This is a genomic window from Cupriavidus pampae, assembly GCF_914271485.1.
GTDB lineage: Bacteria > Pseudomonadota > Gammaproteobacteria > Burkholderiales > Burkholderiaceae > Cupriavidus > Cupriavidus pampae.
On sequence record NZ_CAJZAG010000016.1, the window covers coordinates 1 to 112,874 of the forward strand.

The window sequence follows — 112,874 nt, forward strand, 5'->3', positions numbered from 1 at the left end:
AGCGGCAGATAAACCATCTTGTGACTGATGCCGGTGCCCGGCAAAAATGCGGGGACTAGATTAGCTGAAGCATCGCGCCCTCCTCCAGCGAATCGCCCCTAGTTTAGTGGAGGGTCCAATTCTTCAGAGAATCTATGGTCCCGTCCGTTTTTGCAATGCTGATTCTGACTTCGTAATTAGCTTACTTGCTCCAATCTATCCGGCGTCGTTGGGACGAGTCCCCGCACCACGATGAGAGTCGCGCCTGACGGTCCAAAAAATGGAGGCGGCCTAGAGGGAACCGCTGATCAACGGGGTCGGACAGCTGGTGATGCAGGTAAGCGCGAGCTTGGTTTTCGTGATGTGAGAGAAGAAGGCCAATTCAGGGCGATATTTGCCTCGCTTCGCACCTTTGCTTGCGCGCTTTTCGCGCTCAGCATAGATTGCTCCCCTGTGAAGCCAGCAACAGCTTCCTGGCGAGTCCAGGTTCGCCAGACAAACGGGCTGAACAACTGCGCCGGTTCTTGACCAGGCCCTTATAGCGAACCTTGCGATAACCGAAGAGAGTCTTGACGACGTGGAGAGGATGCTCGACCGCGTCCGAATCTGGTCCTTGGCCCGCTCGACCGCGATCAGTAAGGGATGGTGTTCAAAACTCATGCGTCAGCGAATACGCTTGAGCAACGTTTCCAGCGACAATAGGCGTAAGAAACAAACCGACCTTGGCCTGGACCTGAGCAATCGCCGCACGCGCAAGCGCGTGTTTCTTGACGAGATGGAGCGCGCGGTACCGTGGGCGCGGACAGGTCTATCCGCAGGCGTTCCTCGCCGGCTGCGAGGGCATGCTGATGACCGACGGTTACGGCGCCTGGCGCACCCACCCACTTCGGCTGTCTGGCTCACGCCAGGAGGATGTTCGTCGATGCGCAGAAAGGGCAGAAGAAGCCCAGCGCTCGCCTGCGGACAGCGCTGGATTACTTCAAGGCCCTGTATCAGCTAGAGGCGCTCGTCAAGGGCGAGGTTCCAGAAGGCGAAACGCGCGTCGACTACACATATCGGCTGCGTCAGCAGCATAGTGCGCCGCTGCTAAGCGCCTTCAAGGCGTGGCTGGATGAACAGGCGCCGCAGGTGCTGCCGGAGGGCTTGTTGGGCAAGGCCATTACCTACGCGCGCAACCAGTGGGAATACCTGAGTCGGTATGTTATCGATGGGCGTGCGCTAATCGATAACAACCCAATCGAACGAGACAACCGACCATTCTGCACGGGAAGAAAGGCATGGCTCTTCGCCGATACAGTCGCCGGCGCGAAGGCGAGCGCGATGATCTATAGCCTGATGCTTACGTGCAGGGCCTGTGACGTCTAGCCATACGCCTACCTGCTCCACGTCCTAAAGGAACTGCCACAGCGCGCGCCGGATGCCGACATCAGCGACCTGTTGCCGTTTTACGTCGCCCAGCGACAAACCGCGCCGCCGCATCCTACTTGAATCCATCGAGCATTCTCAAGGTGTGGCAAAACTAGCGCTTACTGTTCAATTAAAAAAACCCCTCGCGTTTTCCTATAGATCGTGTTCTCCAGCATGATACATATATATGCTCACATCGAGCCGCGCCATCGCATCTTGATTATTAATTAACAATTTAACAGGCTTTATAAAGAAAAGACAACATGCATATAAGAAATCATACTTTTAGTCATCTTCAACTTGAAAAAATGATGTCTGGGGGCGATGCAAGTAAAGTATTGACGTTGTGGGATAAGATAAAGGACTTGTTTCTTTGCGATAAGAAAGCTTCGGTTGTTGACTTACTCAACAAACTTTCTGACAAAAATAATTTTCATGATGGAACCACCCACGGAGGTGAATCTGCAAATAGATTAAAAACCTTCACCGCTCTTTCACAGATGGCCAACCCAGAGGATCGCAATAAATTCTTCATATCTATTTGTTCATCTACCAGGGGCTCTCATGCAGCGTGGGATGTAACGTTAAGCGTCGATGGACACGAAGTTATAAAATTTTCTCCAGGTTCGAATTCGCTGGATTTGCTGCGTGCCACGTATGCCTATAAGACGATTTTCGATCTATCAGCTCGATGTGATGCACGTTTTCAACTGAAGGCGGACATGATGTTGAGGGACCTCATGCAAGACGACGAAGACGAGTTCGTCGAATCGGCCGGAAATGGCCTTGTCCGACTATTGACGGACGCAAAGGACCATGTTGACGGCGATCTCGGAAAGATCTTGGAATGTACGATGCCGGGACATACACCATATGAGTTCTGGCCTCAAGAGGCGGTGGCGCAAATCTCGCTTTATCGGCAAGCGTACTTTCAAGAGCATAACGGAGAGCAAGGTACCCCAATCCGGCTCGAGCGGGTTTCATGGCCCGCCCCTCCTGTGACGCAGCCCCGGCAGCGAACGCCTGACGCCAGCTATGAAGTCGCGCCGTCAGCCGCTTCTGCGGCGGGAGAGCAGCAGCGATCGCCCCAGTCCGCCTATCCGGCCGCGCCGTCGCCGTCAGCCCCTCCTGTGACGCAGGAATGGCAGCGACTGCCTCCGGCCCCCTATCAGGTCGCGCCGTCAGCCCCTCCTGTGACCCAGGAGTGGCAGCGACTGCCTCCGGCCACCTATCAGGTGGCGCCGTCAGCCCCTCCTGTGACCCAGGAGTGGCAGCGACTGCCTCCGGCCACCTATCAGGTCGCGCCGTCAGCCCCTCCTGTGACCCAGGAGTGGCAGCGACTGCCTCCGGCCACCTATCAGGTCGCGCCGTCAGCCCCTCCTGTGACCCAGGAGTGGCAGCGACTGCCTCGAGCCTATGCATGACGCAAGCGAGCAACCGGATGTAACCCAACGGTTAGCCGCATAGCTCAGCATCCCTATCAAGGATGCGAGCGTCGTGTAATCGCCGTGGAGTGACAAGAGACAGCTGGCATGGGGAGCCGGCACCGCCCCCCTGCCAGCGCATCGACCGAAGCAATTAGCGCTTCCCTGTCGCGATGGGAGTCGCGCCTGACGGTCCTAAATCCTGAAGGCCTTTGTCGATCAGCATCGCAATGTCGCGGGGTCGAGCCGATTTGCAAGGTCTTGCAGATTGCTCCGTCTGGCTTTCGGCGCCATGCTGCGCAGCTTCGCGATCCATCGCGGCGCTGCGCGCGAGCCGAACGCGATGAGTGGCTTCGGCCCAAGATCAGACGAGTCAGGAAGCCGATATGCAGGTCTACCGCGCTGACAAGGTCGGGAAGCAGACGAACCGGGAGGGCATCGAGGTGGCGCGCTGCACGGTCGAGAGGATGAGGAAGCAGCAGAGTTTGCGCCGCGCGATTTGCGGCAAGCGGGTTCGCACGACGACATCTGATGCGAGAGTAGCGCGCCCGCCGGACCTGGCCGACCGTCAGTTCAGGGCCCAGCGGCCGAACCAACTCTGGGTTTCTTCACCTACGTTTCGACGTGGCAGGGCCGACCGAGTCACCAGATCGGTGTCGGCACGTTCCGAGAACGCCCAACCCACCACTCGTCGCGAGAACAGATTCAGCACCACGGCAATTTGAAGCTGTCCCCACTGCCTTCATAGGTTCGGTGCAATGGCAGTCGACTTCCCTCGGGAGTGGCAATGACGCGCTTGAACTGCACCGCCCAATTCGCCAACCGTATCAGACTGCGCGCACGGTGGAGTCCAATCTCAAGCCTTGCCGGCGCAGTTCGCCTGACATCCGCCGGCTGCCGTAACCATGGTCGCTGTCGTCATGGATTTGTCTGACCCGATCCAACAACGCTTCTTGCTGCATGTCCGGCTTGCCTTGCCGGGCCTTCCACTAGTAGAGTACCCGATCCGGGACACGCCAAGGTTTTGCAGACCACCAGCCCTTCTTCGTCTGCTCGAGCCAACAAGCACGCCTCCGGTATCTCAAGGTTTTGATCTGTGTCAGGCGTCTGCCGCGTCTAAATAGCCGCATGCTGACGCCTGCCTCACCCCGGCGCTTGAGAGTCGGCGTTACCGGCCCAACAGCGCGCAGTTTCGGTTTTGCGCGTGGTCCGAGATGTTAAGAGTTTGATTGTGGGCCGTATAGAACCTCGTGAGCACTTTCGAGATCTTCACATCATTCGCATTGAAGAACGCGTAGGATTGCAGGGCCGCATCGAACGCGAGTTGATTCATTCCTTCGTCGCTCTTGCCGGCAACATAATCGCGCGTATCCGAAGCCGGGGAAAAATCCCTGATCAGATACAACACGAGGGGATGGGCGTGATGGAACGCCGTGTACGCATTATTGTGGTTGTACCCAATGTTGCCGAACAAGGTCTTCGGATCATAGTTACCCCCGTTCAGCCTGGCCAATAACTGCTTGTCCTGCGCGGCAAGGCCGGCATCGAACACGCGATCCAGCTCAACGGGCTCTTCTACATCGCCCCCCCGAAAAGTTTCCACGAGAAGTTGACTAACGTTGCCGGCTTTCAGGATCTTATTCCGTATGGTCATCGGGCTGATCTCGGACAAGTCCGCTCCTTCACAGGTAGCCAGACACTGCCCAACGAGCCGTGCGACGATCTGAGCCTCCGCGGGATTCGTGATTCTCGGCACATGTTTGAGGCGAAAGATGCCCGATCGCTCGGAGAGCAGCGAGCATAGCGCATCGTTTGCCGCGTCCTTGACAGCTTCGGGAAACATCGCCGGCGCGGAAAAAATGGTCGCGCACGTCCATGCAATGTCCTGCTTGCTGGCTCCGTAATCGCCCGGCCCGTGTAGCATGTCTTCCGCAATCTTGAGTGTGAGCCCCTTCAGGCTCATGGCTGGCTGGAAAGCATCCTGACCGCAATAAGAAAATTTGAGACCTATGGTGCTGTCACTGCCCTCGACCTCCAAGATTTCCACCGGCTCACCATTAACTTGAATCGAGCAAGACTGTGCATTCGGTTTCACATGTTGGATCTCCCTGATAAGTGCCTTGGAGAAGTCAGCCATGGCATCCCGCTGCTGGTTGCGATCGTAAGCCTTGTAAGCGACGAAGAGAAGTTGACCTACTACGGGAAGAAAAAAGCTGAGCGCCAGCGCGACGCCTTCTTTCGCGGAGAGAGAACTGTTCTTGATCCCATGCAGGTGGTGTTGATCATTCAAGCCGCTCGTGATCGTATTCGCCGTAAAACCGATGCTCATCTCTGTATCACCGTCATCGTCTGAAGACTTCACTATGATGACGATGACAATTTACATTGTAGAAAAATCGCCAAATATTCACCATTCGTGAAGAAAAAAACGTAAAAAGTGCATAGTTGTATGTGATGCATTGAGTCGTATAAAAATAGGCGGCAGTCAAAATATGTGGCTCCTGAGGAATTTACTAAAGTTCATCAACTTAATCGAAAGACAATTTCCAATCACGATGCAATATGCTGATACATGGGATCTCTATGTTGTTAACTACCGGGCAAGCATGAAAAGTTATTAATATACATAAATATATAATGGTTATTATATGACATTCACAACGAGCAATGCGGCAACGGCACCTCGAATCATTAGTGCATTGGAGGTGCAATCGGCAGAGGCCGCCGACGCGCGCCGTGCCAATCGAAACAACATGGTGGATTACGCTGGAATCTACCAGCGTGTGGCGAACAATGGCGTGGACATCATGGTGGGAGGCCACCAGCAGGATTTCGAAGCGGTTCGCTCGAATCCGAAGATGAATGATACCGAGAAGGGGCTCGAGATCGTCCGGCAACTGACCGAGAAGCTGATCGGCGCCGGTTCCATCGAGCGTAAAGAAGCGCTCGCCGTCAAGGTGGTGGAGGCAATCACTGCGCCGGATGTGATGGATGCCGACATCGGTGCCATCACGCGCGCGTCGAGCAGCTATGATTTTGACACACCGGCACGGCAGTCGCTCAACATCTCGACCGAGAAGGACGGCATCGTGAGCCTGCACAAGTCGTCGGAGTGGGACACGTGTCGTGCAAAGGCGGCCGACAGTGAAGGCAATCATGCGGTGTTCAATGGCAAGCCCGTGCTGAAGACCGATATGCGCTTCGAGATCTCGCCGGCTGGGGTGTCGACCCAAAATGGTCCGATGCTGCGCATGGATCTCATGCATTGGCACCACTCGGGCGATGCCACGGTGCCGGTCGCCCGTGAGTTATCGACGCCTGCACAGGAGCGGACGTTCCTGCAATGGCTAAAGGACGTTCTGTCGGATTTCTGTGGACGCGCGGGTATCCGGTTCGAGACAGGGACGCTCAAGCGGGGCCAGGCGGTAGCGCTGGCGGAAAGCCGCGGTGACGTCGGTGCATCAAAGGTGCGCGGGGGACGAGATGGCCAAGACCATTTTACGAGTGCCAACTCGGGAGCGTTCCATGCCAAGAAATTACTGCCGGGACAGCAGCTGGCGTCGATGGCGCGTCCACAGGCGTGGAAGGCCGAAGCACTGACGCAGGAGATCAACAAGATCGACCGCACGATCGCAGGACTAACAGAAAGGAAAGTTTTACTACTGAAATCACGCGACAATTTGACGCAGCAGATTCAGGAGATCCGGCGCGGGATCGCCGCTCATCCCGAAAACGCGGATGTAGTCAGCGCCATTCGCAGAGGTGAACGGGGCCAACGCACAGCGATTAATACGGCTTACGCCCAGCTGCGGCAGCGTGGCGAAATCGATTTCCGAGACGCATTACGGAATGGAAACGAAAAAATTCGCGAACTCGAAAGCGTCGTTCGCGACGGCATTGCCGACGATGACGACGAAGCACAACTCAATGACCTTCTGAATGGTCGCGAAGCTTTACAGCAAGCAGCAGACGCCCAACATGCGAGGGTTCTCGATCAGCTTCTCGGGAACGTGGCCGTCGATCAGACGGAAAATCATCTGCAGCAGGCCTATTGTGATGCGACCAAGGCGCAAGCAATAGCGAAGCAACAGCTAGAGTTGATAGAGTTTAGCGACGCGCATCTTCAATACGCGATTAAAGCAAAGGAAGGCATCTCCGAAAAACTGTCCGAGTGCGACACGGAGCTCAATTTCTTGAACTCTAATATTAAGTCGCTTATCAACTCTCGAAATAAATACTCCTTCCAGGAACCCAATACGATTTGGCCGCGCACAATTTGTGCAGAACCGACGTCGATTAAGCCGCATGAAATTGAGAAAAATCGGTTTCGTGTAGATTTGCCAAGTTTAGTCAGAGGACGGCATGAAAAATTCACATTAAAAAATATATTGGATGAAAATCTACGATATATTTGGGTCGCAAAACCCAACCCTGAAACCGGCGCGATTGATATATCGATTGGATATGAATATAAAGACGACCTGGGAAGACGCTACGGCCATCCGACATTAACGCTCGAACGTAACGATCCAACGAAAGCCGGTTCGGCATACATTGGTGGAGAAATTTACGCGAAAAATGGTGTGTGGTTTATAGATAATGATTCCGGCCGGTTCGGTCAAGGTAACATTTTGGAGCGAAATAAAATTCGCCTAGGTAAACGCCATATGTTGCAGAAAATATGCGATCAAATATCTAATTCTACAGATTTAAAATTTAATGTTGGAATAACGTATTCAAAACATTCTTTAAAAAGATCAATCCAACACATATGGTACGGAAAGTAATCTTTTATTGAAGCGTAAAATTGACGAAGAGGACGGGCGGCCTGCGATCGATGAACTGGTGTCACCCGCTCACGCAAACGTCATAGTGCAAGCCGAAGCGTATGCTGGCTTCAACGCAGTATGCACGTTGTTGCCTCCCATCACATAGCGTTGGACGGCGGCCACCAGCGGGCTGAGCAATGCCGAGCAGCCTCCGACCCAGTCGCCCAGTGTCGACTCGGGCAGATCGATCCCTTCACGCTCCCAGCGAACGCGCTGACGATACAGCGGCTGATGGGCGCGGAACTTCGAGACGAGGATGTTGGCCAGCAATCCTGGTCCGGGGATGCCGCGGTCGATAGGACGGCTGGGCGCGGGAGCCTGCACGATGCGATCGCAGGCAGTGCAGGCGAGCTTCCGCGGCGATGTCGGATGACACGTAGTTTCGCCGGCACGAGCTCGAGCTGCTCCGAGACGTCCTCACCCAAAACCTTGAAGGCGCCGCCACTTGCGCAACACGTGGTCTCTGCTGGCGCGTGAACGAGATCGTCACGCTCCAGGTGCGCCGGTAGCGGGTTGCGTACACCGTTGCCATCGACATCGCGCGCGGGAGGCGCGCTTGCCGCGGCGACGCCTTCGTGGCTCTGCAGTTCTTCGAGCTGAGTTCGAGCTGCTCGATCTTGATCGCATGAGATCGCGCAGTGCGCTGTCTCGCGCGTTGATCCATCGCCTTCAACGGGGCGATGCATCGGGAAGTGTGGCGAGGTCTGTCAGCATGCGCAGCATCGATTGCTGTGGGCGTGAGGTCGACCGCGTGAACGCCACGCGCAGTGGCTCGCCGTTGTCGCATCGGACCTCGAAACCGTCAGAACACCGCAACGGCCCGGCCCGTACCGTATTGACGAACAGCACGTTGGCGTTGGCTTGATAGGAAATACATTGCGCACCTGATGTGACAGCCTCGGCCCGACGAGGTACCGTCTTATGTCATTGATGCAGTGTGGGCAGGCTGTACCGCGCCCGCGACGCGGGTCACCCAGCCGCGTCAGCCGATGTTAGAAAGAACGCAGGTGTCCGCTGACCGGCATCCGATCGTGTTCACTACCGCAATGGGCAATGGCGAGCCGGAGGCTCCGACCCGACATAGTGTACTGCTTTCCTTGCACTTCGAGTAACAGGGCCGCGAACAAGCCGAAGCCGGGCGGCGGGTGCAAGGCGAAACGCCGCTCAATCAGGCGTTTGCGATCTGGAGAACTTCGGTTCGTTTGCATTTAAACGATTTGCGCTCATACGCGAGTGGCCTTTCGTGTTGTGACTAGAAGCTAATGGCCACCATGTCGAAACCAAGTCGCCCCCACCGGTTGAACAGAAGCGGTCCGTGGGATAGCCAAAGCATGGGCGACGACCTGTAGAGCGGAACGCCAGTTTTAGCGGAGTTGGCGCCGGCTGGGTTGGGGCTGTTGGCGATAGGGAGCCCGTACCTAGTGTGCCGCTGTAAGGAGACCGAAATGTGGGTTCGTTGAGTAGATGCGGCGTAGCAGACCAGTTATTTCTCACGACCGCTTCGCTCCCAAGGACGAGGCGGGTTGCGGGCGCCACCGGTAAAGATTCGCCCGCCAGACGTGTGATTCCGACGGTAGCGATCAGCAGGAGCCGTGATGACATCGACGCGACTCCGCTGAATTAATACAGTAAGGGGCCCTTTATCAATAAAGCAGGCAGCACGCTGATGCTAGTCTTGCATCGAAAATTCCGTGGTTAGAGCCACCATTTAGCGGCTGTCGTGCTGACGCTGTAACGGCAAAGCATTCTCTGTCGTATCTGAACAAATATCTATCAAAATACTATGACCTTTACCAATCTTGCCAGCACGGCAACCGCCCCGCGAATGCTCAACGTATTGGCGAAGACATCAGCCGAATTCATATCACAAGGCGCACGTGGCGACGATATGGTGGACTACGCATCGGTGTATGAACGAGTGGTAGAGGGCCACGTGCGCGTCTCCGTCCATGGCCGACAGGAGGACTTCGAAAGCCTTCGTTCAAATCCACACATGACAAATGCGGAGAAGGGGCTAGAAGTCGTTCGCAATCTGGCCGAGAAACTGATTCCGACGTTCGTAGAAGAATCCAACGCCGGCGGCATCGCCATGACGATTGTGAAAGCGATTATCTCGCCCGACATCATGCAGGCGGACCTTGTAGCTGCACAGAAGGCATCGCTATCCCATAGTCTCGGCTCGTCTGCCGGTCAGTCCGTCAATGTTACGTTCGATGGCAAAGGCAAGATTAGCATACATAAATCTTCCGAGTGGAGGACCTGTTACGGAAAAGTGGCGGATAGACGCGGCATTCACACACCGATCCATGGAGATCCTATCCTCAGAACAGATATCGTGTTTGAGATTTCAACGACGGCCGAACAGACCCGATACGGGCCAATGCTTGGCCTCAAGCTGAAGCATTGGCATCATTCCGGAGATGACGCATCGCCGGTGGTCCACGAACTCTCGTCAGCGTCGCAGACAAGATCGCTCCCGCAGTTGATAAAAGACCTCTTGAGCGATTTTTGCGCGCGGGCTGGCATCCGATTCGAAATCTGCAATGTCACCGGCGACCAGACCACCGCGCTTGCGAAGAGCCGCGGGGACGATGCCTGGCCAAACGCAGCAGCGAATTACTTCAGCCAACAGCATTTCAACAGTGCCTGGACTACGACGCTGTACTCGCGGCGAATTGCGCCACAGCAACACCTCGCGCCAAAGATCACGCCGGCGGCTTGGCGGGTGGCGGCGTTGACGCGGGAAATCGATTTGACGCAGCGTGCCATAGCAGGGCTTAAAACAGACAGGGCGTCGCTACTGGGAACGCACGACAACATGGCACGGCACATCAACGAGATCCGGCGCCGGATTGTCGATCATCCCAATAACAAGGAATTGGCCACGACCATTGGCAGGGCGGAGCGCATCCAACGAAAGGCGATTGATGCGGCATACGCCGAACTGCGTGGAAAGGGCGACGCCGATCTCCGAGACGCCCTCCAGAAGATGAACGAGAGAATCCGCGAGCTTGAAAGCGTCGTCCGCGATGGCATCGCCGACGACGAGGACGAAGTATTGCTCAAAGGCCTCCGGGATGGGCGTCAAGCACTGCAGCAAGCAGCAGATGGGCAACGAGCTAGGATTCTCGATCAACTGCGTACGGCCATAGCAGACGGTCCGCCAATGGATCTCCCGCGGCGGGCCTACCGCGACGCCCTCACCGCGCAAGCGCGAGCGAGGGAGCAACTCGAGTTGCTAGAACGTAACGACCGTCACCTCCAAGACGCTATGGAAGCTAGGGAGAACGTGTCCGACAAGCTCTCCGAGTGCAACCGGAGGCTGGACGCCCTCAACGACGATCTTGAAGGCCTTCGTAATGCGAAAGTGAAGAACATGCTGCTCGCGGAAGGTAAGCGCGACGAGGCAGATCACTTCATCATGAGCATTCGGGCTCCGCTGGATGCGAGCCTGATAGGACGGATCCGTGGACCACTGCCAATTGCCAATCTTGCGTTGACCATGGTTCGGAGCCGGTTGGCATCGCTGAGTATATTGCCGAATGACAATGCAACGACGCTTCGCGAGGAGATCGACGTCGAGTTGCGTGATGTTGGTTCTCAGCTCGCGAAATCCGGGATTCCCTTAGACAGCCTAGTTGTCACTTACCGAGAGTTGAATAACGTTCTTCACTCGCCAGCGGGGTCCCTCTTCATGAAAATACATGAGGAGATATCAAACGCTCACCAAGCCATTGCTTCCGCGATTCACACTCTCGACCCTGATTTCAGAGGTGACGATAGCGTCGAGGTCGGCCACGCCCTTTCGCAATCGCAGTTTAGCCGCATGTTGCTTACCTCCATGGATCATCCAGATTATCGGGCGCTATCCCCTTATAATCCTACCATTGACAACCTTCCTCCCGCAAAAATCTGCCACTATCGCGTGGATGTAGACAAGAATCTACTATACCGGGGGAAGTTGCCGCCACACGCGTCTGCAGCAGATTTTTTCCAGTCAAGACTCACACACCATTCATATGGTGATGTTACCGTATTCATCAATATTCAAATGATCGAATTTCTGAAACAACAGAAGAATTACGGTGCTAAGGTCAGCATTCTATCCACTGGTGGTTGGAATGAATTGTCTATCCGTAGCAGGATGAAGGATTTCGGCGTGACCATCGACGAATTCGACAATAAGAAAACTCTTAACACCCAAAGCACCATTACTGTAGGGCTGTTTCAAAAATTTCGCGTCATGGGAAACCAAGATTCCGAAGGCAGAACCAACATCATGATGGATGATCAATGGCATCAACGTGCGCTGTTCAAGAACTCCATCGACGCCAGAAGGTTTGGAATGGGATGATTCCGCTCCTAGGCCGCCGGTGAAAAATCTCAACATATTGGCGACAATCGACAGTTTGCTGGGCATTGGCCGATGACACTATGACCTCCTCTACCCAAAGGAGTTGACATGCATGGTGTCGGACCGCTCAAGCACTCCATTGCCATACTGAGTCCATCTTCCGAAGAACATCGTGACGCGACCGCTCTCGCAAATCCCACAACAGGTGTTTGGGGATCCGACGATGGCCCCGGCTTGCCCTATCAGTTCACGCCCATCGGCTTTGCAACGACCGAGCGGGTGCAGATGATGATCGCTCAGCGGCTAATCTCGCTCGGTCGGGACTATACCGGACTAGAGAACGGCGGTCGGCACTACACCGCTATCAGGCTAGACAATGGTGTCTGGGTCGTCGCCGACAACAACCGTGCTGAGCCACGACTGGCGATTGCCAACGGCAACTATATGTTCGTGCGCATGATGAGCGGTGAGATACGCGTCGGATGCGGAAGCGACGGACACAACTATCACGGCGAGCTATCCGGTTGTGCCGCCTATGTTGCCTATGCCGGCTATGTTACCTTTAATCAGGGCAAGGTCGTCGAGTTTTCCAATGCCTCGGGTACCTATCGTCCATCGGCGGAACTCCGCCTGCAATCGGGCTTCGATCATGACGCGCGCTTCAATGCGCAGTAACTACGACATGCAATGGCCCGCACGGTTCTGCTGCCTCGTGCTTGCGACGCTTTTGCAACTGCTTCCCCTCCAGGGGCGCGCGGACTCCCTCGACCGACCCGAGCCTTCCGAGTCGCGGGCTGCCGGCCCGCCGCTTTCTCAGCACGCCGGGATCCCGTTCGACGGCTTGCTACACATCGGCTCTGGTCCGATAGTCATGCCGTACGCGTCCCCGTATCCGGCGTTTCTCGAGTGCTACTATCACTCGTCGGTGCGTCAGGTCGGCGCGGGCACCGGCACCCTGGTGCGGTATCGCGTAAGCACACCGTGGCGATTCCTCGACGAACCGCAACGGCCTATCTCGATTGTGGATTCAACCGGTGAATGCAACAAACTAAACCTGCCTGAGCAGAAGGAGTGTTGCTATGAAGCAAAGACAGCGGATGCCGTCTGGATGTAAACCCAACCACTGCCGTGCTTAAAAAAATGCCCACCGGGATGGTGGGCATAAAGGGTCTTTGGTGTCGAACGGGAAACATCACCAAGAACGTGCAGTCTAATGCAATTAGACATTCTGACTTTCGATTTTACGGCAAAATTACAACTTTCTCGCCGCGATCTATTGGCGCGACTTTGGAGACCAGCAACTGATCGATCTTGTGATTGTCGATGTCAAGCACCTCGAACCGGAACCCTCCGATCACTATGAATTCCGACTTCTTTGGCACGCGCTTCAACGCATAGATGACAAGTCCCCCTGCGGTGTCAACGTAATCTTCACCGGCCAAAGACTCGGTACCGAGAGCCTTCTTAAGGTCACCGATCGGTGTGACGCCGTCCACAAGCCACGATGACTCATCGCGCCGCACGACCTGCTCATCGCTATGCGAATAGAGCACATCTCCCATCAAAGCGCCGACGATATCGTCGAGGGTGACCACGCCTACCATAAACCCATATTCGTTCATTACTACCGCGAAACTTTCGTGAGTTTCCCGGAAACGCGTCAAGGACTCCGACAGCGTCAACGTATCCGGAACTACAAGGACATTCTTGTCATGAAGGTGCCCGATGGCCCCCAGCGCGGCCCCCTCCTCTTCCGACACCAGGTGACGCAAGATGTCCTTGGCGTTAAGGTAGCCAAGCACCTCATCAAGGTCGCGGCCGCAGACCGGATAGTGGGCATGGGGACGATTGACTAGCTTACTTCGCACGCTCTCCCGCGTCTCTTCAAGCCCCAGATAGACGACCTGATCGCGCGGGGTCATCACCGCCGTGATGATCTTTGAGTCCAACTCGAAAACGTTTTCGATTAGATGAAGCTCTTGCTTGCGCAATACCCCCGCTTCCGCGCCGGCATCTACCATTGCCGCGATATCAGCTGTCGTTATGTCGTCGGTGGGCAAGGTCTTCAAGCCGCATAGCCGCAACATCGTGTCGGCAACCGAGTTAAATGCCCAGACGAGTGGCCTCAACAATTTTAGAATCGCGAGAAGCGGCTCGATTACCATGACTGCACACGTCTCCGGATATGCCATCGCCACGCGTTTTGGAACAAGATCCGCAAACTGGATAAATAAGAGCGTCACGATGACTAGCGCCACGATGTCCGCCGTGCGACGGGCAATGACTGCCTCCATGTAAGGTGACACGAGATCGAGTACGAGGTCGGAAAGGTACTTTTCCCCCAGCACACCCGCTAGGATGGCCACGCTATTCACCCCGATCTGTGCCGCGGTAAAGAAATGCCCAGGTTGCTCCCTGAGCAAAAGCACTTTCGCCGCACGATGGTCGCCGCAATCCGCTCGCATTTGCAGCTTAGTACGCCGCGCGGCTGTCAATGCGATCTCCGACACGGAGAAGAAAGCACTGATCAAAGTCAGTGATATGAGGATGAGAATGCCCATCGTCTTTGGATACCTTTTTTAATCTTTCGCTTAAAAAGACTACATCATAATGTCGGCTTAACCATGGTCTGCCAGATAAATTCTATAAAATTTAAGAATTACTAAACTCCAAATCTAAAACTTATGCTTTATTGTTAGATAGTTTTGTAACGTCTGGCATACCATGTTCTCTGCGTTTCATGCTTATTAACCCTCTTCGTGAGAATGTGGAAATGAAAAAAGAGTCATTGGAATTTGCCCATAACTCACACACAGTAGAAATCTCGCTCCATCGTGACGACTATCAACGTGCGGAAGCTGCGGCAAGGGCACTTGGATATGATCTCGCTAGCTTTATCAAGCTCACCGTGCACCAACAATCGGCTGCGGTTCTCTCCGGTAAGATTCGCTCATAACGAGTAGATTTCCTCGACGCTATGATTACTCCGAAATTGTTCACGCATGTTTTCGCCTCCACCATCGAAAATATTCATCGCGTCGTCGATGGGGACAATGCGACGGCGGGAGCGCTTCCGTACGAGCCCCGTGTTCCTGGAAGGGTGCAGGAATTCGATGTGCGTTGTCACGAGCAGATAGATCGCATGTGCGAGCAATTCGCTGCAGTGCTAGGCACGGCGACGCCCTCCGATGGATTACATGACATGCTAGAGCGGTCGTTTAACCGCTGCCTGCTCTCGATCACGGACACATTAGCCGTCAGCGCGATGTGCAGCCAGGCTGACCATCTTCTCCAGCTCCAATTCGAGCGTCGCAGCACCCTGCAACGGCCAATCAACGATGCGCAGTCGTTTCGACATCGCTCACTGCTGTACGGCGTGCGCGACATGCTCGAACAATCGGCCGAACTGCTTCGCACGTGGGTGCAGTTACCCGATTACATGCGTGAAGGGCTGGCGAGTTGTCAGACATCTCTTCGTGAAGTCTCGACTGGGTTGACCCAACGAGCCCTCTCGATGACCCAGTCGGGCACGGCTGAGGTCGCGATTCTCTCCCGAGACATCCAGATCACGTTCGCGATGTGGCATGCGGGGGAGATGGGGCATTCGCCCGACACACGCAGCTAGTCTCGCCAAACGTCAGGGCGTTTTATGTACGTCGTCAGGCATACGTTCCTTGACACGCAAGCGGAAGACACCCTTTTTGCTGCGTCCCAGCCCCCCGTATGTCCAGACGCAGGCCTCCCCGTGCGCACAAATCCGCTAGCAGGCGCACCATGCATCCCCCAGGCGTGCGTCCGTCACCTGCCGTAGCCAGACGTCTCGTGATCTCTGTGTCGCCGATATAGCTCCAGCCGCCGAGGGCAACCGTCAACAACGGCCCGTGTCGAGACCCTGCCTTGGCGGGCAGGAAGTCTAGCGTCAGATCGCTCTTCAATAATGATTCCGCACGGAGCCTGGTCTTAAGTGATCGATCGATGCAATGGCACTCGTCCCATTCGGAGACCTTGTGGATACGCACTCCGTCCTGCAATGCGGAGAAGGTGATCGTTTTATGCGCCGGCGTATCGAACCGGTATCGGCTTGATGCGCTTGTGAGTGCCTGCCGGTCAAGATCCAGCATATCGAATAGCGTGACCGTCTCCAGCAGGCAATCCGCCAGAGAGTTGGAATCCTGCTCGCTCGAGAACGCTCGACAGACCTTCTGCAGGAGTGTCTCCGCGAAATTCAGCCCCCTTTCGTTGCCTTCGGCACTGTCCAGCTGCGAGTCGACCTCGGGCTCATCATCGGGAAAGTCCATCACCAGTTTCGTCCCTTTCACGATGCATTGTTCGAACATCGCCGCTGCCTCGAAGATGGTCTTTTTGCTATTCGCCACTATCACGGAGTCTTCCCCGGGTAGAATCGCGGCTCTCGGTACAGAGGAAATTAGCGTACTCGTCATGCTGGTTGCGGCTCTCGAAGCGCCCGCGCGGCAGGGTAGCCGTGCCATCACGCTAACCTGGAACTATACGGCGGGCACCGATCGCCACTATCGACTTCCGACGGGACTCTTCCGATTTTTCACAATCGCCCAGCTTCGTCCCGTCGCCGGAACGTCAGACCTCGATCAATCCGAACCGCCTGGCCCAGTAGGAAACCTCTGCCGCGTTATGCGCATCGAGCTTGCGCATAACGTTCATGCGGTGTGTCTCGACAGTTTTCAGGCTCACGAACAGTTCTTCCGCGATCCTTCGGGTGCGCTTTCCCTCCGCTATCATCTTCAGTACCTGCCGTTCGCGCACGGTGATCTTTGTGGCACTGTCCGTCCCCGCTGGAGACAGACATTCTCCATCGACCTGTATTTGCTCCGCCTTCATCGCAGGATCAACGTGCCTACAGCCCCGACTTACCGCCGCCAGCGCGGAGGACAGTTCTCTTGATCCGCTTCGCTTCAGCACAAATGCGTGAGCACCGGCCTTGAAAGCCTGGGTCGCGCGGATCTCCGAGACGACGCCGGATAGAACAACGATCGAGAGCGCTTCGCGCGATCGGCGCATTTTGGCAATCGCATCGACGCCATCAAGAGAGCTGAGTTGGAGATCCATGATCACAAGATCGGGACGCAAACTCTGGCAAAGCGAAACGGCCTCAATGCCGTCGGAGGCCTCGCCTACCACGATCGTCCCGCCCAGTTCGCGGAGTATCAGTTTGAGCCCCTCACGCATGACCGCGTGAGGGTCGACAAGCAGGACGCGCTTTCGCGTGTCGGACAGCGTGGTCGCGGATACGTGATAGGCACCTGCGGCGCGTCCTGTCGTATGTCCATTGAGGTCAGCCATTTCCATCTCCTTCATTCCGTTTGCAATTCTTTGACCCTTCAGCGCACCGTTTCATGTGTCCGGAGGCTGTATGGAGAGAAGCGTACGGCTCAAGAATGAGGAGAGAATGAGACATCTACCTCATGGAGTAACTTACCCACCGAAGCGTCGATGCGAGAGCGCGACAAAAAAACTGAAGTATCGGAAGAATCACTAAAGCACCGTCTCCGCAACCTGCCAAGATACCCGCAGTAGACCTGCATCCTGTTTCAGGTGATTCCCCGAGAGCGCCTCTAACTGGCCGCGTTTACCCTCTCGGGTAGTAATCATGCACAAGCGAGAGGTGAAATCCGTCATGTTCGCAACGGAACTAGAGAATCGACTGGCCCAGGATATCGATGGGCGGTACGCCCGTTTCCTCATCGCTGAACTACACGCGATGCGACATGAGGTGCGCGCCGCATTGTGCGCTCCCCAGATCCCCGCGGAGCGAGAGCAACTCCAACGTTTGGACGGTGTATGCGACGCGGCACTGCAAGCGGTGCGCCGCATATCGCGGCGAATGACCAAAGTGCGCGTGCACGGCAATCTCGGCATAGGCCCTGATGGCGACACTTCGGGTGATCAAGATAGGGGTTTTGCCGCCCGTCCGAGCTTTCATCCTTACCTATGAGTTGTCGACAGGGACACCCATGCACCACGACTTATCCCCGCACGCGCCGGCATCCGTCGCGATCACTGACGCAAACACGGACACCGTGACGCGATATCTCGAACATCGCGGCATCGCCACGGAAATCGCCTATCTCGGCGAGACGGAATTCGAGCTCGGCCGCTCTGCAACCCTGGGCGATCTCGCGCTGATCTATCGCGTCGAGGACCATGCGCTGTTGATCTGCGAGATCCGGTCGCTCCAAACGCCCGAAAGCCTCGGCTCAGCACTCCGGCAATTCGTCAGATTTGTCCTCCAGCTTAACGGGACATTGACCGGCATTGATGTCGTCCGGGGCATCCTACCCTTTATCGCGCAAGGTGCGGGGCGCCAGCTACAAGAGCGCCTGTGCCGCGTCTACCTGCGCCGCGGGGCCCGCGCTATCCACCGATCCGATGGCGATGTCGAGATCGAGTTCGCGATTCACAGCTCGCATTGCACAGCGCTTGAAAGCGTTTGACCGCGCAAATCAGGCCGCCTCCGCGCACACCCCTTCCCCCCACCCCACTCTCCGGGCCGCTCGCTCGATCGGCCCCGTACCTACCCTTCCCTTCTTCCCTTCCCTTCCCTTCCCTTAGACACAACAGGCAAGGGCCTACAGCGCCAAGGATCAATAGACTGATTGTCGAAACAATAACACCATTAATCGGAAAACGTAAAGCCGCGAAACATATCTTTTCTTCAACTTAACTTCCGTAATTGTAGATATTCTTATCCTTAATTCAATAGCTTATTAACAACTGATCTGAGCATCGCTAACATCTACCCTCTAAGATTTCGATGCGTCTGCGCGTGCGCAAAATAGCCGATTGGTCCGGGGTCTAAACCACGTAAAGTTCAGGTGATTGCCTGATCCGCATGGGCGAATATTCGAGCGATCCTGTCGACCATGGATAGTACGAACTGAGGGCGATAATGATGGTTGCTGTGAAGATGATGGTTTTTGGCAAGCCGGGGAAGCTGGACCTCAAAGGCACCCTGCACTCTATCGACCGAGCCACCTTGGTGCTTGCCGATCCGGCATCCGAGGTTATCGATCCATCCGCTGAAGTCGCTACCTACAGCTTCGCGTCAGGCATCTTTCAGCAAATCTACAGCGAAATGGGCGTACTGACCGCCAGCTATCGCAGCGGCACGCCCTTCTGGCGCGCACCGGTAAAAGCCGTTTCGCTGCCTGCTCCAACAGTGAAGGTCCTGTTGCATCTGGCCCCTGTGGAACCACAGGCAATGCTCAGATTCGCCTATGCCTATTGCCTCAGCCAAGAACCGGAATATTTTTCCCGACTGCTTCATCATCTGGTCGACGGGAGCCGGGACTTTTTCCAGTTTGTCGAAGCAAACAGCATGTCGGCGTGGCCCACCGAGCAATACGCACGAGAACTCGGTATTACCGTCAGAAAGCTCAATATGCTTTTCTACGAGAAGTTCGGAGTATCTGCGAAGCACTGGTTACTCGAGAGGCGCCTGCAAGAAGCAAAGCGACTTCTGCTTCATACCTCTTTGAAAATCACCGATATAGCGGAGGAATGCGGTTTCAATAGCCATTCACATTTTACCGTAAGTTTCAGGCGGAGATTCGCGGCCTGCCCGCGATGGATTCGTCAGTATCCTAATGGCAGTACGTTAATCAACAAGGATTGATCATGTCAAATCAAAGCCTGCTTGGCTATCTCGACGTATCTGTGAAGGACAGTCAACTTCGCAGCGAAGCGGCTATGAAACAGGCCGCGACAACAGGGGAGACGATCGACTTCCTTGCGGCCCAGGAATCGCTAGGCGACACCCAGATCAAGACATCCATGTATTCGGGGATGCTGAAAGCGCTGCATGATATGCAGATGAAGATCGTTTCGAGCATCAACTAACATGGACGCGCTCACTCGGGACCGACGTAGATTGCTGGCGGAAATTGCCATGGCGGCAGCCGGCCAGCGGTTGCAGGACGAAGCTCGCGCGATGCAATCGTCGCTAGACCTGCTGATTGCTGATGCAGAGGCGCGCGACCTGTGCAGCTTCTGCATCTTCACCCAACTTGGCGACCGCGCTTCCGCACAGGCATCGCTCGGCCAGCACCATCATCCAGCGGCTCTTGCGCTGCTTGCCATATCGAACAGCAGTCATCCACACAGCCGTACAGCACGGCTCATTCGATAAACGTTTGCGCTGTGGCGGGGGGACCGCCTGCTTACCTCCCTCACACAGACTCTGGAGAGTCATTATGTCAACACTCGTTACCCCACCCGTCGAAAGTGTGTCGGCCGTCGCAAGCAACAGTATCGCGACAGCACCGATGCAAAGCGATATTGATTCGTTCAATGACATGTTGACGGCGAAGGCGACTAAACCCGAGCACGAGCTCGTGGCCAACGTCCTCTCTGTCGCACGAAGCACGTCACGGCCGCCGGAATTCGTCCAGCAACTCGGCGCTCCCGACATCGTCTCAACGCTGGATTTGCAAGCATCCACCCAGAGCGCGGCGCGACAGATGGTGGTGCTTGCAAAGGTGCTTGGCTCCGCTGCAACGGGCATCAACAAAATCACGTCGATGCAATGATCACTGTACGCACTCGACTATTCCTGCTTAGCGCGGTGCTGGTACTTGCTGGCTGCAAGGTGACACTCCTCGCATCGGTACCCGAGACTGAAGCTAATCAGATGATGGCGCTACTACTGCTGCGGAGCATTCCTGCGGAGAAGGTTGCCGAGAAAGGTGGCGCGGTATCGCTACGGGTGGAAAAGGGCGATTTCGTCAACGCTGTGGAGGTCTTGCGCCAAAACGGACTGCCGCAGCAAAAACGCCTCGGCATCGAAGACCTTTTCCCCTCAAACCAACTGGTGACCTCTCCCGCACAGGAGCGCGCAAAGATGGTCATGCTCAAGGAACAGCAGTTGGAAAGCATGATCTCTGCGATGGACGGCGTGATTGCGGCGCGCGTCACCATCGCTCAGAAGGTGGACGAGAACGGCAAGCTCTCCGGTACGCCATCCGCCGCGGTGTTCATCAAATATTCGCCGCAATTCAACCTTGCTAATCAGGAAGTCCAGATCCGCAGCCTCATTACCGATGGTGTCCCGGGTATCACGGCGAACCAGGTCAGCGTCGTCATGCAAGGTGCGGAGTACCGCTATAGCAACGCGACGCAGGCGAAGGCCGATGTGTGGGATTGGCGACAGATCCTGCAAAAGTACCCCGCATACGCAGCGGCCTCCGCCGCCGCCCTCTCGCTGATGCTTATCGTCACCTTCGGCGCGGGACTCCGTGCCGTCGTACGCAAACGAGGGAAGCATGAGCTCAAACAAGCAGGCTGATGTGCCGCCTTCTCGCGAAACCCGACAGATCTGCCCGGGGGTTGCGAGGCTTCACGTGCTCGGCTGGCAGCCTGGGGCGTTTCTGAGCGGCGAGTGGTGGGACGAACTCGACCTTGCCGCGTGGAGAATCGATTACCACAGCGCCGCGTCCTGCCGACGCGCCATCGATCGCCTCATCGTCAAGCGCCGCGGGTTTCCTTCCGGCCCGCTTCCGGCCGCCCTCAGCGTAAGCCAGCGGCGCTTGCTAGAGCTCGAAACGCGCCTGCCGGGGTTGCTCGCGGCAATGGGGTTCTACGCGCTAGGGCAACCACGCCTGCTGCACATGCGCAGCGTTCGCGAGGAGCTTGCCGTCGTGCTGGACGAGCAGGCGCTGAATCAGCTCGCCATCCTCACGCCGCAACGCACCGTCAGCGAGCCCTTCTCTGTGTTCTCGGGTATGTGTGGCCTTTTGCTAGGCTTGGGCACGAGTTGGATGCAGCGTGATCACGGTGCCTGCGCCGCGTGGCAGAGCCTTGCCATTCGCTTTCCGCCGCCGGCCGCCCATGCTTCGCTGCCGCCCGACACCGACGGGGCGGAGGCATTATTCCGCCTAAGCAGGTTCCTATGAACATCTTCAAGCTCCGTATTGCCACCCTCCAACTGGATGCGTCCCCTGCCGGAAAAGTAGTGGCCCGGGAAACGGTTAGCGCTCAGGTGGAGGCAGACGCCATTGTGGCGCGCGCGCGCGGCAAAGCCGCGCGCATCCTGTGTTCCGCACGCCGCGCGCGCGCCGACGCCCGGCGCCAGGCGCGCGAACGCCTGGTCGAAGCCGAAATCGCCTCTATCGCGCGGGCCAACGAGGCTGCGGTGGCGGCGGCACACGAGGCGGCGGCCGAGGCCCTACGCTGGACCGTCCACGCCGACCACATCGAGGAAACGCTGGCAAGGCGGGTGGAGCGGCAATGTCGCGACCTTGTCCGCCGCGTCGTCGTGCAATTCGCGGGCGAGGCCGACCGTGGCGCCTTGATCGCGGCACGCGTGGCAGCGGAGCTCGATCGGGTGAAGGTCCATGAATCTCTCACCATTTTTGTCTCCACCTGTGACGCGGAAGTGGTCCGCCATGCCGTGGGCGCCGCTCCGGCGAGGGGGATCGCAATCCAAATCGACGCGTCATTGCCGCCCGGCTCTGCCCGACTCGAAAGTCCGTACCTCTACATCGCACTGGATCTGGACGCGCATCTCAGGCTTTTACTCGATACCTTGAGCGCCCCGCCTGAACGATCGTAGATACACGCCCCCTGGCAACGCGAACGCGCGAATATTATGACCAATCTCGTCAATTTCAACCGGTACTCCTCAGCTCCATCGACGCCGGTAACACCGGTCGCCGACGCCACTGTGCGCGATGCGGGTTCCAGCCTGCGTCGCCCGTACCAGGTCAGTTCCGCCACTTCCGCCATGGAGATGGCCGCCAAGACGCTCGCGGCCGCAAGTATAGGGCGCCCTACGTACGCGAGCATCCACAATGCCAAGCTCAGCGCTCTGCTGAAAGGCCAACGCCGAAACGATGCGCTGCTCTCGCGCAACGTCGTCAACCATCTTTCACGCAGGATGATCCAATTGCGCGATCCGCGTATGGAGGACCTGATGCGCATGGCGCCCGAGGACGACGATGTCGACGTCGTCATGCGTTCGCTGCGCCGAAAGTCGCTGCAGCCGGCCGCGATGGCCCTGATCGTGTCGAGCTTAGCCCTGAATTGCCCGCCTGGCAGGCGCCGCATGCGGCTCGACCGTGAGCTCGACCGCATTCTGTCGGACGGATCCGACTGGGATTTCGGCCTGCTCGGCTGGCTCGAGTTCGGTACTATCGATCAAAACTACACCACGCAGATGAAGGCGTTGTATCAGCGCGCCATGACCAGCACCGGCGAGCTCGCCAAGTTTTTCGACCGTCTGCGCAAAGTGCCGCATCGCCGAAAGAAGATCGGGATCCTAATCGAGGCCCTCGGGGCGGAGCTCTCTGGGCTTGAGAACGACCCACCGGAGGGCGCGCACTTAGCCGCCGTCATCAAGGATCTGCGGAGGCTCCTCGTCTTCCTCGGCTTCGATGAAGCATGCGGGGCCATTGTCATGCACTGCGATACACCGGGGCTGACGGATGACTTCATCCTGCATCTGGTCATCCGCATGATCGATCAGTTCTCCATTTACGACGAATGGATCGAGAACCAACTGACGGAAGTTGAACTGACGAAGGAGCGAAAGATCACACTCCTGCACGAACTCATCCGCCTGTTCAAAATGTTTCCGGATACCTGCTTCCGTGACCCGGATCAGCGCAAGCAGATCGTCGATGCGATCCAAGCAGCCATCGCTGCACACGGCACGGCCCCTCCTATGGAGGACCGACCGAATGGGCTGCAGGATAGGGAACGTCATACCGAGGGGACGCATGGACCTGCGCAATCGTAGGAACATCGAGTGCCTCATGAAGTTGATGGAGGTACGCGATGTCATTGCCGCGCCTCATATCGAACTCGCCGATCGCGGCCTGAACGTCATTTTCGAACTCCATGCGGAGCGGATGTTGATTTCCACCGCCATGTCCATCGAAGCCTCGGATCGCGACTCGCATATGCGGACGATCGCCTCGCGCTGGAGACCGGAACACTCCGAGGGGTTACCGATGCGCTTCTTCTGCACGGATATGCAGCTGGTGGTCTCGGCATTCCTGCCTGCTGGCAGCAATGCCGAGGCATGGTATCGAATCGTAAAGCTTCAGCGCAGATATGTGGAAAGCCTGAGGCACACGATCGACAGTCATCCAGATTAGCCACCCGCATCGACGGCACGACATCGCGGGCCTCGCCGCACGCAAGGATTGAAATGAAGACTATAGGTACATGGCTCGGGATCGCGAGCAAACGTCAGGATGTCGTCCTGGCCATGCTGTTGCTTGTAGCGGTATTGATGCTTATATTGCCGCTTCCGACAATTCTTGTCGATGTACTGATCGCGATCAATCTAGGTATGTCGTTGCTGCTGCTCATGACGGCCATCTACGTTCGCGAGCCGCTGGACCTGTCAGCCCTGCCCTCCTTCCTGCTAATCACGACGTTGTTTCGGCTTGCGCTGTCGGTGAGTACGAGCCGTCTCATCCTTCTGCAGCACGATGCCGGCGAGATTGTCACAGCCTTCGGCAACTTCGTGGTTGGCGGGAACCTCGCGGTCGGCATCATTGTGTTCTCGATCATCACGATCGTGCAGTTCATCGTGATCACCAAGGGGGCCGAGCGCGTGGCCGAGGTCGGCGCGCGGTTCTCCCTCGACGCCATGCCCGGCAAGCAGATGAGCATCGATGGCGATCTGCGCGCGGGAACAATTGACGCTGCGGAAGCCAAGCGCCAGCGCAAGCTCGTGCAGAAAGAGAGCCAGCTCTATGGCGCGATGGATGGCGCGATGAAGTTCGTAAAAGGCGACGCTATCGCGAGCATCATTATCATTCTCGTCAACATCGTCGGCGGCATCGCGGTCGGCACGATGCAGCAGGGAATGGCCGCCGGGGCGGCGTTGAACCTTTACGCCGTGCTCTCTATCGGTGATGGTCTGATCTCCCAAATCCCCGGGCTACTCATCTCTATCGCGGCGGGAATAGTCGTGACGCGCGTTCCCGGGGAGAAAAAGGAGAATCTGGCGCATGACCTCATCTCGCAGTTTTCGCGACAGCCCAGCGCCCTGATCCTGGCTGGCGCGGTGCTGATGCTGTTTGCCGTCATGCCGGGCTTCCCCGCGTTCGTGTTCCTCCCCTTCGGCACCCTTGTGGTCATGCTTGGCGTAGTGGCACGACGCCGCGTGGCGCAGTACGACGGCGAGCCTCAGCATGCCGACGCGGCGTCGCCAAACGACGAAGATGCCGAAATGCGCTTCGGTGTGGAACCGCTCTCGTTACGCGTAGCCCCGGACGTAGGGACTGGCAAGCCGCTGACCGAGGCCATGGCGGCACTGCGGCGCGATATCTTCGACCGCCTCGGCATTGCCCTCTCGCAAATTGATGTGCGCGCCGATGCCTCGTTGCCGCTGGGTACCGTCCGGGTCCTGCTCTACAACGAGGAAGTCCTCAAATTCCAGGTCCGCACCGAAAAGCAGCTCATTGGCAAGCAGGTGCCCCGGCTGAGCTTCATCCACGACATCGACGAGGTGCCGTTCGGCGGTCTGATCCTGCACTGGGTGGACACCGATCACCTCGATACGGTTCGTCAGGGCGGGCTGCCGCTGCTCTCCGGCGTCGCAACCATCGCCTATCCGGTGACTCTCGCCGTCGAGCGCTATGCCGACAAGTTTATCGGTGTACAGGAAACACGCTTTCTGATGGATACGATCGAGCCGCGCTATCCGGAGCTAGTCAAGGAGGTCCAGCGACAGATGGCAATCGGCAAAATCTCCGAGGTGCTGCAACGACTCGTCGCCGAAGGCATCTCGATTCGTGACCTGCGTACCGTCTTCGAAGCTCTGATCGAATGGGCACCGAAGGAAAAGGACTCAGTCATGCTGGCCGAATATGTCCGCGTCGCCCTCTGCCGCCAGATTCTCAGCAGGCATACACCGGCCAGCGGACGCCCTAATGTCTGGCTAATCGGCGAGGGGATCGAGAAGGCGGTCCGCGAATCGATCCGCCAGACAGCGGCCGGGTCGTATTCGACCCTTGCCGCCGATCGCATCGATCTCATCGTCTCGCAGATCAAAGCCAATCTGGCCATGCGCGAGGACCAGGACGTGGCATTGGTAACCGCCATCGACGTACGCCGCTTTTTAAGAAAGTTCCTCGACCGGGAATTGTCACGCGTGCCTGTTCTCTCATTCCAGGAGCTGGGCGACGAAGCCCAACTGCATGTTCTGGGCAATATCGACCTGTTGGAGGAATTTGATGATGTACTCCATTGACATGGAACGTGCTGCACAGTTGACCGAGGCTCGACTCGACCACGTCTCAAGCCTGCCCTCGTTCTCCCCGGAACGCTTCGGCCGCGTCGTCGAGGTGGGTCCCACATTGCTGCGGGCGGCCATAGACGGCGTCGGGTTAGGAGAGGTTTGCTCGGTCGCCGATACTCTGGCCGAGGTCGTCTCGGTCTCCAGCGACGCGGCACTGCTGTCGCCATTTTCCGAGCCGCAAGGCATGAAATGCGGCACCCTGGTAAGACCCCATGGTGGACCACACTGTGTGCCGGTCGGCGAGTTCCTGATCGGGTCCGTGGTGGACGGCCTCGGACGGCAGCTCAGTGGCTCGCCCGCCCCCGACGGTTGCGAACAGCGCCCGCTAGAGGCCTCTGTCCCCGACCCGCTGACCCGCGCGATCATCGATACCCCGCTACCGCTCGGTGTCAAAGCGATCGATGGTGTACTGACATGCGGAGTCGGGCAGCGTGTCGGCATCTTCGCGGCAGCCGGTGGCGGCAAGAGCAGCCTACTCGGCATGATCTGCGGGGGAACCACTGCAGACGTCGTCATCCTCTGCCTAGTTGGGGAGCGAGGTCGAGAAGTTCGGGAGTTCATAGAGCATACATTGACGGAAGATGCCCGCCGCCGATCCGTCATCGTCGTCTCAACTTCGGATCGCCCAGCTATTGAACGGCTCAAGGCCGTCTATACCGCTACGACCATCGCAGAGTACTTCCGCGATCAAGGGCTCAATGTCCTGTTGATGGTCGACTCACTGACCCGATTCGCCCGCGCGGGCAGAGAGATCGGCCTCGCCGCTGGCGAGCCGCCTGCCGCGGGGAGTTTCCCCCCGAGCGTATTCGCGCGGCTACCGCGATTGCTGGAGCGGACCGGATGTGCGGCTACCGGCAGCATCACCGGTATTTATACGGTGTTGGTCGAAGCCGACAACATGAATGAGCCGATCGCCGACGAAGTCAGGTCGATACTCGACGGTCATATAGTGCTCTCCCGACGTCTGGCGGAAATGAATCACTATCCCGCCATCGACATCGAGAAGAGCAAAAGTCGAGTCATGCATCAGGTCACCGGCGAGCATCATCGCCAGCTTGCAGGACTTGCGGTCGAACTTTCCGCACGCTATCGCGAGGTGGAGTTGCTAGTCCGGGTCGGTGAATACGCGCGCGGTAACGATCCGGAAGCCGACAAGGCCGTCGATCGCCGCAGTGCGCTGAACGGCTTCCTGCGCCAGGCGCGCGGTGAGCGCTTCTCCCTCGACGAAACCATCGCCCGGCTCGCCGCCGCCGTGACCTCATGACCCTTGATCGCTTACTTAAGATCCGAACCACCCGGGAGAACGCCCTCCGCGCAAAGCAGCGGGCGCTTCGCGCCGAAATCGAGACGCGCCGGAATAATCTGGGTGAACTCAGCGGACAGATGGCCGTAAACCGCGAGGCGTGGCGCACGGCCTCGCGAGAAGAGTACCTGATCACGAGCAGTCGCCCTTTGCAAAGCCTCAAGCATGCGCTGCACCTGTTCTATCGGACCGAGCAACGCCTGCTGGCGGAAGAGCGCGCAACCCACGAGCAAATCACCGCACTGGAAACGGATCTCGCGGCACACGCCGTGTCATTGAAGGAAAACCTGCGCAGCCAAGAAAAGCTGTCGCTACTCAAAGAGGAGTTGAATGTATCCCATTAGACGCATCCCTCAGGCTGCTCACGGCGACGGCACGCGTCGGCGGGAGCCGGCGGCCAGTGACGTCAATGGCTTTTCCGATGCGTTGCAGAAGCGCCGACGTCAGCGGCCAGCGGACGATGAGCCCCGCGACGCACCGTCCGGCCGACCGCCGCAGGCCGTCTCGCCCCTGCCGATGACGGTGCAAGGCCTCGTGAATGCAGCTGCGGCCAGTGGGGTCTCCGTCGACACTCATACCGCCACAAGAGGCGCAGAACCGCCTGCAAGTACAGACGCCGCTGCAACGCTCATGGACGGCGGCCTGCCCGCTCTCATCGAGGCACATCCTCACTTCCGCGTGATTTCGGGGCCATGGGCCGGACTGGAAGTGCGCGCGGCCTACCGGGGACCCCAGGTGGTAGTGCAGCTACGCCCGAAAACGGCCAGTCAGGAAAGAGTACTCGGAAAGTCGAAGCAACTGATTCAAGACCAAATTTTCGCGGACACCGGCAGATGGGTCCGCATCGACATAGAGGAAGCAGCACATGCACGCCGATAAGCCGTCTCTTTTGGAGACCAAACTCCTGCGCATGATTGACGAAGGACAACAGCTGCGTTTCACCAGTGCCGACCCCGAAGGAGCCCAGCTCCTGCTTTCCCGCCAATCGATCGGCGGAAACGGCCTGCTCGTAGAGTTCGCGGTGGGGGGTGAGCCGGCCAGTGCATGGATCGCGGATACGGCCTGGTGCGATTGGCTGTTGCCGCGGCTCTGCATCCAAAGCTTCGCGGATACCCCACAAGATCTGTTGCCGGTCGTCGGTCAGTGGGCCTTCGGCCCATTGCATGCATGCCTGGACACGCTGAGCCTTGGTCCCGTCGAATTCATATCCGCGCGGGCCGGCAGATGCGCGCCGCGTGCCGCACCCGTGCTGGCCCTCGTCAACGGCGATCGTAGCCTGCCGCTTCGCGTCGTCGAATGGCCCGTTCATTCGATGGAATCTCTGATCGGCAGGATGACGGACGTGACATCGCTGGTAGGGGCGGCACCCACCCGGGGACGCATGACGGCGGGCTGGGTTCACCTTCGCCGCGGGGAGCTTGCGGGGCTGCGTCAGGGCGACATTCTGATATTAGACGAGGAAGCGCGGATCGAACACAACGAAGCATGGCTGATGGTCGATGAACTCGCCGTGAAGGTCCGCTGCGTCGATAATGCGGCGAGTGACATGCGAGATGCCACAGCATGGGAAATTGTCTCCATTGCGCCACGTCCCGTCACACACCCGGAGAACCCAGTCTCCGACGGTCCAGTAACAGCAGTGGCCGACCTTGGCGACGCCGTCATACTTCCGCACACCGGGCCGCTGTGTTGCGGCGAGCGCATACGCATGCAACTCACGCCTGCCGCCGTGTCGCTGCGCGGCCTAGGGGACCTTGACCTACTCGGTCAATTGGTACGGCTTGATGACGCGCTCGCGCTACGAATCGCGTGAGTGAAAGAACGACGCGCAAGGCCCTAATCATTCGAACATCCATCGCAATATCAGGTGGTCGCCCTAGAGGAAACACGAGGAGGAGACACAACAATAAAACCCTCAGCATCCGAAGCAAAGCAGAACCATGAATCTCGCCGATCAGCCGTTGCAGCTCATGCTGCTTTTGTTCGCCATGTCTGTCACGCCGTTGTTCATCGTGATGGGTACATCCTTTCTCAAGATCTCCATCGTGCTGTCTACGCTCCGCAATGCGCTCGGCATTCAGCAAATCCCGCCAAACATGGCCATCTACGGTCTTTCGATCGTCCTCACGCTTTTCATCATGGCACCTGTTGGCATGGAAATCAGCGACAACTTAAAGGCCAATCCGATCCGCATGGACGGAACCGGGTCAGTCGAGCAGATCGAAGAACGCATCATTGCCCCGTACCGCAATTTCATCGCGAAGAAGGTGGACAAAAAGCAAGTCGAGTTCTTCACCCAGATCGGCGCAAAGATGTGGCCGGAAAAGTATCGCGACCGCATTCCAGCAGATTCGCTGCTAATCATGTTGCCCGCGTTTACGGTGAGTGAGATCGTCGAGGCGTTCAAGATCGGCTTGCTGCTGTACCTGCCATTCATCGCCATCGATCTCATCATCTCGAACATCCTTCTGGCGCTAGGCATGATGATGGTGTCTCCAGTGACAATCTCGCTGCCCATCAAGCTCCTGTTATTCATCATCGTTGGTGGATGGGAGCGTCTGCTCGGCCAGCTTCTCAACTCCTACTTGTAACCGCTATGAGCAACGAGATCATTCTTCAGCTGGCCTCCAACCTGCTTTGGCTCGTACTCATGCTGTCCCTGCCCGTGGTCGTGGTCGCGTCAGTCGTGGGTGTGGCGGTGAGTCTCGTGCAGGCGTTGACGCAGGTCCAAGACCAGACCATCCAGTTTCTTCTCAAGCTGGTCGCGGTATGCGTGACGCTTGTAGCTACCTATCACTGGATGGGGACGACGATGCTGAACTACACCATCAGCATCTTCGACAAAATTTCGCTGATGGGGGCTTGAGTGGAACAGATACTCTCCCTCCTTCCATTGCTCGGCCTGTCGATGCTCCGCCCGTTCGGCATGGTAGTTATGCTTCCCATGCTGTCCGGACGAGCCTTGGGTAGCAGTCTGGCACGGAACTGCCTCGTCCTACTGCTTGCGATTCCGGTGGTGCCTTTGCAGATGATTTCGGCGGACACGTTACTCATTCTATCGGCACCGGCCGTAGTGCTGCTCGGCCTTAAGGAGATCGCCGTCGGGGTGCTGATCGGCTTCTGTATCGCCATTCCGTTTTGGGCGATCGAGACTGCCGGCACGATCATCGACACAATTCGTGGCACGTCGATGGCCTCGGCACTCAATCCACTACTGGGTGAACAATCGTCGGTGTTCGGCATCTTGTTCAGCCAGATTCTCGTCGTAACCTTCTTCGTGGGGGGCGGCTTTAACACGACTCTGGAGGCTATTTACAACTCGTACCAGACGCTTCCAACCACCGCCTCCTTTGTCCCGTCCGGGGACTTTCCTGCTTTCATCAAGCAGCAGTGGCGCGCCATGGCCGATCTTTCTGTCTCGTTCGCCATGCCAGCGATCGTCGTGATGGTGCTCGTAGATCTAGCGCTCGGCTTCGTCAATCGTTCCGCGCAGCAACTGAACGTTTTCTTCATCGCCATGCCCATCAAGAGTGCAGTCGCCCTCTTCATGCTGGCCATCTCGATGGCATATGGACTTAGCCTTTTCACCGGTCACTTCACGTCTATCGGCGATACCACTAGAGCCCTGATCCAAGCGCTCGTTCCGGCGAACTGACCATGTCTGACAAGAGCGAGAAGCCAACGCCAAAGAAAATCCGCGATGCGCGCGAGGAGGGGCAGGTTGCGAAGAGCGCGGATCTCACCACCGGCGTACAGCTCGCGATCCTGCTCGGCTATTTCCTGTGGCGCTCGCCCGAGATCTACGCCCACTTCGGCAATCTGATCAAGGCGTCGATAGAAGTCATCAACCTGCCGCTCTCCACGGCTTCGAGCAGCCTGAGCGCGGCGGCATTTGACGTGTTCATCGAAGTCATGGCACCGATTGGCGTCTTACTTCTAGTGGGCACCATCGGCAGCGTCTTCGGGCAGATTGGCATCATGGCCTCCCTAAAGGTCATCATGCCAAAATTCGAGCGCGTGAATCCATTATCAAATTTTAAAAATCTTTTTTCTCTTAAATCTGTCTTCGAGTTTGGCAAGTCTCTCCTCAAGGTCATCACACTATCCCTTGTGACCTACGTACTTATACGCCAAGACATGAACTCGTTTCAGTTTCTCTCGCTGTGCGGCGCCGAGTGCGGGATCTTTGCGACTGCCAAGATGGTGTTCTGGCTGTGGGCTACCCTGTTGCTTTGCTACGTCGTCTTCGCTGCTGCCGATCTCGCGTACCAGAAGCACCAGCTTATGAAACAGCTCATGATGAGCCGAGACGAGATCGCAAAGGAACACAAGAATTCAGAAGGCGACCCAGAGATCAAACACAAGCGCAAGGAAGTCCACCGAGAAATTCAGTCCGGCAGCCTCGAGAGCAACGTCAAGAAGGCAACCGCCCTGGTGCGTAACCCAACCCACGTTGCCGTCTGCATCTACTACTGCGCTGGGGAGACGCCGCTCCCCCAGGTCGTTGAGAAAGGCGCGGGCGAACGCGCTCTCACAATGGTTCGAATAGCAGAAGCGGCGAATGTGCCTATGGTCGAACACATCCCGCTCGCACGCGCGATGTTCGCCCGGCTGAGCGTGGGCGAATACGTTCCGCGCGACCTCTTTGAGCCCGTGGCGGAAGTACTGCAGCTTGTCTCCGAGCTTGAAGAAATTGGCGCTCTTGAAGCCGAGGACGGCGAAGATGCCGTAAATGCCGGTCGCGCCACGCCCGATTCATCTAACCCATCCTAAGATCCGCATGACCTACGTTCTAGCGACTCCCGCGGCCGCAAGTCCGCCAGCAGACCCCATTGATATGCTTACCAGATGCGAGCAGGTCACCCTGCTTGAACACACCGCAACCCAGGGAAGGCTCGAGATCAGCGGTCTGGATGCTTTCTTTGCAGTCGGGGACCTGGGACTTTGCGTTGGCATCGATCTTGATGTCGACGATTTCCCGCCATGGTGGCTGGAGCAGACGACGTTATGGCTTGCGTCGACGCTGGACGCGGCCGACGACGCCATCAGCCAGATTGAGGGGCGCTGGATGATCTGGCGCCGGTATGAGAGGAGCGTGTCTGCGTCAGATCTTGACGATTCGATCGAACGACACATTGCGTTGGCCCGTTATCTCGGGGAAACCTGCCCCGCGGCGGATCGCGAGTGAGCAAAGCGCTGCATCCTGTGGAGGAAACCCTTGGAATAAAATTCAGACCTATATATCCGGTTACTTTTCTATAATTGCGGCGAATCGTTTTGCTAGTCTAACTTACACAGGAGTCCGAACGAATGAATCAAAACGTCATGCAGCAGGCGAAAGCGGCGCTCGCCACGTTTCGCCGGAACAGAGAGTCGATGGACGATCAGCTTTTTGAAGTTCGACATGGACTCAGAAGAGATCTTGAACACCTTGACATGAACGCCGGAGCATCCGATCTCGTCGGTGTCGACGTCGTGGAGTCGGTTACTTTTCAACTCAGAAAACTTGAGGAGATTGGAAAATATTTGAAAGAAAAAGTGCAACACCTAAGTAATGAATGATTTAGCGTGTCTATAGGTCATCCCTTTGAAATTCAACAGTAACAGGATTTTGTCATGACAATCGTAAGCAAGCCCATCCTTTTCAATCCCCCGCCCCCCGCGCCCCCCACGCTCGATCCTGTGACCTCCGTGGAGACGCCGACCGATGGCAATATCGCCATCTCGGGCGCCAGCTCGAACTGGCTAAAAAACGCAGTCCAGAATGGTGCGAGCTACCAGTCCATGGTGTCGATGTTCCTTGCCATGTGCGCGGACTGGTCGGAGAAGCGCCTCGTTTCCGCCATGGACAAGGCCGCGAAAGACATGGAAACGTACAACGAGTACGAGTCGTACAAGAGCAAGCTCGACATCATCGCCTCCGAACTTGCCACGAAGGACAAGGACGCAAAGGCTACGTTGCCCCCCGAGATCACCAGTTGGCTCACGTCGCAGGGTATTTCGTTCCCCGGCAACACACTCAACATGGGTCAGCTGAAGACGCTCGTAGTCGACGTGCAGAAGGCCGGTGCGGCGTTTGGCGATCGCAACACGGCGAACAATCTCGAGGTCCAGCAAGCTATGACGGCGCTGAATGCCACCCGGGAAGAGCAGAAGGGCTTCGTTAAGAAAATGGTTGATCTTCGCGAGAGCATCTCCCGCGCCACCTACGGCTGATATGCAAGACGTTCGCCAGTACTTGTCGGCCGGCGGAAGCCTTCGGTCGCTGTTCGACCTGCAGGCATCCGACCTCGATACCCTGTATTCCGCCGCCAGCCAGAGGTACGCAGGCAAAGACTTTGAGGGCGCTCGCCAGTTGTTCTTCGCGCTCGCCGCGCTTGACTCTGGCAATCTCGATTACTGGCTGGCGGCTGGCATGTGCTACCAGAAATTGCAGCGCCACGAGGAGGCGTTGGGCTGCTTTGCACAGGCGGCTGCGGTTGGGGTCGTTGACCCTAGACCGTCCTATCTCGCCGGCATCAGTCTTCAGTTGCTTGGGAATCAGACGGCGGCGCGCGAGGCGTTCACCGTCGCAATTAAATGCAGCGGCAAGCAGAAGCAATATTCCACGATTAAAAGCAAGGCTGCCACCGCCTTGAAACTTAGCACTTCTGAGGAGACACATTGATGACCGGCTATTCTTCAGTTAGCGCATACCACAGCGCGACTCGGTACGCCTACCCACCAGATGCGGATAAGGCAGCCGCAAAGAATGACCAGCCGATCGCCGACAAGGCTCAACGGCAAATTCAGGGCATCTTCACCGGCGTCGCGGCGGTTGCGTCCTCGGTCGCGGAGGACCGCGCAGCCGCATCGTATGACGCCCTCGAACTGCCCCCTCCTGCCAAGCTTGCCGTCGTCCAGCAAGCAGCAGTCGAACAGGCATGGCAGGCGATTGCCGGCGCGTTAGCAGCGGTGCGCGGCGTGACGGCTGGCACTTCCTCCGACAAGCAAGAGGAGCAACTCAGTCTGAAGGATCTGGGGCCGGCGACGAGCTCCATTTCCGAGTTCCTGCGCCTAGCGACCTCCGTCTCAGCGATGCAGATCAGGCTGCTCACTGTCCAGAAGGAATTCTTCCTCCGTAGCGCGGGAGCAACCGAGTCGACGATGCGCGAGATTCGCGAGAACGAGTCGATTTCCCAGAAAAACCAGATCCAAAAGGAACTGGATGCAGTAGAGAAGAACCAGGAGATGCAGCGCAAGGCTCGGAAAGGCCAGATCTTCTCGCTGGTCGCAAGCTGGGTCACCGCCACGGCACAGGTAGTGAGTGGAGTGGCGAAGCTCGCCGTCGGCATGCCGCAGGGCGCCCTCGAGATTGCGTCCGGCCTGACGTCGGTTACGAACGCGATTCTCAAGACTATTGTGTTCTGCCATCCCGAGCTGAAGGAGAAACTTCAGCCCCATATCTCGCGTTTGGATAAAGCGGAACTGGCACTGTCGATCGTCGGTGCCGCAGCAGGAATGGTGGACTTCAAGAAATTGGCGTCGGCTGCCACCAAGATTGCCGGCTCTACCACTGAGGTTATTGCCGGCGGCGCAGCCAGGGCTGCGGCGAACAACGGGCTTGCCAATACGCTACTGCGCGCGTCACGCGGAACGGCACAAGAGGCCGAGATGCTATGCCGGAATATCGGTAAGGCCGTGGCCGAAGAGGTGGCCGGGGCGGTTAAGAATATCTTCACGAAGAAGGTACTGGGCTTCTCGTTCGAAAAGTCTTTCGCCAAATTCTTCTCCAAGGTCGTCGGCCCGGATGCGATCGCGGAGATCGTGTCGAAGAACATGGTTAAGGTCGGGCAGCAGATGGCAGCCGAACTGCCGAAGGAGATCGCAAAGGAGGCGGCCGCCCGCGGCGTGACGGCGCTGACGCGCGAAGCTGCCGAGGAAGTCGCTGAAGCTCTCGCCCGAAAGCTGCTCGAGGATGCGACCAAAAACCTGACGACACAGATTCAGAAGGACGTCGGCGTACGCGCGATGATGGCCTACTCCAAGCTGAACGCCAGCGTGACTGTTGCCGCCCTAGCGACCCAAGTGATGTCACAGGCCGTAGGGGGGGCCATCGGCCTTCAGCGTGCCGATCTGCAGGAGCGGCTCGACAAGGTCCTCGAGCAACTGATGTTTATGGAAATGCTTCAATCCGTGTACACGATGCTCGTCGAAAGTCAGAAGGATCAGCTCGACCGCCGCGGCGGAGAGTACAACGTACATCAGCAGAATGCATCGGCCAACCTGAGCCTAATCGGCCAGACCAATCTTAGTATCGCCGCAGCGATCGTTTGAACCTCAACTGACTATTCCATCATGACGACAATTCAGTTTTCGTCCGGCTTGTCCGCTACGCGTCAAGCAACGGGTGCCACCACCAGCGAACTGCCTGACCGGGATCAAGGCGTCGGCGCCATGCGCAACGAAACAGATCCCCGGCCCAACAGTCCAGTCCGTCTGGCCTTCTCGCAAATCTACTTCATGATGCTCAAGCTGAACCGCGAGCTGTACGAGATCATGAAGACGAGCCAGGCTCGCACGGAAGAGCTCGGTTGGTCGATCCAACTCAAACGGCTTGAGGATTTCGAGCAGGTCAACAGCGATAACCTGTCGGCAAGCCGCTGGCGCGCCGGCGCGCAGCTTCTGAGCGCAGGGTTGACCGCCCTTGCAGGCGCGTCAGGTCTTGGCTTCGGCTATCGAAACGGCAGCGCGATGAGCGGCTTTCAGGTGGCAAGTCAGTTGTCGCCGATTCTGGACAAGGCGCCCGGGGGCATCGCCGAGATGAATGCCGCAAGCATCACGAAGGCCTCGGAAGACACGCGGATGATGCTCGATGTGCTGAAAGGCCATATGGACTCGATGGAGCGCTCGGGAAGCAATCATCAACAGGACGCGGACAAGCTGATGCGAGAGGCCCAGCAGACGTTTGAAGCTGTACAACGCGTGATCATGGACGCGGAGCGCCTGACAGCGTTCAACACCTGAGGCCGCGAACGCACCTCACGACGTAGCAACTGACGGCCGGCGTACCCCACCGTATTCGAGCCTGGAGCGACCCAACATCGCTCCAGGCTTTTCCTGTTCCGGATCATGCAGTCACGACCGTTCTTCCAGCGCAAGCTTCCATCGGCGCCGCGGATCGCTCCGCTTTTCAGGTGTCTACCTGACTCGCTCCAGGTACACCGTCTGCCATCATGACAACTCGCTGCGGACACCTCAGCGACACTAGTCTTCTCAACGCCTGGAACCCTGGAGCAACAGACAATGAACGCATGGAGGAAGTCATCGCTGCGGGTGACCAAGCTTCGCGCCGCTCACCCCGGCGGCCTACATTCGCCCCCGGCATTTGAAGTCATGAGCCTTGTGCTTCTCTCGAGTCTCGTTGGGTTCCTGTTTCCGATGGAACTCCGCGCTGCGGAGTCCAACCCCATGGCAGCGGCAAGGCCAGCGACCCTCCCAACCACTTACGACGCGATCATAGAAGACGCTGCGAATCGTCATGGCGTGAGCGCCGCAATGGTGCGAGCCGTGGTGAAGGTGGAGTCCAACTTCAAGGCCGACGCTAGGTCGCCCAAGGGCGCGCTCGGCCTGATGCAATTGCTACCGAGCACCGCGCTGGAGCTGGGCGCGACCACGTTATTCGACCCTCACACCAACATCAATGCCGGTACACGTCATCTCAAACGCTTGCTCGATCGGTACTCCGGATCCGCGCAACTCGCGCTGGCGGCTTACAACGCTGGCCATGGCGCCGTCGAAAAATATGGTCGTACGATTCCACCGTACCCCGAGACGGAGGCCTACGTGAAGAAAGTGCTCGCGCATATGGGCTCGCCCTACCTGACCCACCCGCCAATGCCACAGCGTGCCGGTGTGGCATTGACTTCCCCTGAGCGCAATACATCGCCGCAGCTGCAGCGGATTGGTTCCTTTATCGGAACGATCCTAACTAGCGGCGGCTCGAAGTCCGCACGCACGGACAGCCCACCCACGCCAGCGGGCACCGCCGCACTCGGGCCCGCCAGCATAGTCGGTGGCGTTTGGACCAACATCGGCAACGTTGGCCATAAGGAATTTCCATGAAGACTAGACCGCCGCTTCCTCATCTCCGTGGTTCGATGGCCAGATTGAGAAAATTCGTGTTGGCGTCGTCACTAACATCCATTCTCGTTTCTGCCTCCATCTCGGCGATCGCCCACGCTAATGGCGTCGTCTCATCCGATTTCTCGTTCTCGTCGCGGGGCATCAAGCTCAGTGCTCTGCTTAAGGACATCGGTTCGAATTTCGGCATGCCAGCTGTGATTAGCCCCGAGATCAACGACACCTTCATCGGCACGATCGAAGGGAGGACAGCCCAACAGATCCTCGAAAGGCTTTCGCGACTATACAAGCTCTCTTGGTACTACGGCGGCAACATTCTGTATGTGTACAAGGCAGAGGAAATGCGCGCGGACGTTTTCAATCCGGCGCATCTTAGCGCGGAAGAAATTATTTCGTATATCCAGTCCGCCGGACTGACGAACGGTGGAGCGTGCAGCGCGCGGGCGGTGCAGGCCTTTAACGCTGTGGAGTTCTCGGGCGTTCCCATCTGCATGGAAAGAATGCTGAAGCTGTCAAAGGAAGTCGATCAAAGGCAGCTGCAGCAATCCCAGACCAAAGAGATCGTGCGCGTGTTCCCGCTGAAGTACGCCTCTGCGATCGATGTCTCGTACGCGTATAGAGATCAGCAAGTCAAGATCCCCGGCGTGGTGAGCGAGCTGCGTGAGATGATCAAGAGCCGTGGAATCGCTGCACCCACCAACGGGGGCCAAGTGGCGCCGGCCGCGGGCACCGAGACTACTTTTTCGGCTGACACACGAAACAATGCAGTTATCGTGCGCGATCGACAGTCGAACATGGACATCTACGCCGAACTGATCCGCCAGCTCGATCAAAAGCCGCAGCAAATCGAAGTGTCAGTCGCTATCATCGACGTCGACTCCGGAGATCTCCACGAACTGGGCGTCGACTACAGTGGCCAGGTCTCTTTTGGCGGCGCCAAGGTCGGATTCAATCGAAGCGCGACGGAGGACAACGGTGGAACTTTTTCCGCGCTGTTGAACAATTCGGCGGAGTTCTTCGTCAAGGTAACGGCCCTCGAGCGCAATTCCAAGGCGAAGATTCTATCTCGGCCGTCGATCGTGACCCTCAACAACGTGCAGGCCGTGCTTGATCGCAGTACGACCTTTTATACCAAGCTCGAAGGAGAACGCGTTGCGGATCTCGCCTCCGTCTCGACTGGTTCGCTCCTGCGCGTTACGCCGCGGATCGTCGATGGCGAGAGCCACAAGGAGGTCCTTCTTACGCTTGATATTCAAGATGGCCGCCAGGAGGGTGTCACCAACAACATTGAGCGTCTGCCGCAGGTCAAGAACTCGGGCATCGCCACACAGGCAATCCTCAAGCCAGGACAGAGCCTGCTGCTAGGCGGCTTTGTTGAGGAGAAGCATCGCGAAGGCACCACCAAGATCCCGCTGCTCGGGGATCTTCCGTTGATCGGCAGCCTTTTCCGAAGCCACGCGAAGGAATCGGCGAGCATGGTCCGACTCTTCGTCATCAGGGCAGAACCTCATGCAACCTGACATTGCCGTCGATGCAGTTCCCGCCAATGGTACCGCCCTGGAATCTGCAGGCGGCGAGCCACTCCAAGCTCCAGTCGAATGCGTAGCCTATCAACTGAAGTTCCTGTCCGGTCCCCTGCTGGGACATTCGCTTGCATTGCCGGAAGGCGACTTCCTGATGGGGCCGATGGACGCCGACGTCCACGCGGAGACCGAGGGGCGCCATAGCGCACTGTTCTCGACCTCGAGGAACGGGGTCGCGCTGATGACATCCGCCCCTTGTTGGATCGATGGCCGGCGAACGAGAAAGCTGCCTAACCCGCTGCCCTGCCAGACGCCGATCGATATCGACGGCATTACCGTCGCCCTCGCGCCCGCGCGGGACACGGTGACCCCAGACACCGTGCCCCGCCGGCGCGACGGTGTGCGCTGGCGCCGCCGCTTGCGCCGCGTGGCAACGACGACCCTGGCCCTGGCGCTATCGTACCTGACCGGAATGGGCGTGTGGCAGTATGCCAATCAAATGCCGCGCGAGATTACAAAAGACGCCGGCGCCGCCGCGACCGACAGTTGGCAGGAAGCCGCAAGCAAGCTCGGGATTAAGACCGGGCATACGGTGTCCGGTGCAGTATCTCTGTCGGGACAGTGCACGGCTTCCGAACAGCGCGACCGTGTCATTAAACTGCTGCGGAGCGCCCACATGCCTTACGTGGACAGCACGCTTTGTCAGGACGAAATCGAGCGTAACGTCAGGGCGGCGCTGCGAATGCACGGCTACGCCGACGTCAAGGTCGCGCCGGGAAACCAGTACGGCACGGTCTTTATCATGGGCCGCATCCTGTCAGACGATCGCTGGAAAGGCGCCGTAGCTACGCTATCAAAGATCAGGGGGCTTCAGACCTGGAGCGTGGAGGACGATAGCGCATCGCACGTCCGGCGCCTGATAGAGGTGCTCAGGCGGTCACACATGGGAAACAAGCTCAGCGTGGCGCGCGAAAACAATTTGGTGCTGCTAACGGGCACGCTATCGGAAGACGAGCGACAAAGGCTCGACACGACCATCGCGAAGTTCTCGGCTGAGCATCCCGACGCCAGTCGTGTGATCTACCAAAACATTCCTTCGGCGAGCGTGCAGACGTCGGTGTTCTCGTCCCCCGTCGTCAGCTTCGGGGAGCGAAACAAAGCCGCGTTCATCGATCTTGCAAACGGCACTCGTGTCACGGCAGGCAGCCGCCTTCCGTCAGGCTATCTCATCGCGCAGATGGACCGTCAGGGCATTGAACTCGAGCGGGACGGGGACGTCATCTACATGCCGCTGAATCTCTGAAACACCCTTGCAAACGGTAGCCGTCCAACGGACAGCGTTCTTAACGACGGCGTTGCCTTCAGGCGCCAGTCGAGTTTTGACGTTCTACCGCTGAGGGTGATCCGGATCCGCTCCAACGGAATATAGATACTCCGTCCCGCTTTCATCGATACTGGTAGGGCTGGCGGCTTGCTGCCAGCGAAGGCGGGACATGCACCCGTGGACTACGAACATTCCGACCCAAACGCCTGGACGTTTACCGCTTTAGCTCCGAGTCCCCGGGTGCGCTTGCGCTCGATAACGAATACTCAGGGTTCGCCGTCGCACCGGCTTACTATATTGCCTTCGCTGATCGCAAGCATGCATGTCCCTGCCAAGTAATCTATCACTTGTGGAGGTTCACATGGCAACTCTGTTGAACCAGCAATTCAAGGCCTTCGTCGGCATCGACTGGGCAGATACCAAACATGACGTTTGCCTTCAACCAGCCGGTGTGGACAGGCGGGAGTTTGACTGCATCGCCCACCAGGTTGCACGCATTGATGAACCGCCCCGGGTTTCGTGGAGGCCCCGTGGCTTGAGTCAGGCCGATATGGCCTGCTGCTCAAGTTGGCAATAATAGTTGGCTTCGTACTCCGCTGGCGGCACGTATCCCAGCGGTGCCATCAGGCGGTGATGGTTGAACCAGGATACCCATTCGAGCGTCGCCATTTCCACTGATTCCTTGGTTCTCCAGGGCGCTCAGCGGTGGATCAACTCAGCTTTGTATAGCCCATTGATCGTCTCCGCCAGCGCGTTATCGTAGGAGTCGCCTTTGCTGCCGACAGAAGGCTCAATGCCGGCCTCAGCCAAGCGCTCGCTGTACCGAATGCTGACGTATTGCGAACCGCGATCGGAATGGCAGATCAGTGCATCGTCGCGCCCGGGCCGCCTGGCGTACAGGGCTTGCTCTAGGGCATCGAGCACAAAGTCCGTTCGCATCGAACTGCTTACCCGCCAGCCAACGATGCGCCGGGCAAACACGTCGATCACAAACGCGACATACAGCCAACCCTGCCAAGTCGAAACATACGTAAAGTCCGAAACCCATAGTTGGTTTGGCCGCTGCGCGCTGAACTGCCCCTTGACCAGGTCCAGTGGGCACGGCGCTTTGGCATCGCCGACCGTGGTGCGCACCACCTTGCCTCGCATGACGCCACGCAAGCCATGGCGGCGCATCAGACGCTCCACGGTACAACGTGCCACAGGAACCTTCTCGCGCTGGAGCTGACGCCAGACCTTGTCGGCCCCATAGACCTGCATGTTGGACTGCCAAACACGTTCGATGGACGGCACCAGCTCTGCGTCACGTTTTGCCCGCGCGCTGCTCAAAGCCGGATTGCGCTTTATTGCCGCGTAGCGGCGATAGCCCGACGGGGCAACCTGCAGCACCCTGCAGATCGGCTCGACCCCGAACGTGCCGCGGTGCTCATCGATAAAATCCCTCAAGATTTGAATCGGCCGTCGAGCTCCGCCTGGGCAAAAACCGCACTGGCCAGCTTCAGGATCTCGTTGGCCTTGCGCAATTCGCGAACCTCTCGCTCAAGGTCCTTGATGCGTGTGGCTTCCGCCGTGGTTGTGCCCTCGCGCTGGCCACTGTCGCGTTCATGCTGGCGCACCCAAGTCAACAAGGTCTGCGGCGTACAGCCGATCTTCGCCGCGATCGACACCACCGCAGCCCACAGCGATTCGTGCTCGCCACGATGCTCGGACACCATACGTACTGCACGTTCGCGAACCTCGGGGGAAAACTTCACTGACTTCTTCATGGCTCCATAATGGGATGGTCCCCTCCACCCCACGAGCGAGCTACGCTGTGGGTACCATCTTTTCGGAGGTTGTCATGCAAAGCGTAACGTTGGTTGGAATAGATCTCGGTAAGCACTCGTTTCATCTTCACGGTCAAGACGGGCATGGCAAGGCTGTATTTCGTAAGAAGATGAACCGCAAGCAGCTATTCGAATTCTTCGCCACGTTCCACACCTGCTTGGTGGCTATGGAAGCATGCGCTGGCGCCCACTACATGGCGCGCAAGCTGAGCGCATTCGGGCACCGGGTTAAACTCATCTCGCCGCAGTTTGTGCGTCCATTCGTCAAGAGTAACAAGAACGACTTCGTGGATGCGGAGGCCATTTGCGAAGCCGCATCTCGTCCAGCCATGCGGTTCGTAACTCCGAAGTCCGAGTCACAACAGATACACGGGCTCCTGCTTGAATTCGGCATCAGCATACCGGTGGGCAAGGCCGCCATTACCAAGCTGCCTGCTGTACTCGCCGAGCACCCGTTGCCGCCACACTTTGTCAGAACGATCGAGCGCCTGCATAGACACTTCAAGTATCTCGGCGATGAGATCGCCGAAACCGAGAGGGAGATTGACCAGCAGCTCGCCGACGATGACCTCGGCCAGCGTCTGTTGAGCATTCCTGGAGTAGGCCCTATCACGGCTAGCGTTTTGACGTCAGAGATGGGGGACGGCAAGCAGTATGGCTGCAGCCGAGACTTCTCGGCGTCTATCGGACTGGTGCCAAGTCAGTACAGTACTGGCGGCAAGGCAAATCTGCTCGGGATCAGCAAGAGAGGCAATAAGAATATTCGGCGGCTACTGGTGCCGTGTGCCAGGTCCTACATGAAAAATCTGGACCGCCAGACCGGCTGTCTTGCGGACTGGGTGCGGACCATGCTCGCGCGCCGGCACTCCAATGTTGTTGCCTGCGCACTGGCCAACAAGCTCGGTCGAATAGCCTGGACGCTGGCGACGCGCAATACCGTATTCGATGCACGGGCGATGCCCGTGTCAGCCTAACCTATCGATCAATTTGCAGTCTACCCACCTGGCTTTGCGATCGCTGAAATGATGACGTGAACGGCACAACAGCCTGACGGAAAACCTGTTGAGAGAATTGGCCTTCGAAGCCGCCTCCATTTTTAGGACCATCAGGCGCGAATCTCATCGTGGCGCGGGGACTCGTCCCAACGACGCCGGATAGATTTGGGCAAGCCAACTACGAAGTCAGAATCGGCATTGCAAAAACGGAGGGGACCATAGATTCTCTCAAGAGTTGGAGCCTCCTCAAATCCCGGGGCGGTTCAGTCACGAAGCGATGGCAAAGACGGGTAAGACCGTGGTTGGCACAGCCCGCGCCGGGTGAGGCACCAAGAGTGCGTGTAAGCGATCGAGGTGTGGGTGGCGGACGTAAATTGCATGGTAGTCGGACTCCAATGCTCACCTGCCCTTCGCCAGGTGCAATCGGATGACTCCTGCTGGTAATGCTTCCGATTGCTCGCATGGCTCCCGTGAGCGCAAACGAATCAATGGAGAGAAGCCGGGCGCCCTCCGTCGTTCTCCTGCCTGTTCGCCGAGTGCGGTACCTAGACTTTTTCCTGGTATGCTCCTAATTTCCGCATCCACTCAATCTGGTCGACAATGAAGCGGCCGAACACCTCCTGCATCGACGCGAGCGACAGCCCGCTAAGTGATAAGGATAAATGCATCACGACCATGCCACTCGATTCGTCGAGAGACAATATGCCCTCGCGCTGCCTGAGTGCGATGAGGCTTGATGCCAGCATGCTTCGCAGCACGCTGGCATCAAGGTTCTCGGGAAGCGTCTCGGCAATCATGCCGATCATAACCAGACAGTGCCGCTCCTCGTCTTTTCGAAACGTAATTGGCCTGCTGGCATCGATGCAAAGATGACATAGACCGTCTGCGTCGAACGTGAGGTCTGTAATGCCAATCGCTGTACCGAATTCGGCCAGCAATTGATCAAATGAGTCGAGATTTTTCACTAGTACCACTGACGCCTTCCCATTGTTTTTTGAACAAAGATCGTTTCAACGCGATCGCGCACAAATTTAATTATCCGATGGTGCATCAATGCGCTGACGGGCTCCGGAACTAGCGACCAGATGGCGGATCTGTCGCTCCATGAACCGGTCCATTCGGTCCATGATCAACGGGTTTCCCGAGTACTGGGCAAGCTTGTGAAGAGCGAAGTATTTGCGGCTCAATCCTATATCCGTGAGGACCGCCTTTACCAATTTCCTCGCGAGCGTGGCCTCGGAGGACCGGCGGGCAAGCATCTCCACGGTCATGCTGACGTCCTTGTCGAGTTGGCGACTTCTGGCCATCGTGGCATCGGCGTCCGGTGCGGCCACATTCCGATTCTTGTGTGAAAGATAGCCTTGCCAGATCGCACCAGCGATCAAGGAAACAACTGCACCTCCCACTAGGAGCCAAGGGTTAGCGCCCAAAACTATGATGGCCACCAGCGTAGCGGCACCACATGAGGCCGAAACTACGCCGTACGCGATCCGGCGTTTGGCATCCTTCAATTCATTGGATTCCTTGGACTCATTGTTGAGTGCCTGCGCCAGCAATCGTCTCGAAACCTGCATAGCCTCGAAGATCCCCGAACTCACGGCAACATGTCGCTCGTAGCGGGCGGCGCGCAACGCTCCTTCGATACAGCCCGGCCCATACTGCTTACGCTCGGCTAAGACTGCCTTTACACCACCAGTTTCCTGTGATTGGGCCACGCAACGATCCAAGTTGCGGGCAACGCTCGCGATCTTGCCCAATACCTTCCCGCTTTTTTGGACGTCTGCCCTCGCCACATGATAAGACAGGCCTCCGATCACGATATTTGCGACGCCCATCCCGACGACCGCCGCCGCGCCCCCAACCGATGCCGACACCGCGTGTGTGATCAGCTTACCGGTAATGCTGGCGACGTTCCCGGCCTGCAGCACCACATCTCTCAGAAATGCGACGCGATAGCCAAGATATTTTCCTTCCACGTTATCAAGTGTTCTCGCCTCTTCACACGCGATCATGGCGGCGAAGCCGGACTCCATATCTGTGGCGACCGTAGCAACGGAATCAATAACGGCCCAATCTTCGGGGACCGGTCTAACATGCCGATGCCGAAATCTGTCAGCAAGCGCATACAGTCTATTTCTCTCGTCAATATTGCTGTTAACATGTTCGCGATTCTCAGCCATTTCACTGACAGCTTTGTAGAAATTTTTTATGCCGATCGGTATCTGGATTGCAGACATGATTAAGCCAATTCCGGCCAAGATGTCGCTGGACAATGCAACTTTGTCAACTTGGATGGGAGGCGCCCTGCCAAATAGCGCTGTAACCTTGTTCACGAAGTCGCCGGCAGTAGAAAGCGCTGCACGGGCTGCCGACACCGTTGTCCAGGCACCATAATACGCGACATAGAACCGTCCCATGGAAGCCTGTGGCTTCGGTAGGGCATCCAACGGCGATGCGCAGTAATTGATCGCACCTATCATAATAAAAGGCTCCAGTAGCATCCGAACATCAAGCGCGCGGTACCGCCGGTTCAAATGCCGCGATAATCCCTCTTTCTAACGCGAGGCGGAAGTAGAAGACCATGCTGCTTGAACAGCCGGATACAGCGCCCATCCTTCAGTTGGTCGTGCATGGCCATCGACCTACGGCGTTCACCGAGACTCACGCCGTCAACGGCTCCGGCGCCTGACGCACTAATCGCCTGCGCGGCCTGATGCAGGTTGAGTAAATCCTTCTATGTAAGCGCCTCTGCAACGATCTACGCCTTGATCTTCTCTTCGACATCCATCTCGCGCAGCCGGGCGTCCCCCGCCCCAAGCTCGCCATCAGCGCGACTCGCCCACCTCGCCATACTCTCCGCGGCCGTTATAGAACGTCGCCGTGCTAATGCCCATCTCGCGGCAAATCTACAGCATCGTCAGGCCCGACTCCGCGCGCTTGAGCGCCTCCATGATCTAGCTGCCCCCAACTTCGACTTCTTAATCCATAGACCTTCCTTTGTTGGAAAATTTTTCCTGCCAGTCCCGTTTATCCAGCGGGCTGATTACCCGCCTCCGGGCCGGGCCTTGGACTGCCCCGCCGGGAGGCTCCTACGAACCTAAATGTCGACCAATTACTCCGAGACGAGTGGCACCGGTGCAGCGACTGCCTCTGCCTCTGCCTTTGCCTTTCCCTTTCCCTCTGCCTCTGCCTTTGCCTCTGCCTTTGCCTCTGCCTTTGCCTCTGCCTCTGCCTCTGCCTCTGCCTCTGCCTCTGCCTTTGCCTTTGCCACTGCCTCTGCCTTTGCCTCTGCCCTTGCCGCTTCCGCGAGCACCGTGGCTTTTCCAGCCCGGATAACCGTATCGGCTTCCTCGCCAGTCACGCCTATCAAGCCTAGCAGCGGGCGGCTGTTATCCAGAACTTGGAAGGGGTTGGCTGCAGCGGCGATATCCGCGTCTTTAGTATTTAGCGTCAGCATCATCAACGTCGCCACCCCCGCGAGCCTATAACCTAGAGAATTTTTGCCGCTCAGTCCACCGCTTATTACTCTCAAGTTCTGATATGTGGTGAGCAGCTCGTCCCGGGAAATGCCGGCTTCCGATATTTCGCCACTGATCTTCTCAATCGCCTCTGCGATGTCGTCGGCGCCGTACCGAGTCGCCCCGCGCTCCCTATGCAATGCATCGAGGCAAGCGTCCAATCTCGTCAGCATGTAGTTGAACACAGGCAGCGATCCGCGAAGTTGCGGGACCAATGCAGAATTCCCGCACGCCTCAATGCTAAGCGTGAGCTGTTCCACCAAAAGACGGTTTCCTTCCGCGATCAGCGAATTCTTGACGCGCGCTCGATTCAGATCCCCCAGTTGCTTTTGGGACCCCGCAATCCTCTCATCGCATTCGGCGAGAGACTTCAAGACGCGCGTTTCCTTGTCCCGAGCCTGCTTCAGTTCCAAATGATCGTTTTCCACATTCGTCAGCAAGGCTCGCGCGATTTGCATATTGTCGCTCGCCTCTCGGAATACAGGTCGGTAGCGGCATTCAGAAGGACCGTCCTTCGAGCTGAGGTATGCTACCCGTTCACCACGTCGCTCCTCGGACATCTGGGCGATGATATTTCGCTGACGGAGCAATTCAGTATGGCGAGAATCTTCCCCGGCATCCGTAAGTCCATGCTCGCTAGCGACCTTCAGCTCGTCGATTTCCGCAGTCAAATTCCGCAGAACCTCGCGAAGATCACTGAACGGGCCGAATTCGCCCCTGATGAGATCTTCTGCAATCGTATACGCGTCTTGCAAGTACTTGCGGCGCTTTTCTTGTTCCGGGCTGATTCCGGTATCACTTTCCGCGAGTAGGCTATTTAACTCTCTGCTCTGCTTGCCGCCCTCGTCGACGAAGCCTCGGAGAAAAACCCTGACGTCTGCGCCCCGGATTGCCGCTTCAATGGCCTTCTCAACCGCCCGCTCGTACTTTCGGAGTTGGATGACCTGCGGCTTGACGTCCTCGCTATTGTGGATCAAACGTTTGATCTCATCGATCTCACGCTCGGTATCTACCAACTCGTTGTAGAGGACAGCCCTCTCCGTTATCAATGGACCAATGGCACGTTCGACGTACTTGACTTCCCGCGTGAGTGCATCGGCCTTCCATGCTTGTGGACGCGCCATCGACGCGAGTTGGCGTCCCGGCAAGATCGCCTTGGCGTTGAACGCTCCAGCGTTGACACTCGTGAAGTGCTCTTGCCCGTCCCGTCCCGCGCAAGCCTTCGACGGGTTGACGTCACCCCGGCTTTCCGCGAGTGCTACCGCTTGGCCTTTGTCAAGGGCTCCCGTCTCGAAGCGGATACCCGCGCGTCCACACACATCGGACAGAATGTCCTTCAGCCACTGCATGAGCGTCCGGGCTTGTGCTGGAGTCGCGAGCTCGCGCGCAACAGGCACCGAAGCGTCGCCGGAGTGATGCCACGCCATGAGGTCCATGCGCAGCATCGGACCATGTTTAGTAGATACGCCAGCCTGCGAGATCTCGAAACGCATATCCGTTCTCAGCACCGGCTTGCCATTAAACACCTTACGGTCGCCGCCGCCTGCCTTTGAGCGGCAGGTGTCCCACTCGGAGGACTTGTGAACGCTCAGGATTCCGTCCTTCTCGGTCGAGATGTTGAGCGACTGCCTTGTAGGCGCCTCGAATTCATAGCCGCTCGCCGCGCGGGTGACGGCGGTGACATCGGCCCCCATCACGTCCGACGCCGTTATTGCTTCCACGACCTTGGTCCCAAGCGCCTCTTTACGCTCGATGGAACCTGCGCCAATCAGCTTTTCTGTCAGCTGCCGGACGATCTCGAGACCCTTTTCGGTGTCGGTCATCTTCGGATTCGAGCGGACCACTTCGAAATCCTGTTGGCGACCGTTCACCATGATGTCTACGTTGCCATTGGCCACACGCTCGTAGATGCCCGCGTAATCCGTCACTTTGCTTTTATTGGCACGGCGCGCCTCGGCGGCCTCCGCCGATTGCAGCTCCAATGCACTGAGGATTCGAGGTGCTGTTGCCGCATTGGCTGTTGTAAAAGTCATAAAAGAACTCACTTCCTGATTGATAGTATTCGATGAAAATAAAACATGCGCTACGCCGATATTTAAAATCGCTTTCGACATAACTTGATTTGCACGGCAAACTAAATTGCGCGCTGCCTTTATCAGGCTAGCATCAACGAGGCGACATTCTTTCGATATCGGTTCGACATTTGAGTTATTCTTCGCAGGATGCTGCGCCGCAGGTGGCGGAAGGTCAACGTTGTGGAGGTAGTGGTTTTGCCCCCGAGCTTCCGGACACGGCATCACACCAAGATTGATGATTGCTTTACGTCTGAACTCGCGAGGCGGGCGGTACTTCAGCGCGCTATGTGGGTGGGCGTCTCTCGTTGTAATGTTCGAACGCAACCGCCAAGTTCTAGCTGGATTTGCCCCCGTACTTCCGGACACGGCATCACACCAAGGTTGATGATTCCGCTTTACGTCTGAACTCGCGAGGCGAGCGGTACTTCAGCGCGCTATGTGGGTGTTTCTCGTTGTAATGTTCGAACGCAACCGCCAGGTTGCGAACAGCGGTTGCGGCGTCCGGCTTGGGCATGAAGGCAACGTAATCGCGCTTCATCGTCTTGACGAAGCTCTCAGCCATGCCATTGCTCTGAGGACTACAAACCGGCGTCGTGAGCGGCTTGAGTCCAATGCCACTGGCAAATGCGCGGGTCTCGTGGGCAATGTATCCCGAACCGTTATCGCTTAGCCATTCAATCGATGCCGGCGCCGCGTCGACATTGCCAAACCGATGTTCCACAGCCGCAAGCATAACGTCGCGGACATCGTTCCCGGTATAGCCGCCCGTGGTCGCAACCCAGCTCATCGCCTCCCGGTCGCAGCAATCCAACGCGAAGGTCACCCGCAATGGCTCGCCGTTCTCACACCGGAACTCGAAACCATCCGAGCACCAGCGCTGGTTGCTTCGCGCCACCGCAACCCGGCCGTCATGTCGTCGCGTAATGCTGGGACGTTTCGGTCTGCGTTGCAGCAGCAAACCGTGAACGCGCATGACTCGGTAAATGCGTTTCACGTTCACCGGCTTAGTGCCAAGCGCCTCACGCTGGCTGCGAATCAAGCCCCAAACGCGCCGGTAGCCGTAGCTCGGCAAATCGGCGACGGCATGCTGGATTTCCGCCACCAACTCCGCGTCGTCTGTCTGCACGGCACTGCGCCCATCCTGCCAGTCGGACGAGCGTGCGCGCTTCACCGTAATGTTCGAGCGCGCAACACCGAGGACATCACAGACCTGCTTCACAGGTCGTCCCCCGGCAATGATGGCGAGCGCGCTATCCATTTTTTTGCCCGACCGTACTCCACTGCTTCCTTCAGGATTTCAACTTCTACGGTCTTCTTGCCAAGCAACCGCTGCAGCTCGCGAATCTGCCTGAGCGCGTCCGCTAGCTCCGAGGCCGGCACCACTTCCTCGCCTGCCGACACCGCCGACAGACTGCCGCCCTGATACAGCTTCTTCCAATGGAATAACTGGTTAGGGTTGACGCCGTGCTGGCGAGCCACCATTGATACGGTCTTGCCCGGCTCCAGGCTCTCTCGAACCATCGCCGCCTTTTCCTGCGCAGACCACCGCCGCCGACGCTCCGGCCCCGTCAATACTTCCATCACTTCCTGCTCACTATTAGGTCTAAACACAGTCGTATGAGCTCATTGCCTCCCGGTCGCAGCAATCCAGCGCGAAGGTCACCCGCAATGGCTCGCCGTTCTCACACCGGAACTCGAAGCCATCGGAGCGCCAGCGCTAGTGGCTTCGCGCTACCGCAACCCGCCCGTCGTGTCGTCGCGTAATAGGGGGGGCGTTTCGGTCTGCGTTGCAGCAGCAAACCGTGCACGGGCGACCCGGTAGACGCGCTTCACGTTCCCCGACCCGATGCCGCTCGCCTCTCGCTGGCGACGAATCAAGCACACGCGCGCTGAGCGCGCCGCCCCAACTCGGACGCAGGCACCACTCCCTGCCCTGCATTGGCCGCTGATAGGCTGCCGTCGTGGTCCAGCTTGCGTCATTGAAAAAGCTGGTTCGGATTGACGCCACTGGCACGCCCCCATCGATACCGTCTTGCCCGGCTCGCAGTTCTTGCGCACCATCCCAAGCTTCTCTTCAGGGACCACCGCCGCCAGCGCTCCGGCCCAATCCACACTTCCACTAGTCCCTTCTTCGTCTTGGTCATATACACAGTCGCATGCCTACCCGCTCTTGTATGCGGGTGACCGTGTTCGGCTGTTTAGTGGGCCGCTCCACCTGGCAGTTGCCCAGAACTCCGGCCGGCAAGCATACAGGCGCTTGGTCTGCCTGCAATCTGGTGCCGTAATAGTCCATGCGCAACCAAGCGCCGCAACACGTGCGCAGAGCCGTGTCATCTGTCAGGTAGTGCGGCCCGTTTTCGACACCTCCCGTTGGGTAAGACCGATAGTAATGCACGAAAACCACAATAAAAGATCGCGAAATATGACATTCTCTCAATGTAGATGTGAATCACGTTCGTGCCATCCAATCTTATTGGCGCATCAAAAGATACGATGTTGCGTGACGTCAAAATTTATGTGTATTTCTCGCGGGATATGAATGATATCTGAACTATATTTATTCTGGGCTATTTCTGTGCTGTTATCCGCGTGCTTCATTTTTTACGGCATGGACTTGCGACGCAAGAAAGATTCGCGCAACCTTTCCCCGGTTGTATTGCAAGTTTTGATGAGATCATGTTCACTCGGGCTTATTTTGGGCTACGTTGTGATGGCGATGAACGTAACATCAGTCGGATTTCCAGAATGGTTGGGATTGGCCCTGCTACTGTTTGGTGTGACCTTTGTCGCCATGGCGAAACGCGCGCTGGGTAGAGCTCACACATTCACAGGTCAGTGTCTCGCACGGCCTTCGTTAGTTACGAATGGCGTCTATAGCGTGACTCGCAATCCTCTTTACGTTGGGGTTTTTCACTGCGAACTGGGTGCCACCGTTGTTGCAATACATCAGCTTCCACTCCAGTTCCCTCAGTTCGCCAACTACATTTTTTTGCTATTGACACCTGTCCTCCTGTTCGTTGTTGGTTTTAACCTGGTAATGGCCCGCAAAGAAGAAAAATATCTCGAAAGCTATTTCGGGGATGAATATCGCGCATACAGGAAGCGCGTACCATTCTTGGTCCCGTCAGCCCGAATTTTTCTGCGAGGGATGCAATGACGAACGAAGCTAATAGGTACGCCTCCCAATTGCGTGGTGCCCCTGCGGCGGCCGCCGCGCGCGAGACGTGGTACGCAAACAAGCCATTCCAAAGCCACTTGCTGAACGCATATACGTTCTTAATCCCAGACGGAGAGCGGTTCATCATCCGCACGTGCAACCGTTATCTGGATCGTGCGGATCCCTCTTTGGCCGAGGAGGTGAAATGCCTTTTCCTACAGGAGGGATCGCATTCACGTGAGCATGCGAGGCTCGTCCGAGCTATGGCGGAACAGGGAATGACGGAGCCCTGGTTCCTCAAATTCGCCAACTTTTTATCTTACAAAGTCCTTGAGCCGCTTAGCACCTCTCCTCTGCGCCTGGCGACCGCAGCGGCAATTGAGCATCACAACGCGATAATTTCCATCCACTTTTTGAGCGATAGCTTGCTCCGGGATGTGAGAGACACAGAACTTCGAAGGCTTTTCCTCTGGCACTTTGCAGAAGAGATTGAGCATAAAGAAACGGTCTACAAACTACTCCATGTCGTGACGCGGTCGTGGCTCGTGCGCATGCTAGGGCTGTTGGTCAGCAGTTGTACGTTTCTCGCTTTCTTGGGGATCGGTGCTGCCATGCTAGGCATGAGATCTGGCTCAGCGCTGACGGTGGGTTACTGGACTGACCTAATAAAGAGTACGTTTGGGAAGAACTCGCTCGCGCGGAAGCTCTTCCGGGGGTCCTTGTGCTATCTGAAGCCTGGCTTCCGCCCGTCGGTCGATGAATCTTCAAAACTTATGAACGATGCCTTCGCGGAATTGTCGCGCTTGGCCGTCGAGCCGTCGAGCCAAGCGAAATCCGGGGAGGCCGGGCGGGGCGGCGCAATACCACCCAAGTTCTTGATCCGGATGAACCGGACGATGCAGCGTCTGGAGTCTATGCGGAGCCGATACGAGTTTTTCTTTGATCGTATCGACCAATACGACGGTGCATGGGTCGTGAATCAAGGCAAGCGCAAACTCAACTTTTGCACGTATTCTTATCTCGGATTGCTTAGGCACCCAAAGGTTGACCGCGCCGCCATTCGCGCAGTAAAGCGCTATGGAACGGGAACACATGGGGTGCGACTGCTTGGAGGGAACCTCGATATCCACGAACAACTCGAAGCTCACCTCGCCAAGTTCTTCCGACGCGAGTCAGCGATCTCGTTCAGCTCGGGCTTCATGACGAACCTCTCGGTCATCGGCACGCTTGCCGGTAAAGCTGATGTCGTCCTGTACGACGAGTTGTGCCATGCCAGCATCGTCGATGGTGGACGATACTCGCATGCACAGATCGTAAAGTTCCCACATAACGATATGGGTGCGCTCGAGACTCATCTACGCATGCTGCCGGCTTCCAGCCGCAAGCTCGTGGTCGTCGATGGCGTATACAGCATGGACGGCGATATCGCTCCGCTGGATCTGTTGATCGCACTGAAAAGTCGGTACCCGAATACCATGTTGATGGTCGATGAGGCGCACAGTCTCGGGGTGCTAGGTGACACCGGTCGAGGCATCGAGGAGCATTTCGACTGCATCGGTGAGATTGACGTACTGATGGGTACGATGAGTAAGACGCTCCCAGGGCAAGGTGGCTATATAGCTGGCTCGGATGACCTCGTGTCTTTTCTGCGCTTCAATGCGCGGGGGTTTATCTTTAGCGCACCTGTATCGCCAGCGACGTCGGCAGCTGTCAAGGCGGGCTTGTCGGTGATAGAGAGGGAAGGTCGGATGCGTCGCGCCCGGCTAATGACCAATGTATCGTACTTCATTCATCGGCTGAGGGACGAAGGGTTCGAGGTCGGTAACACCCAAAGTGCGATTATTCCGATTTTAATGCGCGACGAAAAACTTGCCTTTGAGGTCGCCCGTCTTTGCAATCTGCGTGGGGTCTATGCAATGCCCGCCGTGTATCCAGCAGTGCCCAAGGGGACGGAACGCCTGCGGATGAACGTAACCTATGACCACACGCGCTCCGATTTGGACTTCGCGATCGCCGCGCTTTTGCACGCCAGGGCTGCCGTCCAAGCATAGGTTGTCCGCTGACAATGGGGACTCGGGAAGCGATGAAAAACCTTCAATCAAATCTCCCGGCACCCGTAAGTGGTGACGGCGCTGTCGACTTGTGCCAGCATGTCTCCAAAGGTGAGTCGTCTCTCCTTTGACTCTTTTCGAGTAACAATCGTAAGCGGTCGTTAAACGACGCCTCTCAGGGGTGTCGGCATGGTCCACGGCAGAAGCGCGGCGTAGTCGTCGGCAGTGGTTGCCAGAGGCAGCTTCCTGAACAGCCAGACGAGGTATTGGTACGGGTCGATGCCATTGGCCTTGCAGGTCTCCACCAGTGAGTAGAGGTTTGCACTGGCATGGGCACCGGCCACCGTTGTCGCGAACAGCCACCCCTTCCTACCCAGAACAAACGGGCGGATCGCGTTCTCGCACGGATTGTTGGAGATGGGCCAGGTCCCGTCTTCAATGTAGCGCACGAGCTTGGGCCACTGGCCGTGGAGATACTGCATCGCCTTACCCAGCAGACTGCTTGGCACGACGATCGGCAGTTGCTCTCGCAGCAGCGCCTCGATGGCATGCAGCACGCGCTCGCTGTAACGTCGACGAAGCCGTTGCCGGCGCGCCGGCGTCCAGGTTGCCGAACGCGCTTCCGCGGCGAACAGCCTGCCGACGAGTTTGACGAAGCGCGTGGGCACCAACTGCGGCGTGCGTGCGGCCTTCGGCACTGCCTCCTCGGCCGTAATGAAGCCACGGCGCGCATGGGCCCAGCAACCGAGGTGGATGAGCTGGTTGTCGAGGGCCAGGCCGTTATAGAGCGCGTAGCCCTCATTGTCCACGCAGTCATTCAAATAGCTTTTTATCATTAAATTTTTTCGCGAAATAACGCAAAATAAATACTAAATATCTATTTTCGCAAAAACGTTGCGACGTGCTTTAAACTAACTTACAGTATCGAATACTTTTCACACGGGGGCTTTTGGCATGTTCTCTAGAGTTATTTTTCCGCTCGCAGTTGCACTGGCTGTGGGTCTAATTGGTTGGCACAACCTGGTCTCTGCCCACACGCAAGAGTGGTACGCCGACAACATTGAGGCGGCGAAAGAAAAGGAAGCCGAATGTCGCCGCCGACTAAAGGCCGATGAGCAACTTACCAAGGAAGAGCTCGCTGAATGTCAGCGAGCCGGCGCCGCCGTGTTTCGCCAAGGGAAATTTGTCAAGAGCCTGCCGCGCACGTGGTAACCGTTGACCTAGCCGGCAGCATCGAGAATTCCATGGGCAGTACCTTCAATCAGTCAGAAGCATCTCGCGAACTGCAACCGCTTCCATGAGTCGATCCACCGAACCGTAGAGGGTATGCGCGTTCATGTTATGGAGGTCAAGGTAGCCCAATGCCTTTCGCCATTCCGACCGTGGAAGCGTGAATTTCACAAGGACGTCCTGAGTCGAATCCCGATGCGCGAAGGCGTCGGTATGTTCGCTGATCTCGTGGCGACCATCGCTACCCTGCCTTCGAAGACAAATGGTGTACTCGGCTTGCTGAATATAATGCCGTGGGGCGGTACGGGTGTACGGTCCGAGGGAATAGATTGTCGGGTTGCCGGGCGACGTAGCCTTTCCTCTTCCCGTAGCCTCTAGATAGGCAAACACCGCAACGCGCTCATGTTTGTGCTGGAAGGCGTCGGAGTAGGCGAAGAACGCGGCGATATATGGAGAGCGCGTCCAGTCGATAAGCGGTGAGGGAAACCCGTGGTGACGCAGGTACACGAGGTAGGAGTACTCGTCCGGCCGCGCGTTGAACACGAATGGTACTGCCGCGGCTTGCTGCAAGTCTTTGTCGAATTCGTGTGGCGGCCGAATGTCCCATTTTTCGCCCGTTGATGACTCGATGACGTAACGTGGTGAGTATGCGTGCGCGTAGTATTCCTCCAACGTGGCGATACGGGGCGCGAATCGCTCGAGCGCGCTGGTGATTTTCCATCCGCTATTGGCTTGCCCACGGAAGAGCCAATTGGTCGAGCCCAAGTCGGCAGTGTCTGCGATCTCCTGATCGATAAACTTAAGCTTTTCGACCGCCCGATGGAACTGGGACCAATCCTCCAATCCCACTTCAAAGAGTTCGGCCGAGCGATCGGTGATCGTCCGCAATGTCAGCTCATCGAGCGGCACTCGCTTGAACAGGGGAATCGCCATATTGCGCACCTCGGTAAATGAGTACGCAATCTTGCCATGCCGTGGTTAGTGGGGATGCCCCACGCTGGTATGCCCGGCCCGCGCAGCCCGATCTATATGAAACAGATCAGTCAGCCCTCGAGAGACCACGCCCGGCGATGCCGACTCAAAAATGAAAGGATCTCGCGCTTCGAAGGCTGGCACGGCCAGTAATCAGGGCATGATAGGTATCAGTTCGCCCGCCACGGGACCGATACGTCGCGAGGGCACGCCGCGACAACAACATTTGCAGGCACGCCCAATGATCGGACTTTTCAATGTGCGCACTGATCGCGGGATCGATCCACGATGCCAGCCAGACTACTCGCAAGGCAAAAAGCTTTGTGCTGGTCAGAGTATGGCGCGGCCGCCGCGGGATGAATCCTGGATGGCCCGCGATGTTGAATTCGGGGATCGCCCAAATCGCATCATGATGTCCCACGCGGTTGCGCACATCCCGTACCATTCTGAGGAGCCTTACCAACTGTTCCCGAAATGCGGCGGAGGCGTAAGCCGTGCCCGTGGGCGCAAAGGGAAAGGCGCTGCGCAAGACCGCCTCCTGTAGGCCATTGGGATGCTGGCCCCTGCCAAGGCCATTGACGAGCTGCTCCCAGAAGCCAAATGAAAGCGCGGCCACGATATCGTCTTGACCGAGGGCCCGGTTCCTTTTCGCTCGTCGATCGACAATAGTCGCGATGTCCCTTTTGTCGCCTGACGACATCGCATGAGGTGTCTTCGCTTGCGGGGCACCTGCAGGGAGTGGGCCTGCAAGCGGAAGCATCCACGGCGCGGAGTCGGCGCCCATATAGAATTGGGACAGACTACGATGCAACGCATTGCGCAGCGAAACTTCGAAGTCGCCTAACAATGGGAGCAGAGCTGCGGAAAGCGCTTGGCACCATGCATAACACCCCATCAGATCGGTGCTGGAGTCACTCCGAAAGAAGCGTTGAACCGTAGCAAGCCGAGGCGCAGTAAAGTGGTTTTTCATGCTCTTGTTGTAGGGTTAGCACCGATTGCTGCCGGCTTTCGGCAGGAAAAGCTCTGTTAGCCCTGGATTCGAACCGGAAGTGTTGTACAATTGCTGATGAGACGGGGGTGGTCTGAATTTCGGACGGGCCTTCGTAATTTGAGTCGAGACCCCGCGCAAGCGGGGTTTTGGCTTTGTGGGGGTCCGCATAAATTCCTCCCACTAGGCTTGGACAGTCACGCCGTTCGCTTGAAGGGTGGTGTGTACAGCGTTCAGCAATGCCGCCTTCACCGCCGGCATGGGGGTGGGATTGAGATGCTCAGCTACCCCATTGGACTGACACAGTCCCACCCACTCTCCTTCCACGAACGAGCAACGCCAGCCCGACTCCAGCAGGAGGCCGTATTTGCCTTCGATGCGAAAGTGGCGTTTTTCGAGCTCAGGGATGGTGAAAACAAACGGGGACCCACCCCACGCGATCGACACCGCGCGAGGCAGCGTCATCCGTACCTGCAAGACGCGCGAAGAAAAACCTGCGGGCTTCTCAACAAAGCAGCGCGGGCGCAGCGAGAGCGCTGTGAGAATACTGCGGGCGAGCCCTGCCTTCGCGGCCGTGATCGCCTCCGCCGGCGCATCGCGGTGCGCGCGGTCGTAAATGAAGAAGGTGCCCTCCCACGTGCCCGCGCGCACGAGTGCGCTCACTAGGTCGCGACCGTTGTTGCGCCGCGTCTCCGCACCCGGCCCGTCCCACTTATGCGTATATGCCGAGGCCAGCCGATACGGCTCGTGCCCGGCCGCCTCCACGAACGACGGGACCGTAAACCGGCCCTCGCACGGCGTACCGTCGGCCTCCGTCAGGCGAACGTGAACGGCGTAGGTGATGGTTTCCAGATCGTGCTGCCGGGTCGGCGCGTGCACCTCGAAATCAATGACAAGCCGCTTGCCACTCAGGATCTCCCCCATAGCGACCGCAGTTTGCTCGTCAGTGAACTCAGCGTAGCGATCCACGAAGGCGGAGATAGAGAGGGGGATAGGAAAATCGCCCGAGCCGCCAGTCCAGCCGGCTCGCAGCAACTCCCACGTGAATGCGCCCGCACCACGCGCAAGCGCTTGGTCGATCTTCGCAGACAGGAAAGGCAGGATGCGCCCATTGGCAAGGCGCAGATTTTGTTTCAGGGCCGCGAACGCGGCCACGGAAGGCTCAAGTGTCAGCATGACAGACCTTATCAAATACGGTTAGTTGGCCAAAAAACTGCCTGTTCCCTTCGACTATCAACAGGGGTTGGGGCCAACCACCAGATAGGTCCGACAAACTGCACATCGGCCGCAGGGGCCGAAGACTCCGTTTTGGTTCAAAGAGTGACCTGGTGGAGCAACGCTGGCCGGAGTCTATCTGCCCTACCCGCCGCTTGCAACACCTCAGCATTTCACAAGCATTTTTGTGCACTATTGCACACATATCAGATCGATGCCAGAAATTGCAGTACATGATAATCGCTATTATCATGTACAGTAAAAATAACGTACGCGTGCGATAGCATTGACGACGACATCCCTCTTATAATGTGACCCATCGCGTGTGTACGGCGCTGGCTCTGGGCTGGCGGGCTACGCGGATTGTCCTGAACAGGATCCTCATGGCCGAAGCCACCTCCTCCGTGCTCGTCCAACGCCCGCCTCTCGCGGACATTCCGGTGCCGTTCGACGGCGATCTGCTGGAGCGCGGGGCGGTCGCGCAGCGGCTGACCGCCTATCTCCAGCGCTTGCAGGTGGGCGCCGTGGTCGCGATCGATGCGCCGTGGGGCGAAGGCAAGACCTGGTTCGGCCGGCACTGGGCCAAAAAGCTTGAGCAGGATGGTCACCGGCTCGCGTTCATCGACGCGTTCGGGCAGGACTACGCCGAGGATGCCTTCATGGTGTTGTCGGCGGCGGTGCTCAAGCTCTGCGCTGGCGACGCCACGACGACCGAGAAGGTCACGCGCGGCGCGGCCGAAGTCATGCGCGCGTTGCTGCCAGTGGCCACCAAGGCCGCAATTCACCTCGCAGCCACAGCCGTGGGCGCCGGCGGCGTGCTAAGCGCGGTCAATCAGGCGCTCGACCTGCATGTCGCAAACGACGAATTCGCTGCTGCCGCCAAGCAGGCGGGGGACAAGGCTGGCGATGTCACCAGCGCGTGGGTGAAACGACGACTCGGCCAGTGGGAAGCCGAACAGAAGAGCGTGGAAGGATTCCGCCAGATCCTGGCCGGCTTCGCGCTCGACCGCTTCAGGGCCACGGGCAAGCCGGTCGTCATCGTGGTCGACGAACTTGACCGTTGCCGTCCGGCATTTGCCGTCGCCCTGCTTGAGCGCATCAAGCATTTTTTCGACGTGCCGCATCTGGTGTTCGTGCTGCTGATGAACCGGGACCAACTGGAGAAGGCCATCCGCGGGGTCTACGGGGCGGAAACTGACGCTGCAGCCTATCTGGGCAAGTTTCTGCACTTATCACTTGGATTACCGAAGTCGCGTGATCGCAACATCACGAGCGACCATCCGACTCGCCGCTTCATCAAGTCCACTCTGTCAGGAATCGGGATTCAGGAGGGCGAGTTCGCACCATACTTCACCGTGTGCGCGACCATCTTGAACCTTTCGCTACGTGAGATCGAGCGAGGCTGCACCCTCTTTGCATTGTCGGATATGCGGCAGGGGAAATTGCGTGCTTACCTTATCGCACTCAAACTCAAACACCCTTCCACCTATCGGGACCTGCTCGATCCTCTCCGGGTTGATGGAGGTCACCGCGCGTGTGTCGCGCTCCTGGATGAGGAAGTGGCTACCCTTATCAGAGGCGAGAGCAGGCGCGCAGGAAATCCTGTAGAGCTCGAGGACATACCCCTTATTGGACCGTTTCTCGCTGGACTACTTCTGTTTCACGAGCGCTTCACGCGCCAAAAAACCACCCTCTCCGAGGTCGCCAAAGCCTTAGGCCAAAATCCGATGCATGACGTTTTCGGCCTGCCGGATCCGGACGCCTCGTTCGATCGGGCTTTGCGCGCGCTCGACTTGGACGTCCAATGATGCCTGCGTCCCAGCCGCCGGTGGTCCCAATTCAGCTTCCTCGCCGGCGTCGTGGCGTCACACGGCGCCCGCTGCACCGAGGTCATTTCGGCTTCCTCCGCGCGATCGTGCAGGGCCTGCATGCACGCGCGATGTGGGAGCGCTACCTGCTGGAAGAAGGCGAGATCGAAGCGGACGCGCAGCTGCTCGCCGACGCCGTGCCGGACAGCGACGCATCCCCGAGTATCGACCCCGCCGCGCGCGCGTTTGCGGCCCATCCAAAGGTCCGGCGCGTCACGGCCTGGCTGCGTGGTGAGCTCGCGGCGGCGGCCCTGCGCGCGAACCGGCCGGGCCTCGCGCGCCGGATCAAACTCGACCCCAAGGATTTCCGCAGGATTGGTACACCCGGTGCCGGCCTTCCCTCGCTGGAAGAATTCTCAGCCGAGTCGGGTCTGGATGGCTTCAGCGAATCCGAGCAGCTGGCCGCCTATCAGGAAAAGTACGGCGACACGCTCAAGCGCGAATCCCGTCGCGCTCGCCTCATGGCTCGCCAGCTGGAGGCGATCGACTGGCTCGAGGAGCGGTATGTGCAGCCCGTCATCGCCGCTGACGCCTGCCGCGCGTGGTTGTCCGCACCGCTCGCTGACCGCCTGGAAGAGGCCGGCATCGTTACGCTGGCTGATTTGCTGGATCGGATCAACGGTCTTGGCAGCGGATGGACCCGCAGCGTACGCGCGGTCGGCGCCGGTAAAGCACGCATGATTGAGGCGTTCCTTGATGCCCACGCGGAATCGCTAGGGAGAGCCATCGGCGGACACGTTGCGGTGCCGCGCCGGCAGCGGTACGCGCATGAACTCGCAAGCGTGGTACCGAAGTCGGACAGCGCTCTTGTGCCACTCGAGAAGCTCGTTGTACCGGCCGCGCTCGACGGCCGCGATGGCTCCTATCGCTTGCCGCAGGCGCGCTGCCTTATCAGTGCCCACAATGACTATGAGGCAGTACTCTCGTGGCTGCGCTCGAAGTCGGGCCTCGCACCGGAGGAAGTGCTCCGCTTGCGCGAGCGGCGGCGTGACGTGGGCCGATCATCGGGCCCTTATGACTGGCTGCAATACCTGTCCCACACGCAACGCGCTTACCGGAAAGAGGCCGAGCGCTTCTTGCTGTGGGCAGTGCTCGAGCGACGCAAGCCCCTGTCTTCGATGAACACCGATGACTGCATTGCATATCGCGACTTCCTAGGCGGCCCACCGGCGCACTGGTGTGCGCCGCGCTCGCGCGAACGTTGGAGCCCGCTCTGGCGCCCATTTGAAGGACCGCTCGATCCACGCGCGCAGGGATACGCGATCACGGTGCTGGCGAACCTATACCGTTACCTGAATGACAAGGGGTACCTCGCCGGCAACCCATGGGGCGGTATTCGAGCGCCCCGCTCCGCCCAACCATCGCTAGATGCTGGGCGCAGCTTCACTGCGGCGCAATGGGCGTTCATCTGCGCGCGCCTGGCCGAACTGCCGACAAGCTCGATCAATCAGCGCCTACAGGTAGCGCTGCCGCTGTTGTATGCGACGGGACTGCGTCTGTCGGAAGTCGTTGCTGCCCAAACCGACGATCTGGAGTGGCTGTCACTGGCAGGCGAGGACATTGGTACAACGGAAGACGGATGGTGGCTTACGGTTGTCGGCAAGGGCGACAAGCTGCGACGGGTGCCTGTTCCGGACGATGTAATCTCGCGTGTGGTGAGCTACCTCCAAGCACGGGGTCATTCTGATGGATTGGCCGCGCGAGGGGTTGCATTGCTGGGCCATGCAACCGATCAAGCCGAGCGCGCACTATGGGCTAAACGCGATCTAGCGGATGGTGGCGCCCCCGTCGCGGCGAGCACGCTTTATCGGCAGGTGAAGCGATTTTTTACCAGCTGTGCGGCGGATCTGCGTGAGACCAATTCCCGCGACGCCGATCGACTCGCCCTCGCGAGCACGCACTGGATGCGCCACACCCACATCTCGCATGCACTGGCTGCCGGGGTTCCCCTGCAGGTCGCTCAACAGAATGCGGGACACAACTCGCTCGACACCACCACCGTCTATGTGACGACCGAGGACGGCCGACGGATCGCCGCGATGCGCGATTTTTTTCGCTCGTAGGCGGATCCGCGCGTATCCACCGTCGTCCCTCGCCTGTAGCCAGATTCGCCTCCCATAACCCCCCGCTTGCTGACTAGGGCCGTCACGCACCCGACGCGGCTCCTCCGAAGAGATATCGAGACAAATCCAGTATATAAAGATCGATTCTGGCCAGCCCTACGCGTTAGGGCGACGCCTGCTTGCTAGCGCCCTCCCCGGCAGCCACAAGCGCGACTTCAAGATGGCGCACTTCTCCTCTGGTCGCTATCTGGTAGCTATCGGATAGCTATCCACATTGCTTTTGCTTGCGATCTCTGTGCCCACCGTGTCAACGAGCCTCGGTAGCGACGGATTCGCGATTCTCCCCTTTCGTCGCCTACCAGCTAACTATCTGGTAGCTATCCGATAGCTATCCAATAGCTATCAGTCAGCCGATCTAATTTTGACTAGTTACATGATGACGCGTTTAGCTGCTCCCCCTCAATCGGCGCCAAGCACGGCGCAGCACCACCTCACCAGAAAGCTATCCGATAGCTACCAATCAAAATTCCCCAACGTTCTGGCGCCGAACGTCAATCTATGCTTTGAGCATGCGTGGAAGTTGTCATACCCCAAAGCTACCTTCTTTGTTACCTTTTGCATACCTTTTTGGTATCTTATTGGATACCAGATAGCTACCTGTCTACGTGGGCAAAGCCAGAAATTCCGGGCATCTACCGGCCTTTAAGATAGCCATTAAGATATCTATTTGGTATCTTAGATACCATGACGGCAAGCTCATAGATACCAAACTAGTTTCAATACGGTATCGGATAGCTATCCGGGTTTCCATTGGATACCTGGTAGCTATCAGCTACAATTACTCATGGCTACCATTTTGGTATCAATCGGTGCACTTTAGCCAGTAGCTACCAGCTACCAACCAAGGACCCCCAATGCCTGTGATCGTGTTTGTCTCGCCCAAGGGCGGTGCCGGAAAAACGACCAGCAGCTTAGCGCTTGCAACGACGGTGGCAGAGAAGGGCGCGACCGTCACATTTATCGACGCCGATCCGAACCGTCCGGTGCAGACATGGGGAACGGGGGGGGCGAAGCCGGAGAAGATGACGATCATCTCTGACGTCACCGAGGAAGATATTGCTGACCAGATTGATGAAGCGGCGCGGAGTTCAGCCTTCGTCATCGTCGACCTGGAAGGGACGGCAGCGACTATCGTCGCACACGCGATCAGCGAAGCTGACTTCGTGATTGTTCCGACCCAAGGTTCTCAGTTGGACGCCGAGCAAGCGGGAAGGGCGTTCCGTCTTATCCGGGCACACGAGCGCGGCATTCAAAAACACAAGCCCGACTACCGACTGCCATATGCGGTGCTGTTCACTCGCACGTCTGTGGCTATTCAGAGTCGGGATACGTCCCATATTCGAAGGACCTTTGCCGACGCCAACATTCCGGTGTTCAAGGTCGAGCTCAACGAGCGTGCGGCATTCAAGGCAATGTTCTCGTACCGTCAGACGCTTAGCGGCCTGGGGAGGGCGGAAGTTTCTAACGTCGACAAAGCTGTCGAGAATGCGGAGGCTTTTGCAGCCGAAGTGTTGCAGATGCTCCGGGAGCACCAAGAAACTAAGAGCGAGGTTGCACAATGACACGAGCCAACCCCCTGGATCTCTCCGTCGAAGACTTCAGCCCACGCACGAGGGACGATAAGCCGCGGGTGGATCGAGAAACCATCTCGCAGGTGGCCAAAGACAACGGCTTTCACAGCCGAGACGCTGCTAAGGTCGAGGCTGCGGCAGCAGCGGGCACTCCACGCAGGCATCGTCGCTTTACCACTGGCCGAAATCAGCAGATCAACATCAAAGCAACCGCAGACACAATTGCTCGCTTCAACAAACTCGCGGACGAGCTTGGTCTGCCAGCGGGGGCTTTGCTCGAACGCGCCGTGCAGATTCTGGAAGAGAAAGCAAAGCGCTAAGCTAGCAGGTAGCTATCAGCTATCACGCCTCGACGGCAACAAGCAAGGCGAATAAGACCGCGCGCGGTGGTACCAAGGGTTATTGGTGAACTATCAATAGTCGGTCCCTGATGCCATTGGCGAACTATCAATACTTGCATGACTTCATAGCGGGGGCCACCAAGCTCCTGCGAACCATTGCCGAACTATCAAGTGACCATGCTGCGGTCATCGCTGAACTATCAATAGTCCGGCCCCCCACGCACCTTAAAAAGAAGCCTATTGATCACTATTTGGATAAGAACGAACCGGCGGTAACGCTCTCACCCCGGTAAGCTCACATTTTTCATACGTGTTTTGATAGTAGAGCAATGGTAGTGGGCGATACCAACGTGCAACCCGTTTATTTATAACGATCTCAAAGAGAGTGTGTACTTACGTCACACTGATTTGAAGCGCGATGAAATTGCGGATGCCTAGACAGCGTGCACGTCATAGGCTACCCGGAGAGGGGCCCAGTAGGCCGGATTGTGGATAACTGTACGCCGCTACGCACGGGACTTGATAGATCGGCGAACTATCAATAGCAAATCGGCGATCCACTATTAGCAACATGGCCGAACCACTATCGGTCGTATACGCGAGTCACTAATAGCAGTTCGCCAATTATCCACAGCATTTTTTCCTTTGAAATCAGCAACATAGAGTACTCCCTAATCAGTCCTTAATCGTTTACCTAATCATGATGTGCGCTCAGTACCTCCCGACCGCTGCAGGGTAGGAAAGGCTTCTTTGCAACAAAATTGAAAACCATAGGCGAACTATCAAGCATCATCGCTGAACGACCAATAGTGCTGGCTTGACACACGTATACGTCACCCCATAATGCAGCGGAGTCAAGGAGGCGATATGGATCCACGTCCACAACCAGAGGAAGAGTTCCGGCTCATGCCCGAGTCTGAGAACGAACCGACCCGAGCTGGTCGTGGCGGGCGCACATCTGCGGCCGGGAAACGGGTGTCACAAAGCCAGACTCTGATGGACGCGACAGAGAAGCTGATGGTCTCGGCCGCTACGAGGAAGGCCAAAGGGTTCTTGAACACGCCGATCCCCCTCGAATTGCCGTTCTGGACCGATTCGAAGCGCGCAGTACCGAATCCCCTGGCGCGCGGAGCACTGTTCACTGCAACCAAGGACAACAATCGCGAGTACTTCAAAGGTACGAAGGTCACGACCCTCGCCAACATCGACATCATCTACAAGGGCGAGGAGCTGCGCCAAGATGATATGAGTGTGCTGCTGACGATCTTTCACTTGGCCCGCCAGCGCCCGTTATCCGCAAATGAGCCGGTCGAGTTCACCGCCTATAGCTTCCTCAAAGAAGTCGGTTGGACGGTGAATGGGCAAGAGTACAAGCACCTGCAAGAATGCTTCGACCGACTCTCTGCCAATCAGGTGAAGGTCCTGGCCGATGGGGGAAAAGCTGGTTATGCCGGCTCCCTAGTCCGATCTTTCGAGTGGCGGGATTCGAACGGCCAGTCGTTGAGCAAGTGGAAGGTTTGGCTCGAGCCGAAGATCGCCGGCCTGTTCACTCAGGATTCGTTCACCTTGATGGAGTGGGCTGACCGCAAAAAGATTGGGCAACGCGCGCCTCTCGCACTTTGGCTGCACAGCTTTCTCTCGACCCACCGCGAACCAATACCGCTTTCCGTGCAGAAGTATCGCGAGCTCAGCGGCGCCAAAGAAAAGTCGCTCGCCGGCTTTCGAATGCGTCTTAAGGCCGCGTTCAACAAACTCAAAGACTGCGGAATTATCGAGTCGTTCGAGCTCAAGAACGACCTCGTCTACGTCACGCGAGGCCGTCCGAAGCAGATCGCCGCTTGATCTCTGAGTCGGCCCCGGCTGCCGCGACGCCTAGCGTAACAGGTGGGGGCCCTACTCAGGGCGTTTTGTTCCCCATAGGGCTTGCGTCACGCCCCTGATAGCGGTGACTTGAGCCCAGAACCCCATCAATCAAGTTAAGTCCTTGCGCAGCAGCCGCGCCCGATTTCGCTTACCTACCCATACATCGGGGCGCGCGTCGAAGAAGTGTGAAGCGAGCGCGCAGACGTACTGATTGTGCGGGGCGGATAACCAAACCATCGGACCTGGCGTAAGCGATAAGTGGCGCGGATTCGGCGATCTTTGCCTACTACCTTCGTGCATCGCGGTACTCTGCACCGACGGTCTCACTCCGCGCCGTCTCTCCGATTTCAGGCCTGTGTTGAGCGAAGCGCTATGGCTCTGATCAGGTCCGATGCCGAGCGCAGCGAGGGAGGCTGCCCGCTCAGACTTAAGGGAACCTGTTCGCCAATAGCCGCGTTGTTTGGCCAGCCACCGACCCAATTGCATCCCGTCTTCACAGACATATTCCAGCGGCGGACGCTGCCCATTGGATGCATTGATATACGCCGTGAGTCTCTGCAGAGCGTCGCTCCAGTTGCCATCGTGGCGGATCACGGCTCCATCCCATTGCACCCCGACTGATTCGAGCAGGGATGTCCGCTCCGCAGAAAGGAGATTCTTCGCGTGAAGTTTCCGCTGGCTACTCAGCCACATGCCGAGATTGAGTTCCTGTTCGGTGCCTGGCTGCCAGACCGCGCGGGCAGGCACATTGACGTGCCCATATTGCTTAGACCAAGCCTGAAGAATGCAAAATGCTGAATCCCATCGCGATGAAAACATGTTCCATTGGATGCCGAGAGCTTCTAGGCGCGCGATCCGCTCGGGGGACAGTGCGCCCTGCACCTTGTTCAAGCGCTGAGTTGTGATCCACGCTCCCAGCTATCTGTCATAACGACCGCCGCAGACGCATTGCAATCACCGTGCTCTTGGAAGTAGGCGGTTGCTGCGACGAAACCTCGTTCGAATTTCTCGTTCATCGGATCCCAACAGAATCCGGCTCTCGATAGCTTCTCCACTTTGTCAGAGGGGAGCTTCCCGCTCTTATGGCGCCGGCGCTGCTTGACTGCCCAGTCGTTCAAATCCGTGGTCGTGCCGTTGAGCTCGAACATTGCCTTAGGTGGGATAACGGGCGTCCCATGCGATTTCATGTGTGCAATTACAGCATCACAAACCGCGTGCCATCGGGCGTCATTCAGCTCCCAGATCATCCCAATGGCTTCGAGTCGTCGAATTCGCTCAGTTGTTAGCCAAGGAAGTCTCCCTGTCTTGCCATCTCTTTGCATCCGAAGCCATGCTCCAAGCCTAAATCCGCTGGGATCTTCCGGCGGCCATGTTTCGTCCAGCATCGCGTTGCAAGAGCCAAACCGCTCGGCCCGTTGACGGGCTAGCTCGTATCCTGCTTCCCATTTATCGGACAAGTCGTCTACAACCACGGGGCGAAGCACGTCGGATATTTCACGAACATTGGCAGCGCCAAAGAAAGAGACTTTGGAAAGCGGATCAATTCCGCCGCTTCCCCTGCCGGATAGAGTCGTTGCCCTGCTCAGGGTCAGAGAAGCGGCGAACGCCTCGTCATGGGCACGCAGCGCTCTCAGAACCCTCCAAACTGAACGAAAATCTGTCTTTTCGACAACTTCCTCCGGCGATTCACCTTTGCCAAGAAGGATCGGTAGAACAACCGTGCCGACAGTCTTACCTGGACTTCGTCGGAGGGCGCGCCCGAGGGCCTGTGCAATATCCACCTCGCTGGTGCGCGGGTCGACAAAGACTATGCCGTCGACGCTGGGCACGTCGATGCCTTCGGTCAAGCATCTGGCATTCGTCAAGACGTGGTGTCGATCGCTCCCACCCGATGCGAAGTTCGCAAGTATGTCGCGCCGCTGAGCGGCGCTCATGGTGCCGGCAATGAACGAGGGCGCGACCTCGGCGCATGACTCGCCTGCCGATCGCAGGGCTTGCGCAACTGCACTCAAGTCCTGTTGAAACCGCGAGGCGTTCTTCAAAGAATGATGAAAAGTGATGACTTTCCTGAGCTTGAACTTGTCTAGCGCCTTGACGACCCCAACTAGGCCTGCCTCGTGAACGCGGCTCCAATCACGCTGCCTATCGTCATCGTCAATGCAAATGGTGCGTAGCTCTTCGCTGTCGGAGAGAACCACGACAACCTGATAGTCACACAACAAGCCGAGATCGATTGCCTTGCGAAACGGTAGGGTGTGGAACCGTGGTCCAAAGACAATTTCATTGTCCATGTCCACCGCGTCTGTCTTGGTACCGCGCTTCGTGTCCAAGGCTTTCGGGGTTGCTGTGGCGAACAGTCTGCGCTGGGACCTGATTCGTTTTCCATCTAGCACGACCGCAAAGGGAGAACTGATATCGCCAGCACAACGGTGGGCCTCGTCGCAAATGGCGAGATCGAATGCTGGGACCTCCGGGCAGGCTTGGGCTGCCGCAATGACTGCGGCCGACTGGTACGTGCAGAAGACGACACGGTTACCCTTCCCACGAATGAAGCGCTCGACCTCAGGGGCATCCGTGGTTACTGCAAAGCCACTATCACGCAGAATATCCACGCCTAGTTCATCTGTTGAACTGCGAGAGAGCGACATGTCAGAGCATACGCAAAGGGTCTTCCCACGTGCGATGGAGCTGTTCTCACGCCAAGACATCGCATACTGCTGCAAAAGCGAAATGGATGGAAGAAACACCACGGTGAGCCGCACCTTCAATGCCTCGGCAATCCACAAGGCTGTAAGCGTCTTTCCAGTTCCACAAGCCATGACGAGTTGACCTCGATCGTGGGACTCGAAGCCTGCGATCACGTCTTGAATTGCGTCCCATTGATGCGGACGTGGTGAGTATTTCATTCTCGGATATATCGTTGCGGTGGATACAGAGACGCTAGCGCGCTCGTGTCGAAGTCAAGCTCTGACGGCAAGATCGCGCGATTCTTGAATCAAGCGAATCCCGCCTCGACCACGAAGCGCGAAGTCGGATGCTTCTTCGCAGTTGAAAGAATCATGTTGTGCCTAGCTCGAGTGAGCGCGACGTAGAACAGCCGGCGCTCTTCCGCTTCACTGCTCCCTTCATCCGGTATGACGGTCTCTTCTAAACGAATGAGAGCCGTATGGTCCCACTCAAGACCCTTGCTCGAATGGAACGTCGTGAGAATGACTGCATCCGCCGCCGGTTCGTTGTTCTTTCGACGCAGGAACTCGAGCCGATCTGAGAACGGGCCGTTTAACCTCGACAGGACATCGTACGTGGTTCTGATTGCACGCTTTCCTTGGTCTGTCCGCGCCCATTGCATCATCCATTCGAATACCCCATCAAGAATGAGCGAATGGAATTCTCTTACGCAAAGCGAGCGCCATTCAGTCAGTCGCTTTGAGAGATCGTGGTACTTCTCTGCCGTGTCTTCTCCGAGTCCGGCCGCAACGAGGTCCTTCTTCTTGATACGCTCTCCATCCTTCACGGACGAGGTCTTGTTATGCAATGTTCGAAGTTCAGCTGACCCAATCCCGGTGAAGCCCAGAACTGCATCAAGCCCCCCAGTCCGGGTCTGTTGCACCAGCTCGAGCAACGTCCCCATCAGAGCGGATTCCGGGCGATCCAGAATCGAGCGGCCAGCAGCTCGGTGGTACTTGATGTTGTGGGAACGACATACCGCTTCAATAGGGTCAAGAATTCTATTTGTCCGCGCGAGTACGGCTGCGCTCTTGCCGCCGCGCACCGCGGCTGACATCGATTCGACCGCGGCCACCGCTTCTTTGTACTCATCATCGTGACGGGAGAAAGAAACGGTGCCACCCGGGCCGCGATGAGAAACAAGGTCCTTGACGATCCGTTCCGAGTTGTTACGGATGACCTTATCAGCTACCGCCAAGATTTCACTCTTAGATCGGTAGTTCATTCCCAGCACTATCTGACGGGGATTGAACTCGTTTGAGAACGCTTCAATGCCGCGTAGTCCCATCGCCGAGCGGAAGCCGTACACAGACTGGTCGTCATCGCACACCAAACTCACTGCGGCACCAGCGCGGGCGTGCAACGCTGTCCATAGGGCCTGATGGGAATCTACGTCCTGATACTCATCGACCAACAACGCATCGAACTTGTACGGGGCAATGGTGCCTCGCTGCATCCCATCCACCGCATGTCTGAGTAGGTCCTGGAAGTCCACCCGATCGTTGCGCTGAAGGGATTCCTGATAGGCAGCAAACAGCTTTCCCTCAACCGTGTCGGTGGGCGGGCTACCAAAATCCGTCTTAAGGCGTTCAATCACGGCAACGGCGTCTTCGATCTTCCATTCCAAGCCGGATTGCTGAAGGATGTGAGTAAGAATCGCGGTTCGCTCGCCGTCGGTCGCGATGTCGGGCCGCTTGCCGGATAGCGCGGAGAGTTGCTTGTAGGCTAAAGAGTGAAATGTGCCGGCAATTAGCCGCTTCTTCGCACCTGGCCCCGCGAGCGCCAAGATCCGATCTCGCAGTTCGATCGCCGCATCTTTGCTGAACGTTACAGCCCCCACCGTTATATTTGGCTGGGCAAGAAGTACGGCAGCTTTGGCAGATATTGTCGCGGTCTTGCCGGCGCCGGGCACGGCCACAGCAACGCAATGACCGGCGTGCTCCACGACTTCACGTTGCGAAGGGTTCAACCTTTCGAGAGCTTCTGCGAGGGACATAGCGATCGGGAATGGAGCGAGTTGGGGCACCAAAGTGTCAGTAAGTCTCCGGACCGTAGTGCCTGCTGGTGGCAGCATCGGTGACTAAGTGGCACTTGGTCGCCCCGTCGGTGACTTACTGCGAGAGATCGACGGGGACTTATTGACTTCCTCTCCGGGCTAAACCCCGGAGATTCCTTCTGCAAGCGCCTGAAGTCCCAGGCGGGCAATATTCCGGGCGGCATTTGTGTCGCGGTCGTGTACCGCTGCGCAATCGCTGCACGTCCACTGCCTTATTCCAAGTCCGGCCCTACCTTTCGGACTGCTGGGCGGGATAGCGCCACAGCACGAGCACGTTTGGGTTGAAAACGCTTCGTTGACCTCTGCAAACACCACGCACTGCCTGATGGCCTTGTACTTGAGTTGTGTCCGGAACGTCGTCCACGCGGCATCGAGCACGGACTTCGCCATGGTCGTTTGTGCCAGCGCCTTCGCGTTCACGTTGCCGACGAAGATTGCTGCATGTTTTTTGACAAGCGCCGACGTTTCCTTGTGGATAGCGTCCTTGCGCTGATTCGCGATCTTGGCGTGGATAGCCTTCACGCGCCTCTTCTTGCGAGCACGCTGCGCAATACTCAGCGCCGCCTCCGACTCGCGATACCACTGCTTCGGCTCGAATTTTCCACCACTGCAATACGTCGCCAGCGACTTCAGGCCAAGGTCGATGCCGAGCACGGAGGCACCATCCGGCATGCGCTTTTCCTCGATCTGTACCTTGACGGCCACGTTGAGATACCAGCGCCCGCGCGAGTCCTCGTTGAAGCTGCCCGCCTTCAATTCGTACTTCGACAGGCCATATGAGTCCCAGAGCCCAATGTTAATGCCGTTGAAGCGAACCTGGCCGTTCTTGTACGTCAGCGCGCGGGCCTTGAATGGAACCCATCCCAGCGAGTATCTGGGAGACTTGCAGTCGCTCACTCGCCAGTTCAGACACTGCCGTTTGAACTGCTTGAGCCGTGTCGCGAATTCCTCGCACACCTGCTGCTGCGTGGCCGACCCGATGGAAACGCCTTCGCATTTGCTGAAGCCGTTGGTCAGTTTTTGCAGGTCGAAGCCGGACAACCAGAGCTTCGGGCGATTGCAGTACCGCTTGAGGCTGCGAAACTGGGTCTCGTTGCAAAAATTCCAGACCTGATTAACGTCGCGAGCCATCGCAAGCATCGCCTTCGCGTGCTTGTCCTTGATTCGCAGTTTCAGTGTCCTAGTGGCTTCCATTCCGGCAATTTACACTTGGTCCTAGAAAATGTTCAAGAGGCAATGATGGGGCGGCCAGCGCAAGATCGATACCGATTTACGGCACGGTCGCCATTGCGTCTCTGCGCTGCATGTTCACGTGGTATTCGTTACCAAGTATCGGCGCAACGTGTTTGCGGCAATATTTTGAGGAACAGCAAACGCCCCATTAGGACGCCTGCGGCGTCCATGCTCTTGACCCCGGACTTAACTCCGGGGTTTCCCGCACATCTGGTGAATCGGTGGTTAGACCGCCCGTACGGTCTCCATCAGCTTCAGGTGAGTCGTGAAGCTGCGCAGGCCGAGCGGCTGGAACTTCCGGAGGAAGCGGGTAACTTCCTCGTTCACGTCGGTCTGATCGCGGATGCCGTTCCACACCATGAAGTCGAACTCGTCCATCGTCTTGTCGAACTTGATGAGCACCTGCAGCGCACGCACTGCGAAGCGCGAGTACGCCTGGACCTCGAGCTCGATGGCGGGCCGTACGATCTCGGGGCGAAAGACGTAATCGCCGCGGTCGGTCATATCCTTCTCGCGTTGTTCGCGATAGGCGGTTGCTACGCGGAGCTGCTCGTCGACGTACTCCTCGATTCTCACCATTTCCGCCTCGAGGTACTTCTCGATGGTTGCCAGTTCGGCGCGCGAGAACGTGTTTTGCCCGAAGCGCTGGAGATTCAGCGACATGCGGTTCATGTACGGCCACCACTGCTCGAACAGCGGGCGCAGACGCGTGTGGTTGATCTTCAGGCCGACCACGACCACAGCGGCGCCGGAGAGCTGCCGGGTGAGAATCTGCATGCCGAGCTCGCGCCGGCGTCGCACGATCGCCTGGCGGTCCTCGGGCGACAGCTCGCGAAAGCGCTTGCGCGTGCGTTCGACCTCCGCCTTCTTCGCATCGGCGTCCGCCGTGGTGATGATCCCTTCGGCGCGCAGTGCGTCAGCCGAAGCAGCCATCTGCGTCAGTTCGGCTTCCACATCCTCGGGTGGTGTGGCCGAGGCGGCAGCGTCGTCGGGCGACGAGGTGGCATCGCCCGCGGCCAGAAGATCGTCGGCCAAGGCTTCAGCAGCTGCGTCAAACTCAGCGGTCGTGGTCATTTTGGTATCTCCGAATGATGGCCAGCAGGTGGCCGAATAGGTTGGTAATGAAATGACGCGGGTCAGCGCCCGACATGAAATGAGGAAGCGAGACGCCAGCTCAGCATGCCGACGATGGCGACGCCGGCAGTCCACCAGTACGCCGCAAGCGGCAACGGCAGAAGCAGGGCAGATGCGCCAAAGCCAAAGCACACGAGCAGGCCATGCGCCGCCACGTGGAATGTCACCGGGTTCGCGAAGCCGGCGGACGCCGCACGAATCCTGCGGGACACGGCGCCGTCGTTGAGCAGGGCGATCAACAGCACGATGCCGCCGAATGCCCAATACTGAGCCACCGAAGCGCGATAGACGCCGCGGTAGATCGTGAGCCAGAAGTTGCGCATCCAGTTGCGCCCAAACTTTGCCGCGCCGCCGTCGGAGAGCATCGTGTCGGTGTCGGAACCGGAGAACGACGCCTTGACGGCACCTGGCGCGACAAACCAGCGAACAAAGCGCTCGTTGGCGATCGCAATAGAGCGGTCAGCGCGCGCGTCGCCGAGCACACGCGCCACGGACGACTGCTCCGCTGCGCTGATCTCGAAGTCACTCCTGTCCGGCAGGAATGGGACGGCTACACAGATCATCAGCGGCGCGAAGAACAGCCACAGACGGACGTGAGAGGCAAATCGGCTGGCCATGATTACAGGAGCTTGCTCAGAATGAGGAGGGGCAGCACTGACAGCGCAGCGAGCGCTCCGATCAGGAACTGCGGCCGATGTGTGGCAATGCCGATGAGAGCGAACGCCAGCGCGCGGCCATCACCTACGAGAGCGTCCGGCGGAGAGGCGTCCGCGTGGTCGGTGTGCGTGTGCCACGCATGCATGTCGGCCGCGCGCGACGGATCGAGTTTGAGCACGCGCACAGCAACGCCGATCGCCATGCGTGAGGCAAGCCTCGCGGGATAGCCGCGTACGGTGGCAAGGCGCCGACGTGCGTCAGTGTGTAAAGTTGCCAGCGACATCGTAGCCCTCGAAGTAGCGGGTGAAGCTGTAGCCGTTGAGCACGCGCGCGGCGAGCTGAAAGGATGCGCAGCGCTGAGAGACGTGGCCCGGCACGGGCTCTTCCACTACCTGACAGATATAGCCGGACGGCTGGCGTTGCTCGAACGCGGGAATGGATTCGAGATACGGATACCAGACGTTGTAGCGATCGCCCTTGAAGGCCGCATAGCGCTTTGCGTACAGGTCGTGGGCACGGCCGAAGAGCCCCTGCATGAACGCGACATTGGCATCGCCGTGCTTGCGGGCACGCCGCCAAGCCTGAATCGCATCGTTGAGCATCTCGGCGACGAGCGGCTCGTCGCGAATGCGGAAGTTGATACCGATGTAGTCCACAACGCGCGTGCAGATGTCATCGAGATCCGGCGAGAGCGTGAAGATCGGCGTCAGCTTGGTAGACATCCGGTACTGCTTGACGATCTGCCGGAACAGGGTAGGGGAACGCATTGGCAATTAACCTTGAATGATCGGGATACGACCCTGATAGACCGAGCCACCGGAGATGCGCAGGAAGTACTGCAGGTTGGGCAGCTGCATGATGAGTTCGGGCGGAATCAATGGCGCCTTCTCCAGTTGCATAGAGCGCGACACCGAGCCGCTGAATTCACCGACGTGAGCCTCGGTACCAGTGCTCGTGCTGCTCGAGACCACGATGTTCTGAATCGCCGTGGTACCTGCCTTCTCTGCGAACCACTGCGCAGTGTCGATGTCTTCCAAGCGTAAAACGATCTGGTTGTTCAGATTGCCCAGAACACGTATGGTTTTGGTGAGCTTTCCGGGTTCGTGAGCCTGGAATCTTCAGCTACGATTTACGGAACACCGCGTTCACACGCATCGATCAGCGAAGTTGGCTACCTGCCGCTCGCTCAGTCCCTTGTTTCCCTAGCACCAGCGCTCTTGCGCCATGCCACGGCATGACGCAAGCGCGTTCACGCGCGCTGTCCACGGGATTCCTTGCTCATCAGCATCGAACCATTGCCTGACATCCGTCAGGACCATCCCCCCTGCTTTTGTTTCGGAGAGAAACCGTGGAATCCCTTGCTAATCTCTTTAAGCGCCCCCTGCAACTGCTCGTCATTTGCATGGTGGTGTATCTCGCATCGAAGTCCTTCCCCGTCGGCGTATTTGTGACGGTGGTCGGGATTTCGTATCTGTACAACAAGGCAGTCAACAGCAGCCGTAGCATCCCTGCCGCGCCGAAGGTATCGATGCCGGACTATCCGACCAAGTCGAAGCCCGAAGCGCCTCAACCGGAGGAACAGCCCGAGCGCAAGTACGAACGCTCGGCAGTTGTGACGCCGATTCGCCGAACGGGAACGGACAACCGTTCCTGATCCATTGCCGCCCACCTCCGGGCGGCCTTCTTCCACCTGTCGCGGGTATCCGATACCCGCCGGCAGGTGGGTCTTCGGACGCCCGTCCGGAGACCATCATGGAAACAACCAACGCAGGATGGCAGCTAGACTTCTTCGGAGAAGCGACTGCCATCGTTGCTCGTCGCCCGGCGGCTCGCTCCCGGCGAGACCCCATGGATGACGCGTTGCGTGAGCGACTCACAGACGCGCTCATCGAGCTGGCCTGTGGTAGCCGGCACGGCGTCAACATGCCCGAATCTCTCCTCGACTGCGCAAAGCTGTTGCGATTGCGCATCCGTAACGAGGAGGTTGATCGCAAAGAACTCTTCATGACGATCGGCTGGATCTTCGGATTCTGGGATGGCGCGATTCCCTATACCTACGTATGCGAGATCAGTGGCGTGAGCCCCGAGGTCCTGCAAGACGTGGTTCTTGGTAATGCCGGCCTGACAGTTGTCCTCAATCAGGTCAAGCATCAGTGCTACGGCGCACTTCTCTGAAAATCTCATGTCACTTCTCAACCTGCTTAAACAGGCCGCCGCGGCATTCGCCGGCGAGCGTGCCGACCCTCCCAGCAATCCTGACGCCTGCGCGGACGCGCTCCCCGTGGGTACGGGCGCTGACAACGAATTCCACATGCAGATCGACGGCATCCCGAATCTGTTCCGGGACGAAGGCGATCGCGTGGTGCACTTTGTCGCCGAGTTCGATCGGCGGATCCAACACACCACCTTCGGCAACAAGCTGCTGCCCGAGGTCGTGCCGCGTTGGAGCAAGGTGCGCACCTACGATCAGCCTGGCGTCACGCCTCAGCAAGTGGCCGAAGATGTGGTGCGCGAAGCCAGAAAGCAATCGACTGAAGCTCCCCGCAAGGTCACCAAGTCGGAGCCGAAGGCACGTGCAGCTGCGCAGACCGAGCACACCGTCGCGGAACCTCAAGCGAAACCGCGCGCTGCTGAAGCTTCTTCGTCCAACTACACCGTCGGAAAGCTGCTGGAGTGGGGCGAGATGGAGTTCCCCAATCGCAAGCCCGGTGGCAAGCCGACCTATACCTCGTTCGCCGTGAAGCTGGAAACCAGCGCGGGCGAGAAGGTACTGCAGGGTGAGGGCCTCAAGGACGTTCTGGCCAGTGCCCGTTGCGAGCTCGGCGAGCGCGTTGGCATTCGCCGCCTCCACAAAGAAAAGGTGCCTGCCTTCGATCAGAAGACCGGGCACCCCATTATCGATCGTGAGACCAACCAGCAGAAGTTCTGGGATCGCTGGGTCTGGTCAATCAATCGCATTCACTGAAGGAAATCTACAAATGGCATCCGTCAACAAAGTGATCCTCGTCGGCAACCTCGGGGCTGACCCGGAAGTTCGTTATCTGCCCAGCGGAGACGCTGTGGCCAACATCCGGCTGGCAACGACCGACCGTTACAAGGACAAGCAAAGCAACGAGTTCAAGGAAGCCACCGAGTGGCACCGCATCGCTTTCTTCGGCAAGCTCGCCGAGATCGTGGGCCAGTATCTGAAGAAGGGCTCATCGGTCTATATCGAAGGCCGTATCCGCACGCGCAAGTGGACGGATCAGTCGGGCCAAGACAAGTACAGCACCGAGATCGTCGCGGACCAGATGCAAATGCTGGGCGGCCGTGGTCAAGGTGGTGGCGGTGGCGATGACGGCGGCTACGGTGGTGGTGGCGGTGGCAACAGCCGCGAAGCAACAGGTGGCGGCCGCGGTCAAGGCGGCGGCGCTGGAGATGGCCAGCAAGGTGGCGGCCAAGCTCGCGGTCAAGGTGGGGGCCAACGCCGCCCACAAGCGCCGTCGAACGGCTTTGAAGATATGGACGACGACATCCCGTTCTGAGCGGGTTGTCACGTCGTAGTTTCAGCGTTCTGATTTTTGTACTGCTGCCGGGTTCTCCGGCAGCAGTCCTCTTCTCCTGTTCTGGCTGCATCCGCAGCGCCATCCCCTTCCAGTCCATCGCCAGCGCCATGCTGAAAAGACCTTCTGGCTCATCGCCGGGATGTCTTTTGAGCAAGCGTTCCTTCGCCTGTCTCAGGCATCGACCCACCACTCCCAACAGGAGTCATTCCATGAAACTGAAAGACCTGAGTGAGATTGTTAAGAGCTGGGCGCCTGACCAGTGGGATGCCTTCGTCGCGCAGTACCTGCCGACCGGCGTTCTGACGGATGCATTCTGGCGGGGGCGACCGTGCCCCTGTCCGATGTGTGGCGGCAGTGATCGATTTACCTATACCCGTAACCGCGGTCGCGGTGACTGGGTATGCCGCAAGTGCAATGACGGCAGTCCGGCCGGAGGCGATGGCCTCGAGCTGGTTCGCCGCTACACGGAGATGTCGTACTCCGAATTGAAGCGGGTCCTGAATGGCGGGCCGATCGATCTTCCTGCTATCACGGCGCCTCGACCGGTGGCCAGTCGGAAGGCGATCGACTCGGCGAGCAGGTTGCGCCGGATCGAGAGCCAGTGGGCAAGCGCATCGTGCTTGTCCGCCGGTGACCATGCTATGCGCTATCTCGCCGCGAGAGTTCCCGGGCTGAGAGCGCCAATGCCGCAGGCCTTGAGGCTGGCGGTTCAGGATTACTGGTACGAGAAGCAGGTAGTAGGTCGCTATCCAACGATCGTTGCGCAGTTCACGCTGCCCGACGGCCGCATGGCGACCGTGCACCGAACATCGCTCGATCCTCGCAAGCCGGAGAAGGCCACCATCATCACGCAGGACGGTGAGGTGCTTCCGGCCAAGCGCAACGATGTCACGGCGCTACCGCTTGCGGGCGGTGCCGTGAGGTTGATGGCGCCACGACGTGGCCACCTGGCCATTGCCGAAGGTCTGGAGACGGCGTATGCCGCCTACATGCAATTTGGCATTCCTACTTGGTACTGCCTGAATCGCGTGCTGCTCAGCCAGTTTGTCGTGCCCGAGGGCCTGGGAATTACGACGGTGCATGTCATTGCCGATTTTGACGCTGTTGACCCGAGTACCCAAAAGTCCCCCGGGATGGCTGATGCATTGACACTGCAGAAGCGGCTCCGCAAGGAAGGCTTCAACGTGGTGATGCACCGGCCCAAGGTGCGTGGCACTGACTTCTGCGATGAATGGCGAACCGTTTATCAGTTACGCCAGATGTCGCAACAGGCAATCGCTGCCTGATCTGCTGCCGCCCCCCGAGGCGGCTTTTTTCTAACCTCTGCCCTGTGGGTTCGTCCCACACGGGCGAATCCCATCTTCGGCAGGCTGTCTCTCAGGAGTATTGCAATGCCGCAAAAACAAAAAGGCTTCACGGCAATCGTGAACAAGCTGCACATTCACGCGATGCGTCGAACCGCGACGTCCGATGTTCATGTACCCAAGTCGGAAGCGCAGTTCTTCCACGTTTACCGCCGCGAGCAATCGCGCGATCTCACGCTGGTCAAAGGCAATCTGTCCTTTGACTCGGCCGCCGACTTCTGCCTCGCACACGGCACGCTTCACTGAAGCTTGCCCATCCCTGACGAACAAAGCCCCAGCAATTGCTGGGGCTTTTTCTATTTCTGCGCACCGCAAAGGTGTCAGTTGCGGCTGCGAACCACCTTGTAGACCTCGATGACAGCCTGCAGGACGCAGAAGCCGATCGCGACGTAGAAGACGAAGCGGTTCACGTCGGCAGTGGTGGACAGGTAATCGAACATCGTTGCTCCTCGGTTTGTGTGGTGATAGTACAAGCTTGCCAGAGAATTTTGTGTGTCAAGTGTTCAAACGAACTGCGCCGTGGCGGCGTTCAGTGCATCGAGATCCAGAAAATCGAATCCTGCCGGCTGTGCAGCGTTGTCTGGAGTTCGCTGGCTTAGTGCCTCATCTTCTGCCGGGCGGGGTGCCGGCGCAGGATGAGCCACGGGCACCGCCGCAGGGGCAGCAGGCTTCTGCTCAGCCGGGGGCGATGGCGTGGCCTGCTGTTGCTCCACAACGTCGGGCCGATTCCCAGTCGGCAATGCGGCTGCCGGAGACGGCAGAAGCATCGCGTGGGCGCCCACGCCGTCGCCCAGTATCGACAGCCCAACCGTTGCGAGCCGCTTCAGGATGAATGCCCGATCCCGGGCGCTGGAGATTCCGCTCAGATAGCGAAGCAGCTCCGGCGTGGAGTCGGACGTCAGCGTGAGCTTCATCTCCAGCTTGTCCATATGCGCCTCCTCGTTCAGGCGGCAGCCTTGGTCGCCTGACGTGCGGCGCCAATGGTGTAGAACCCTCGCACGTTGGCGAAGCACGGCGAATCCATCATGTGGATGTCGTTCAGCGGGAAGGCCGCGCGAATCGTGGGCGCGTACAGCGCCGCGCCGCCGCCGGTCAGGATGATGGCCCGGATGTCGTCGGTGCGCCCCACTCGCGATTGCAGCTCCTTGATTGCGGGATTGGTGACCGCCATTGCCTCGGTGAGATAGCGGCTCAGCTCGAGGTCCTGCTTATAGAACAGCAGCCTGCCCGTCGTGCGCAGCGCGTGGTCGACGCGCTCGATAGCGTCAAACGGCTGACCTTGCTCGGCCGCGATCAGGTTCGCGATCTGTTGGTAGACACGCGCCGCGCCCCCCGGTACGCCACCGCTGCGCGTATCGTCCATCGTGTAGCCGCGGGCCACGATCCAGTCGGTGGTGAAGTACCCCACGTCGATGACCAGATACGAGTTGTCAGGGTCGTATTGCTTGCCGCTCTGCTGCATATAGGTGACGAGCGTGCCGAGCGGCTGCGGCAGCGGCATCACAGACTTCACATTGACCTCGCCCCAGCCAAAATCGTGCTGGCCGACGAATCGGTCGCGCAGGAAGCCCGCGTACTTCTGCGTGTTATGCACCGGCAGGCCAAGCACAAGTCGGTCGATCTCGGCGGCACCCGAATAGAAGAGTGCGCCAGCAAGCAGCGCGGCATAGTTCGGCGTTGTGACGTAGTCCTCCGCCAGCGCACGGCCGGTGTTGTAGGCGCCGCTGAGCGACACACCGGGTCCAACCTCATATCGCGCCCCGTCCACCATGACATTCACCACCTTCCGCGCCTGGAAGATCGTGCCGCTCTCGGGCGTGAGGCTCGAGGTCGCCGCTTGGGGGGCGAGCGAAGGGAACATGCTCGTCTTGATCTCGGACCCGAGCGCAAATGCGGTCTTGGTGTTGCCGTAGCCCACATCGACCGCAAGGGTGGCGGTCTTCGCGATCTTCGATTCGCTGTTCTGTTGCTGCATGGATTCGCTCCGAAAGGTTTGTTGCGAGGTTGATGACGAACAGGGAAGGCTTGATTCAATCTGACAGATACGGTGACTTTCGTCCGGCATCTGACACTTGGTGTCAGATGCTTCGGTGACTTTCGGTGAGCAACTGACAGATGCTCACCGAAAGTTCCACTTAGTGCCTCCCTATGTCACCAACTCTACAGAGCGAAATTCAATGTCAAGTCGTCGAAACCTCCTGAAATCGCGCGTGTTTCGGTTGTTCGATGCCGCGGTGTTCGGCTATCCTGTGGGCTCTTACCGCGTCCCCGACGCATCGACCTCGCCGCCATTCGCGCGGCAAATCTGGCCTTCGGTTCTTCGAGAGAAGAGTCATGCGAGGCCCACTGTGCACGCCGGAAATTGATCCGGCATTTTTTTCAATCTAATCAAGCAAAAAGTGGCCGACACTGAGGAAGGCTGCACACCGCGATAACACTCGATCTCGGCGCCCAAGCGTGCGCTGTAACACATTGAGACCGATTGGGGGGCGCACAGTCGCACACCCATCATCCACGGAAGACACGTCCTCACAGCGAAAGCGCTGGGTACGGTTCAGGCGGCCCGACACACTGCGGCCAAGGTGAACTGACTTAGGGACGGGGGATTAGAAGCGATTGGGCCAACGGCTATCGCGAATCCCTTCACATGACGACCTGGTAGGCGCAGCCGGAAACAGAAATGCGCAAAAACGATTTGCCCGGAGGGCTAACGGAAACGTTGGTCTCACGCATGCGTCATGCACGCAGCAACCGAGGTATTCGCGGAGCGGAGTGGGCGCGAGCCTGATCTGTCTTTCGCGAGCAGCCGGACCGCAGTTCTTCCCTGCGTCTGGTTGATCGATGTTATCGCTAAAGGTTTGGAAGGCAGTGCCCTGTGCCGATGGGGTCAAGCAATCGGCAGCAGTTGGATGAACGGGGCTTCCAACGGCATACGACGATGCGCGACGAGCGCGCCATGGCTGGTATCGGCGCAGCTCAATACCACGTAACAGGACAGATAGGATGGGCATCAGAATCGACTATCGCGGGAAGATCCGTAGCTATGGATTTCCGAAGCGACTTGAAAGTGAGCTGATCGCATTGTTCGAGGACAACGTTGATCGGATCCACAGCCAGACACGCCGTAGCCGGAATGCACTCAGCGTAAAGACTCAGGAGTATCGACTCGTGGGCGTATGCGCTGCGATTCGCGAGCTCCGAGGCGAAGGTGGATATGCCATTGAGTCGCCGTGGTCGATTCGACACAAGCATGTGACGTGGCTCGTGACCTACTGGGTTAAGAAGGGGCAAACGGGCGGGACGATCGAAAACAAGCTGACTTACCTACGGGCGACCGCGCATTGGATGGGAAAGCCGAACCTCGTGCTAACGCTGGAGCGCTACGTGGACCGCAAGGCAGCTGGCTTGAAGCGCCACTACACGGCGCAAGAGGATCTGAGCTGGTCGGGGAAGGGAATTGATATTGATGTGGAGATTCGGCGAATCGAAGCGGAGGACGCGATCGCGGGGCTGCAGCTCCGGCTCATGTGGAAATTCGGCCTTCGCGTAGAGGAAGCATTCAAGTTCCGACCCACGCAGGATCTGCGAGACGGAGCCATCTTCGTGAGCGAAGGATCGAAAGGCGGGCGAAGCCGACCGGTTCCAATCACTCGGCCCAAAGAGCAATACGATTTACTGGTGGCCGCAGCGGGATTCAAGAATAGTAGGACAGGATCGACCATTCCTGATGCGCATAGCTACGATTCATGGTCGAACCACTTCTACGAGCTGGTGGCGAAGCACGGGGTGACGAAGGAAGGTCGCCTGGGGCGAACCCCTCACGGACTCCGTCATGAGTATATGCAAGGGCTCTATACGGACGTCACTGGCGAGCTGGCGCCCATCAAGGACGGGTCACGCCGAGTTGATCGCGAAGTGCACCGTGAAGGGCAGCGTCGGGTGGCCGAGGCCGCGGGGCACAGTCGGGTAAGCAAAGCGAACGCCTATTTGTCTACCTACGCAACGCAGGAGGTGAAGCGTCGCTTGGTGATCAGCCCAACACAGGCGGCGCAGGCGGTCACAGAGCATGGTGGGAACAAAAGCAAAGCTGCCATCGCTCTCGGAATCAGCCGGCGTGCACTTTACCGGCTGTTGGAGCGTTATGAATCGGGAGACCAATCCTGACTAGATGATTGGGTCCAAAAGTCCGAGCATGCTCGACCTATTTCCGCGATAACACGACATAAACATAGCGTGTTTCTCGGCTTTAGCGGCCTTGAATCCAAGAAAGCTTGCAATGTACATAGACAAGTTGTACTCGGACGGCGATCTCTGCCGAATGTTGGAGAAGGGCTTGACGCCTGATGCCACCGCGGACTGGCCGTGGCAAATGGTGTCTCGCCCGGGGTCCAGTCTCGTCAGAAGGCGTGGGTTGCGAAGCGCGTGGGGAACGATCCTTCTCTATACCTACGATGTTGCAGACAGGCGCGAGATCGGCATCGAGGGCCGGCTTGCGGACAATCCCTACCTGGCGCTGGGGGAGATGTGGGGGCGCGACCCAGCGATAGGCACTTACCTGAGCGATCTTGTGGCGATGCACTTCGCGCGGCTGGCGGACCCGATGCTCACGCGCGGCGGCTGGCAGCAGGAAAGCAGCAAGCTCCACGAGGCAGGCTGCATCTTCCGCATCTCTGCCGAACTGAAGCTGCCAAGTCCGGATCAGGGCAGGCGCCTCGGCAAGTCTCTCGCGGCTGCGCTCGTCCGAGCCGACGTAGAGAATCTCGGCGAATGTTGCCAAGGCCGTGCATATCTGCTTGGTCTGAAAGACTTCCTCGAAGTACCGTTGCGCCAGCGCCTGAAGGAAGATCGGCTAGGCTGAGAAACCTCGGGGAAATGGCATAGGTTTTGGCGGCGGCCGCGCGCAGTCCGCATGGTTCAATGGACTTTCAGCAAACTAATGAAAAAGTACGTGAACAAAGCAGAGACGTTGAATTGGTTTCGCCGCCTAGTTACAGGTGACCCGCCCTTGGTTCATCGCGTTGTGGTGTCCTCAGAGGGAGGAATTCAGAAGCGCATTGATGAAAATCGCGAGCTTCTCGAACTGCTGTGCGATCAGGTGCCGGAGCTCCTGGAACGACAGCCATGGGTAGTCGGGTGGCTTCGGTCTCAGGACAGGTTTCTCTGTGAAATTGCTTCAGCCGTTCCAAATCCTCATGGTGGTGTCATGAACGCGGGAGAGGTTAGGCCTTGGCCAGAGGTGTCCGCTGCGTCCGTCACGTTTCGCGATGCAGTGAAGCCGTACTGAGGGGACTGGAAATTCCGCTTGTCCGAGCCGACTTAGAGAATGCTGCCAAGGCCGTGTATATCTGCTCGGCCTGAAGACTCCTCGAAGTCCCATTGCGCCAGCGGCTATAGGAAAACAGGCCAGACTGAGAAACGTCGAAGAAATGGCACCGCTTTTGGCGGTTGCCGCGCGGGCCCCGCATGGTTGAATGGTCGTTCACCAACCTTGCGGAGAATTCAAGTGAACAAAGCAGAATTGATCGACGTGATCGCGGCGGGCGTCGATGGCGTGTCGAAGGCCAAGGCCGAGCAGGTTCTCAACGTTACGCTGAATGCGATCATCGACGCGGTTGCCAGCGGCGCGACGCTGTCGCTGGTCGGCTTCGGCTCTTTCAATCCTGGGGAGCGTGTTGCCCGTATGGCGCGCAATCCCCGCACGGGCGAGGAAATCAAGATTGCGGCGGCGAGGACGGTGAAGTTCAAGGCTGGGCAGAAGTTTAAGGAAGCCGTGAACGGAGGCAGTCGTGGCTAATGCCGCTGCTGCCAGCGTGCCAGCCTATTTGCCCGTCTCGGACGTTCTCGCCGGCGATCAGGACATCGCTGAGCGTATCGACAGCGTGACTTTCGAGTACGCGGGCGTGCGATGCCATGTCTTCGGCGTGCTCCACGGGCTCACGGGTGGCACGAATCGCCAGTACAAGGCGCTGGTCGAGAGAGCGATTCAGAGCGCCCCCGGCGAGCTGGTATTCGGTGAGACGAAGTTCGCCAAGCTCTACCGCGGCGTTCAGGTCGAGATGGACGACTGGACCGAGATACCACTGCGCGACGCGTTTCGCATGCAGTTCAAAGCGGCGTTGACGCCGGCGAGATTGTTTCGCCTTGCGTATAGCAGCTGGCGCGAGCGACGAACTGACCGAGATCGATTTGGGCGCGGTGGCCCACGACGCCTGCAGGACATTGGCGGGTCTGCTGCCTTCCACCAGATCGCGCCCGGCGAGCGCCGCCGGCTTGCGGGCTTCCCCGGCCCCTACGAATACCTGGTCGAGAATTGCTGGCGGCGCGCCGGCCTCGGTTCGATGCGTGGTCCTGTGTTTCCCGATCCGGATTGGGCATGGCTGGCGATGATCGAGCCCGAGCTCAATATCCCGTTGCGAAGTGTCTTCATGCTCGAGTTCGCGACCGAGCGCGCGCGGCGTCTGGGCGCGAAGGAAATATCGCTCTTCGTTGGGGAGATCCACAACTCCGACATGGAGTGGCTCGCGAGCTGCGATATCGACGCGATGCCGAGCAATCCCGTCCGCAGCATGGTGCCGGCGGTCAGGGAGCGTGCGCGAGCGCTGGCATATGCACCACGGCCTTCCCGGCTGCGGTTCGTTGCTGCGTCGCTTCTCGGCGCCGGCATCCCGCTCTCGTTCTATTACGGGCTGCTGGCCTTCTGGCTGTTGTGATAATAGGCCGGGCTTGGAACACAAAAGAGGCGTCCTTGGACGCCTCTTTTGCATTGTTTGGTAGGAACATGTTCCTCGCGCGATCGCGATCCCTATCTCAGGAAAGCCGCCACGCGGATGGCGAGTCCGCCGGCGCGCTGTGCAAGAGCATCTAGCGATTCCTTGTTTCCCACATCCGTGTTGCCACCGGAGACAAGCGCCGCGAATGGAACGCGCCGGGCTACCTTCTCTCCCGGATGGGGCGTCGGCGGTGGAAGGTCGATGGCAGCGGCACGCTGGCTTCGGGGAAGCGCAGGAAACGGATCCACACCGCTGAACTGCGCGAGCGCTTCGATGCTGGTGACGCTGTACGCCGGCGTCGCGTCGTTGCGAACAACATACGCGGCCGCGCCGAGACCTGGCACATAGATGGCCTTCCACAGGAACGCCGGAATGCGGACGCGATCGTTGAGCATCCGGCTGTCTCGCGTAAAGGCCGGACCTGTCACGACGTGGATCACTCCATACTGGCGCGCGAGTCGCCGCGTGGACGTTTCGATGTGGCTCCACGTGCGGCGATTCGAATCCTTGTCCTGCGGTACGACGTTGGCGAGACTGAAGCTCTCGGCCTGCGAGGCCTTGTCGGCGAAGTCTCCGCTTGGGGCGAGGTGGCCGCGGTCCATTCCAGATCGGGCGTAATCCTTTAGCTTCGCGCGATCGGCGGGCGGCACGCGATCCTCTTCGTAGAAGTCGCTATCGCGCGGCAGCGATCGTGCTGCGTCTGCGGCCGCACCCGTCAGGCGCTCGGCCGACCACAGGGCGGTCCGGGTCTCGCCCGAGTAGAGCACTGCGAAAGCACGGTAGCAGAGCAGCTGCGATGCAGGCGCCGAACGATGAACGACCGGTTGGCCAGCCTCCAGTACATGGGCACAGGGAGCGGATTCCTTGCCGCTGGCGGTTGCCGCGGTCAGGGCGAGGGCGAGGATGAGAAGCGAGCGGCGGAGCATTTGGGAGATGGGTGGCCAGAGATAAGTCCAGCCTACCGGCGGCGCGCCAATGTCAAGGCTGCCAGTGGTCTGGCACGCCATCGATGGCCTTGCCGATGAATTCGTGCAGATCGAGCAGCGGCCAGTCTTGCTCGGCCAGCGCTTCCTCGGCGATCTCGGCGCATAGCGCGGGCACCGGCTCGAAGCGAACCATCGGGGCGCCGTCCACATAGATGATCTTCGCGCGCTTGAGCAGCTTCTGGTATCGCGTCGCCTGCGAGATGACGGTCTCGGGGGGATCGACGTGCATAAACTCGTACCCTGGCTGCGCGAGCGCTGCAGCCATGGCCGACAGCTGCGGGCCATTCGTTGCCCAATCGGCCGCTGTGGTCGACGCGACTAGATTCAGGAAATATGGAATGTCGGAGGCGGTCAGCGCGCGACGCGCGGTCATGGAGATAGCTGTTGCGTCGGCCGGCCGGTGCTCCACACGGTTGTTCCAGATCGCGCTGAGCTGGGTGAATGCGGCATCTCGATTTTTCCCGTCCATGTCGATGGGTGGGGTAGAGATCCCGCATTCTTCGCAGACGATCAGTGCCTGCAGTCGCCCCGCGATGAAGAGGGGGGCGCCGTCGCAGTGGGCGCATTGGAGGAGGCCGCTGGGCATTGCGCGAATCCGGATCTTAAAACCCGGAATTATGCCTGCCCGCGGCCTCTGCCCGTCAGGCGAATGAGGCGAGTTGTTCGATAGGCGGCCGTTCGACACCCCACGAGTCGCCAGTCACGCTCAAAACATCGTGGCGTGCAGTGGTCTGGAAGCCGTGAAGCATCTCCGCGTGATCGCGCAGGGCTGCCCCGATCTGCCAGAATTCATTGAGCCAGCTTCCGGGCGGGCCCATCGGACCACCGTTGCGGCCTGTTGTGATCGCCCCGCGGATGGCAAGGACAGTTTCCGGTTCTGGATACTCGGATACCTCGTCGATCGTTGTCAATCGTCGAACTCCACCAAGCCAGTGAGCGAGCTGATCGAGGCGAACCATGCGTCCACCACCTTGTAATCGGTCCGATCGACTACGAAGACTCGGCCGTCTTTCGCACGGAGGAGGATGTCCGTGATGGTGTTTCCGCACTTGCCGATGAGGCAGACACCCTCCTTCTCGAGATCGCGATCTTCGGTTTCGCCAATGATCGCTTCCGGCGCGTAGATAGAAATCCCGTCGCCCCGCAGCCCGTTTGGGTGCGCGGCGAGGAACGTGGCGAATTGTTCGGGAACGGGTTGCCTGAAGGCAGCTTCAAACCAGTCTGCAAATGTACGGGGCATGCGTTGATCCTTATCTAGTTCGGCTGACGCCGTCGGTAAATGACAGTCTTAATTGATTCGGGCGGCCTCGGGCACGCTACGCGGCGCCACGCTCCTGCGCATGACTGGAAAGGCGTCGTGCAGTACACCATCGAGCAATCGGCCAGTTGCCTTCTTACCGGCACGGTGAACCGTGGCCCAATGATCGGCACTGGATGCGCCAGTCGGATAGTTCACGGCTTCATGTCCGCCTTCGACGACGCGTCCGTCCAATGCGACTGCGGCGGTCCGGAAGCGGCCAGCACCGAAATCGCCGGAGCCCGGCGCCCACTCGCCATGCTGCTTGTACAGGAACGGAATATCGGCGGCTGCACACTGATCGCGCAAGGCGCGCGGCCATGCGGGGTGGCTCGGACGGGCTTTGGGGCCGCTCTCGCCGCCGGCGATGATCCAGTCGATGGCGCCGGGGTTGTACTCGCTGCCTGAGGTGTGCAGCAGTTCGCCGGTGAGTGTCGAGAAGACTTCGACCTGGCCGAGCTGTGGCTCGATGGACAGGAAGCGGACCCTCGCCGGCACACGAAGTAGTTTCGGAATGTCGCGATCCGCTTCAGCCTGGTTCACGACCGTTGCCCCGAGCCAGATATCGGCGGGGGCATTCCCGGCGATCCATGTCGCCAGCCACGGCACCAGCGGATTCTCCGCACAGTCACCTCTCAGCACGAGGGTATCGAACGCTTCACGGAGCCGCTTCATGGCGTTGCCGATGCGTTTCGACAGGACGAGCTTGTCGAGGTTTGGCGTCTGCCGCCAGACGTCTAGCATGTCAATGAACCACTCGATCGGCACCTCGTTGTCGAAGACGTCGGAGAGGCTTGCACAGAAGACACGCTGCCGGCGGCCGCGTACTACGGCGAACGCAGCATGCGCGGCGTTCCAGCGGACCATCTTTCGCCAGTTCGAAGGGGACGTGCGTCGGCGTGGCGCACCCGGTCCCCAGTTCACGGCGTGACCGCCCGCGAAGCGCGCGTTGCGCGTCTCTGCGTAGCAGAGATCGCAGCCGGGGCCGACCTTCTGGCAGCCTTCCCATGGATTCCATGTGTGGTCAGTCCACTCAATGTTGCTGTTCTCGCTCATTGCATTTCATCCTCGAACAGGTCCCGCGTGCGGGTGTCTCGATCGGTGTCTCGGTTGGTGTCTTTGTTGGTGTCGCTGGGAACTGGCTGACGCGCGGCGTCACCGGATCCTTGCTCGACCACGTGTTTGGCGGCGATGAGACGTTCGCAGTGCGGGCATCGCCTGTAGCCGCGCGGGACGTCGCGAACCTCAATCCATCGACCGCGTGACCGCATACGGCGGGCGGTATCACGGGGTGAATGACCGCACAGGGATACGTCGGACTTGGGGTCGATCGTGTGGATGTAGTGGCCACCATTGGCGCGGGCGAGATAAGGGGCCGTCCGGGCATTGCGAGCGAACGACTCGACCTCGCGTCGCAGCGTGGCCACGCAGCTCCAGTGGCCACCGGTCGTCGTGTGCCAGCCCTGCGAGTAGTCGACGGCCTTGCCACACAGCCAACACGTGCCCGCGTCGCAATGCTCTTCGATGGTCTTGCCGAAATAGCGGTCGTCTGTAGGCATGGTTAGCTGGCAGCGCGTGGGCGCTCGGCCTCGTGATAGATACCAGTGCCGCAGTAGGCGCAGCCGAGATGCTCGCGCTCGGCCGCCTCTACCTCATCTGCAGGCGGCGGGCAGCGCGGATGTATGTTCGCGCGCACCAGCAGCTCCACGAGTCGGATCGAGACCAGCAAGCGATCATCGTCCGTGGCCTGGCCCAGTAGATCTGCCGCAATGAGAGCGGCGACCTGGTTCACGAGGTGCAAGGGTGGGGAGTACATCGCGTCCCGGCCGCCGCTCGGTAGCGGCTTAGGCGCATCGGCCCGTTGCGCGGCATTCAGCGTTTCGCATACCCAACGCACGATGCCGGCTTTGATGTCGTCGGCGGGATTGGTGTCGAAGCTCTCGCTGAAGATGCGCAACGTGCCGCAGGTGACGACGCCGTTGTTGCCACGCCAATGGCCAGTGAAGGGCGGTGGGGCGGACGAAGCGGATGGAGTGGCCAGCAATCGGGGAGCGGCTGAGCAGGTGGCACGAATGAGCGCCATATCGCGTCGGCAGGCCTGTGCGGTGGCGGAGTCAGCGGACACAGCTAGCAGGCCGCATGCCGGGTCCAGCAGCGCATCCATACGGTCGAGCGCATTCTGGACGTTGGACGCCCCGGCGGAGGGCGGAGGGGGCAACGGAGGAAAGGACAGGTGCATGGTGGCGGAGAAGTGTTTGACCCCTTCAGCCTATCTAGCCGTTGGTAAAGTCAAGTCGCCGTCGCGTCTATCCGCCCGTGGGCACCTTCGCGAGCCCAAACCGAACGGCCGCGTCGCGCAGCTGGGCAGCATCGACCCTGTCCGCGGCGATCGCATCGAGCACGATCTGCGCAAAGCCGTGCAGCGAGGCCAGCTCTTCGCTGATCGCGCCATGGATGTAGAGATAGAGCCCGTTGGGCATGCGGCGCACGGCGGTCGTCTCCCGCACCATGCGCTCGAGCAGCGGTTCAGCGGTCGAGGGCTCTACGCCTAGATGACGCTGCAGCAGCGCGGCGGACGCCGCACGATGCTGGTGGACCAACGCCAGCGCCTTCTGGAACAAAGCTTCTGCGTTCATTGCGTCTGGCCGCCCTTGCTCAGGTCGAGGCCATCGATGGGCGTCTCCAAGGCGTCCCATTCGATGCACGGGATCCCATGCTGACGGTAGTGCTGGCGCTTCGCGGCCATCCGCGCGTCATACTCGGGGTTGCCTGACAACCCGAGCACCTCGATGACGACTTCGGGGTTGACGTCGGTCAGCACAAAGTCAGGATGCACCGGCGCGCGGCCGATGTGGCGCAGTGGCTTGCGGAATGCCCGGCCATGGGCAACAAGGTAATCCGCCATCGCGACCTCGTGCGAGGAATCGCAGGGCAGGAACTGGCGGTTGGCCAGCATCGCAGCGATATCGACGACCGTGAGGTAGCCGGACCGGGACTTCTCGATAAGCATCACGATGATGCATCGCTGGTCGGGCTTATCGATCGCCGCCAGCGCGCCGCCAAACGATGCCTGCAGGCGCGCGTAGATGTCGGCCGACATGAAGTAGCGTTGGCTGTTCTGGCGCAGCGCAAGCTTGCCCCCGTATTGGCTCGCCCCGTGCGACTCAAGCTCGCCGATCAGAATGCCACGCGGGTTACAGGACGCGGTCGAGGTGAGCCGGGCCTGCCACGCGTCGAACGCCGCGAGGATGTCGGCCTTGCGAGCGGGCTCCCATCGTTCCATCACGTGCAGCAGATCCGTCGCTGGCTTGCCGTTGATACGACCGTCGGCCAGTTCCGAAGTCAGCTGCGACCAGCAAGCGCTCCAGCCGCGCGAGCCGGAGCCCGGCCAGACGTTGAGGCCAGCCTGTTCCCATGCGTACTCGAGGAAAGACAGCAGGCCGGCAGATCGCCGTTGCGGTTTGCTGGATTGGCCAGTGGGTGTGCGTTGCACGGTTTTCGTCGGCGTATGCGTGGACGCGACGAGCGTCACATCGAGCCGCATGTCATGACGACCGTCGCGCATACGGAAGGCATCGAGGCTGTCCGCCGTGCCACCATTGGCTTGCGCCTGCCGGTGGAAGGGGCAACTGCCGCCGTGGTGATGGGCCTGTTCTGGCCAGCGGGCGAGCAGGAAAATCTTGCGATGGCGTCGGATGACGAGCTTGGGGCGAGGCCGGGCGGTGGTACAGCCGCACTCGGCAAAGCCCTGAGTTGTCTTGGCGCGCTCGAGCTGCCGGGCATAGCGGCCCGGATCGTCCAGCACGTCGTCGAGCGGGAACTCGGACCCGCCAATGCGCACGGTGATCATATGTGTTCTCCTAAACTCCGGCGTCCCGGAACATGGTGTACAGATCGCGACGAATTTCGCTGATATCGAGCAGATGCTTCGCGCGGGATATGGCCACATACAACAGCCGCTTCTCCTCGGCGGTCATGGTCATCTTTCCGTCATCGCCGTGTTTGAATTTGAAGTCGCCTGCGAGCTGCACGCGATCCCATTCGAGGCCTTTGGCGCGGTGCACAGTCGAGACGATGTAGTCCGCTTCATTCTCGGGCGACACGCGTGTGAGGATGAGGCGCAGGTAGTCCACGCCCTCGTCGTCGATGAGTTTGACCAGCGGCTTCAGATCGCGGCCGGCGAAGGAATCGGCATATTCCTGGACCTCGTCCCACGACTCGAAGAGCGCGAGGGTGGCGGGGTAGGCCACGCGCTGGCCGTGCATCAGCTGCTCGGCGCCGTCTGCGAAGGCCTGCAGTTCATCCACTTTTGCGCGGACGGCTACGCGATCACCGCGGCCGATGCCTTGAGCGAGATGTGTGAGCACGGTCGCGTTCTTGCGACAGAGGATGGCGTCGAAGCGGTCCCGGCCCGGTACTGACTCGTGCAGGATGCGAGAGGAGACGTGTTCCTGTCCCCGCACCGGCGTATGCTCGTCCATCAGTTGCAGCATGCGGCTCGCCAGCTGTGCGATGGCGGGGCCGAAGCGGAACGATTCGGTGAGAGCGCATTCGGGGGCGCGGATGTGGTCCATGGCGTTGACGGCGCCACGCCACTCGTAGATCTGCTGGTACGGATCGCCGACGTAAATGACTTGCGCCTGCTGCGCGCGGAGTACCGAGAGCATGAGACCGTCGGCGTCTTGTGCTTCGTCAAACAGGATGAAGTCGGCGCCGATACGCGGACGGCTGCGCTCCCAAAGCTTTACATAGACCCCGTGGGAAATTGCGGAAGGGGAGGCCGGGTCGATGTACTCCTCCCACAGCTTCCGGACAGACGGCAGCAACGATTCGCGCAGGCGCTCGGCGTCCTCCTCCTTCACGATCGCGTCAACGGGGATATGCCACGCCAGCGGCTCGGCCTGTGCGGAGCCGCAGAAGCGTGCAACGCCATCCATCACCATCCGAGCGACCTTGCCTGGACTGAGTTCGAGATCTTTGCCGATCGTGGTGGGCAGGCGTAGCTTGCCGAAGCCATAGCGCAGCGCCAGCTGATGCGGGGGTTCGACCGGGTTCTTGAGCTTGCGGGTGATCTCGGGCCGTGTGGCACCGAACGCGAGCGAATGGACGGTGCGGCAGCGGGTGTTCTGCGGGAACTTGCTGGCCGCCTCCGTCGCGATATCTTTGTTGAAGGCGAGGTAGAGGCCACGCGCGCGGCCACGGGCCTCAGCAGCCATGCGCAGCGTCGAGGTCTTGCCGGCACCGGCATACGCCTTGACCTTGACGGTGTCGCCGCCGCGTACCGCCTCGACAACCTGATCCTGCTCGGCGGTCGGGGTCACCGGGGCAGCTCCAGTGGTTGCTGCGTCGGCATATTGCCGTAGCGCTGTGCCATGTACGCGCGCTGCCGTCCGGCAGCTTCCGCGACGCGGCGAGCCTGGTCGCCACTGAGCTCGTCCACCATGTAGCTGAAGTAATTGGCCGTCGTCGGTCCGGTCCATGCGCGCCACTTGCTGCGTACCTCCTGCTTCAAAGCCTCCGGCAACGAGAAGAACCGGGTACGGGCCTCTCGCCAGACGCGTGCATGGAAGGCCCGCTGAGTCGCCTCGAAGCGATCCGACTGGCGCTGACGGCGCGCGAACTCTTCGTCGGCGCCATGCTGCTCGCCGGCTACCTGGTCGGGAAAGAGCGGATAGCGTTCCCGCTCGCGCGTTTGCTTGCGCGCGAAGGCGGACTCGCGGCGGCGGCTGCGTTGGATGGGCTCGTAGCGTTCGAATCGGGTAAAGCGCATGGTGGCTGTGGTTGTGGTGGTCTGAGACCACGTTACCGGCTGGCCCGCAATGTCAAGGCGGCCGGCGAGCGTCGTTCGCCGACAACCATTTTCACGCGAGATTCATTCGGGCTTTGGGGCAAAAGCTATAGAATTTCGGGCGCCTTTCTACCTGAGAAGCACCATGTCCCACCCCCCATCAACGCGGTTCCGTGAGGTTTCGCTCGGCACACGCCCGAAGAGCGAGCCAGAGTTCATTGCGCTCGGGCAGCCGCAATACAGCGATATCGCGCGCCTGGACGCGTTCACGTTCAAGCGGTATCTCGACCGGGTGTTTTGGCACCCGCGACCGGAAGTGCTGCGCTTTGAGGTGCGAGCGATCCCCTCGGAAGAAGGGAGCGTGTACGACGTGGTGGCGCTGGTCGGGCAAGGGGAGGGCGAGGTCTGGTTCTCCGAGGCCGCGGTGCCTGAGCGCTGGGACTACGTGGCCATCAGCGAGACCTCGGATGGGCTTGCGCGGATGCAGCGAGACGAGTTGAAGTCCACGGACAAGCTGCCTGCGGACTATGTGCCCTTCGGCGGCGAAGGCCCGCAGGACTATTCGAAGCTGGAGAACCCCGAGGAGGTTGCGCGGCGACGGTGGGATGTCGTCAATCGCATGCGCGCGGCCAATCGGCTAGCGCGTCGGCCACGAAAGACAGGATCGCTATGACGCTGCAGATTACCTCGCGCTCAGCCGAGTTCCACACCGCTTTGGCTGAGAGCATGAAGCAGTGCGTGCCGACGGACCATCCGAGAGTGTTATCGGCTTACCAGTGCGCCTTGATGTCGCTGGAGCACGCTGCTGGGGCTGTCGCGCTGCTCACGATCGGGATGCCAAACGCGGCGATGGCGCTATTCCGCCCTCAATTCGAAACGTTGATCCGCGGCGTGTGGCTGCTCGAGGCGGCCGACGAGAAATGGGTACGGAAGTATCACGCGCCGCTGACCGAAGAGTCGGCTCGCGCGGGAGACAAGGCACCGGGGCTGAGGGTCATGTTCGACGAGCTTCTAGCGCTTGAGGAGCCGCGAGTCAGGGACATCGTCCGGCATCTGGATGAGTACCGGGAGCAATCGCTGCGGGCGATGAACAGCTTCACCCACGGCGGCATGCATCCCATGTCCCGTTCGGGCAAGGGATACCCGATCGGATTGATTGAGAACGTGGTGCGCTGCGCTAACGGCCTGCTGATCTACGCCGCGCAGATGGCCGCGCTTACCTCGACCGATCCACAATCGAACATGTTGTCTGTGCGCGCCCTGATGAGCGATTTCAAGGACTGCATGCCTGACGTAAAGCTCGGCAGCTGACGCCCCGGTCTTGATCGCGCGGCGCTGGCGCGATACTATCCTCTCGATTCTCCGCGCTACTGCGCATCGACATCGCCGGCGTACCGGCCATCTTGTTTTTCTCTCCCATTGGGGCTTTGTCCCTAATGGGACATGGCTCCATTTTTCTTTGGAGCCATCATGCCCGTTATCAAAACTCGTGAGACTGCCATCGCCGTTGCTGCGTTGGTTTTGATCCTGTTCGTTGCGCTGTTTTTTATCGTGACGACAGCGAGCCTCGCCTTGCTGTACTTTCAATTGACAACGCTTGCGACCACCGTTCTTGCGGTGGCCGTCGCTTGGGTGTTGTCGAAGTTCTCCCATCTCTCGGGCCAGCCGGCCTGACGTCGTTATGCCATCGCACCGCTCATCGCGGTGCGCATTCAGTTCAACCTCAGTGAGAGTCAGCCCGCTAGGGATCTGGCTCTCACATTCTCTTGGGCGTCGTCATGAATCAGCAGCAGTACGCAGCGATTAACGAAGCAAGACGGCTTGCATCCGACCGAATTGCTATTGCGGACGCACACTTTGGGGCATACAGATTTCCCGAAGGTGCACGCCTACACGACCCGGATTTGATCGAACAATGGGACTCCAGTCGGCTGGATCTCTTCAAGAGGACGGTGCGAGTCTGGCGGGATAGCAACGAATGGTGGCATCTTCCTAGCAGGATTGAGTTCAGCGTTCAGTTCCACGGCGACGGCAAGATTGAGTGCCGCGCAATGGAGGGCCAGCTCGCGTTTGGAATGCCCTGCACCCCTGCGGTAGCCAGTGGCCTTCCCGATTACATCTATACGCCCGCGCATCCCGACGAGCACATCGTTTGGGAGGGTGGCAGCGATATTGCCACCTGCAACTCTCTGGCCGATGCGAAGAGGGTTGCTCAGGCAATCCGTTGCTCCGGTTCAAAAGCATGCATCTGGATTAGCAACGGCCCAGAGTTCGACACCGTGTTCACGGAACCGAATATCTAGTTTAGCTACCTCTCTCTCAACCCCGCCGGGATACGTCCCGAAGGGGGCGTTTCCCGGTCTCAAAACCGATTGAAATGCCTCAAGTACATACGCATATTCACGGCTTCGGCACGGCCGCGTACCCATTTCTGCGTAGGTCGGCGCGATGAGTCGCGCCGCAAAACGAAGATTCGAAGGCAATGCCAGCGAGCCTCACAAGGCCTTGCTGTCGCTCTTCAAGCAGTTCGGCCACCGATACTCCGTCCACGAGGTGTTCGCAGATTTCGTGGAGATCGCAGCCCTGTCCATCAGCAATACCGTTGATCGCCACCACGCCGAGGCTCGTGAGAAACGGTACGAAGAGATCATCAAGCGGTACGAGCGCGTGGACCGCGAGCGCTTCCCCCAGATGTTTGGGGCGCTGGTCCAGACGGTCGAGGATTTGGTGCAGGGATGGGTGCCGAACGGCGACGGTCTGGCTGATGTCCTTGGCCAGACGTACATGATGCTCGAGCTCGGGAACGATAAGGCGGGGCAGTTCTTCACGCCATACAGCGTCTCACGGCTGATGGCGCGGATGAACATAGGGGATGGTGCTCCGTTCGTCCAGCGTGATGGCTTCGTGACGCTCAGCGAACCAGCCAGCGGTGCGGGCGGCATGGCGATAGCTTGTGCCGATGCGCTGCACGATGCTGGCCACAACTACCAGCAGACGATGCACGCCACGTGCATCGATATCGATCCGCGTGCACATGACGTATGTCCAGTTGGCGCTGTTGCACATCCCCGCCATCGTCATTCACGGCAACGCGCTGTCGGTGGAGACCTGGTCTACCTGGTTCACGCCGGCACATGTCGTCGGAGGCTGGGGCGAGAAGCTCAGATTTCGCCGCCTGGCCGAGGCCATGCGGGAGCTTCTCCAGAGCCCGAAGCGCGTAGAAGAGGAGGAGGGCGGTGACCGCGAACCAGACGAACGCTCAACGGCCGACGCGACCTCGCGCGCCGGAAAGACGCCGATTCCCCCAGCGGCATTGCGCGTCCTTGTGCCTGACGACCAGCTCGCGCTGTTCTAACCGCGAAACACCCCCGAAATTGGCGAGCTTTTGTCCCCAATGAGGCCATCGTCTGCCGATAAGATGATTCCTGTAGCACGACCCCGCTACAGACTCTCTCAGATGGACCCGTTCCCGACCGCCCTCCTAGTGAGGGCGTTTTTTTTTGATGAGACTCTTGGTGCGTCGCGGTCGCGGGGAGGCGACTCCCCCAAAAGGCGGGGTCTTTGAACTGGCAACTCTGCCGATAGAAAAGATGCCGCGCATTGACGATGGGCGGCGTTCAAACGATAAGGAGAAAATATGCGCAACCAGCGCAATCTGTCTTTCCCGGGGTCCCTTGCCTTGGCATTGCTGACCTCCGCCGTGCTTGCCGCCTGCGGAGGCGGTGGGGACGATGCTCCCGCAGTGCAAGCCACGACTGCAACCACCGGCACGCCCGGTACTCCGGGGGCGGGCACTCCCGGGACCCCGAACCTGCCGGCCAACCCTGTGACGCAGCCGACCAGCGTTGTCTCGCCGGCCTGCTCGGGTTGCGCCGCGGTGGACGCGAACACGTACGCAGGCAGCGGCGTCGGCGTCTGGCAGAACATCAATGCGACGACATCGGCCGTGGACATGCCGATCAGCATCTCCGGACTTACCGGTCAGGATGTGACGCTCGTCTTCACGAACCAGACGGGCACGGCGCAGACCATGCCGACGATCCCGCTGACGGCATCATACTTTCCGTCGGTGGCCGCGAGCTCGCTGCAGTGGGACGATGGCAAGGGCGCGGCCAAACGCCGCATCTCGGACTTCAACCGCGATGGCTGGGCAGCGCTTGCCGGGACCCGTGGTACTGGCGTCAACGGCTCCTCGTTCGGATCCACGCCGCCGCTCCGCGCCGCCTACGCCATCGGCGATACGCGCAACTTCTTTCACGAGGACAACAGCGTTCGCACTACGACGCTGGTGCGCTCGGATACCGCGTCCGATGGCACGGTCGTGAACTTCTGGGTGGAAAGCACCGAGAGCGATCCGACGAAGGTCAGCAACACGATCGTGAATGCGCTCTACGCCGGATTCGTCCCGACCGGGAAGATCTACGACATGCTCAAGCAGACCGGCGGCCCGGTCTGGGGCCCGCATCCGTATTCCGATCTCGTCAGCGGTTCTGTCGCACAGCCGATCGATATCGTCATCCTGAACTTTGACAACGACAATCAACCGTTTGGCCTGGTGGGGTACTTCTACGCGCGCAACGCACTGACCGCAGCAGCGAACGGATTCAGCAACGAATCGGTCTCGCTGTACCTTGACGCGGAGACGCTCTATCTGGGCGGCTCGTCGGGCATGAAGTCGATGCTCCTGACGATGGCACACGAAGGCATGCACATGCAGAACTTCTACCGCCGTGCCGTGGTGAAGGGGCCAACGTACGCCTTCGACACCTGGCTGGAAGAGGGCACCGCGATGATGATGGAGGACTTTGCGAGCCAGTCGATCGATTCGACCTACAACGCCATCCGTGACGTTCGCTTCCCGAACTATGTGGGGTACAAGGCAGGGTCGTACAACTGCAGTCTGCTCACGTGGGACCCGTTCGGCGCGAACTGCGACAGCTACTCGGTGTCCGGCTCGCTGGGTGGCTTTCTCGATCGTCAACTCGGTCTGGCCTTCTATAAGCACCTGCTAACGAACGTCACCACCACCGACTCAGTGGCAGTGCTCGATTCGTCGATCCGCGCGATTGCCCCGACCTCGAGCCTCGGTGAGCAACTGCGTCGGTTCGGCGCGACGTCGGCCTCGCTGATGAAGGCGCCGAGCCCGGGCGGATTCGGCTTCCCGGCGCGGGCAGATGGCGGCTTCACGCTACCTGTGATCGATCCGCAGACGTTGCTGTCGACCCGCACGCTGACTCAGGCGGTACCGGCGACGCTGCAGCCGTACGCCAGCTTGCCCGTTGTGCGCAAGTCCGTGTCTGGCACGTACAGCGAAACGGTCAAGGTGCCCGCGGGCTCGACGCTGTCGGTCGTGATTCAGTAAGCTGGAAGGGGCGGCGCTTGCCGCCTTGATTTCTGTTGGAGGTGTATGCAGAAGATCGTACTTTCGACGGTGGTTGCCCTGAGCCTCGCCGCCTGCGCGTCGGCCGCGACTGAGTCCCAACATCAGACCCTGGTCGGCGAGATCCACATCAAGGGAAATGATCCGTTCCCAGCGATCATGCTTGAAACCGCGGCGCACGACATGTGGGAGCTGGTCGGCATGTCGCTGGCTGATGCCCGTGCGCTGGTAGGGAAGCAAGCGACGGTGGAAGGCGCTGTTCTTCGGGCGCCTGGGCCTGGCGTGTGGTTGCCCTCGATGCGCGTGCGCAGCTCTGCTGCACCTCCCTGATATTCCCGACCGACTCGGTGCTCCCGCGAATACCACCTCGTGTTGACCGCGTTGTTGCCGAGGCTCGGCGAAGAATCGTCGTCGCCAGAGCCGATTGCGGTAAATGGTGCGTGCCACACAGGCCCTCTTAGATGGCCCGTTCGTACCCGCCCCTCCTTGTGAGGGGCGTTTTTTTTGCTCCGTCGAACTGGTGAACGACGCTATCTCTCCTATCGTCTCTCGTCTAAAGTCGGGTATTGGATACTCGCACAAAATCGATTTTTTCCTGAAATAAGAATTCTATTCTTCTCGAACGCCATTGCCGCAACCGGGTCGGATTCGGCCAAAATAATATCGCCTGGGTTGGCGCCACTATTATAGAATTCTGCACTTATGGTACTTGAATACGAAAACTGTGTTGTAGCTATTCTATATGGCGGGTTCGTCGGAATTTGGCCAAATCGCCCGCTTATGTCATTGGGAATTAATAAGCCGATAGCAGCCCACGTGGCTCCTGGCGGTAACGGCACGGCTAAGTGGCAAATTGCACCAGAAGCATTTGCGTCCCCGGTGGAATCAACAACCAGTTTTCGCGGCCCGCACGCTGGGTTAACTCCACCGGAGACGATATTTAAAAGTGGAGAAAGATCCGCCACTAAAGGCGGACGATTATTGCCGGTCACTGTCTTGTAAAGCTTGTTTAGCTCACGCACCCCATTAACGGTCGTCGGATTCGAGCTATCTAGCTTGTAATTCAAGCACCGTTTCGGATTGTTTGTCGACTGGCATTCAGTTGCACATCGGCTCAGTTCGTCCTTGACCGGTTTGCGTTCTGGCTCGGGTTTAAAGGACGCGGGTTGGCAGTTGGGGTCGCCCGTGTAGCATGCACTCAGAACCCGCCAGCTGCGTTTTTCCAAATATCGATCGTCGGTCGGAAACGGCTGCCATTGGCATCCGAGACGGACCGGGGGATCATTGCCTGTGTCAATGTCGTCGGGGCCCCCTTTGACAGTGCCTTTCGGTTTAGCGGGGATAAAAAGAGCATCCACTCTTTTCTGTGTATTTGGAACCCCTCTTTCTATACTCGTTTCGAGCGCGACGACCATGTCTCGCGACTCGTGCATATTGTATAAATACCAATCTCCATCCAGTTCTTCGGGGGTGAGATAGCCATAATCTTTGCCGCCGTTGTAAGATCCGTCGGGACCAGGATCTCGGCCGCAGTTAGGATTTGCGATTGGAATTTTTTCTGCGCAGTCAATCGCTGCAGTGCAGTGAGATACTGGTGTTGGAAACTTCCCCCCGCACGCCAGAAGGGGGAACGCCAATCCGAGGACGGTAAATTTTTTCAGCATATTTTAACCTCCAACCGGAAGGGAGCATTTGGCGTGAGCCAGCGAACGTATCCCCACTGACGGCATGTCTTACCCTCAAGCCACGATAGTAGATATACGAGAAATTGCTAGGCTCGCGCAATCTGACAGCGCTGCAGGTTTTTCTTTCGAAGCCGGATGCATGTCGAAGTCGGTCGGCTCAAGGAAAGGAGAAAAAATGCATTGGCTACTTGGGCGCCCGCGCAGCGCGAGCAGCTGTAAGTGACTTTGACGTTGATCAGAGCGACCTACTGAGTTACTATCCCGAAGCTCACCGCGTCCGAGACGCATCGACTCGCACCGTAAGGTGCCAGCTTCTGCAGTAACGTGATTCGTCCGCTCAGCGCGGCGATTCGCTCTTCCACCCCATCGGGAACCACGTTCCCGGTGCGGCAACGGGTTCCCCATTTCGCGAGAACCCACAAATGAAAAATTCCACCATTGTTGTTGGCAAGATCCGTCCTGGCCGCAATCCGCGCAAGTACTTCGATCCTGTCGAGATGTCTGAACTCACCGAGTCCGTCCGGATCGACGGTGTACTTCAATCCATCCTGATCCGCCCCGTCGAACAGGATGAGAGCGGGCATGAGTACGAGGTTGTGGCAGGTGAACGTCGATACCGCGCGGCAATGGCGGCCCACGGCGATGACTATCCCGTCCCGGTCATTATCAAGGTGATGACCGATGCCGAGGCAGATCGCCATGCGTTGATCGAGAACATCCAGCGTGCGGACATGGCTCCTTCCGAGGAGGCCGTGCAGGCATCCAAGATTGTTGGCCAGCTGCAAGGTGACCGCGATGAAGCGGCACGCCAGCTCGGCTGGTCGCGGTCAACGCTGGACAAGCGCCTGGCACTCATGAACTGCAGTGATTCCGTTCTGGAAGCGCTCAATACCCGTACGATCCAGCTCGGTCATGCCGAGCTGCTGGCGACGCTGGAGAAAGGCACGCAGGAAAAACTGCTGCCTGTCATCGTGAGCGAGAAGAAGGCCGTTGCCGAGTTGAAGAAGACCATCGAAGCCGCCGCGTGCAGCCTCGAGAAGGCCATCTTCGACAAGACGCAGTGCACGAGCTGCCAACACAACTCTTCGTTGCAGACGGAGATGTTTGGCGAGGCGATCGCCACGGGCAACTGTACCAACCGCGCGTGCTACATCGAGAAGACCGACCGCAAGCTCGAAGGCATTGCTTACGGGCTTAAGGACGAGTATCCGGTGATTCGCATCGTGCGGGCTGGCGACAACGAAACCCGCGTTCAACTGCTGGTTGAGGGTGCCACGGGCGTTGGCGAAGAACAGGCCAAGGCTTGCCACGGTTGCCAGAATTTTGGCGCCGCGGTCAGTGGCTTGCCGGGTTCGCTTGGCAAGGTCTACGGCGGCCAGTGCTTCGATACCGCCTGCAATTCGCAGAAGGTCGCAGCCCGCATCAAGGCCGAGCGTGACGCGAAAGCGGCTACGCAAGCGCCCGCGAGCAGCGGATCCACTTCCGACAAGCCTGCCGCCGCCAAGGGTGCTGGCAAGACCTCCGCACCCGCGGAGAAGCCTGCCACGTCGATCAGCGAGTCCGAGAAGCTCAAAGCCTATCGTACCGATGTATGGCGCAAAGCGCTGCGCAAGGAAGTCGCGCAGAATGCCGAGCTCGCCAACGCCTACCTGATCTCGATTGCCCTGCACGGGCTGGCGCGCACCATCACCGGCGACACGATGGGCAAGTTCTTCGAGAAGCTGACCGATCAGAAGGCGTCTTCTACCTTCCCTGGCTGTCTGACGGCTGTGCACGCGTTGGATGCTGGCAAGCGCGAGCAACTGACCGTTGCAACGACCGTGGCGGCGATCGACGGCATGGACGTGACGAGTCTTCGTGATCTGTGCCGTTATCACAAGCTCGATCTCAAACTTCACTGGAACCTGCAGAAATCGCAGCACTTCCTCGAAATGCTCACCAAGTCGGAGATGAAGGTTCTCGCCGACGAACTGGGTATTCGCAAAGCGCTTGGCGATGGCTTTGCCAAGCTGTTCAACAAATCGAAGCCTGAAGTCATCGCTGGCCTGCTGGCGGTGGACGGTTTCGACTACATCGGGAAGGTGCCCAAGGTTCTGGGCTTCTGACCGGCATTCACTCTTCACCCTGCGGATGGGCGCTCATGGCGCCCATCTGTCTTTCCATTTCCCCAAAGGATTTCCCATGTTCTCTGAATTGGTACCGCTCGTTCGCGCGAGCGACAAAGTCGTAATTACGCTCACGATGCAAGGCGACACCATGTCGGCTGTCGTGATGCCTGTGATCAAGAATGCCGCAGATGCCGCGCTGACGACGCCTGTCGTGTTGTCCGCAACGCCGGCAGAGCTGGACGCCGAGTTTGCCAACGCGCTCACGAGCGTCACGGCAGCGCATCGTTCTCTGGCGGAGCAGGCCGAAGCAACGAAGTCGATTCTCGATGCAGCGAAGACCACGCAGTCGTCCAAAGCGACGAAGGCACTGGCCAAGGCGGCGTCGGGATCGGATTCGAGCGAAGGCAACGATGACGATGACAACAATGCGGAAGAGGATGCGGAACGCGGTAGCCCTTCGAAGGGCGACACGCAGACCGAGGCCAAGACCGAACCGGGCACCACGGTGTCCTCGGGCACCGATCTCTCATCCCTGCTTTAAGGAGCTCATCATGGCACTCGAAATCGTCAAGCTGATCCGACAGTTCTCGTACAACGGCATGACGTTCATGGATCCCGGTGCAGCGTTCACGCCGGACCAGGTTCGCGATGTGTACTCCGCTCAATACCCCGAGCTGACAACCGCTGCGGTGGATGGCCCGGAGGTGAAGGACGGTGTTGCTCGATTTACCTTCGTGCGCGCTGCCGGCGCCAAGGGCTATGCGCAAAGCTGATCTGCTGAAGGTGTTGGCTACTGGCCGCTTCGCCGACAACCACATGGAGCCGCCCGAGAGGGCGGTTTTTTTTCATTCTGAGGAGACCCAACAATGCTGTTCGATCCTCGGTCGTTTGTTCCATCGGTCGATGCGGGACGACCCGGATGGGCGTCTGCGCGACAGCATGCCGCTGCCGGACATCGACCTGCCCATGATTTTCTGACGCTGCCCAAGCTCCCTGCGGGCGTGGCCGCCACGGCGCACCTGAGCTTTGGTGATGAGTCGGACGTGAAAGGCCTTGCCATTGCGCAGTTCCGTGCAGGTGTTCTCGATGCGGAGCACGTGTCCAATCCTACCGGCCCTGGCGACGCGTTCGCGCAGGCATTTCATGCATGGCTCGCGCCGCGTATGCCGCAGACGAGAGCGCTCAAGTTCGACTTCGCACTGATTGACCATCAGGCGGCGCTCACCGAGCTCTCGGAGTTCGGTTGGGATCCGAAAGACGAGTCGTCGCTGTACCTCGGTATCCGACTTGAAGAGGAGAACGTGTACACACTCGGGAGGGACCGTGCGCAGGCGTTGCGCGATCTGCACCCGTCACTGGTGTACACGCTGTTTCATCTGGTCCGGGCAGCTACCGGAAAGTCCCTGCATATCCGCACGCCAGACGACCTCCTCGACATGTTCGCGCGGTGGCACTGGGATTACGAGCCGCTGACCGACGACGAAGACGCACGAGAGTGCCTAAAGGAGCGGTTTGGCGAGGGCGATTCGGATATCGAGCGGTGTTTGCCGTCGGTTGTCCGCGCCGAGCTCGCCCCCGATGAGTCTCTGCCGCTATGGCAGCGGATGCAGCCGGCCCGGAAGCTGTCAGCACTGAGTCGCCGCAGGCTTCGGGAGTTGGCGCGGCGCAGCCCCGAGGACTGGCGCGGTCAATTGTGCAGCGCGTTGGCCGACCTGGATCTCGCATTGGAGCGCATGGGGAAGGCGTCGTTGATGATCGGTTCGCAATGGGCCGAGCCTGCCTACGCCGCGGCGACGTTCGCTTACGCGCAAAGCGACTACGTTGGCGAGCTGCTCGACGATCACTACGAGTGTGCTGACAACGGGGGCTATGCGACGTACTTTCAGTGCTTTATTCCGCTCGCTGTAAGGCCCGCGGCCATCCGCAAGCAATACGCGCTTCTCGAAGACACGCTTGGGCTGATCGCATTACTGGATCGGGTCATCGCACATTTCGTTTGAAAGGAGGGCGACATGCCCAAAATTCTGACCGCATCGCGGTCGCATGACGTGGCCCTTCAGGGGGCCATTTTGCTTTATGGGCAGGGGCCGGGGCAGTTTTCCTACGGCACGGCTCACCGCATCGAGTTGGACGCCGCAGGGCGCCCGGTGCTCGGCGCCGGCGTGCCGCTCAATCGTTCGGCCGTAATTCACGCTGTCCGTGAGGTTGCGGCGCACGCGTTGCCCAAGGGTGAGTTCCTGACACCCAACGTGCTGTCGATCAGCGCCAACGCGGTGACTTGGTGGTGCCCTGCTGCGAAGCGCCGCGTGTTCTTCAAGTGCAAGGAGCTTGGCGAGCGCACTGCCATTGTTTCGCACCCCGCGCTGGTGTTTCAGGCTTCCCAGTCCGGCTTCAGCGTCTTTGCGCTGGAGGTCGACGAACGCCCGGAGCCGGACAGCACGCTGTTCGAGCCTCCGTACTTCAACACGTGGAATCGCGGAAAGATCTGCATCGGCTCGGCTCAGGTGCCGAAGCAGATCGACGTGGCTTCGATCTCTGGCTGGGAGGAGGGCTTCTTCAACTCGGCCTTTACCCACCCCAATCACGGCGACAAACGCGTGGAGTACGAACGCGGCGTCTTTGCCTTCTGGAAGGACATGCTCGATGGTCAGTTTCCTGACTTTCCGAAGCAGGTTCTCGTCCCAATGAAACTGAAGCTGGGCGATTTGATCGCCGGCAAAATGGAGAATTAATCATGCATCCTGCCGATATGGCTTTGCAGCAGTCGTTTCCCTCCGTGATGGTGCCGCGCCACGGCGCGTTGCCGCCGCTGGAGCAGTCCGGTGAGCGTCTGCTCATTGCGGCTAACGGTGTGTTCCTCGAGATCGTGCGGCCGTGGCTGCGCGTTGTTCGCCGACTCGGCGAGTTCCAGCATCGCATTGCCATCCCGTATGGCGATGCGACGGAACTGACGGAACTGCGCTGCGGCCGCGTGCCGCCGGCGCTCATCGGTGAGTTTGCCGACATGGCGCGCGCGGCGTATCCGAATGAAACCGGGGCGTTCGTGGTCTGGAATGCTAGTACCGAACAGTTCCGCCTGATTCCGGTGCGAATCCTGACGCAGGGTACCGGCCATCTCAAGTACGACCGTCCCGAGCTCGGTGTCGATGATGTCTTGGTGGTCGACTGCCATTCTCATGGTCGCTACCCGGCATTCTTCTCGGCAACGGACGATGCGGATGACCGGCACGACGTGAAGTTCGCGTTCGTGATCGGCAACTGCAATGCGGCGGTACCATCGCTGGCCTTACGTCTATGCGCCAAGGGCATCTTCGAGAACGTCGAGCGGGTCCCGCATGGTTGGTACGACGCGGCGCGCGCGGAGGTGCTGGCATGACCTTCGTCCATCGCATTCCAGAGCACATGCTGCATCGGGCCTGGAGCGTATCCGTTGTGGGTGCCGGCGGTACCGGCAGCGCATTGCTGCCGAATCTTGCACGCCTGCATCATGCAATGCTCGAGCTGGGTCACCCCGGCGGCATCGACTGCACGGTCTACGATGACGATACCGTCAGCGAGACCAACGTCGGCCGTCAGGGCTTCTATCCGGTGGACGTGGGCCAGTACAAGGCGCCGTTGATCGTGAACCGGCTCAACAACCTGATGGGTACGCGCTGGGAAGCGCATACCCGGCGCGTCGGGTCCGGAGATCGCTTCGCGTGTGACATGGTGATTGGCTGCGTTGATAGCCGTGCCGCGCGCAAGGCGATTGTGGGTGCCATGCAGCGCGGCACCGGTGGTTACTACCTCGACTGCGGCAACAACGCAGATGACGGGCAGGTGATCCTCGGGCAGGTCGGTGGCGATGCAAAGGAGCGCCTGCCGCACGTTGGCGATCTGTACCCGCAGCTGCTGGATCCGAAAGGAGACAAGGCTGATACCGCGCCTTCGTGCTCGATGGCCGAGGCACTGCAGAAGCAGTCCTTGGTCATCAACATGGCGATCGCTGTGCAGGCGTATAACCTGCTCTGGACGTTGTTCCGTACCGGCACGCTACAGCATTGCGGCGCGTTCGTGAACCTGGCGACGGGGAGAGCGAGTCCGCTGCCTGTTGATCCCGTCGTATGGGAGCGCTTCGGCTATAAGCTTGGCGCACCCAAAGCACGAGCGAAACGCAAGCCTACTCAGTCTGTTTGACCACCCATTCCCGATTCGTCGGGAGTGGCTTTTTTCTTTTGTCGGCCCGTTGCAATCGCGCTTACCTGGCTGCTAATATGCCGCCACACCTCGCGCCTCAGGCGCATCGACTTAGTGGCCACAGCCACACATCTTTCTCATCCCGTTGGGGCACATGCCCTGGCGGAGTGCTCCACATTTTTTTGGAGCACGTCCATGAGTATCCCTGCCGTTCAATCTCAATCGTCTTCAGCCTTTCGCCAGTTCTTCGTGGCGTCTCCAAGGCTACCCAAATCGCTGGTCGCAATCGCATTCTCCAATGGGAAGCCGTGGCAACCGCTGCGCTCCCCATTGTTCACGCGGACTGAAGGTCTCCACTTATGCGAGTACGTACGCGGGCTGGCTTTCGACGAGAGCCGGAACGCGTTTGTGGAGACCGTGCAAGACGGCGTAACGTGGTTCGACGCCGTGCCGCAGGTCCTCGACGGCAAGCTCGTGCAGTTCTACGCCATCGGACCGGACTGGGGCTGGCAACTCGCCGAAGTTGACCGCGTGCCGCGTGGCGACTCGCTCTACGTGAACGTGCGGCCTGCCGCGCTGGAATGGATTCAGGCGCTGGCAGCCGACGCTGACGTGGGTCGTGCTGCGTTCTGCTCCTTCCTCATCGCTGGCTATGTCGAACAGCGCATGGAGCTTAAGCACGCGCTCGACCTCTCGCGCTTCGACGCGCTGCTCTGCATTGCCAGCAAGGCGCCGGTTGGCGCCAACGTTGTGCGTATCGCTGTGGTCGCGGAGAGCTGGATTGGCATTGTGGATGCGCTCGCGCATCTCAGTCCCGACCCCGCGTTCAATGCGCTCGCGCAACAGACCCGGCGCGAACGCATTGTTGATGCCATTCTCGACCAGCTGGCCCGCGAGATCGGCGGCGTCTGATTTTTTTCTCTAATCATTAAACCCATGCGGGGCATCGCCCGCAAGGGAGTGCTCCGCCAACCTCAGGAGCCTTGCAATGCCTCAGATTACCCTTTCCCGCACTCAAGTCGCATCCCTCGTCGCATTCTGCGACGCCGCCGGATCCAGCACGTTCTTTATCGCGAAGGATGAGGGAGCCTACGTTGGCTACAGCACGGGGGCAACACCCGATAAACAATGCATTTTTTACTTCAAGGGTTGCAATCCAGCGAAGGATGCAGATTTCTACGAGAACACTCTGCGCATGTTCGGCGGCGATGATTTCGGGGAGCATATGCAACTGTCGGACTTGCGCAAGGCGTTGGAAGATCCGGCGATGAAGACCGTTCGCATCAAGCTGACAACCACATCGATTCGCATGGAGGCTTTCTCCTGATTCGAATGGGTTGCCGTCAGGCGAGCACGCTGTTAAGATTTAAACACCTACCGCGTCTCAGACGCATCGACCTTTCCGGTTGTATAGCCGGACATCTGTTTTTCTCTCACCTACGGGCCACCACGCCCGTAGGCATGTTGGCCCTTCTTTTTTTCCAGAGGCCATCATGTTCAAGCGTATCGCTTCGCTTTTCCTTGCTTCGATCATCTTCACCGGCTGCGCAGCTCAGCAGACGTCTCCGAACAGCTATCGCAGTTCGGAAGCGCTCCGCACGGGTTCCGCGGAAGTCGTCACCGTCGTTCGTCTCCGTCAGGTCACGATCGTCGAAAGCGACGGCTACTCGTCGGCCAACAGCGGTATCCCCGGTGTTGTCGGCGCGTTGGTCGGTGGATTGCTCGGCGCGCGTGTGATTGGCGGCGGCAATGGCCGCTATGTCGCAGGCGCGATGTCCGGCACCGTCTCCGCGGTGCTGGCACAGGGCGTTGCATCGCAGCTCAACCGGCGAGCCGGCGTGGAAGTCATTGTCCGCAAGGAGAATGGCAGCCAGATCGTCGTCACGCAGGATGCGGATCAGCAGTTCGCAACCGGGCAGCAGCTGTACCTGGTGTCGTCCGGTAACGGCTACCGTCTTACGCGTTAAGCGGACTCCGGTCGGAGTTCCATCTCGTTCTCTCCCGCGCGGCTTGCCGCGCGGGCCAACCCCCTAGCAAGCCCGAGAGGGCTTGCCCAAGCCCCGAGGCTTCGGCAAGTCGCTTTCACCCGCGTCCATCGACGCATCGACCCTGTCCGGCACTGCCCGGACCAACCCAGTTGGGACACTCGTCCCGCAGGGAGGGGGTGTCCCGTTCTTACTTTGGATACCCATGAAACTCCCCAAATCTTTTACCCGTCGGCATCCGCCGACTCATTCCGCTGCATGCGAAGTCGTCCGTCAGGATGCCTGCCGCGTGCTGCGTCGTTTCGCCGGTGACATGGCGCTGCGCCCACGCGATTACACGATCCATGAACATCGCCAGCGTCGTCGCGATGTGAACGTGTTCGCATTGCACACCGATTCGTTGCTGGTCGAGATTCAACACCCTGCCGGCGCGGAGGGTGGCGTGCGCATGTCCTACCGGACGTGCCGCAGCCGGGATGATCTGACCGGTGGCCGTGACAACGCGGTCACCATGGAGTCGTTGGCCAGCGACCAAGGCTATGCCGATCTCGTCGCCACGCTTCGCGTGGTCGCCGGGCGTCGTCGTTAAGGGGAATCTATGTCTACGCTCATCAAGGTGACTTTTCTCGCCACGTCGGGGGAAGAGGTATCTGGCAAGGCGAAGATCGATCGCCCCAAAGGCCTCGTAACGTTGCCGACGCGCATCTCGGCGTCCATCGACCGCGCCAAATCGGCGGGAGAGGGGTTCGAGGTCGTGGCCCATGACAACGGGTACTTGTATCCGTTGTTGCATGTGTCGGGCAGTCAGTACCGGCTGGACGCAAGTTCCCGTCAGCGCCATGGGCTTCTGAGCCTTGCCTGGCGTGCGATCACGGCGCCCCATAAGGATCAACGCCAGCAGTATGGGCGTTTCGCCCATACGCTCTCAGCGGCCGCGCTGATCGGGTTCGTCGGCTATGTCAACTCGGTTCCGGCCTGGTCGCTTTATGCCGCGTTGCAGGCGTTCTGCCTGTTCTCGGGTGGTGTTGTATTATTCATGGCAGGAGCAGTCCTAGCCAAAGGAGATTGACATGATGGGCATCGTAGTTCTGATCTTATCGGTCGGCATTTCGGCGTTCTTGCTGTGGGCAGACCGCAACGGCCGTCGCGTCCACAAGGACTGAGGCCACAACCTTCTCAGGAGCCGATTCGTCGGCTCACCGCTTGAACGCGTCCCTCGGGGCGCGTTTTTTCTTTTCCACACCCACACGGGAGGCGTCCCGTTAGGGCGACTCCCCTCCAAAGGAGTATCCCGATGGACGCAACCACCGTCTATGGCGCCGGCCTGGCCAGCTATCCCGCTGGCGTACTGCTGCGCGCATCCGTGTATTCGACCAACCTGCGCGCCGCCATCTCGCTCGTCTGCGCCGATGACGGCATGCCGTACGGCGCGCTGTCTGTGAACCTGCCGGAGACCGAGCTTGCCGATGACGAGATTCTCGTCGCGGCGGACTGGAACCTCCCCGCCGATCTCAAGGCGGCATTGCTTGCGACTGGGAAGTTCGTCCAGACCGGGCGCTGGAGTCAGGTTGGCCACGGTCGTGGCGAGATCTGGCGCATTGCTGATGCAGAGATGCTTTCCCATATCTCAGGGGTGCGGATCGTCGCCACCCGCGGCAAGCCGATGCGTCGCGCAGCCGCTGCGGCCGCAGCCTGAGCCAACATTCCTTCCAACCCATTCGGGGCACGTCCCCGAGTGGGCGTGCTCCGTCTCTGGAGCGACCCATGTACATGATCCATATCGGCCAGCGCGCCGAGCACCGCACGACGCTCGCCGGCGTGCTCGAGTATCTGAACGCCGATCGCGACGGCCGCGCGGTACCGCGCCTCGAGGACATCGCGGTGCGGCACATTGAACGCGGAGAGATTCCCATCGAGCGCCTCAGGTCCGGCAGTTTTGCCGTTCGAGCCAAAGGCACCCGACGCGGGATCATCAGCGCCATCATCGATGAGGTGGATCGGTTCATCGTCCGACCGCATGGTGTGGTACTACGGCCGCACGAGATGAGCCGCGCATCCTGGGGCGCCGTCGTTGCAGCTGGCCGTCTCGGATACTTTCCGGAGGAGGCTATCGACATGTCGCACGATGACGCGGGCCCGCTCTTCCAGACGGCTGATCTCTTCGAAGAGAAAGGGGCGTTCGACATCGCCGCTTACGTCCACGCTGAGTTCATTCGCCGCTTTGGCTTTGGCACGAACGGACTGCAGTATGACGCCGACCAAAGCCCGAACAGCCGGCACGAGGTCCACGTTGCCTACGCGCTGGCGCGCGGGGACAAGGTGCGCGACTGCGTGATCAACACGTATCGCGAGCACCCGGACTACGGCCGCCATGATCTTTGGCTGCGCCCGTTGGTCGAAGTGCCTGCGCTGCGTGGCGCGCTATCGCTCAGCGTATTGCGGGCGCTGTGCAGCGTGATGCGTGGCGACAAGCTCGAGATCACAAGTCAAAACGTTGGCAAACTGCTCTCGGCCCTGCGCCATGTCCCCCGCGAGGGAGGGCTTGTGGACGTCGATGACGCGCTTTATGCCGCAGGCATTCTGTCCGTACGCTCGATGCCGGCTCTGCAGCCGCTCTCGGGCGAGCACGCGAGGCCGGTCACGCCTTTGGCCGCACGCATCCAAGCCGATATCTTGCAGCGCCAATATCGTGAGAGCGTCGAAGTTGCCCAGTCCGAGCGCAACGCCCGGAGCATTAGCCTGCGTGAGTTCGATCGCCGTACCCGCGCGGCTGCGGTACACCGCGACGGCCACGGCTTCGAATGGTCAAATCGCGTCGCACTGGCGGTCATGCAGCGTGACATTGCGGCCGTCTTGCAGATCTTCGATAGCCCCCGGGATTGGAACACTGACACCAAGCGCGCACTACGCGACGAGCTCGGGATCTCCGCAAAGGCCGCGACATGCGCTTCGCCGGATCATAGATTGAACGGTGCTGAGGTGGTCGTTTCAGGCGTGTGCCCCGGCTAAGTCCGGGGCTTTTTTTTGGTTGCGTTATGCAAATCCCTACGAACAATACGGTCGGACAGATCGCGATGATTTGCGAAATTGCATTGGCAATCTGCCTATTCGCACTGTTACCGGCGAGATGCCGGGAGATCCTGCAATTGTTCTGGCGGGGGAGCGGCGCAGCCGAGGAGGCTCGCTTGAGTACCGATCCGCTGGATGTAAAAATCTCCGATCTCCCGCGACAGGGGTTGGGGAACAGGGTCGATGAATGGTCTGCCGAGACACGAAGAGGTCGCACCGGCCTTGGCTTTGACGATTGGCTGGAAGGCATCGCGTTGCCCGTAGCTGCGGCCCGTGCCGGGATGCGCATCCTGCGGGATGACCTCCGCTTTGTCATTTGCCATGGCGCGCGTTACACGATCTCCGATAGCGTGCGCGGTGCACGCGTTTTCGAATGTCGGATCGACGGCCGTTTTCCCGTCGTCGCGTTCATCGACGATCAAGGACGCCGGGGGCCTTGGGTCACGATTCCCAAGCTCTTCACGATCGAAGAAATCGTTGGCATGACACCTCAGCCTTAAATAAAAAGCCCGACGAAGCCGAAGCCGAACGGCTTTTTTTGTCCTCATTCGGCAGAAACAGTATTGTTT

General features: G+C 58.9%; 112 protein-coding genes, 10 pseudogenes and 2 other annotated features. Of the genes and pseudogenes, 80 read left to right on the forward strand and 42 right to left on the reverse strand.

Translation table 11 applies throughout. The features are described from left to right. Positions 1-476: 476 nt before the first annotated feature. Positions 477-618 (reverse strand): annotated as a pseudogene (locus tag LDO41_RS30830) (IS5/IS1182 family transposase); the annotation flags it as partial. A gap of 155 nt (positions 619-773) precedes the next feature. On the opposite strand from LDO41_RS30830, the pseudogene tnpC reads away from it, so the two are divergent. The 3 genes and pseudogenes from tnpC to LDO41_RS30845 all read left to right on the forward strand — a co-directional run. Beyond that, a pseudogene (gene tnpC / locus LDO41_RS30835) lies at positions 774-1,467 on the forward strand (IS66 family transposase); the annotation flags it as partial. Positions 1,468-1,649: 182 nt separating this feature from the next. After that, positions 1,650-2,810 (forward strand): hypothetical protein, encoded by a 1,161-nt coding sequence (locus LDO41_RS30840; protein WP_223995198.1) that lies wholly within the window; start codon positions 1,650-1,652, stop codon positions 2,808-2,810. Positions 2,811-2,968: 158 nt separating this feature from the next. Then, positions 2,969-3,086: a sequence feature (AL1L pseudoknot), on the forward strand. Further along, a pseudogene (locus tag LDO41_RS30845) lies at positions 3,010-3,444 on the forward strand (IS3 family transposase); the annotation flags it as partial. (Overlaps the previous feature by 77 nt.) A 193-nt stretch (positions 3,445-3,637) precedes the next feature. On the opposite strand, the gene LDO41_RS34415 reads toward LDO41_RS30845, so the two are convergent. Together LDO41_RS34415 and LDO41_RS30855 are read right to left on the reverse strand one after the other, a co-directional pair. After that, a complete protein-coding gene (locus tag LDO41_RS34415) occupies positions 3,638-3,772 on the reverse strand; it encodes an IS3 family transposase (RefSeq protein ID WP_223995199.1) in 135 nt (44 codons plus the stop codon). A 206-nt stretch (positions 3,773-3,978) separates the two neighbouring features. After that, positions 3,979-5,139: a hypothetical protein gene (locus LDO41_RS30855; RefSeq protein ID WP_223995200.1), complete on the reverse strand. Its 1,161-nt coding sequence runs from the start codon at positions 5,137-5,139 to the stop codon at positions 3,979-3,981. Between the two features lie 319 nt (positions 5,140-5,458). Between LDO41_RS30855 and LDO41_RS30860 the strand changes: the two genes are divergently transcribed. Continuing rightward, positions 5,459-7,597, forward strand: a complete 2,139-nt coding sequence (locus tag LDO41_RS30860) for a hypothetical protein (RefSeq protein ID WP_223995202.1) — start codon at positions 5,459-5,461, stop codon at positions 7,595-7,597. A 69-nt stretch (positions 7,598-7,666) separates the two neighbouring features. Here the strand turns inward: LDO41_RS30860 and LDO41_RS30865 are convergent, their stop codons facing one another. Both LDO41_RS30865 and LDO41_RS30870 read right to left on the reverse strand, forming a co-directional pair. Next, positions 7,667-7,963, reverse strand: a complete 297-nt coding sequence (locus tag LDO41_RS30865) for an IS66 family transposase (protein WP_223995204.1) — start codon at positions 7,961-7,963, stop codon at positions 7,667-7,669. A 77-nt stretch (positions 7,964-8,040) separates the two neighbouring features. Continuing rightward, a pseudogene (locus LDO41_RS30870) lies at positions 8,041-8,325 on the reverse strand (hypothetical protein); the annotation flags it as partial. Positions 8,326-9,422: 1,097 nt separating this feature from the next. Between LDO41_RS30870 and LDO41_RS30875 the strand changes: the two are divergent. The 3 genes from LDO41_RS30875 to LDO41_RS30885 all read left to right on the forward strand — a co-directional run bounded on the left by LDO41_RS30875 (position 9,423) and on the right by LDO41_RS30885 (position 13,107). Next, on the forward strand, positions 9,423-11,993 hold the full coding sequence (locus LDO41_RS30875) for a hypothetical protein (RefSeq protein ID WP_223995206.1): 2,571 nt from the start codon (positions 9,423-9,425) through the stop codon (positions 11,991-11,993). Between the two features lie 108 nt (positions 11,994-12,101). Beyond that, on the forward strand, positions 12,102-12,668 hold the full coding sequence (locus LDO41_RS30880) for a hypothetical protein (protein WP_223995208.1): 567 nt from the start codon (positions 12,102-12,104) through the stop codon (positions 12,666-12,668). Continuing rightward, a complete protein-coding gene (locus LDO41_RS30885) occupies positions 12,658-13,107 on the forward strand; it encodes a hypothetical protein (RefSeq protein ID WP_223995210.1) in 450 nt (149 codons plus the stop codon). Before LDO41_RS30880 ends, LDO41_RS30885 begins: the two co-directional genes overlap by 11 nt. Positions 13,108-13,234: 127 nt before the next feature. Here the strand turns inward: LDO41_RS30885 and LDO41_RS30890 are convergent, their stop codons facing one another. Next, positions 13,235-14,554 carry a hemolysin family protein gene (locus tag LDO41_RS30890; RefSeq protein WP_223995212.1) on the reverse strand — a complete coding sequence of 440 codons (1,320 nt, stop codon included), beginning with the start codon at positions 14,552-14,554 and terminating at the stop codon, positions 13,235-13,237. A 416-nt stretch (positions 14,555-14,970) separates the two neighbouring features. Here LDO41_RS30890 and LDO41_RS30895 point away from each other — a divergent pair, with 416 nt between their 5' ends. Beyond that, entirely contained in the window at positions 14,971-15,618 is a 648-nt protein-coding gene (locus LDO41_RS30895) for a hypothetical protein (protein WP_223995214.1), read from the forward strand. Positions 15,619-15,652: 34 nt separating this feature from the next. Here LDO41_RS30895 and LDO41_RS30900 read toward each other — a convergent pair whose 3' ends face one another. Next, complete coding sequence (locus tag LDO41_RS30900; protein ID WP_223995216.1) at positions 15,653-16,369, reverse strand: hypothetical protein; 717 nt, start codon at positions 16,367-16,369, stop codon at positions 15,653-15,655. Positions 16,370-16,589: 220 nt separating this feature from the next. Further along, positions 16,590-17,312: a response regulator gene (locus LDO41_RS30905; protein ID WP_223995218.1), complete on the reverse strand. Its 723-nt coding sequence runs from the start codon at positions 17,310-17,312 to the stop codon at positions 16,590-16,592. A 334-nt stretch (positions 17,313-17,646) separates the two neighbouring features. Here LDO41_RS30905 and LDO41_RS30910 point away from each other — a divergent pair, with 334 nt between their 5' ends. From LDO41_RS30910 to sctD, 28 genes are all read left to right on the forward strand, one after another. Continuing rightward, positions 17,647-17,964, forward strand: coding sequence for an EscE/YscE/SsaE family type III secretion system needle protein co-chaperone (locus LDO41_RS30910; protein ID WP_223995220.1), 318 nt, complete (start codon positions 17,647-17,649; stop codon positions 17,962-17,964). Positions 17,965-17,983: 19 nt separating this feature from the next. Beyond that, the gene (locus tag LDO41_RS30915) at positions 17,984-18,463 is read left to right on the forward strand and encodes a hypothetical protein (RefSeq protein WP_223995222.1); all 480 of its coding nucleotides are present in this window, start codon (positions 17,984-17,986) and stop codon (positions 18,461-18,463) included. A gap of 455 nt (positions 18,464-18,918) precedes the next feature. Further along, entirely contained in the window at positions 18,919-19,644 is a 726-nt protein-coding gene (locus tag LDO41_RS30920; protein ID WP_223995224.1) for a helix-turn-helix domain-containing protein, read from the forward strand. Between the two features lie 2 nt (positions 19,645-19,646). Next, positions 19,647-19,868: a hypothetical protein gene (locus tag LDO41_RS30925; protein WP_223995226.1), complete on the forward strand. Its 222-nt coding sequence runs from the start codon at positions 19,647-19,649 to the stop codon at positions 19,866-19,868. A 1-nt stretch (position 19,869) separates the two neighbouring features. Next, complete coding sequence (locus LDO41_RS30930) at positions 19,870-20,157, forward strand: DUF1039 domain-containing protein (RefSeq protein ID WP_223995228.1); 288 nt, start codon at positions 19,870-19,872, stop codon at positions 20,155-20,157. 64 nt (positions 20,158-20,221) lie between these two features. Beyond that, positions 20,222-20,557, forward strand: a complete 336-nt coding sequence (locus tag LDO41_RS30935) for a hypothetical protein (RefSeq protein WP_223995229.1) — start codon at positions 20,222-20,224, stop codon at positions 20,555-20,557. After that, positions 20,554-21,312 carry a type III secretion system inner membrane ring lipoprotein SctJ gene (gene sctJ, locus LDO41_RS30940; protein ID WP_223995230.1) on the forward strand — a complete coding sequence of 253 codons (759 nt, stop codon included), beginning with the start codon at positions 20,554-20,556 and terminating at the stop codon, positions 21,310-21,312. The genes LDO41_RS30935 and sctJ overlap by 4 nt, the downstream gene beginning before the upstream one ends. Further along, complete coding sequence (locus LDO41_RS30945) at positions 21,290-21,919, forward strand: type III secretion system domain-containing protein (RefSeq protein ID WP_223995231.1); 630 nt, start codon at positions 21,290-21,292, stop codon at positions 21,917-21,919. The genes sctJ and LDO41_RS30945 overlap by 23 nt, the downstream gene beginning before the upstream one ends. Further along, on the forward strand, positions 21,916-22,578 hold the full coding sequence (locus LDO41_RS30950) for a FliH/SctL family protein (protein WP_223995232.1): 663 nt from the start codon (positions 21,916-21,918) through the stop codon (positions 22,576-22,578). Before LDO41_RS30945 ends, LDO41_RS30950 begins: the two co-directional genes overlap by 4 nt. A 36-nt stretch (positions 22,579-22,614) precedes the next feature. Beyond that, positions 22,615-23,763: a TyeA family type III secretion system gatekeeper subunit gene (locus LDO41_RS30955; RefSeq protein WP_223995233.1), complete on the forward strand. Its 1,149-nt coding sequence runs from the start codon at positions 22,615-22,617 to the stop codon at positions 23,761-23,763. A 16-nt stretch (positions 23,764-23,779) separates the two neighbouring features. After that, positions 23,780-24,124: a hypothetical protein gene (locus tag LDO41_RS30960; protein WP_223995235.1), complete on the forward strand. Its 345-nt coding sequence runs from the start codon at positions 23,780-23,782 to the stop codon at positions 24,122-24,124. Positions 24,125-24,177: 53 nt separating this feature from the next. Beyond that, a complete protein-coding gene (gene sctV, locus LDO41_RS30965; RefSeq protein ID WP_223995237.1) occupies positions 24,178-26,232 on the forward strand; it encodes a type III secretion system export apparatus subunit SctV in 2,055 nt (684 codons plus the stop codon). After that, positions 26,219-27,544: a FliI/YscN family ATPase gene (locus LDO41_RS30970; protein WP_223995386.1), complete on the forward strand. Its 1,326-nt coding sequence runs from the start codon at positions 26,219-26,221 to the stop codon at positions 27,542-27,544. The genes sctV and LDO41_RS30970 overlap by 14 nt, the downstream gene beginning before the upstream one ends. After that, entirely contained in the window at positions 27,541-27,927 is a 387-nt protein-coding gene (locus LDO41_RS30975; protein ID WP_223995239.1) for a hypothetical protein, read from the forward strand. Before LDO41_RS30970 ends, LDO41_RS30975 begins: the two co-directional genes overlap by 4 nt. A gap of 521 nt (positions 27,928-28,448) precedes the next feature. Continuing rightward, positions 28,449-29,396, forward strand: coding sequence for a hypothetical protein (locus tag LDO41_RS30980; RefSeq protein WP_223995241.1), 948 nt, complete (start codon positions 28,449-28,451; stop codon positions 29,394-29,396). A 127-nt stretch (positions 29,397-29,523) separates the two neighbouring features. Beyond that, positions 29,524-30,174, forward strand: coding sequence for a type III secretion system export apparatus subunit SctR (sctR, locus tag LDO41_RS30985; protein WP_223995243.1), 651 nt, complete (start codon positions 29,524-29,526; stop codon positions 30,172-30,174). 5 nt (positions 30,175-30,179) lie between these two features. After that, the gene (gene sctS, locus LDO41_RS30990) at positions 30,180-30,449 is read left to right on the forward strand and encodes a type III secretion system export apparatus subunit SctS (RefSeq protein ID WP_223995245.1); all 270 of its coding nucleotides are present in this window, start codon (positions 30,180-30,182) and stop codon (positions 30,447-30,449) included. Beyond that, positions 30,450-31,238 carry a type III secretion system export apparatus subunit SctT gene (sctT, locus tag LDO41_RS30995; protein WP_223995247.1) on the forward strand — a complete coding sequence of 263 codons (789 nt, stop codon included), beginning with the start codon at positions 30,450-30,452 and terminating at the stop codon, positions 31,236-31,238. A 2-nt stretch (positions 31,239-31,240) separates the two neighbouring features. Further along, entirely contained in the window at positions 31,241-32,356 is a 1,116-nt protein-coding gene (locus LDO41_RS31000) for an EscU/YscU/HrcU family type III secretion system export apparatus switch protein (protein ID WP_223995249.1), read from the forward strand. A 7-nt stretch (positions 32,357-32,363) separates the two neighbouring features. Continuing rightward, a complete protein-coding gene (locus LDO41_RS31005; RefSeq protein ID WP_223995250.1) occupies positions 32,364-32,771 on the forward strand; it encodes a hypothetical protein in 408 nt (135 codons plus the stop codon). Positions 32,772-32,893: 122 nt separating this feature from the next. Further along, the gene (locus tag LDO41_RS31010) at positions 32,894-33,145 is read left to right on the forward strand and encodes a hypothetical protein (protein WP_223995251.1); all 252 of its coding nucleotides are present in this window, start codon (positions 32,894-32,896) and stop codon (positions 33,143-33,145) included. 54 nt (positions 33,146-33,199) lie between these two features. Beyond that, on the forward strand, positions 33,200-33,799 hold the full coding sequence (locus LDO41_RS31015; RefSeq protein ID WP_223995252.1) for a hypothetical protein: 600 nt from the start codon (positions 33,200-33,202) through the stop codon (positions 33,797-33,799). A 1-nt stretch (position 33,800) separates the two neighbouring features. Then, a complete protein-coding gene (locus tag LDO41_RS31020; RefSeq protein ID WP_223995253.1) occupies positions 33,801-34,250 on the forward strand; it encodes a SycD/LcrH family type III secretion system chaperone in 450 nt (149 codons plus the stop codon). Continuing rightward, a complete protein-coding gene (locus LDO41_RS31025) occupies positions 34,250-35,899 on the forward strand; it encodes a type III secretion system translocon subunit SctE (protein ID WP_223995254.1) in 1,650 nt (549 codons plus the stop codon). The genes LDO41_RS31020 and LDO41_RS31025 overlap by 1 nt, the downstream gene beginning before the upstream one ends. Before the next feature lie 21 nt (positions 35,900-35,920). After that, entirely contained in the window at positions 35,921-36,589 is a 669-nt protein-coding gene (locus tag LDO41_RS31030; protein WP_223995255.1) for a hypothetical protein, read from the forward strand. Between the two features lie 369 nt (positions 36,590-36,958). Beyond that, positions 36,959-37,687 carry a lytic transglycosylase domain-containing protein gene (locus LDO41_RS31035; RefSeq protein WP_223995256.1) on the forward strand — a complete coding sequence of 243 codons (729 nt, stop codon included), beginning with the start codon at positions 36,959-36,961 and terminating at the stop codon, positions 37,685-37,687. Continuing rightward, a complete protein-coding gene (locus LDO41_RS31040; RefSeq protein WP_223995257.1) occupies positions 37,684-39,225 on the forward strand; it encodes an EscC/YscC/HrcC family type III secretion system outer membrane ring protein in 1,542 nt (513 codons plus the stop codon). Before LDO41_RS31035 ends, LDO41_RS31040 begins: the two co-directional genes overlap by 4 nt. Further along, entirely contained in the window at positions 39,215-40,531 is a 1,317-nt protein-coding gene (gene sctD / locus LDO41_RS31045; protein WP_223995258.1) for a type III secretion system inner membrane ring subunit SctD, read from the forward strand. Before LDO41_RS31040 ends, sctD begins: the two co-directional genes overlap by 11 nt. A gap of 561 nt (positions 40,532-41,092) precedes the next feature. On the opposite strand, the pseudogene LDO41_RS31050 reads toward sctD, so the two are convergent. Continuing rightward, positions 41,093-42,318, reverse strand: a pseudogene (locus LDO41_RS31050) (IS3 family transposase). Continuing rightward, positions 41,924-42,040 (reverse strand) — a sequence feature (AL1L pseudoknot). It overlaps the preceding pseudogene by 117 nt. A gap of 74 nt (positions 42,319-42,392) precedes the next feature. Between LDO41_RS31050 and LDO41_RS31055 the strand changes: the two are divergent. After that, positions 42,393-43,352 carry an IS110 family RNA-guided transposase gene (locus LDO41_RS31055; protein ID WP_223995259.1) on the forward strand — a complete coding sequence of 320 codons (960 nt, stop codon included), beginning with the start codon at positions 42,393-42,395 and terminating at the stop codon, positions 43,350-43,352. Positions 43,353-43,918: 566 nt separating this feature from the next. On the opposite strand, the gene LDO41_RS31060 is transcribed toward LDO41_RS31055, so the two are convergent. The 5 genes and pseudogenes from LDO41_RS31060 to LDO41_RS31080 form a co-directional block, all read right to left on the reverse strand. After that, on the reverse strand, positions 43,919-44,338 hold the full coding sequence (locus tag LDO41_RS31060; RefSeq protein ID WP_223995260.1) for a CesT family type III secretion system chaperone: 420 nt from the start codon (positions 44,336-44,338) through the stop codon (positions 43,919-43,921). 66 nt (positions 44,339-44,404) lie between these two features. Further along, positions 44,405-45,853, reverse strand: coding sequence for a hypothetical protein (locus LDO41_RS31065; RefSeq protein WP_223995261.1), 1,449 nt, complete (start codon positions 45,851-45,853; stop codon positions 44,405-44,407). A gap of 632 nt (positions 45,854-46,485) precedes the next feature. After that, positions 46,486-49,005 (reverse strand): coiled-coil domain-containing protein, encoded by a 2,520-nt coding sequence (locus tag LDO41_RS31070; protein ID WP_223995263.1) that lies wholly within the window; start codon positions 49,003-49,005, stop codon positions 46,486-46,488. Positions 49,006-49,336: 331 nt separating this feature from the next. Continuing rightward, positions 49,337-50,547 (reverse strand): IS3 family transposase gene (locus LDO41_RS31075; protein ID WP_223995265.1). Its coding sequence is split into 2 segments (ribosomal slippage): positions 49,337-50,232 and positions 50,232-50,547, totalling 1,212 coding nucleotides; the frame shifts between segments, so codons are not numbered across the junction. Between the two features lie 40 nt (positions 50,548-50,587). Beyond that, positions 50,588-51,086: pseudogene (locus LDO41_RS31080) on the reverse strand (transposase); the annotation flags it as partial. Positions 51,087-51,505: 419 nt separating this feature from the next. On the opposite strand from LDO41_RS31080, the gene LDO41_RS31085 reads away from it, so the two are divergent. Together LDO41_RS31085 and LDO41_RS31090 are read left to right on the forward strand one after the other, a co-directional pair. After that, positions 51,506-52,123, forward strand: coding sequence for a methyltransferase family protein (locus LDO41_RS31085; protein ID WP_223995267.1), 618 nt, complete (start codon positions 51,506-51,508; stop codon positions 52,121-52,123). After that, entirely contained in the window at positions 52,120-54,174 is a 2,055-nt protein-coding gene (locus LDO41_RS31090) for an aminotransferase class I/II-fold pyridoxal phosphate-dependent enzyme (protein WP_223995269.1), read from the forward strand. Before LDO41_RS31085 ends, LDO41_RS31090 begins: the two co-directional genes overlap by 4 nt. A gap of 161 nt (positions 54,175-54,335) precedes the next feature. Here LDO41_RS31090 and LDO41_RS31095 read toward each other — a convergent pair whose 3' ends face one another. Beyond that, positions 54,336-55,028: an IS66 family transposase gene (locus LDO41_RS31095; RefSeq protein ID WP_290370935.1), complete on the reverse strand. Its 693-nt coding sequence runs from the start codon at positions 55,026-55,028 to the stop codon at positions 54,336-54,338. Positions 55,029-55,128: 100 nt separating this feature from the next. On the opposite strand from LDO41_RS31095, the gene LDO41_RS31100 reads away from it, so the two are divergent. Further along, positions 55,129-55,386: a hypothetical protein gene (locus tag LDO41_RS31100; protein WP_223995271.1), complete on the forward strand. Its 258-nt coding sequence runs from the start codon at positions 55,129-55,131 to the stop codon at positions 55,384-55,386. 45 nt (positions 55,387-55,431) lie between these two features. On the opposite strand, the gene LDO41_RS31105 is transcribed toward LDO41_RS31100, so the two are convergent. The 3 genes from LDO41_RS31105 to LDO41_RS31115 form a co-directional block, all read right to left on the reverse strand. Continuing rightward, positions 55,432-56,337: an FRG domain-containing protein gene (locus tag LDO41_RS31105; protein ID WP_223995273.1), complete on the reverse strand. Its 906-nt coding sequence runs from the start codon at positions 56,335-56,337 to the stop codon at positions 55,432-55,434. A gap of 145 nt (positions 56,338-56,482) precedes the next feature. After that, on the reverse strand, positions 56,483-57,346 hold the full coding sequence (locus LDO41_RS31110) for a hypothetical protein (protein ID WP_223995275.1): 864 nt from the start codon (positions 57,344-57,346) through the stop codon (positions 56,483-56,485). A gap of 201 nt (positions 57,347-57,547) precedes the next feature. Further along, positions 57,548-58,540: a hypothetical protein gene (locus LDO41_RS31115; protein WP_223995277.1), complete on the reverse strand. Its 993-nt coding sequence runs from the start codon at positions 58,538-58,540 to the stop codon at positions 57,548-57,550. 422 nt (positions 58,541-58,962) lie between these two features. Here LDO41_RS31115 and LDO41_RS31120 point away from each other — a divergent pair, with 422 nt between their 5' ends. From LDO41_RS31120 to trfA, 5 genes are all read left to right on the forward strand, one after another. Further along, entirely contained in the window at positions 58,963-60,387 is a 1,425-nt protein-coding gene (locus LDO41_RS31120) for a KAP family P-loop NTPase fold protein (RefSeq protein ID WP_223995279.1), read from the forward strand. Further along, positions 60,384-62,510, forward strand: coding sequence for a phage integrase family protein (locus LDO41_RS31125; protein ID WP_223995281.1), 2,127 nt, complete (start codon positions 60,384-60,386; stop codon positions 62,508-62,510). The genes LDO41_RS31120 and LDO41_RS31125 overlap by 4 nt, the downstream gene beginning before the upstream one ends. A gap of 914 nt (positions 62,511-63,424) precedes the next feature. Continuing rightward, entirely contained in the window at positions 63,425-64,132 is a 708-nt protein-coding gene (locus tag LDO41_RS31130) for a ParA family protein (protein WP_223995283.1), read from the forward strand. Next, positions 64,129-64,461 (forward strand): hypothetical protein, encoded by a 333-nt coding sequence (locus tag LDO41_RS31135; protein ID WP_223995285.1) that lies wholly within the window; start codon positions 64,129-64,131, stop codon positions 64,459-64,461. The genes LDO41_RS31130 and LDO41_RS31135 overlap by 4 nt, the downstream gene beginning before the upstream one ends. Positions 64,462-65,349: 888 nt before the next feature. After that, entirely contained in the window at positions 65,350-66,324 is a 975-nt protein-coding gene (trfA, locus tag LDO41_RS31140) for a plasmid replication initiator TrfA (protein WP_223995286.1), read from the forward strand. 129 nt (positions 66,325-66,453) lie between these two features. Here the strand turns inward: trfA and LDO41_RS31145 are convergent, their stop codons facing one another. The 4 genes from LDO41_RS31145 to LDO41_RS31160 all read right to left on the reverse strand — a co-directional run bounded on the left by LDO41_RS31145 (position 66,454) and on the right by LDO41_RS31160 (position 72,322). Further along, positions 66,454-67,227: a helicase associated domain-containing protein gene (locus LDO41_RS31145; protein WP_223995387.1), complete on the reverse strand. Its 774-nt coding sequence runs from the start codon at positions 67,225-67,227 to the stop codon at positions 66,454-66,456. A gap of 5 nt (positions 67,228-67,232) precedes the next feature. Next, positions 67,233-69,251 carry a DEAD/DEAH box helicase gene (locus LDO41_RS31150; protein ID WP_223995287.1) on the reverse strand — a complete coding sequence of 673 codons (2,019 nt, stop codon included), beginning with the start codon at positions 69,249-69,251 and terminating at the stop codon, positions 67,233-67,235. A gap of 89 nt (positions 69,252-69,340) precedes the next feature. Further along, positions 69,341-71,068 carry an ATP-dependent helicase gene (locus tag LDO41_RS31155; protein WP_223995288.1) on the reverse strand — a complete coding sequence of 576 codons (1,728 nt, stop codon included), beginning with the start codon at positions 71,066-71,068 and terminating at the stop codon, positions 69,341-69,343. Positions 71,069-71,227: 159 nt separating this feature from the next. Continuing rightward, entirely contained in the window at positions 71,228-72,322 is a 1,095-nt protein-coding gene (locus LDO41_RS31160) for an RNA-guided endonuclease InsQ/TnpB family protein (RefSeq protein ID WP_290370933.1), read from the reverse strand. Between the two features lie 64 nt (positions 72,323-72,386). Here LDO41_RS31160 and LDO41_RS31165 point away from each other — a divergent pair. Further along, positions 72,387-72,476 (forward strand): annotated as a pseudogene (locus LDO41_RS31165) (IS200/IS605 family transposase); the annotation flags it as partial. A 110-nt stretch (positions 72,477-72,586) separates the two neighbouring features. Here the strand turns inward: LDO41_RS31165 and LDO41_RS31170 are convergent. From LDO41_RS31170 to LDO41_RS31190, 5 genes and pseudogenes are all read right to left on the reverse strand, one after another. Further along, positions 72,587-73,435 (reverse strand): ATPase, encoded by an 849-nt coding sequence (locus LDO41_RS31170; protein ID WP_223995290.1) that lies wholly within the window; start codon positions 73,433-73,435, stop codon positions 72,587-72,589. A 62-nt stretch (positions 73,436-73,497) separates the two neighbouring features. Beyond that, a complete protein-coding gene (locus tag LDO41_RS31175; protein WP_223995388.1) occupies positions 73,498-74,115 on the reverse strand; it encodes a DUF4400 domain-containing protein in 618 nt (205 codons plus the stop codon). Next, positions 74,115-74,354 carry a hypothetical protein gene (locus LDO41_RS31180; RefSeq protein WP_223995291.1) on the reverse strand — a complete coding sequence of 80 codons (240 nt, stop codon included), beginning with the start codon at positions 74,352-74,354 and terminating at the stop codon, positions 74,115-74,117. Before LDO41_RS31180 ends, LDO41_RS31175 begins: the two co-directional genes overlap by 1 nt. A gap of 55 nt (positions 74,355-74,409) precedes the next feature. Next, positions 74,410-74,919 carry a hypothetical protein gene (locus LDO41_RS31185; RefSeq protein ID WP_223995293.1) on the reverse strand — a complete coding sequence of 170 codons (510 nt, stop codon included), beginning with the start codon at positions 74,917-74,919 and terminating at the stop codon, positions 74,410-74,412. Positions 74,920-74,925: 6 nt separating this feature from the next. Further along, positions 74,926-75,231 (reverse strand): annotated as a pseudogene (locus tag LDO41_RS31190) (TraM recognition domain-containing protein); the annotation flags it as partial. A gap of 269 nt (positions 75,232-75,500) precedes the next feature. Here LDO41_RS31190 and LDO41_RS31195 point away from each other — a divergent pair. From LDO41_RS31195 to LDO41_RS31220, 7 genes and pseudogenes are all read left to right on the forward strand, one after another. Further along, positions 75,501-75,806 carry a hypothetical protein gene (locus LDO41_RS31195; protein WP_223995295.1) on the forward strand — a complete coding sequence of 102 codons (306 nt, stop codon included), beginning with the start codon at positions 75,501-75,503 and terminating at the stop codon, positions 75,804-75,806. A gap of 98 nt (positions 75,807-75,904) precedes the next feature. Next, positions 75,905-76,327, forward strand: a complete 423-nt coding sequence (locus LDO41_RS31200; protein ID WP_223995297.1) for a hypothetical protein — start codon at positions 75,905-75,907, stop codon at positions 76,325-76,327. Positions 76,328-76,334: 7 nt separating this feature from the next. Next, positions 76,335-77,117, forward strand: a complete 783-nt coding sequence (locus LDO41_RS31205; RefSeq protein ID WP_223995299.1) for a hypothetical protein — start codon at positions 76,335-76,337, stop codon at positions 77,115-77,117. Positions 77,118-77,130: 13 nt separating this feature from the next. Next, a complete protein-coding gene (locus LDO41_RS31210; protein WP_223995301.1) occupies positions 77,131-77,676 on the forward strand; it encodes a single-stranded DNA-binding protein in 546 nt (181 codons plus the stop codon). Positions 77,677-77,912: 236 nt separating this feature from the next. Next, positions 77,913-78,983: a DUF7146 domain-containing protein gene (locus tag LDO41_RS31215; RefSeq protein WP_377745252.1), complete on the forward strand. Its 1,071-nt coding sequence runs from the start codon at positions 77,913-77,915 to the stop codon at positions 78,981-78,983. Continuing rightward, positions 78,929-79,162 (forward strand): annotated as a pseudogene (locus LDO41_RS34420) (hypothetical protein); the annotation flags it as partial. The gene LDO41_RS31215 and the pseudogene LDO41_RS34420, both read left to right, overlap by 55 nt. After that, a complete protein-coding gene (locus LDO41_RS31220; protein WP_223995305.1) occupies positions 79,089-79,307 on the forward strand; it encodes a hypothetical protein in 219 nt (72 codons plus the stop codon). The pseudogene LDO41_RS34420 and the gene LDO41_RS31220, both read left to right, overlap by 74 nt. A gap of 257 nt (positions 79,308-79,564) precedes the next feature. Here LDO41_RS31220 and LDO41_RS31225 read toward each other — a convergent pair whose 3' ends face one another. Both LDO41_RS31225 and LDO41_RS31230 read right to left on the reverse strand, forming a co-directional pair. Continuing rightward, positions 79,565-79,990: a hypothetical protein gene (locus LDO41_RS31225; RefSeq protein WP_223995307.1), complete on the reverse strand. Its 426-nt coding sequence runs from the start codon at positions 79,988-79,990 to the stop codon at positions 79,565-79,567. Between the two features lie 14 nt (positions 79,991-80,004). Further along, positions 80,005-81,036, reverse strand: coding sequence for a PRTRC system protein D (locus tag LDO41_RS31230; RefSeq protein ID WP_223995308.1), 1,032 nt, complete (start codon positions 81,034-81,036; stop codon positions 80,005-80,007). A gap of 1,028 nt (positions 81,037-82,064) precedes the next feature. Here LDO41_RS31230 and LDO41_RS31235 point away from each other — a divergent pair. The 4 genes from LDO41_RS31235 (at position 82,065) to LDO41_RS31250 (ending at position 85,771) form a co-directional block, all read left to right on the forward strand. After that, complete coding sequence (locus LDO41_RS31235; protein WP_223995310.1) at positions 82,065-83,225, forward strand: helix-turn-helix domain-containing protein; 1,161 nt, start codon at positions 82,065-82,067, stop codon at positions 83,223-83,225. Between the two features lie 169 nt (positions 83,226-83,394). Continuing rightward, positions 83,395-83,919, forward strand: a complete 525-nt coding sequence (locus LDO41_RS31240; RefSeq protein ID WP_223995312.1) for a hypothetical protein — start codon at positions 83,395-83,397, stop codon at positions 83,917-83,919. A 645-nt stretch (positions 83,920-84,564) separates the two neighbouring features. Continuing rightward, positions 84,565-84,855: an HU family DNA-binding protein gene (locus LDO41_RS31245; protein WP_223995314.1), complete on the forward strand. Its 291-nt coding sequence runs from the start codon at positions 84,565-84,567 to the stop codon at positions 84,853-84,855. Beyond that, entirely contained in the window at positions 84,848-85,771 is a 924-nt protein-coding gene (locus tag LDO41_RS31250; RefSeq protein ID WP_223995316.1) for a hypothetical protein, read from the forward strand. The genes LDO41_RS31245 and LDO41_RS31250 overlap by 8 nt, the downstream gene beginning before the upstream one ends. A gap of 92 nt (positions 85,772-85,863) precedes the next feature. Here LDO41_RS31250 and LDO41_RS31255 read toward each other — a convergent pair whose 3' ends face one another. The 11 genes from LDO41_RS31255 to LDO41_RS31305 all read right to left on the reverse strand — a co-directional run bounded on the left by LDO41_RS31255 (position 85,864) and on the right by LDO41_RS31305 (position 93,884). Further along, on the reverse strand, positions 85,864-86,757 hold the full coding sequence (locus LDO41_RS31255) for a DNA/RNA non-specific endonuclease (protein ID WP_223995318.1): 894 nt from the start codon (positions 86,755-86,757) through the stop codon (positions 85,864-85,866). Positions 86,758-86,809: 52 nt separating this feature from the next. Next, the gene (locus LDO41_RS31260) at positions 86,810-87,403 is read right to left on the reverse strand and encodes a hypothetical protein (RefSeq protein ID WP_223995320.1); all 594 of its coding nucleotides are present in this window, start codon (positions 87,401-87,403) and stop codon (positions 86,810-86,812) included. A gap of 55 nt (positions 87,404-87,458) precedes the next feature. Further along, complete coding sequence (locus LDO41_RS31265; protein ID WP_223995322.1) at positions 87,459-87,728, reverse strand: hypothetical protein; 270 nt, start codon at positions 87,726-87,728, stop codon at positions 87,459-87,461. Beyond that, entirely contained in the window at positions 87,725-88,057 is a 333-nt protein-coding gene (locus LDO41_RS31270; RefSeq protein WP_223995325.1) for a hypothetical protein, read from the reverse strand. Before LDO41_RS31270 ends, LDO41_RS31265 begins: the two co-directional genes overlap by 4 nt. Positions 88,058-88,105: 48 nt before the next feature. Beyond that, positions 88,106-89,170 (reverse strand): phage Gp37/Gp68 family protein, encoded by a 1,065-nt coding sequence (locus tag LDO41_RS31275; protein ID WP_223995327.1) that lies wholly within the window; start codon positions 89,168-89,170, stop codon positions 88,106-88,108. Then, positions 89,167-89,673, reverse strand: coding sequence for a hypothetical protein (locus LDO41_RS31280; RefSeq protein ID WP_223995328.1), 507 nt, complete (start codon positions 89,671-89,673; stop codon positions 89,167-89,169). The genes LDO41_RS31275 and LDO41_RS31280 overlap by 4 nt, the downstream gene beginning before the upstream one ends. A 2-nt stretch (positions 89,674-89,675) precedes the next feature. Beyond that, on the reverse strand, positions 89,676-90,278 hold the full coding sequence (locus LDO41_RS31285) for a hypothetical protein (RefSeq protein ID WP_223995329.1): 603 nt from the start codon (positions 90,276-90,278) through the stop codon (positions 89,676-89,678). 142 nt (positions 90,279-90,420) lie between these two features. Further along, positions 90,421-90,750: a hypothetical protein gene (locus tag LDO41_RS31290; RefSeq protein WP_223995330.1), complete on the reverse strand. Its 330-nt coding sequence runs from the start codon at positions 90,748-90,750 to the stop codon at positions 90,421-90,423. After that, the gene (locus tag LDO41_RS31295; RefSeq protein WP_223995331.1) at positions 90,747-91,964 is read right to left on the reverse strand and encodes a DUF1173 family protein; all 1,218 of its coding nucleotides are present in this window, start codon (positions 91,962-91,964) and stop codon (positions 90,747-90,749) included. The genes LDO41_RS31290 and LDO41_RS31295 overlap by 4 nt, the downstream gene beginning before the upstream one ends. A gap of 10 nt (positions 91,965-91,974) precedes the next feature. Further along, positions 91,975-93,435, reverse strand: a complete 1,461-nt coding sequence (locus tag LDO41_RS31300; RefSeq protein WP_223995332.1) for a 3'-5' exonuclease — start codon at positions 93,433-93,435, stop codon at positions 91,975-91,977. Continuing rightward, complete coding sequence (locus LDO41_RS31305; protein WP_223995333.1) at positions 93,432-93,884, reverse strand: hypothetical protein; 453 nt, start codon at positions 93,882-93,884, stop codon at positions 93,432-93,434. Before LDO41_RS31305 ends, LDO41_RS31300 begins: the two co-directional genes overlap by 4 nt. Before the next feature lie 163 nt (positions 93,885-94,047). Here LDO41_RS31305 and LDO41_RS31310 point away from each other — a divergent pair, with 163 nt between their 5' ends. From LDO41_RS31310 to LDO41_RS31325, 4 genes are all read left to right on the forward strand, one after another. After that, on the forward strand, positions 94,048-94,575 hold the full coding sequence (locus LDO41_RS31310; protein ID WP_223995335.1) for a hypothetical protein: 528 nt from the start codon (positions 94,048-94,050) through the stop codon (positions 94,573-94,575). After that, on the forward strand, positions 94,572-95,213 hold the full coding sequence (locus LDO41_RS31315; protein WP_223995337.1) for a DUF6988 family protein: 642 nt from the start codon (positions 94,572-94,574) through the stop codon (positions 95,211-95,213). Before LDO41_RS31310 ends, LDO41_RS31315 begins: the two co-directional genes overlap by 4 nt. Positions 95,214-95,372: 159 nt before the next feature. Next, a complete protein-coding gene (locus LDO41_RS31320; RefSeq protein WP_223995339.1) occupies positions 95,373-95,576 on the forward strand; it encodes a hypothetical protein in 204 nt (67 codons plus the stop codon). 104 nt (positions 95,577-95,680) lie between these two features. After that, positions 95,681-96,205, forward strand: a complete 525-nt coding sequence (locus LDO41_RS31325) for a hypothetical protein (protein ID WP_223995341.1) — start codon at positions 95,681-95,683, stop codon at positions 96,203-96,205. A gap of 97 nt (positions 96,206-96,302) precedes the next feature. Here the strand turns inward: LDO41_RS31325 and LDO41_RS31330 are convergent, their stop codons facing one another. Beyond that, the gene (locus LDO41_RS31330; protein ID WP_223995389.1) at positions 96,303-96,518 is read right to left on the reverse strand and encodes a hypothetical protein; all 216 of its coding nucleotides are present in this window, start codon (positions 96,516-96,518) and stop codon (positions 96,303-96,305) included. Between the two features lie 243 nt (positions 96,519-96,761). On the opposite strand from LDO41_RS31330, the pseudogene LDO41_RS34190 reads away from it, so the two are divergent. The 4 genes and pseudogenes from LDO41_RS34190 to LDO41_RS31350 all read left to right on the forward strand — a co-directional run. Further along, positions 96,762-96,893 (forward strand): annotated as a pseudogene (locus tag LDO41_RS34190) (N-6 DNA methylase); the annotation flags it as partial. Positions 96,894-96,936: 43 nt separating this feature from the next. Continuing rightward, positions 96,937-97,257, forward strand: a complete 321-nt coding sequence (locus LDO41_RS31340) for a hypothetical protein (RefSeq protein ID WP_223995390.1) — start codon at positions 96,937-96,939, stop codon at positions 97,255-97,257. Between the two features lie 282 nt (positions 97,258-97,539). Beyond that, a complete protein-coding gene (locus LDO41_RS31345) occupies positions 97,540-99,264 on the forward strand; it encodes a M30 family zinc metallopeptidase (protein WP_223995343.1) in 1,725 nt (574 codons plus the stop codon). A 45-nt stretch (positions 99,265-99,309) separates the two neighbouring features. After that, positions 99,310-99,612 carry a hypothetical protein gene (locus LDO41_RS31350; protein WP_223995345.1) on the forward strand — a complete coding sequence of 101 codons (303 nt, stop codon included), beginning with the start codon at positions 99,310-99,312 and terminating at the stop codon, positions 99,610-99,612. Between the two features lie 209 nt (positions 99,613-99,821). Here the strand turns inward: LDO41_RS31350 and LDO41_RS31355 are convergent, their stop codons facing one another. Next, positions 99,822-100,946 carry a hypothetical protein gene (locus LDO41_RS31355; RefSeq protein ID WP_223995347.1) on the reverse strand — a complete coding sequence of 375 codons (1,125 nt, stop codon included), beginning with the start codon at positions 100,944-100,946 and terminating at the stop codon, positions 99,822-99,824. 443 nt (positions 100,947-101,389) lie between these two features. Here LDO41_RS31355 and LDO41_RS31360 point away from each other — a divergent pair, with 443 nt between their 5' ends. From LDO41_RS31360 to LDO41_RS31430, 15 genes are all read left to right on the forward strand, one after another. After that, complete coding sequence (locus tag LDO41_RS31360; RefSeq protein WP_223995349.1) at positions 101,390-103,072, forward strand: PRTRC system ParB family protein; 1,683 nt, start codon at positions 101,390-101,392, stop codon at positions 103,070-103,072. A gap of 76 nt (positions 103,073-103,148) precedes the next feature. Next, complete coding sequence (locus LDO41_RS31365) at positions 103,149-103,616, forward strand: PRTRC system protein E (RefSeq protein ID WP_223995351.1); 468 nt, start codon at positions 103,149-103,151, stop codon at positions 103,614-103,616. 10 nt (positions 103,617-103,626) lie between these two features. Then, a complete protein-coding gene (locus LDO41_RS31370) occupies positions 103,627-103,848 on the forward strand; it encodes a PRTRC system protein C (RefSeq protein ID WP_223995353.1) in 222 nt (73 codons plus the stop codon). A 93-nt stretch (positions 103,849-103,941) separates the two neighbouring features. Beyond that, positions 103,942-105,075 (forward strand): PRTRC system protein F, encoded by a 1,134-nt coding sequence (locus LDO41_RS31375; protein ID WP_223995355.1) that lies wholly within the window; start codon positions 103,942-103,944, stop codon positions 105,073-105,075. Between the two features lie 12 nt (positions 105,076-105,087). Next, positions 105,088-105,807 (forward strand): PRTRC system protein B, encoded by a 720-nt coding sequence (locus LDO41_RS31380; RefSeq protein ID WP_223995357.1) that lies wholly within the window; start codon positions 105,088-105,090, stop codon positions 105,805-105,807. A 2-nt stretch (positions 105,808-105,809) separates the two neighbouring features. Beyond that, positions 105,810-106,451 carry a PRTRC system protein A gene (locus tag LDO41_RS31385; RefSeq protein WP_223995359.1) on the forward strand — a complete coding sequence of 214 codons (642 nt, stop codon included), beginning with the start codon at positions 105,810-105,812 and terminating at the stop codon, positions 106,449-106,451. Then, positions 106,448-107,251, forward strand: coding sequence for a PRTRC system ThiF family protein (locus LDO41_RS31390; RefSeq protein WP_223995360.1), 804 nt, complete (start codon positions 106,448-106,450; stop codon positions 107,249-107,251). The genes LDO41_RS31385 and LDO41_RS31390 overlap by 4 nt, the downstream gene beginning before the upstream one ends. 408 nt (positions 107,252-107,659) lie before the next feature. Beyond that, positions 107,660-108,163, forward strand: coding sequence for a hypothetical protein (locus tag LDO41_RS31395; protein ID WP_223995361.1), 504 nt, complete (start codon positions 107,660-107,662; stop codon positions 108,161-108,163). 76 nt (positions 108,164-108,239) lie between these two features. Next, a complete protein-coding gene (locus LDO41_RS31400; protein ID WP_223995362.1) occupies positions 108,240-108,578 on the forward strand; it encodes a DUF3085 domain-containing protein in 339 nt (112 codons plus the stop codon). A 166-nt stretch (positions 108,579-108,744) separates the two neighbouring features. Beyond that, complete coding sequence (locus tag LDO41_RS31405) at positions 108,745-109,218, forward strand: outer membrane lipoprotein (RefSeq protein WP_223995363.1); 474 nt, start codon at positions 108,745-108,747, stop codon at positions 109,216-109,218. Positions 109,219-109,525: 307 nt separating this feature from the next. After that, a complete protein-coding gene (locus LDO41_RS31410) occupies positions 109,526-109,825 on the forward strand; it encodes a hypothetical protein (protein WP_223995364.1) in 300 nt (99 codons plus the stop codon). 9 nt (positions 109,826-109,834) lie between these two features. Then, on the forward strand, positions 109,835-110,305 hold the full coding sequence (locus LDO41_RS31415) for a hypothetical protein (protein ID WP_223995365.1): 471 nt from the start codon (positions 109,835-109,837) through the stop codon (positions 110,303-110,305). Positions 110,306-110,530: 225 nt separating this feature from the next. Beyond that, entirely contained in the window at positions 110,531-110,932 is a 402-nt protein-coding gene (locus LDO41_RS31420) for a DUF4313 domain-containing protein (RefSeq protein WP_223995366.1), read from the forward strand. Positions 110,933-111,000: 68 nt separating this feature from the next. Further along, the gene (locus LDO41_RS31425; protein WP_223995367.1) at positions 111,001-112,245 is read left to right on the forward strand and encodes a hypothetical protein; all 1,245 of its coding nucleotides are present in this window, start codon (positions 111,001-111,003) and stop codon (positions 112,243-112,245) included. Positions 112,246-112,421: 176 nt separating this feature from the next. Next, on the forward strand, positions 112,422-112,805 hold the full coding sequence (locus LDO41_RS31430) for a hypothetical protein (protein ID WP_223995368.1): 384 nt from the start codon (positions 112,422-112,424) through the stop codon (positions 112,803-112,805). The last annotated feature ends 69 nt before the right edge of the window (positions 112,806-112,874 follow it).

Bases quoted from the DNA above. Each gene is read 5' to 3' on its own strand.
- LDO41_RS31260 (WP_223995320.1), bottom strand. From the start codon at position 87,403: ATGCCCAGCGGCCTCCTCCAATGCGCCCACTGCGACGGCGCCCCCCTC.
- LDO41_RS31155 (WP_223995288.1), bottom strand. From the start codon at position 71,068: ATGTCCCTCGCAGAAGCTCTCGAAAGGTTGAACCCTTCGCAACGTGAA.
- LDO41_RS31135 (WP_223995285.1), top strand. From the start codon at position 64,129: ATGACACGAGCCAACCCCCTGGATCTCTCCGTCGAAGACTTCAGCCCA.
- LDO41_RS31350 (WP_223995345.1), top strand. From the start codon at position 99,310: ATGCAGAAGATCGTACTTTCGACGGTGGTTGCCCTGAGCCTCGCCGCC.
- LDO41_RS31290 (WP_223995330.1), bottom strand. From the start codon at position 90,750: ATGAACGCAGAAGCTTTGTTCCAGAAGGCGCTGGCGTTGGTCCACCAG.
- LDO41_RS31420 (WP_223995366.1), top strand. From the start codon at position 110,531: ATGGACGCAACCACCGTCTATGGCGCCGGCCTGGCCAGCTATCCCGCT.
- LDO41_RS31230 (WP_223995308.1), bottom strand. From the start codon at position 81,036: ATGCAGCAACAGAACAGCGAATCGAAGATCGCGAAGACCGCCACCCTT.
- LDO41_RS31200 (WP_223995297.1), top strand. From the start codon at position 75,905: ATGGAAACAACCAACGCAGGATGGCAGCTAGACTTCTTCGGAGAAGCG.
- LDO41_RS31280 (WP_223995328.1), bottom strand. From the start codon at position 89,673: ATGCCTACAGACGACCGCTATTTCGGCAAGACCATCGAAGAGCATTGC.
- LDO41_RS30930 (WP_223995228.1), top strand. From the start codon at position 19,870: ATGGACGCGCTCACTCGGGACCGACGTAGATTGCTGGCGGAAATTGCC.
- sctV (WP_223995237.1), top strand. From the start codon at position 24,178: ATGAAGACTATAGGTACATGGCTCGGGATCGCGAGCAAACGTCAGGAT.
- LDO41_RS30960 (WP_223995235.1), top strand. From the start codon at position 23,780: ATGAAGTTGATGGAGGTACGCGATGTCATTGCCGCGCCTCATATCGAA.
- LDO41_RS31405 (WP_223995363.1), top strand. From the start codon at position 108,745: ATGTTCAAGCGTATCGCTTCGCTTTTCCTTGCTTCGATCATCTTCACC.
- LDO41_RS31035 (WP_223995256.1), top strand. From the start codon at position 36,959: ATGAGCCTTGTGCTTCTCTCGAGTCTCGTTGGGTTCCTGTTTCCGATG.
- LDO41_RS30880 (WP_223995208.1), top strand. From the start codon at position 12,102: ATGCATGGTGTCGGACCGCTCAAGCACTCCATTGCCATACTGAGTCCA.
- LDO41_RS31025 (WP_223995254.1), top strand. From the start codon at position 34,250: ATGACCGGCTATTCTTCAGTTAGCGCATACCACAGCGCGACTCGGTAC.
- LDO41_RS31285 (WP_223995329.1), bottom strand. From the start codon at position 90,278: ATGGATGCGCTGCTGGACCCGGCATGCGGCCTGCTAGCTGTGTCCGCT.
- LDO41_RS31085 (WP_223995267.1), top strand. From the start codon at position 51,506: ATGATATCTGAACTATATTTATTCTGGGCTATTTCTGTGCTGTTATCC.
- LDO41_RS30875 (WP_223995206.1), top strand. From the start codon at position 9,423: ATGACCTTTACCAATCTTGCCAGCACGGCAACCGCCCCGCGAATGCTC.
- LDO41_RS30915 (WP_223995222.1), top strand. From the start codon at position 17,984: ATGCACCACGACTTATCCCCGCACGCGCCGGCATCCGTCGCGATCACT.
- LDO41_RS31380 (WP_223995357.1), top strand. From the start codon at position 105,088: ATGCCCAAAATTCTGACCGCATCGCGGTCGCATGACGTGGCCCTTCAG.
- LDO41_RS31390 (WP_223995360.1), top strand. From the start codon at position 106,448: ATGACCTTCGTCCATCGCATTCCAGAGCACATGCTGCATCGGGCCTGG.
- LDO41_RS31040 (WP_223995257.1), top strand. From the start codon at position 37,684: ATGAAGACTAGACCGCCGCTTCCTCATCTCCGTGGTTCGATGGCCAGA.
- LDO41_RS31090 (WP_223995269.1), top strand. From the start codon at position 52,120: ATGACGAACGAAGCTAATAGGTACGCCTCCCAATTGCGTGGTGCCCCT.
- LDO41_RS31150 (WP_223995287.1), bottom strand. From the start codon at position 69,251: ATGAAATACTCACCACGTCCGCATCAATGGGACGCAATTCAAGACGTG.
- LDO41_RS30840 (WP_223995198.1), top strand. From the start codon at position 1,650: ATGCATATAAGAAATCATACTTTTAGTCATCTTCAACTTGAAAAAATG.
- LDO41_RS31340 (WP_223995390.1), top strand. From the start codon at position 96,937: ATGACGTATGTCCAGTTGGCGCTGTTGCACATCCCCGCCATCGTCATT.
- LDO41_RS30910 (WP_223995220.1), top strand. From the start codon at position 17,647: ATGTTCGCAACGGAACTAGAGAATCGACTGGCCCAGGATATCGATGGG.
- LDO41_RS31125 (WP_223995281.1), top strand. From the start codon at position 60,384: ATGATGCCTGCGTCCCAGCCGCCGGTGGTCCCAATTCAGCTTCCTCGC.
- LDO41_RS31295 (WP_223995331.1), bottom strand. From the start codon at position 91,964: ATGATCACCGTGCGCATTGGCGGGTCCGAGTTCCCGCTCGACGACGTG.
- LDO41_RS31235 (WP_223995310.1), top strand. From the start codon at position 82,065: ATGGGCATCAGAATCGACTATCGCGGGAAGATCCGTAGCTATGGATTT.
- LDO41_RS30935 (WP_223995229.1), top strand. From the start codon at position 20,222: ATGTCAACACTCGTTACCCCACCCGTCGAAAGTGTGTCGGCCGTCGCA.
- LDO41_RS34415 (WP_223995199.1), bottom strand. From the start codon at position 3,772: ATGCAGCAAGAAGCGTTGTTGGATCGGGTCAGACAAATCCATGACGAC.
- LDO41_RS31100 (WP_223995271.1), top strand. From the start codon at position 55,129: ATGTTCTCTAGAGTTATTTTTCCGCTCGCAGTTGCACTGGCTGTGGGT.
- LDO41_RS30945 (WP_223995231.1), top strand. From the start codon at position 21,290: ATGAGCTCAAACAAGCAGGCTGATGTGCCGCCTTCTCGCGAAACCCGA.
- LDO41_RS30955 (WP_223995233.1), top strand. From the start codon at position 22,615: ATGACCAATCTCGTCAATTTCAACCGGTACTCCTCAGCTCCATCGACG.
- LDO41_RS31180 (WP_223995291.1), bottom strand. From the start codon at position 74,354: ATGGCGATCGGCGTTGCTGTGCGCGTGCTCAAACTCGATCCGTCGCGC.
- LDO41_RS31210 (WP_223995301.1), top strand. From the start codon at position 77,131: ATGGCATCCGTCAACAAAGTGATCCTCGTCGGCAACCTCGGGGCTGAC.
- LDO41_RS30980 (WP_223995241.1), top strand. From the start codon at position 28,449: ATGCACGCCGATAAGCCGTCTCTTTTGGAGACCAAACTCCTGCGCATG.
- LDO41_RS31315 (WP_223995337.1), top strand. From the start codon at position 94,572: ATGACGCTGCAGATTACCTCGCGCTCAGCCGAGTTCCACACCGCTTTG.
- LDO41_RS31325 (WP_223995341.1), top strand. From the start codon at position 95,681: ATGAATCAGCAGCAGTACGCAGCGATTAACGAAGCAAGACGGCTTGCA.
- LDO41_RS31020 (WP_223995253.1), top strand. From the start codon at position 33,801: ATGCAAGACGTTCGCCAGTACTTGTCGGCCGGCGGAAGCCTTCGGTCG.
- LDO41_RS31010 (WP_223995251.1), top strand. From the start codon at position 32,894: ATGAATCAAAACGTCATGCAGCAGGCGAAAGCGGCGCTCGCCACGTTT.
- LDO41_RS31000 (WP_223995249.1), top strand. From the start codon at position 31,241: ATGTCTGACAAGAGCGAGAAGCCAACGCCAAAGAAAATCCGCGATGCG.
- LDO41_RS31205 (WP_223995299.1), top strand. From the start codon at position 76,335: ATGTCACTTCTCAACCTGCTTAAACAGGCCGCCGCGGCATTCGCCGGC.
- LDO41_RS31365 (WP_223995351.1), top strand. From the start codon at position 103,149: ATGTTCTCTGAATTGGTACCGCTCGTTCGCGCGAGCGACAAAGTCGTA.
- LDO41_RS31275 (WP_223995327.1), bottom strand. From the start codon at position 89,170: ATGAGCGAGAACAGCAACATTGAGTGGACTGACCACACATGGAATCCA.
- LDO41_RS31310 (WP_223995335.1), top strand. From the start codon at position 94,048: ATGTCCCACCCCCCATCAACGCGGTTCCGTGAGGTTTCGCTCGGCACA.
- LDO41_RS31130 (WP_223995283.1), top strand. From the start codon at position 63,425: ATGCCTGTGATCGTGTTTGTCTCGCCCAAGGGCGGTGCCGGAAAAACG.
- LDO41_RS30950 (WP_223995232.1), top strand. From the start codon at position 21,916: ATGAACATCTTCAAGCTCCGTATTGCCACCCTCCAACTGGATGCGTCC.
- LDO41_RS31320 (WP_223995339.1), top strand. From the start codon at position 95,373: ATGCCCGTTATCAAAACTCGTGAGACTGCCATCGCCGTTGCTGCGTTG.
- LDO41_RS31105 (WP_223995273.1), bottom strand. From the start codon at position 56,337: ATGGCGATTCCCCTGTTCAAGCGAGTGCCGCTCGATGAGCTGACATTG.
- LDO41_RS30975 (WP_223995239.1), top strand. From the start codon at position 27,541: ATGACCCTTGATCGCTTACTTAAGATCCGAACCACCCGGGAGAACGCC.
- LDO41_RS30970 (WP_223995386.1), top strand. From the start codon at position 26,219: ATGTACTCCATTGACATGGAACGTGCTGCACAGTTGACCGAGGCTCGA.
- LDO41_RS31385 (WP_223995359.1), top strand. From the start codon at position 105,810: ATGCATCCTGCCGATATGGCTTTGCAGCAGTCGTTTCCCTCCGTGATG.
- LDO41_RS31305 (WP_223995333.1), bottom strand. From the start codon at position 93,884: ATGCGCTTTACCCGATTCGAACGCTACGAGCCCATCCAACGCAGCCGC.
- LDO41_RS30885 (WP_223995210.1), top strand. From the start codon at position 12,658: ATGCGCAGTAACTACGACATGCAATGGCCCGCACGGTTCTGCTGCCTC.
- sctR (WP_223995243.1), top strand. From the start codon at position 29,524: ATGAATCTCGCCGATCAGCCGTTGCAGCTCATGCTGCTTTTGTTCGCC.
- LDO41_RS31110 (WP_223995275.1), bottom strand. From the start codon at position 57,346: ATGAAAAACCACTTTACTGCGCCTCGGCTTGCTACGGTTCAACGCTTC.
- LDO41_RS31375 (WP_223995355.1), top strand. From the start codon at position 103,942: ATGCTGTTCGATCCTCGGTCGTTTGTTCCATCGGTCGATGCGGGACGA.
- LDO41_RS31030 (WP_223995255.1), top strand. From the start codon at position 35,921: ATGACGACAATTCAGTTTTCGTCCGGCTTGTCCGCTACGCGTCAAGCA.
- LDO41_RS30925 (WP_223995226.1), top strand. From the start codon at position 19,647: ATGTCAAATCAAAGCCTGCTTGGCTATCTCGACGTATCTGTGAAGGAC.
- LDO41_RS30895 (WP_223995214.1), top strand. From the start codon at position 14,971: ATGATTACTCCGAAATTGTTCACGCATGTTTTCGCCTCCACCATCGAA.
- LDO41_RS31425 (WP_223995367.1), top strand. From the start codon at position 111,001: ATGTACATGATCCATATCGGCCAGCGCGCCGAGCACCGCACGACGCTC.
- LDO41_RS31270 (WP_223995325.1), bottom strand. From the start codon at position 88,057: ATGCCCCGTACATTTGCAGACTGGTTTGAAGCTGCCTTCAGGCAACCC.
- sctD (WP_223995258.1), top strand. From the start codon at position 39,215: ATGCAACCTGACATTGCCGTCGATGCAGTTCCCGCCAATGGTACCGCC.
- trfA (WP_223995286.1), top strand. From the start codon at position 65,350: ATGGATCCACGTCCACAACCAGAGGAAGAGTTCCGGCTCATGCCCGAG.
- LDO41_RS31065 (WP_223995261.1), bottom strand. From the start codon at position 45,853: ATGATAGGTGCGATCAATTACTGCGCATCGCCGTTGGATGCCCTACCG.
- LDO41_RS31120 (WP_223995279.1), top strand. From the start codon at position 58,963: ATGGCCGAAGCCACCTCCTCCGTGCTCGTCCAACGCCCGCCTCTCGCG.
- sctS (WP_223995245.1), top strand. From the start codon at position 30,180: ATGAGCAACGAGATCATTCTTCAGCTGGCCTCCAACCTGCTTTGGCTC.
- LDO41_RS30905 (WP_223995218.1), bottom strand. From the start codon at position 17,312: ATGGCTGACCTCAATGGACATACGACAGGACGCGCCGCAGGTGCCTAT.
- LDO41_RS31225 (WP_223995307.1), bottom strand. From the start codon at position 79,990: ATGGACAAGCTGGAGATGAAGCTCACGCTGACGTCCGACTCCACGCCG.
- LDO41_RS31070 (WP_223995263.1), bottom strand. From the start codon at position 49,005: ATGTCGAAAGCGATTTTAAATATCGGCGTAGCGCATGTTTTATTTTCA.
- LDO41_RS31370 (WP_223995353.1), top strand. From the start codon at position 103,627: ATGGCACTCGAAATCGTCAAGCTGATCCGACAGTTCTCGTACAACGGC.
- LDO41_RS31220 (WP_223995305.1), top strand. From the start codon at position 79,089: ATGCCGCAAAAACAAAAAGGCTTCACGGCAATCGTGAACAAGCTGCAC.
- LDO41_RS30855 (WP_223995200.1), bottom strand. From the start codon at position 5,139: ATGAGCATCGGTTTTACGGCGAATACGATCACGAGCGGCTTGAATGAT.
- LDO41_RS31055 (WP_223995259.1), top strand. From the start codon at position 42,393: ATGCAAAGCGTAACGTTGGTTGGAATAGATCTCGGTAAGCACTCGTTT.
- LDO41_RS31005 (WP_223995250.1), top strand. From the start codon at position 32,364: ATGACCTACGTTCTAGCGACTCCCGCGGCCGCAAGTCCGCCAGCAGAC.
- LDO41_RS31360 (WP_223995349.1), top strand. From the start codon at position 101,390: ATGAAAAATTCCACCATTGTTGTTGGCAAGATCCGTCCTGGCCGCAAT.
- LDO41_RS31415 (WP_223995365.1), top strand. From the start codon at position 109,835: ATGTCTACGCTCATCAAGGTGACTTTTCTCGCCACGTCGGGGGAAGAG.
- sctJ (WP_223995230.1), top strand. From the start codon at position 20,554: ATGATCACTGTACGCACTCGACTATTCCTGCTTAGCGCGGTGCTGGTA.
- LDO41_RS31185 (WP_223995293.1), bottom strand. From the start codon at position 74,919: ATGCGTTCCCCTACCCTGTTCCGGCAGATCGTCAAGCAGTACCGGATG.
- LDO41_RS31170 (WP_223995290.1), bottom strand. From the start codon at position 73,435: ATGACCACGACCGCTGAGTTTGACGCAGCTGCTGAAGCCTTGGCCGAC.
- LDO41_RS31255 (WP_223995318.1), bottom strand. From the start codon at position 86,757: ATGCTCCGCCGCTCGCTTCTCATCCTCGCCCTCGCCCTGACCGCGGCA.
- LDO41_RS30920 (WP_223995224.1), top strand. From the start codon at position 18,919: ATGATGGTTGCTGTGAAGATGATGGTTTTTGGCAAGCCGGGGAAGCTG.
- LDO41_RS31160 (WP_290370933.1), bottom strand. From the start codon at position 72,322: ATGGAAGCCACTAGGACACTGAAACTGCGAATCAAGGACAAGCACGCG.
- LDO41_RS30890 (WP_223995212.1), bottom strand. From the start codon at position 14,554: ATGGGCATTCTCATCCTCATATCACTGACTTTGATCAGTGCTTTCTTC.
- LDO41_RS30860 (WP_223995202.1), top strand. From the start codon at position 5,459: ATGACATTCACAACGAGCAATGCGGCAACGGCACCTCGAATCATTAGT.
- LDO41_RS31115 (WP_223995277.1), bottom strand. From the start codon at position 58,540: ATGCTGACACTTGAGCCTTCCGTGGCCGCGTTCGCGGCCCTGAAACAA.
- LDO41_RS31345 (WP_223995343.1), top strand. From the start codon at position 97,540: ATGCGCAACCAGCGCAATCTGTCTTTCCCGGGGTCCCTTGCCTTGGCA.
- LDO41_RS31015 (WP_223995252.1), top strand. From the start codon at position 33,200: ATGACAATCGTAAGCAAGCCCATCCTTTTCAATCCCCCGCCCCCCGCG.
- LDO41_RS31400 (WP_223995362.1), top strand. From the start codon at position 108,240: ATGCCTCAGATTACCCTTTCCCGCACTCAAGTCGCATCCCTCGTCGCA.
- LDO41_RS31355 (WP_223995347.1), bottom strand. From the start codon at position 100,946: ATGCTGAAAAAATTTACCGTCCTCGGATTGGCGTTCCCCCTTCTGGCG.